The organism is Microbacterium sp. sgz311019, assembly GCF_056135325.1.
This window is the reverse complement of sequence record NZ_JBWAXO010000002.1, coordinates 393,219-505,196: the sequence shown is the minus strand read 5'-3', so window position 1 is coordinate 505,196 and position 111,978 is coordinate 393,219. Positions and strand designations below refer to the sequence as shown.

Annotated in this window: 106 protein-coding genes and 2 tRNA genes (1 of these 108 cut by a window edge); 40 read left to right on the top strand and 68 right to left on the bottom strand. The window is 70.3% G+C overall.

What is annotated here, in order from left to right:
- Nucleotides 1–808: the 3' portion of a sensor histidine kinase gene (locus tag AC0NZN_RS05235; protein ID WP_474591202.1), read on the top strand. Its footprint begins 719 nt before the window's first position; only the last 808 of its 1,527 coding nucleotides appear in the window; its start codon lies off the left edge, out of view; the stop codon is at nucleotides 806–808.
- A complete protein-coding gene (locus tag AC0NZN_RS05230; RefSeq protein ID WP_474591201.1) occupies nucleotides 805–1,461 on the top strand; it encodes a response regulator transcription factor in 657 nt (218 codons plus the stop codon). Before AC0NZN_RS05235 ends, AC0NZN_RS05230 begins: the two co-directional genes overlap by 4 nt.
- A 79-nt stretch (nucleotides 1,462–1,540) precedes the next feature.
- Here the strand turns inward: AC0NZN_RS05230 and AC0NZN_RS05225 are convergent, their stop codons facing one another.
- The 4 genes from AC0NZN_RS05225 to AC0NZN_RS05210 form a co-directional block, all read right to left on the bottom strand.
- Nucleotides 1,541–2,164, bottom strand: a complete 624-nt coding sequence (locus AC0NZN_RS05225; RefSeq protein WP_474591200.1) for a hypothetical protein — start codon at nucleotides 2,162–2,164, stop codon at nucleotides 1,541–1,543.
- Between the two features lie 171 nt (nucleotides 2,165–2,335).
- Nucleotides 2,336–3,703: a PhoH family protein gene (locus AC0NZN_RS05220; RefSeq protein ID WP_474591199.1), complete on the bottom strand. Its 1,368-nt coding sequence runs from the start codon at nucleotides 3,701–3,703 to the stop codon at nucleotides 2,336–2,338.
- A 195-nt stretch (nucleotides 3,704–3,898) separates the two neighbouring features.
- Nucleotides 3,899–5,020: an aminotransferase class V-fold PLP-dependent enzyme gene (locus tag AC0NZN_RS05215; RefSeq protein WP_474591198.1), complete on the bottom strand. Its 1,122-nt coding sequence runs from the start codon at nucleotides 5,018–5,020 to the stop codon at nucleotides 3,899–3,901.
- Between the two features lie 69 nt (nucleotides 5,021–5,089).
- Entirely contained in the window at nucleotides 5,090–5,875 is a 786-nt protein-coding gene (locus AC0NZN_RS05210; protein ID WP_474591197.1) for an isoprenyl transferase, read from the bottom strand.
- 138 nt (nucleotides 5,876–6,013) lie between these two features.
- On the opposite strand from AC0NZN_RS05210, the gene trhA reads away from it, so the two are divergent.
- A complete protein-coding gene (gene trhA / locus AC0NZN_RS05205) occupies nucleotides 6,014–6,721 on the top strand; it encodes a PAQR family membrane homeostasis protein TrhA (RefSeq protein ID WP_474591272.1) in 708 nt (235 codons plus the stop codon).
- Between the two features lie 4 nt (nucleotides 6,722–6,725).
- On the opposite strand, the gene AC0NZN_RS05200 is transcribed toward trhA, so the two are convergent.
- Nucleotides 6,726–7,028 carry a hypothetical protein gene (locus tag AC0NZN_RS05200; protein ID WP_474591196.1) on the bottom strand — a complete coding sequence of 101 codons (303 nt, stop codon included), beginning with the start codon at nucleotides 7,026–7,028 and terminating at the stop codon, nucleotides 6,726–6,728.
- 87 nt (nucleotides 7,029–7,115) lie between these two features.
- Between AC0NZN_RS05200 and AC0NZN_RS05195 the strand changes: the two genes are divergently transcribed.
- Both AC0NZN_RS05195 and greA read left to right on the top strand, forming a co-directional pair.
- Entirely contained in the window at nucleotides 7,116–7,511 is a 396-nt protein-coding gene (locus AC0NZN_RS05195; protein ID WP_474591195.1) for a DUF4307 domain-containing protein, read from the top strand.
- 102 nt (nucleotides 7,512–7,613) lie between these two features.
- Complete coding sequence (gene greA / locus AC0NZN_RS05190; RefSeq protein ID WP_474591271.1) at nucleotides 7,614–8,087, top strand: transcription elongation factor GreA; 474 nt, start codon at nucleotides 7,614–7,616, stop codon at nucleotides 8,085–8,087.
- Nucleotides 8,088–8,099: 12 nt separating this feature from the next.
- Here greA and ilvA read toward each other — a convergent pair whose 3' ends face one another.
- Together ilvA and AC0NZN_RS05180 are read right to left on the bottom strand one after the other, a co-directional pair.
- Nucleotides 8,100–9,320, bottom strand: coding sequence for a threonine ammonia-lyase (ilvA, locus tag AC0NZN_RS05185; protein WP_474591270.1), 1,221 nt, complete (start codon nucleotides 9,318–9,320; stop codon nucleotides 8,100–8,102).
- Between the two features lie 5 nt (nucleotides 9,321–9,325).
- Nucleotides 9,326–10,558, bottom strand: coding sequence for an AI-2E family transporter (locus AC0NZN_RS05180; RefSeq protein WP_474591194.1), 1,233 nt, complete (start codon nucleotides 10,556–10,558; stop codon nucleotides 9,326–9,328).
- A gap of 113 nt (nucleotides 10,559–10,671) precedes the next feature.
- Between AC0NZN_RS05180 and helR the strand changes: the two genes are divergently transcribed.
- Nucleotides 10,672–12,888, top strand: a complete 2,217-nt coding sequence (gene helR / locus AC0NZN_RS05175) for an RNA polymerase recycling motor ATPase HelR (protein WP_474591193.1) — start codon at nucleotides 10,672–10,674, stop codon at nucleotides 12,886–12,888.
- A 38-nt stretch (nucleotides 12,889–12,926) separates the two neighbouring features.
- On the top strand, nucleotides 12,927–14,183 hold the full coding sequence (locus AC0NZN_RS05170) for a winged helix-turn-helix domain-containing protein (RefSeq protein ID WP_474591192.1): 1,257 nt from the start codon (nucleotides 12,927–12,929) through the stop codon (nucleotides 14,181–14,183).
- Here the strand turns inward: AC0NZN_RS05170 and AC0NZN_RS05165 are convergent.
- The 7 genes from AC0NZN_RS05165 to AC0NZN_RS05135 all read right to left on the bottom strand — a co-directional run bounded on the left by AC0NZN_RS05165 (nucleotide 14,174) and on the right by AC0NZN_RS05135 (nucleotide 20,596).
- Nucleotides 14,174–15,262 (bottom strand): DNA glycosylase AlkZ-like family protein, encoded by a 1,089-nt coding sequence (locus AC0NZN_RS05165; protein WP_474591191.1) that lies wholly within the window; start codon nucleotides 15,260–15,262, stop codon nucleotides 14,174–14,176. The genes AC0NZN_RS05170 and AC0NZN_RS05165 overlap by 10 nt on opposite strands.
- A 32-nt stretch (nucleotides 15,263–15,294) precedes the next feature.
- The gene (locus AC0NZN_RS05160) at nucleotides 15,295–15,861 is read right to left on the bottom strand and encodes a LemA family protein (RefSeq protein WP_474591190.1); all 567 of its coding nucleotides are present in this window, start codon (nucleotides 15,859–15,861) and stop codon (nucleotides 15,295–15,297) included.
- Nucleotides 15,862–15,944: 83 nt separating this feature from the next.
- Nucleotides 15,945–17,258, bottom strand: a complete 1,314-nt coding sequence (locus tag AC0NZN_RS05155; protein ID WP_474591189.1) for a D-arabinono-1,4-lactone oxidase — start codon at nucleotides 17,256–17,258, stop codon at nucleotides 15,945–15,947.
- A complete protein-coding gene (locus AC0NZN_RS05150; RefSeq protein ID WP_474591269.1) occupies nucleotides 17,255–18,484 on the bottom strand; it encodes an alanine racemase in 1,230 nt (409 codons plus the stop codon). Before AC0NZN_RS05150 ends, AC0NZN_RS05155 begins: the two co-directional genes overlap by 4 nt.
- A gap of 125 nt (nucleotides 18,485–18,609) precedes the next feature.
- Nucleotides 18,610–19,212 (bottom strand): copper resistance CopC family protein, encoded by a 603-nt coding sequence (locus tag AC0NZN_RS05145; protein WP_474591188.1) that lies wholly within the window; start codon nucleotides 19,210–19,212, stop codon nucleotides 18,610–18,612.
- A complete protein-coding gene (locus tag AC0NZN_RS05140) occupies nucleotides 19,209–19,934 on the bottom strand; it encodes a YcnI family copper-binding membrane protein (RefSeq protein ID WP_474591187.1) in 726 nt (241 codons plus the stop codon). The genes AC0NZN_RS05145 and AC0NZN_RS05140 overlap by 4 nt, the downstream gene beginning before the upstream one ends.
- A 62-nt stretch (nucleotides 19,935–19,996) precedes the next feature.
- Nucleotides 19,997–20,596 (bottom strand): hypothetical protein, encoded by a 600-nt coding sequence (locus AC0NZN_RS05135; RefSeq protein ID WP_474591186.1) that lies wholly within the window; start codon nucleotides 20,594–20,596, stop codon nucleotides 19,997–19,999.
- 75 nt (nucleotides 20,597–20,671) lie between these two features.
- Between AC0NZN_RS05135 and AC0NZN_RS05130 the strand changes: the two genes are divergently transcribed.
- Nucleotides 20,672–21,094 (top strand): rhodanese-like domain-containing protein, encoded by a 423-nt coding sequence (locus AC0NZN_RS05130; RefSeq protein WP_474591185.1) that lies wholly within the window; start codon nucleotides 20,672–20,674, stop codon nucleotides 21,092–21,094.
- A gap of 2 nt (nucleotides 21,095–21,096) precedes the next feature.
- Here AC0NZN_RS05130 and AC0NZN_RS05125 read toward each other — a convergent pair whose 3' ends face one another.
- From AC0NZN_RS05125 to AC0NZN_RS05080, 10 genes are all read right to left on the bottom strand, one after another.
- Nucleotides 21,097–21,318, bottom strand: coding sequence for a PLD nuclease N-terminal domain-containing protein (locus tag AC0NZN_RS05125; protein ID WP_474591184.1), 222 nt, complete (start codon nucleotides 21,316–21,318; stop codon nucleotides 21,097–21,099).
- A gap of 116 nt (nucleotides 21,319–21,434) precedes the next feature.
- A complete protein-coding gene (locus AC0NZN_RS05120) occupies nucleotides 21,435–22,844 on the bottom strand; it encodes a hypothetical protein (RefSeq protein WP_474591183.1) in 1,410 nt (469 codons plus the stop codon).
- Between the two features lie 507 nt (nucleotides 22,845–23,351).
- Nucleotides 23,352–23,424, bottom strand: a tRNA-Leu gene (locus tag AC0NZN_RS05115).
- Nucleotides 23,425–23,495: 71 nt separating this feature from the next.
- The gene (locus tag AC0NZN_RS05110; protein ID WP_474591182.1) at nucleotides 23,496–24,917 is read right to left on the bottom strand and encodes an NAD(P)/FAD-dependent oxidoreductase; all 1,422 of its coding nucleotides are present in this window, start codon (nucleotides 24,915–24,917) and stop codon (nucleotides 23,496–23,498) included.
- Nucleotides 24,918–24,949: 32 nt separating this feature from the next.
- Complete coding sequence (locus AC0NZN_RS05105; protein WP_474591181.1) at nucleotides 24,950–26,218, bottom strand: S8 family serine peptidase; 1,269 nt, start codon at nucleotides 26,216–26,218, stop codon at nucleotides 24,950–24,952.
- On the bottom strand, nucleotides 26,215–26,763 hold the full coding sequence (locus tag AC0NZN_RS05100) for a DUF501 domain-containing protein (RefSeq protein WP_474591180.1): 549 nt from the start codon (nucleotides 26,761–26,763) through the stop codon (nucleotides 26,215–26,217). Before AC0NZN_RS05100 ends, AC0NZN_RS05105 begins: the two co-directional genes overlap by 4 nt.
- A gap of 78 nt (nucleotides 26,764–26,841) precedes the next feature.
- The gene (locus AC0NZN_RS05095) at nucleotides 26,842–27,333 is read right to left on the bottom strand and encodes an FtsB family cell division protein (protein WP_474591179.1); all 492 of its coding nucleotides are present in this window, start codon (nucleotides 27,331–27,333) and stop codon (nucleotides 26,842–26,844) included.
- A gap of 35 nt (nucleotides 27,334–27,368) precedes the next feature.
- Nucleotides 27,369–28,649 (bottom strand): phosphopyruvate hydratase, encoded by a 1,281-nt coding sequence (gene eno, locus AC0NZN_RS05090; RefSeq protein ID WP_474591178.1) that lies wholly within the window; start codon nucleotides 28,647–28,649, stop codon nucleotides 27,369–27,371.
- A gap of 105 nt (nucleotides 28,650–28,754) precedes the next feature.
- Entirely contained in the window at nucleotides 28,755–29,453 is a 699-nt protein-coding gene (locus AC0NZN_RS05085) for an O-methyltransferase (RefSeq protein WP_474591177.1), read from the bottom strand.
- Nucleotides 29,454–29,558: 105 nt separating this feature from the next.
- Entirely contained in the window at nucleotides 29,559–29,999 is a 441-nt protein-coding gene (locus tag AC0NZN_RS05080; protein WP_474591176.1) for a YdeI/OmpD-associated family protein, read from the bottom strand.
- A gap of 55 nt (nucleotides 30,000–30,054) precedes the next feature.
- On the opposite strand from AC0NZN_RS05080, the gene AC0NZN_RS05075 reads away from it, so the two are divergent.
- Nucleotides 30,055–31,308 (top strand): APC family permease, encoded by a 1,254-nt coding sequence (locus AC0NZN_RS05075; protein WP_474591175.1) that lies wholly within the window; start codon nucleotides 30,055–30,057, stop codon nucleotides 31,306–31,308.
- On the opposite strand, the gene AC0NZN_RS05070 is transcribed toward AC0NZN_RS05075, so the two are convergent.
- Nucleotides 31,292–32,554 (bottom strand): histidine--tRNA ligase, encoded by a 1,263-nt coding sequence (locus AC0NZN_RS05070; RefSeq protein ID WP_474591268.1) that lies wholly within the window; start codon nucleotides 32,552–32,554, stop codon nucleotides 31,292–31,294. The two genes, AC0NZN_RS05075 and AC0NZN_RS05070, sit on opposite strands and share 17 nt — an antisense overlap.
- Nucleotides 32,555–32,645: 91 nt before the next feature.
- Between AC0NZN_RS05070 and AC0NZN_RS05065 the strand changes: the two genes are divergently transcribed.
- Both AC0NZN_RS05065 and AC0NZN_RS05060 read left to right on the top strand, forming a co-directional pair.
- Nucleotides 32,646–33,011, top strand: coding sequence for an ArsR/SmtB family transcription factor (locus AC0NZN_RS05065; RefSeq protein ID WP_474591174.1), 366 nt, complete (start codon nucleotides 32,646–32,648; stop codon nucleotides 33,009–33,011).
- Nucleotides 32,998–33,486, top strand: a complete 489-nt coding sequence (locus AC0NZN_RS05060; protein ID WP_474591173.1) for an SRPBCC domain-containing protein — start codon at nucleotides 32,998–33,000, stop codon at nucleotides 33,484–33,486. Before AC0NZN_RS05065 ends, AC0NZN_RS05060 begins: the two co-directional genes overlap by 14 nt.
- 1 nt (nucleotide 33,487) lies before the next feature.
- Here the strand turns inward: AC0NZN_RS05060 and AC0NZN_RS05055 are convergent, their stop codons facing one another.
- Both AC0NZN_RS05055 and AC0NZN_RS05050 read right to left on the bottom strand, forming a co-directional pair.
- The gene (locus AC0NZN_RS05055) at nucleotides 33,488–34,108 is read right to left on the bottom strand and encodes a nucleoside triphosphate pyrophosphohydrolase (protein WP_474591172.1); all 621 of its coding nucleotides are present in this window, start codon (nucleotides 34,106–34,108) and stop codon (nucleotides 33,488–33,490) included.
- On the bottom strand, nucleotides 34,105–35,256 hold the full coding sequence (locus AC0NZN_RS05050; protein WP_474591171.1) for a Na+/H+ antiporter NhaA: 1,152 nt from the start codon (nucleotides 35,254–35,256) through the stop codon (nucleotides 34,105–34,107). Before AC0NZN_RS05050 ends, AC0NZN_RS05055 begins: the two co-directional genes overlap by 4 nt.
- Nucleotides 35,257–35,334: 78 nt before the next feature.
- Between AC0NZN_RS05050 and AC0NZN_RS05045 the strand changes: the two genes are divergently transcribed.
- Nucleotides 35,335–38,010: a phosphoenolpyruvate carboxylase gene (locus tag AC0NZN_RS05045; RefSeq protein WP_474591170.1), complete on the top strand. Its 2,676-nt coding sequence runs from the start codon at nucleotides 35,335–35,337 to the stop codon at nucleotides 38,008–38,010.
- A 33-nt stretch (nucleotides 38,011–38,043) separates the two neighbouring features.
- Here AC0NZN_RS05045 and AC0NZN_RS05040 read toward each other — a convergent pair whose 3' ends face one another.
- From AC0NZN_RS05040 to mfd, 3 genes are all read right to left on the bottom strand, one after another.
- On the bottom strand, nucleotides 38,044–38,643 hold the full coding sequence (locus AC0NZN_RS05040) for a gamma carbonic anhydrase family protein (RefSeq protein WP_474591169.1): 600 nt from the start codon (nucleotides 38,641–38,643) through the stop codon (nucleotides 38,044–38,046).
- Between the two features lie 96 nt (nucleotides 38,644–38,739).
- Nucleotides 38,740–39,111, bottom strand: coding sequence for a VOC family protein (locus AC0NZN_RS05035; protein WP_474591168.1), 372 nt, complete (start codon nucleotides 39,109–39,111; stop codon nucleotides 38,740–38,742).
- Between the two features lie 74 nt (nucleotides 39,112–39,185).
- On the bottom strand, nucleotides 39,186–42,836 hold the full coding sequence (mfd, locus tag AC0NZN_RS05030; RefSeq protein ID WP_474591167.1) for a transcription-repair coupling factor: 3,651 nt from the start codon (nucleotides 42,834–42,836) through the stop codon (nucleotides 39,186–39,188).
- 83 nt (nucleotides 42,837–42,919) lie between these two features.
- Between mfd and AC0NZN_RS05025 the strand changes: the two genes are divergently transcribed.
- Nucleotides 42,920–43,630 carry a hypothetical protein gene (locus tag AC0NZN_RS05025; protein ID WP_474591166.1) on the top strand — a complete coding sequence of 237 codons (711 nt, stop codon included), beginning with the start codon at nucleotides 42,920–42,922 and terminating at the stop codon, nucleotides 43,628–43,630.
- A gap of 16 nt (nucleotides 43,631–43,646) precedes the next feature.
- On the opposite strand, the gene pth is transcribed toward AC0NZN_RS05025, so the two are convergent.
- Nucleotides 43,647–44,231 (bottom strand): aminoacyl-tRNA hydrolase, encoded by a 585-nt coding sequence (gene pth / locus AC0NZN_RS05020; RefSeq protein ID WP_474591165.1) that lies wholly within the window; start codon nucleotides 44,229–44,231, stop codon nucleotides 43,647–43,649.
- 88 nt (nucleotides 44,232–44,319) lie between these two features.
- A complete protein-coding gene (locus AC0NZN_RS05015; RefSeq protein ID WP_474591164.1) occupies nucleotides 44,320–44,952 on the bottom strand; it encodes a 50S ribosomal protein L25/general stress protein Ctc in 633 nt (210 codons plus the stop codon).
- Between the two features lie 206 nt (nucleotides 44,953–45,158).
- Between AC0NZN_RS05015 and AC0NZN_RS05010 the strand changes: the two genes are divergently transcribed.
- Nucleotides 45,159–45,287 carry a hypothetical protein gene (locus AC0NZN_RS05010; protein WP_474591163.1) on the top strand — a complete coding sequence of 43 codons (129 nt, stop codon included), beginning with the start codon at nucleotides 45,159–45,161 and terminating at the stop codon, nucleotides 45,285–45,287.
- Here AC0NZN_RS05010 and AC0NZN_RS05005 read toward each other — a convergent pair whose 3' ends face one another.
- The 5 genes from AC0NZN_RS05005 to AC0NZN_RS04985 form a co-directional block, all read right to left on the bottom strand.
- Nucleotides 45,288–46,001, bottom strand: coding sequence for an ABC transporter ATP-binding protein (locus tag AC0NZN_RS05005; protein WP_474591162.1), 714 nt, complete (start codon nucleotides 45,999–46,001; stop codon nucleotides 45,288–45,290). It abuts the gene before it with no gap.
- Nucleotides 45,988–46,731, bottom strand: a complete 744-nt coding sequence (locus AC0NZN_RS05000) for an ABC transporter ATP-binding protein (protein WP_474591267.1) — start codon at nucleotides 46,729–46,731, stop codon at nucleotides 45,988–45,990. Before AC0NZN_RS05000 ends, AC0NZN_RS05005 begins: the two co-directional genes overlap by 14 nt.
- 194 nt (nucleotides 46,732–46,925) lie before the next feature.
- Entirely contained in the window at nucleotides 46,926–48,110 is a 1,185-nt protein-coding gene (locus tag AC0NZN_RS04995) for a branched-chain amino acid ABC transporter permease (RefSeq protein WP_474591161.1), read from the bottom strand.
- On the bottom strand, nucleotides 48,107–49,135 hold the full coding sequence (locus AC0NZN_RS04990) for a branched-chain amino acid ABC transporter permease (protein WP_474591160.1): 1,029 nt from the start codon (nucleotides 49,133–49,135) through the stop codon (nucleotides 48,107–48,109). Before AC0NZN_RS04990 ends, AC0NZN_RS04995 begins: the two co-directional genes overlap by 4 nt.
- Nucleotides 49,136–49,231: 96 nt before the next feature.
- Complete coding sequence (locus AC0NZN_RS04985) at nucleotides 49,232–50,461, bottom strand: branched-chain amino acid ABC transporter substrate-binding protein (protein ID WP_474591159.1); 1,230 nt, start codon at nucleotides 50,459–50,461, stop codon at nucleotides 49,232–49,234.
- Nucleotides 50,462–50,668: 207 nt separating this feature from the next.
- Here AC0NZN_RS04985 and gndA point away from each other — a divergent pair, with 207 nt between their 5' ends.
- Nucleotides 50,669–52,117, top strand: a complete 1,449-nt coding sequence (gndA, locus tag AC0NZN_RS04980) for an NADP-dependent phosphogluconate dehydrogenase (protein ID WP_474591158.1) — start codon at nucleotides 50,669–50,671, stop codon at nucleotides 52,115–52,117.
- A gap of 56 nt (nucleotides 52,118–52,173) precedes the next feature.
- Here the strand turns inward: gndA and AC0NZN_RS04975 are convergent, their stop codons facing one another.
- The gene (locus AC0NZN_RS04975) at nucleotides 52,174–53,487 is read right to left on the bottom strand and encodes an FAD-binding oxidoreductase (RefSeq protein ID WP_474591157.1); all 1,314 of its coding nucleotides are present in this window, start codon (nucleotides 53,485–53,487) and stop codon (nucleotides 52,174–52,176) included.
- Between the two features lie 151 nt (nucleotides 53,488–53,638).
- Here AC0NZN_RS04975 and AC0NZN_RS04970 point away from each other — a divergent pair, with 151 nt between their 5' ends.
- On the top strand, nucleotides 53,639–54,373 hold the full coding sequence (locus AC0NZN_RS04970; protein ID WP_474591156.1) for a response regulator transcription factor: 735 nt from the start codon (nucleotides 53,639–53,641) through the stop codon (nucleotides 54,371–54,373).
- On the top strand, nucleotides 54,370–55,923 hold the full coding sequence (locus AC0NZN_RS04965) for a sensor histidine kinase (RefSeq protein WP_474591155.1): 1,554 nt from the start codon (nucleotides 54,370–54,372) through the stop codon (nucleotides 55,921–55,923). Before AC0NZN_RS04970 ends, AC0NZN_RS04965 begins: the two co-directional genes overlap by 4 nt.
- A 9-nt stretch (nucleotides 55,924–55,932) precedes the next feature.
- On the opposite strand, the gene AC0NZN_RS04960 is transcribed toward AC0NZN_RS04965, so the two are convergent.
- The 6 genes from AC0NZN_RS04960 to AC0NZN_RS04935 all read right to left on the bottom strand — a co-directional run bounded on the left by AC0NZN_RS04960 (nucleotide 55,933) and on the right by AC0NZN_RS04935 (nucleotide 61,451).
- Nucleotides 55,933–57,495: a flavodoxin reductase gene (locus AC0NZN_RS04960; protein ID WP_474591154.1), complete on the bottom strand. Its 1,563-nt coding sequence runs from the start codon at nucleotides 57,493–57,495 to the stop codon at nucleotides 55,933–55,935.
- Nucleotides 57,495–58,376, bottom strand: a complete 882-nt coding sequence (locus AC0NZN_RS04955) for an FAD:protein FMN transferase (protein WP_474591153.1) — start codon at nucleotides 58,374–58,376, stop codon at nucleotides 57,495–57,497. The genes AC0NZN_RS04960 and AC0NZN_RS04955 overlap by 1 nt, the downstream gene beginning before the upstream one ends.
- Nucleotides 58,376–58,795: an FMN-binding protein gene (locus AC0NZN_RS04950; protein WP_474591152.1), complete on the bottom strand. Its 420-nt coding sequence runs from the start codon at nucleotides 58,793–58,795 to the stop codon at nucleotides 58,376–58,378. The genes AC0NZN_RS04955 and AC0NZN_RS04950 overlap by 1 nt, the downstream gene beginning before the upstream one ends.
- A gap of 98 nt (nucleotides 58,796–58,893) precedes the next feature.
- The gene (locus AC0NZN_RS04945; protein ID WP_474591151.1) at nucleotides 58,894–59,928 is read right to left on the bottom strand and encodes a ribose-phosphate diphosphokinase; all 1,035 of its coding nucleotides are present in this window, start codon (nucleotides 59,926–59,928) and stop codon (nucleotides 58,894–58,896) included.
- Nucleotides 59,903–61,378, bottom strand: a complete 1,476-nt coding sequence (gene glmU, locus AC0NZN_RS04940; protein ID WP_474591150.1) for a bifunctional UDP-N-acetylglucosamine diphosphorylase/glucosamine-1-phosphate N-acetyltransferase GlmU — start codon at nucleotides 61,376–61,378, stop codon at nucleotides 59,903–59,905. Before glmU ends, AC0NZN_RS04945 begins: the two co-directional genes overlap by 26 nt.
- Nucleotide 61,379: 1 nt before the next feature.
- Nucleotides 61,380–61,451: transfer RNA gene (locus AC0NZN_RS04935), tRNA-Gln, on the bottom strand.
- Between the two features lie 85 nt (nucleotides 61,452–61,536).
- Here AC0NZN_RS04935 and AC0NZN_RS04930 point away from each other — a divergent pair.
- On the top strand, nucleotides 61,537–62,034 hold the full coding sequence (locus AC0NZN_RS04930) for a MarR family winged helix-turn-helix transcriptional regulator (protein ID WP_474591149.1): 498 nt from the start codon (nucleotides 61,537–61,539) through the stop codon (nucleotides 62,032–62,034).
- Between the two features lie 32 nt (nucleotides 62,035–62,066).
- Complete coding sequence (locus AC0NZN_RS04925) at nucleotides 62,067–64,055, top strand: primary-amine oxidase (RefSeq protein WP_474591148.1); 1,989 nt, start codon at nucleotides 62,067–62,069, stop codon at nucleotides 64,053–64,055.
- A 9-nt stretch (nucleotides 64,056–64,064) separates the two neighbouring features.
- On the opposite strand, the gene AC0NZN_RS04920 is transcribed toward AC0NZN_RS04925, so the two are convergent.
- From AC0NZN_RS04920 to AC0NZN_RS04905, 4 genes are read right to left on the bottom strand one after another with little or no spacing between them, the layout of a single operon-like run.
- Nucleotides 64,065–65,858, bottom strand: a complete 1,794-nt coding sequence (locus AC0NZN_RS04920; RefSeq protein WP_474591147.1) for an ABC-F family ATP-binding cassette domain-containing protein — start codon at nucleotides 65,856–65,858, stop codon at nucleotides 64,065–64,067.
- Nucleotides 65,859–65,900: 42 nt separating this feature from the next.
- Complete coding sequence (locus tag AC0NZN_RS04915) at nucleotides 65,901–66,203, bottom strand: DUF427 domain-containing protein (protein WP_474591146.1); 303 nt, start codon at nucleotides 66,201–66,203, stop codon at nucleotides 65,901–65,903.
- 56 nt (nucleotides 66,204–66,259) lie between these two features.
- Nucleotides 66,260–67,189, bottom strand: coding sequence for a 4-(cytidine 5'-diphospho)-2-C-methyl-D-erythritol kinase (locus AC0NZN_RS04910; protein WP_474591145.1), 930 nt, complete (start codon nucleotides 67,187–67,189; stop codon nucleotides 66,260–66,262).
- Between the two features lie 34 nt (nucleotides 67,190–67,223).
- Complete coding sequence (locus tag AC0NZN_RS04905; protein WP_474591144.1) at nucleotides 67,224–68,300, bottom strand: aldo/keto reductase; 1,077 nt, start codon at nucleotides 68,298–68,300, stop codon at nucleotides 67,224–67,226.
- A 100-nt stretch (nucleotides 68,301–68,400) separates the two neighbouring features.
- On the opposite strand from AC0NZN_RS04905, the gene AC0NZN_RS04900 reads away from it, so the two are divergent.
- Nucleotides 68,401–70,230 (top strand): hypothetical protein, encoded by a 1,830-nt coding sequence (locus AC0NZN_RS04900; RefSeq protein ID WP_474591143.1) that lies wholly within the window; start codon nucleotides 68,401–68,403, stop codon nucleotides 70,228–70,230.
- Nucleotides 70,227–71,525, top strand: coding sequence for a ComEC/Rec2 family competence protein (locus AC0NZN_RS04895; RefSeq protein ID WP_474591142.1), 1,299 nt, complete (start codon nucleotides 70,227–70,229; stop codon nucleotides 71,523–71,525). Before AC0NZN_RS04900 ends, AC0NZN_RS04895 begins: the two co-directional genes overlap by 4 nt.
- 12 nt (nucleotides 71,526–71,537) lie before the next feature.
- Here AC0NZN_RS04895 and AC0NZN_RS04890 read toward each other — a convergent pair whose 3' ends face one another.
- The 6 genes from AC0NZN_RS04890 to rsmI all read right to left on the bottom strand — a co-directional run bounded on the left by AC0NZN_RS04890 (nucleotide 71,538) and on the right by rsmI (nucleotide 78,163).
- Nucleotides 71,538–72,611 (bottom strand): DUF2235 domain-containing protein, encoded by a 1,074-nt coding sequence (locus tag AC0NZN_RS04890; RefSeq protein WP_474591141.1) that lies wholly within the window; start codon nucleotides 72,609–72,611, stop codon nucleotides 71,538–71,540.
- 41 nt (nucleotides 72,612–72,652) lie between these two features.
- Nucleotides 72,653–73,522: a 16S rRNA (adenine(1518)-N(6)/adenine(1519)-N(6))-dimethyltransferase RsmA gene (gene rsmA, locus AC0NZN_RS04885; RefSeq protein ID WP_474591140.1), complete on the bottom strand. Its 870-nt coding sequence runs from the start codon at nucleotides 73,520–73,522 to the stop codon at nucleotides 72,653–72,655.
- A gap of 45 nt (nucleotides 73,523–73,567) precedes the next feature.
- Nucleotides 73,568–74,812 carry a wax ester/triacylglycerol synthase domain-containing protein gene (locus AC0NZN_RS04880; RefSeq protein WP_474591139.1) on the bottom strand — a complete coding sequence of 415 codons (1,245 nt, stop codon included), beginning with the start codon at nucleotides 74,810–74,812 and terminating at the stop codon, nucleotides 73,568–73,570.
- A 4-nt stretch (nucleotides 74,813–74,816) separates the two neighbouring features.
- Complete coding sequence (locus AC0NZN_RS04875; RefSeq protein WP_474591138.1) at nucleotides 74,817–75,698, bottom strand: TatD family hydrolase; 882 nt, start codon at nucleotides 75,696–75,698, stop codon at nucleotides 74,817–74,819.
- A complete protein-coding gene (metG, locus tag AC0NZN_RS04870; RefSeq protein WP_474591137.1) occupies nucleotides 75,695–77,260 on the bottom strand; it encodes a methionine--tRNA ligase in 1,566 nt (521 codons plus the stop codon). Before metG ends, AC0NZN_RS04875 begins: the two co-directional genes overlap by 4 nt.
- Before the next feature lie 84 nt (nucleotides 77,261–77,344).
- The gene (rsmI, locus tag AC0NZN_RS04865) at nucleotides 77,345–78,163 is read right to left on the bottom strand and encodes a 16S rRNA (cytidine(1402)-2'-O)-methyltransferase (protein ID WP_474591136.1); all 819 of its coding nucleotides are present in this window, start codon (nucleotides 78,161–78,163) and stop codon (nucleotides 77,345–77,347) included.
- Between the two features lie 23 nt (nucleotides 78,164–78,186).
- Here rsmI and AC0NZN_RS04860 point away from each other — a divergent pair, with 23 nt between their 5' ends.
- Nucleotides 78,187–79,779 (top strand): dolichyl-phosphate-mannose--protein mannosyltransferase, encoded by a 1,593-nt coding sequence (locus tag AC0NZN_RS04860; protein WP_474591135.1) that lies wholly within the window; start codon nucleotides 78,187–78,189, stop codon nucleotides 79,777–79,779.
- A gap of 172 nt (nucleotides 79,780–79,951) precedes the next feature.
- Nucleotides 79,952–80,425 (top strand): hypothetical protein, encoded by a 474-nt coding sequence (locus AC0NZN_RS04855; RefSeq protein WP_474591134.1) that lies wholly within the window; start codon nucleotides 79,952–79,954, stop codon nucleotides 80,423–80,425.
- A 214-nt stretch (nucleotides 80,426–80,639) separates the two neighbouring features.
- Here the strand turns inward: AC0NZN_RS04855 and AC0NZN_RS04850 are convergent, their stop codons facing one another.
- Nucleotides 80,640–81,707, bottom strand: a complete 1,068-nt coding sequence (locus AC0NZN_RS04850; RefSeq protein ID WP_474591133.1) for a TIGR03118 family protein — start codon at nucleotides 81,705–81,707, stop codon at nucleotides 80,640–80,642.
- Between the two features lie 51 nt (nucleotides 81,708–81,758).
- Nucleotides 81,759–82,571: a class I SAM-dependent methyltransferase gene (locus AC0NZN_RS04845; protein WP_474591132.1), complete on the bottom strand. Its 813-nt coding sequence runs from the start codon at nucleotides 82,569–82,571 to the stop codon at nucleotides 81,759–81,761.
- Nucleotides 82,572–82,615: 44 nt separating this feature from the next.
- Between AC0NZN_RS04845 and AC0NZN_RS04840 the strand changes: the two genes are divergently transcribed.
- From AC0NZN_RS04840 to AC0NZN_RS04820, 5 genes are all read left to right on the top strand, one after another.
- A complete protein-coding gene (locus AC0NZN_RS04840; RefSeq protein ID WP_474591131.1) occupies nucleotides 82,616–82,831 on the top strand; it encodes a hypothetical protein in 216 nt (71 codons plus the stop codon).
- 292 nt (nucleotides 82,832–83,123) lie between these two features.
- Nucleotides 83,124–83,528 (top strand): hypothetical protein, encoded by a 405-nt coding sequence (locus AC0NZN_RS04835; RefSeq protein WP_474591130.1) that lies wholly within the window; start codon nucleotides 83,124–83,126, stop codon nucleotides 83,526–83,528.
- 165 nt (nucleotides 83,529–83,693) lie between these two features.
- A complete protein-coding gene (locus tag AC0NZN_RS04830; RefSeq protein WP_474591129.1) occupies nucleotides 83,694–84,554 on the top strand; it encodes an Ltp family lipoprotein in 861 nt (286 codons plus the stop codon).
- On the top strand, nucleotides 84,554–84,856 hold the full coding sequence (locus AC0NZN_RS04825; protein ID WP_474591128.1) for a hypothetical protein: 303 nt from the start codon (nucleotides 84,554–84,556) through the stop codon (nucleotides 84,854–84,856). The genes AC0NZN_RS04830 and AC0NZN_RS04825 overlap by 1 nt, the downstream gene beginning before the upstream one ends.
- The gene (locus AC0NZN_RS04820) at nucleotides 84,856–85,002 is read left to right on the top strand and encodes a hypothetical protein (RefSeq protein ID WP_474591127.1); all 147 of its coding nucleotides are present in this window, start codon (nucleotides 84,856–84,858) and stop codon (nucleotides 85,000–85,002) included. The genes AC0NZN_RS04825 and AC0NZN_RS04820 overlap by 1 nt, the downstream gene beginning before the upstream one ends.
- Nucleotides 85,003–85,272: 270 nt before the next feature.
- On the opposite strand, the gene AC0NZN_RS04815 is transcribed toward AC0NZN_RS04820, so the two are convergent.
- Nucleotides 85,273–85,629: a nuclear transport factor 2 family protein gene (locus AC0NZN_RS04815; RefSeq protein ID WP_474591126.1), complete on the bottom strand. Its 357-nt coding sequence runs from the start codon at nucleotides 85,627–85,629 to the stop codon at nucleotides 85,273–85,275.
- A 35-nt stretch (nucleotides 85,630–85,664) separates the two neighbouring features.
- Here AC0NZN_RS04815 and AC0NZN_RS04810 point away from each other — a divergent pair, with 35 nt between their 5' ends.
- Nucleotides 85,665–85,850, top strand: a complete 186-nt coding sequence (locus AC0NZN_RS04810; protein WP_474591125.1) for an AAA family ATPase — start codon at nucleotides 85,665–85,667, stop codon at nucleotides 85,848–85,850.
- 137 nt (nucleotides 85,851–85,987) lie between these two features.
- Here AC0NZN_RS04810 and AC0NZN_RS04805 read toward each other — a convergent pair whose 3' ends face one another.
- The 3 genes from AC0NZN_RS04805 to AC0NZN_RS04795 all read right to left on the bottom strand — a co-directional run bounded on the left by AC0NZN_RS04805 (nucleotide 85,988) and on the right by AC0NZN_RS04795 (nucleotide 88,132).
- Nucleotides 85,988–86,749, bottom strand: a complete 762-nt coding sequence (locus AC0NZN_RS04805) for an SDR family oxidoreductase (RefSeq protein ID WP_474591124.1) — start codon at nucleotides 86,747–86,749, stop codon at nucleotides 85,988–85,990.
- Nucleotides 86,750–86,831: 82 nt separating this feature from the next.
- On the bottom strand, nucleotides 86,832–87,173 hold the full coding sequence (locus tag AC0NZN_RS04800; RefSeq protein WP_474591123.1) for a hypothetical protein: 342 nt from the start codon (nucleotides 87,171–87,173) through the stop codon (nucleotides 86,832–86,834).
- 71 nt (nucleotides 87,174–87,244) lie between these two features.
- Nucleotides 87,245–88,132: an RNA polymerase sigma-70 factor gene (locus AC0NZN_RS04795; RefSeq protein ID WP_474591122.1), complete on the bottom strand. Its 888-nt coding sequence runs from the start codon at nucleotides 88,130–88,132 to the stop codon at nucleotides 87,245–87,247.
- 783 nt (nucleotides 88,133–88,915) lie between these two features.
- On the opposite strand from AC0NZN_RS04795, the gene AC0NZN_RS04790 reads away from it, so the two are divergent.
- Nucleotides 88,916–89,614 carry a hypothetical protein gene (locus tag AC0NZN_RS04790; RefSeq protein ID WP_474591121.1) on the top strand — a complete coding sequence of 233 codons (699 nt, stop codon included), beginning with the start codon at nucleotides 88,916–88,918 and terminating at the stop codon, nucleotides 89,612–89,614.
- A 173-nt stretch (nucleotides 89,615–89,787) separates the two neighbouring features.
- Here the strand turns inward: AC0NZN_RS04790 and AC0NZN_RS04785 are convergent, their stop codons facing one another.
- The gene (locus tag AC0NZN_RS04785; protein ID WP_474591120.1) at nucleotides 89,788–90,399 is read right to left on the bottom strand and encodes an NUDIX hydrolase; all 612 of its coding nucleotides are present in this window, start codon (nucleotides 90,397–90,399) and stop codon (nucleotides 89,788–89,790) included.
- A 135-nt stretch (nucleotides 90,400–90,534) separates the two neighbouring features.
- Here AC0NZN_RS04785 and AC0NZN_RS04780 point away from each other — a divergent pair, with 135 nt between their 5' ends.
- Nucleotides 90,535–91,092 carry a hypothetical protein gene (locus tag AC0NZN_RS04780; RefSeq protein ID WP_474591119.1) on the top strand — a complete coding sequence of 186 codons (558 nt, stop codon included), beginning with the start codon at nucleotides 90,535–90,537 and terminating at the stop codon, nucleotides 91,090–91,092.
- A gap of 264 nt (nucleotides 91,093–91,356) precedes the next feature.
- Here the strand turns inward: AC0NZN_RS04780 and hemC are convergent, their stop codons facing one another.
- From hemC to hemE, 4 genes are read right to left on the bottom strand one after another with little or no spacing between them, the layout of a single operon-like run.
- A complete protein-coding gene (hemC, locus tag AC0NZN_RS04775) occupies nucleotides 91,357–92,262 on the bottom strand; it encodes a hydroxymethylbilane synthase (RefSeq protein ID WP_474591118.1) in 906 nt (301 codons plus the stop codon).
- Nucleotides 92,259–93,401 carry a ferrochelatase gene (locus tag AC0NZN_RS04770; protein WP_474591117.1) on the bottom strand — a complete coding sequence of 381 codons (1,143 nt, stop codon included), beginning with the start codon at nucleotides 93,399–93,401 and terminating at the stop codon, nucleotides 92,259–92,261. Before AC0NZN_RS04770 ends, hemC begins: the two co-directional genes overlap by 4 nt.
- Complete coding sequence (gene hemQ / locus AC0NZN_RS04765) at nucleotides 93,398–94,066, bottom strand: hydrogen peroxide-dependent heme synthase (protein WP_474591116.1); 669 nt, start codon at nucleotides 94,064–94,066, stop codon at nucleotides 93,398–93,400. The genes AC0NZN_RS04770 and hemQ overlap by 4 nt, the downstream gene beginning before the upstream one ends.
- Before the next feature lie 52 nt (nucleotides 94,067–94,118).
- Complete coding sequence (gene hemE, locus AC0NZN_RS04760) at nucleotides 94,119–95,198, bottom strand: uroporphyrinogen decarboxylase (RefSeq protein ID WP_474591115.1); 1,080 nt, start codon at nucleotides 95,196–95,198, stop codon at nucleotides 94,119–94,121.
- A gap of 66 nt (nucleotides 95,199–95,264) precedes the next feature.
- On the opposite strand from hemE, the gene AC0NZN_RS04755 reads away from it, so the two are divergent.
- Complete coding sequence (locus AC0NZN_RS04755) at nucleotides 95,265–96,512, top strand: glutamyl-tRNA reductase (protein WP_474591114.1); 1,248 nt, start codon at nucleotides 95,265–95,267, stop codon at nucleotides 96,510–96,512.
- Here AC0NZN_RS04755 and AC0NZN_RS04750 read toward each other — a convergent pair.
- On the bottom strand, nucleotides 96,509–98,317 hold the full coding sequence (locus AC0NZN_RS04750) for a thioredoxin domain-containing protein (protein ID WP_474591113.1): 1,809 nt from the start codon (nucleotides 98,315–98,317) through the stop codon (nucleotides 96,509–96,511). The genes AC0NZN_RS04755 and AC0NZN_RS04750 overlap by 4 nt on opposite strands.
- A 10-nt stretch (nucleotides 98,318–98,327) precedes the next feature.
- Nucleotides 98,328–99,164, bottom strand: coding sequence for an aldo/keto reductase (locus tag AC0NZN_RS04745; RefSeq protein WP_474591112.1), 837 nt, complete (start codon nucleotides 99,162–99,164; stop codon nucleotides 98,328–98,330).
- 55 nt (nucleotides 99,165–99,219) lie between these two features.
- Here AC0NZN_RS04745 and hrpA point away from each other — a divergent pair, with 55 nt between their 5' ends.
- Both hrpA and AC0NZN_RS04735 read left to right on the top strand, forming a co-directional pair.
- Nucleotides 99,220–103,155 (top strand): ATP-dependent RNA helicase HrpA, encoded by a 3,936-nt coding sequence (gene hrpA / locus AC0NZN_RS04740; protein ID WP_474591111.1) that lies wholly within the window; start codon nucleotides 99,220–99,222, stop codon nucleotides 103,153–103,155.
- Between the two features lie 68 nt (nucleotides 103,156–103,223).
- Nucleotides 103,224–104,177: a quinone oxidoreductase family protein gene (locus tag AC0NZN_RS04735; RefSeq protein WP_474591110.1), complete on the top strand. Its 954-nt coding sequence runs from the start codon at nucleotides 103,224–103,226 to the stop codon at nucleotides 104,175–104,177.
- On the opposite strand, the gene AC0NZN_RS04730 is transcribed toward AC0NZN_RS04735, so the two are convergent.
- Nucleotides 104,174–105,016: a sulfurtransferase gene (locus tag AC0NZN_RS04730; RefSeq protein ID WP_474591109.1), complete on the bottom strand. Its 843-nt coding sequence runs from the start codon at nucleotides 105,014–105,016 to the stop codon at nucleotides 104,174–104,176. The genes AC0NZN_RS04735 and AC0NZN_RS04730 overlap by 4 nt on opposite strands.
- 71 nt (nucleotides 105,017–105,087) lie before the next feature.
- On the opposite strand from AC0NZN_RS04730, the gene AC0NZN_RS04725 reads away from it, so the two are divergent.
- The 6 genes from AC0NZN_RS04725 to AC0NZN_RS04700 are packed head-to-tail and all read left to right on the top strand — an operon-like array spanning nucleotide 105,088 to nucleotide 111,876.
- Nucleotides 105,088–106,434: an O-acetylhomoserine aminocarboxypropyltransferase/cysteine synthase family protein gene (locus AC0NZN_RS04725; protein WP_474591108.1), complete on the top strand. Its 1,347-nt coding sequence runs from the start codon at nucleotides 105,088–105,090 to the stop codon at nucleotides 106,432–106,434.
- A gap of 31 nt (nucleotides 106,435–106,465) precedes the next feature.
- Nucleotides 106,466–107,446, top strand: a complete 981-nt coding sequence (locus AC0NZN_RS04720; RefSeq protein WP_474591107.1) for a Gfo/Idh/MocA family protein — start codon at nucleotides 106,466–106,468, stop codon at nucleotides 107,444–107,446.
- A 28-nt stretch (nucleotides 107,447–107,474) separates the two neighbouring features.
- Complete coding sequence (locus tag AC0NZN_RS04715; RefSeq protein WP_474591106.1) at nucleotides 107,475–108,665, top strand: ROK family transcriptional regulator; 1,191 nt, start codon at nucleotides 107,475–107,477, stop codon at nucleotides 108,663–108,665.
- Nucleotides 108,666–108,674: 9 nt separating this feature from the next.
- On the top strand, nucleotides 108,675–109,745 hold the full coding sequence (locus tag AC0NZN_RS04710; RefSeq protein ID WP_474591105.1) for a sugar ABC transporter substrate-binding protein: 1,071 nt from the start codon (nucleotides 108,675–108,677) through the stop codon (nucleotides 109,743–109,745).
- A complete protein-coding gene (locus AC0NZN_RS04705; RefSeq protein ID WP_474591104.1) occupies nucleotides 109,742–110,650 on the top strand; it encodes an ATP-binding cassette domain-containing protein in 909 nt (302 codons plus the stop codon). Before AC0NZN_RS04710 ends, AC0NZN_RS04705 begins: the two co-directional genes overlap by 4 nt.
- Before the next feature lie 29 nt (nucleotides 110,651–110,679).
- A complete protein-coding gene (locus AC0NZN_RS04700) occupies nucleotides 110,680–111,876 on the top strand; it encodes a sugar ABC transporter permease (RefSeq protein ID WP_474591266.1) in 1,197 nt (398 codons plus the stop codon).
- The last annotated feature ends 102 nt before the right edge of the window (nucleotides 111,877–111,978 follow it).

The window sequence follows — 111,978 nt, the reverse complement described above, 5'->3', positions numbered from 1 at the left end:
GACCGACCTCGGCGCGCGCATCCCCGCGGAGGGCAACGACGACATCTCCGCGATGACCCGCACCGTGAACTCGATGCTCGATCGGCTCGAATCCTCGGTCGACGTGCAGCGACAGCTGCTCGACGATGTGCGCCATGAGCTGAAGACCCCCATCACGATCGTGCGGGGGCATCTCGAGCTGATGGATGCTGCGGACTCCGCCGACGTCGACGACGCGCGCCAGCTCGGGATCGCCGAGCTGGACCGAATGACCCGTCTCGTCGACGACATCGACCTGCTGGCTGCCGTCGAGGGCGATCAGTACACGATGCTCGACGTCGACCTGGCAGCCCTCACGGCGCGCATCGGCGGCATGGTGGCGGTCATCCCGGGCCATACCTGGACGGTCGAGAGCACCGGGCACGGCGTCGTCCACGGCGATGCCGATCGTCTGCTGCAGGCATGGCTGGCACTCGCCGACAATGCCGCCAAGTACTCCCCTCCGGGCGCCGGCATCGAGCTCGGCTCCTCGATCGATGAGCGGCGCGCCCGGCTGTGGGTGCGCGATCACGGCCCGGGCATCCCGCCCGACATGCGCCGACGCGTCTTCCGCCGGTTCGACCGTGCCGGCCGGAAGCGTTCGGTCGGCGGCTCGGGCCTGGGCCTTGCGATCGTCGAGGCGATCGCCAAGGCGCACGACGGCGTCTGCACCATCGCCGACACACCCGGCGGCGGTGCTACCTTCTCGATCGAGCTGCCCCGCCACCCGATCGACGTGCCCACGCCCGTCCGGGCGGAAAGCGTCACCCGGAGGGAGGAGGTGTCGTGACCGTCATCCTCATCGCCGAGGACGAACCGCAGATCGCCGCCTTCGTCCGCCGCGGACTCGAACACGCGGGCTACCAGACGATCCTTTCCGAGGACGGCGCGGACGCGCTGCGCATCGCCCTCACCGGCGATGTCGACCTCGTCCTTCTCGACGTCGGGCTCCCGACGATGGACGGCTTCGACGTGCTGCGCGAGATCCGCCGCCGGAACGGGGTCCTCCCCGTCATCATGCTGACGGCCCGCACGTCCACTCGCGACACGGTGGAGGGGTTGGATGCGGGCGCCAGCGACTACGTCCGCAAGCCCTTCACATTCGAGGAGCTCCTCGCGCGCGTGCGCTCGCGCCTGCGCGAGACCGAACGCGAAACCGCAGTCGTGCTCACGCACGGCGACGTCACCCTCGACATCCGCTCACGGAACGCCGTCGTAGAGGGACGCGAGGTCGAACTGTCCGCACGCGAATTCGCGCTGGCGCGCGAGTTCCTGCGCCACCCGGGCGAGGTGCTCAGTCGTGAACAGCTTCTCAGCCGCGTCTGGGGCCTCGACTTCGACCCCGGATCGAACGTCGTCGACGTCTACGTCCGGTATCTGCGGGCCAAGTTCGGCCACGAGCGCATCGCGACAGTCCGCGGCGTGGGCTACCGCTGGGACTGAGAGCCGACCGGACAGAGAAAGGCCCCCGACGCTGGGGAAACGTCGGGGGCCGGGGGCGGTGCTGGGGATACCGCCCGGATCAATCGCGGTGTGCTGGGGATGACTCTCGCGATTGAGACTCGAAACTCTTATCGTGGCTGTGTCCGGTGCTGTTGTCGTGGCCGTTGCCATTGGCCGGCGCGTGCGCAATAATTCGCTCGCGCTGCATGAACTTCGGGCTCAGGACGGGAGCGTTCAGCCTGCTCTGTCTCTTGGCGCCGTTGCCGCCGCCGGATTTGCCGGCGCTGTGATCACCGTTCTGGTTGCCGCCCTGCTCGTGGGAGGTCTGGCCGTTGGAGTTCTGGCCGGACGTGCTCTGACCGGACGTCGAGTGTCCGGTGCCGGAGTCCTTCGATGAGGCCTCGGACTTCGCCGTCGTGGTCGTGCGGGGCTTTGCCGGGGAGGTGACGACCTCACCGGGCTCCGGAGCAGGAACCGTCACGGTCTCGGGCGCGGCGGGAGCAGGGATGTCGGAGTCCGTCGCGGTCACGGGGAAGGTCGTCGGATGCGAGGGCGCGGCGACGTCGATCTTCGCCACCGAGACGCGCGATCCCGCGTTGTCGGCGCGCGCGCCGAGATCCGTGATCGTGATGACGCCGACGATGCCGCTGACGATCACGGCCGTGCCTGCGATGCTCGCCGTCACCGCCCTGCGCCCTGCCATCCGCATCCCCTCGATCGCCTGCCCGGTCGCATGCGGATGCACCGCGGCGACCACTGTCTCTATCGTCGCGTGTCCGCGGGCCGACATGCGCCCATTTCCGATGAAACTATTCTCATCTTCGCTGGGACACGTCGGCCCCGCGGCCGAGCGGATTCAGGCGGGGTCCGGGGGTCAGGCGAGTTCGCCGGCTTCCAGCAGGTCGGTGACGAGGGCTGCGATCGCCGAGCGCTCCGAGCGGACGAGCGTCACGTGGCCGAACAGGTCGTGCCCCTTCAAGGTCTCGATGACAGACGCGACGCCGTCGTGGCGGCCGACCCGCAGGTTGTCGCGCTGGCCGACGTCGTGGGTGAGCACCACGCGCGAGTTCTGGCCGATGCGGCTGAGCACCGTGAGCAGCACGTTGCGCTCGAGGGACTGCGCCTCGTCGACCACGACGAACGCGTCGTGGAGGGAACGGCCGCGGATGTGGGTCAGCGGAAGGACCTCGAGGATGCCGCGAGCCATCACCTCTTCGATGACGTTGGAGGAGACGACCGAGCCGAGCGTGTCGTAGACCGCCTGGCCCCACGGGTTCATCTTCTCCTGCTGATCGCCCGGGAGGTATCCGAGCTCCTGACCGCCGACGGCGAACAGCGGCCGGAAGACGATGATCCGCTTCTGCACCTGACGCTCGAGCACGGCCTCGAGACCCGCGCACAGCGCGAGAGCCGACTTGCCTGTTCCGGCACGGCCACCGAGGGAGACGATGCCGACGCTCGGGTCCAGCAGGAGGTCGATCGCAATCCGCTGCTCCGCTGAGCGACCGTGCAGCCCGAACACATCCCGGTCGCCGCGCACGAGCCGGTACTCCCCCTCGCCCGTCACGCGACCGAGCGCGGAGCCGCGCTCGGAATGGATGACGAGGCCCGTGTTGACCGGAACCCCGCGGATGTCGTCGCTCGTGCCGATCTCGGTCTCGTAGAGGTCGCTCATGTCGTCACCCGAGACGTCCACGTTCGCGATACCGGTCCAGCCCGAGTCGATCGCCTGCTCGGCGAGGTATTCCTCGGCGATGATGCCGAGCGAGGCCGCTTTCACACGCATCGGAAGATCCTTGGACACGACCGTGACGTCCTGGCCGTCCTGCATGAGGTTCATCGCGACGGCGAGGATGCGGGTGTCGTTGTCGCCGAGTCGCATGCCTGCGGGCAGGACCGACGCATCCGTGTTCGTCAGCTCGACGCGCAGCGTCCCGCCGTCGCCGACCGGGACCGGGAAGTCGAGGCGCCCGTTCTCGATGCGCAGCTCGTCGAGGTGGCGGAGGGCCTGCCGCGCGAAGTACCCGATCTCGGGGTCGTGGCGCTTGCCTTCGAGCTCGGTGATCACGACGACGGGGATCACGACCGAGTGCTCGGCGAACCGGAAGAACGCACGGGGGTCACTCAGCAGCACGGACGTGTCGAGGACATACGTACGCAGGGTGTCGTCCTGCGTGGTGTCGTCTGCGGAGACGTCTTCGACGATGGCCTGCTGCTGGTGCTGTGGTGCTCGAGTGGTCACAACCCGCTCCCGCCCCCGGGACCTCTCCCGGCTTCAGGCGAGTCGACCACTGGCTGCGAGTCGCGATCCGCTTGGCCGACTCGATCGGGCGCCTTGCCCGATGCCATGAACGTACGACCACATCGCGCGTACGCCGGTAACGCCACGCCTGCGCGTGTCCGAACGATCTGTGAACGCGAAAAGTCGCCCGTCGGCTCAGGCGACGCGCGAGGCGGCGAAGGCCGCGAGCGCGTCCTCGAGCATGTGGAGCGTGTCGACGTCGGTGCCCACGTGCGGCGCGAGCCGGATGAGCCCCGACCGCGTCGTGAAGACCAGTCCGTAGTTGGCGAGCGTTGCGGCGAGGGGGCCCGCATCCTGCGGATCGGGGGCGAGGGCCACGATCCCGGCTCGTCGCGCGGGGTCGCGGGGAGTGCGGACCGGGATGCCGTGTCCCTCGGCGAGCGCGATGACTTCGTCCACACGCTCGGTGAGCGCGCCCTCGATGGCGCGGACACCCACGTCGGCGGTCTGCCGTGTGGCGGCGGCGAGGCGTGCGGCGGCGAGGTGGTCGAGCACGGACACGCCGTAGGCCTGCACCGACGTGGACGGCGGGACGATCGCATCCACCGGCAGATCACCGTCGACGGCGGCGAAGCCGGACAGCACAGGCGAGATGCGCTCATGCGCGATGTCGGAGAACGAGGCGAACCCGGTCCCGCGGCCGGCACGCAGCCACTTGTAGCCGTTCCCGCACACGACGTCGGCGGCCTCGTACTCCGCCTCGATGACGCCGAAGGCCTGGATCGCGTCGACGATGAGCAGCCGGTCGCCGATGACGTCTCGGATCCCGCCGAGGTCCGCGCGGTAGCCGGTGCGGAAGTCGACCAGGCTCACGGCGACGGCGGCCGTCTCGTCGGTGAGCGCCTCGCGGATGCTCTCCGGCGTGACGAAGCCGTCCTCCGGATCGAAGAGGTCGAGGGTCGCGCGGCCCGTGAGTGCGGCAGCGCGCGCCGCGGTGATCGTGAGGCTCGGAAACTCGCAGCGCGCGACCAGGAGACGGCCCGCGAGGCCGAAGAAGGCATGCATGAGCCCGTAGGTCGTCGACGGCTGCAGCGTCAGGTGCTCCGCGTCGGTTCCGAGCAGCTCCGCGAGCGCCTGGCGCGCTTCCCTCTCGTGGTCCGCGACCAGGTCGATGCTCGATCGCCGCCCGGTGCCGAGGAGGTCGGCATCCGCCTGCACCTCGTCGCGCACGGCCGGGGAGAGCGGACCGAAGGCAGCCCAGTCGAGATAGCCCGGCTCGACGTCGAAGGACGCGGCGAAGGTCGCGAGATCGGTCATCCGGTCATTCTGGCACGCGGATATCCACGCGCCGGAATGGGCTGGCGGGAGGGTCTTCGTGGCCCCGGCTCAGCCGCCGTAGCGGCGATCGCGGGACCCGTAGTCGCGGATCGCCCGGAGGAAGTCGACCTCGCGCAGGTCGGGGCCCAGAGCCTCGACGAAGTAGAACTCGCTGTGCGCCGACTGCCACAGCAGGAAGTCGCTCAGCCGCTGCTCGCCGGAGGTTCTGATGACCAGATCCGGGTCGGGCTGCCCGCCGGTGTAGAGATGCTCGCCGATCTGCTCGGGCGTGAGGCTCGCCGCAAGCTCCTCGAGAGAGCCGCCGGTGGCATCGTGCTGCGCGATGATGCTGCGCACCGCGTCGACGATCTCGCTGCGACCGCCGTAGCCGACTGCCAGGTTGACGTGCAGCCCGGTATTGTCCTTCGTCCTCGCCTCCGCCTCGCGGAGCACGCGGAGCAGGTCCGGGGGCAGCAGGTCGGCACGGCCGACATGCTTGACCCTCCACCCGGGCACCCGCGAGATGTCGTCCGCGAGCTGGGCGATGATGTCGTTCAGATCGGAGAGCTCCGCCGCATCGCGCTTGCGCACGTTGTCCGTGGACAGCAGGTAGAGAGAGACGACCTTCACACCCACGCCGTCGCACCAGCGCAGGAACTCCTGCATCTTCGCGGCACCTGCTCGGTGGCCGTCGGCCGCGGACTGGTACCCGAGCTGCCGTGCCCACCGACGATTGCCGTCGATCATCATCGCGACGTGACGGGGCACGGACTCGGGCGCGAGGCCCCGGCGCAGCCGGTTGATGTAGAGCCGGTAGAGGGGGCCCCGCCCCTCGTTGGCCCGGTCGCGCGTCACGCGTCTAAACTACCCGCGCCGCTCGCACCCGCGCATCCTGTCCCCTTGCTTGGAGGATGCCGCTATGTTCCCGCTGGAGCATGCCGAGACCCCTAGTCTCAAGAGGTGAGCAAGCGCACCACCCGGGCTGAGGTCGAGATGCCCGAGCTTCCCCTGATGGATGCTGCGGCTGCCGATGCTGCCGCCCCCGAGATCAGGCCGACGTGGCGCGGCTGGATCCACGCGGGCACCTTCCCCGTGGCTATCGCCGCCGGGATCGTGCTCATCTGCTTCGCCCAGACCACACCGGCCAAGTGGGCCTGCGCCGTCTTCATGGCGACCTCGCTCCTGCTCTTCGGCAACTCGGCGCTCTACCACCGGTTCGATTGGGGCCCGACGACCAAGGCCGTGCTCAAGCGCATCGATCACGCGAACATCCTGCTGCTGATCGCGGGCACCTACACGCCGGTGGCCGTCCTCGCGCTTCCGCCCCAGCAGGGGACGATCCTCCTCGTGCTGGTGTGGACCGGGGCCCTGCTCGGCATCCTGTTCCGCGTGTTCTGGATCCATGCACCGCGGTGGCTCTATGTGGCGCTGTATCTGCTGCTCGGCTGGGCCGCGATCATGTACGCCGTCGACCTGCTGCGCGCGAGCCTCGCGATGGCGCTGCTCATCCTCGCCGGCGGCCTCCTGTACACCGTCGGCGCCGTCGCCTACGCGCTCAAGCGACCGAACCCGTGGCCTGGGAAGTTCGGCTTCCACGAGATCTTCCACGTCTGCACGGTGCTGGCGTTCCTATGCCACTGGACGGCGTGCCTGATCATCGCGCTGCACCCGGTCGTGCCCTCGCTGGGCGCCCCGGGCTGACCCCTCAGCTGCTGCGAGGATCGATGTCCTGATCGTCGACCTCGGTCGCGCGCTCGGCGGAGTCGCCCTGCTCGGCGGCGAGCTGCTCGGCGTCGAGCTCCTCCCGCACCTCCGCGCGGTAACGGCCGCGACGGATGCGACGCATCATGTCCCACACGAGGAAGACGACCACGACCGCGAGGATCGCGATCAGCAGGAAGCCTGCGACACCAGGGGTCACCGCGTTCGGATCGACATCGGTCGGCGACGGCGAGGGCGTCGGAGTGGCCTCCGCGAAGCGGGCGATCGCGGCGGTGACTGCGTGCATGTGTCCTCGTTTCGCGCGGCGAGCGCATAGCCTGGAGTTCCAGCCTAATTCCTCCCCGAAACCCCTCATCCTCCCCGAAAAGCGGTCATGACGACTCAGGACATGCTCGACGAGCGCTACGGGCGCCGACGGGCCGCCCGCTCGCGGCGCATCACCCTCATCGTGGTCATCGCGATCGCCGCGCTCGTCGTCGCCGCAGTCTCGTGGTACACGGTCAACGACAAGTCGAACAGCATCGACGCCGAGGCGACGGGCTTCCGCATCGCCGACGCCCGCTCCGTCTCGGTGACTTTCCAGGTCACCTCGCCCCCCGGATCCCGGCTCGCGTGCGTCATCGAGGCGGACGACGAGCAGCACGGCATCGTGGGCTGGAAGGTCGTGCAGTACCCCGCATCCACCGATCATCACCGGGCGTTCACCGAGACTGTGCCGACCGTCGGACTCGCGGTGACGGGTTTGGTGAACTCCTGCTGGTTGTCGTAGTCTGCATGCACTGCACAGACCGACGCCCTGGCCAACGCCGGGGCGTCTCGGCTTATCACCCCTTGTGGGAAGAAGGAGAACGCCGTGTCCGATGACACCCAGATGACGTTCCTGACGCAGGACGCGTACGACCGGCTCGCCACCGAGCTCGAGGAGCTGTCGACGACCGGCCGTGAGGAGATCGCGAAGCGCATCGAGGCGGCACGCGAAGAGGGCGACCTCAAGGAGAACGGCGGCTACCACGCCGCAAAGGACGAGCAGGGCAAGCAGGAGGCGCGCATCCGCACGCTGCAGGACCTCCTCAAGCACGCCAAGGTCGGCGAGGCGCCGGTCAGCACCGGCGTGGTCGAGCCGGGCACCGTGGTCACCGCCGTCGTCGCCGGCGGTGAGGAGGTCTTCCTGCTCGGCAACCGCGAGATCGCGTCGAACAGCAAGCTCGATGTCTACAGCGAGGCGTCGCCGCTCGGCTCCGCCATCCTCGGCCTCGAAGAGGGCGCGAAGACCTCGTACACGGCCCCCAACGGCCGCGAGATCGCCGTCGAGATCGTGAAGGTCGAGACCTACGCCGGCCAGTGAGGCCGACGACCGTCAGTCCTCGACGACGCTTGGCTGGAAACCGGCCTCTTCGAGTGTGCGGATGACCAGGCCGCGGTGCTCCGCACCGCGCGTCTCGACGCTCAGCTGAAGGATGACCTCGCTGATCTGCATCCCCTGACCGTGCCGCGTGTGCAGCACCTCCGTGACGTTCGCGCCCGCCGTCGCGAGCAGCTCCGACACGGCCGCCAGCTGACCCGGGCGATCCGGCAGCGGGATGCGCAAGGTCATGTAGCGCCCGGATGCGGCCAGTCCATGCGCCACGACGCGCTGGAGCAGCAGCGGATCGATGTTGCCTCCGGAGAGCACGAGCGCCGTCGGCCCATTCGGCTGCACGACCCCCTCGAGCAGAGCCGCCACGCCCACCGCGCCCGCAGGCTCGACGACCTGCTTGGCGCGCTCGAGCAGCATCAGAAGAGCCCGGGCGATGTCGTCCTCGGTGACGGTGACGACTTCGTCGACGAGCTCCTTGATGATCTCGAACGGGACGTCTCCGGGCCGGGCGACCGCGATGCCGTCGGCGATCGTGGGCGTCGTCTGGACCTGGATGGGGTGACCGGCGCGCAGCGACGCCGGATAGGGCGAGGCGTTCTCGGCCTGGACGCCGACGATCCGGATGCGCCGCCCCTCGGCCGCGGCGCGCGCCTTCACTGCGGCCGCGACGCCGGCGATGAGCCCGCCCCCGCCGATGCCGATCACGAGGGTCTCGAGGTCGGGGATCTGGTCGTAGAGCTCGAGGCCGAGCGTCCCCTGTCCCACGATGACGTCGCGGTGGTCGTACGGGTGGATGAGCACCGCTCCCGTGCGCTCGGCGAACTCCGCTGCCATGCGCAGCGGTGTCTCGACCGTCGCGCCGTCGAGGACGACGTCGGCGCCGTACCCGCGGGTCGCGAGGAGCTTCGGCACGGGTACGCCGAGCGGCATGAAGATCGTGGCCGGGATGCCGAGCTGCTGCGCCGCGAGCGCCACACCCTGGGCGTGATTGCCGGCGGAGGCCGCGACGACGCCGCGCGACCGCTCCTGCTCCGTGAGCCGGGAGAGTCGGTAGGTGGCTCCTCGGATCTTGAACGACCCTGTGCGCTGCAGGTTCTCGAGCTTGAGGTGGATCGGCGCACCGACGACATCGCTGAGGTGCTGAGACTCCAGGACCGGCGTCGTGGCGATCTGTCCGCGGAGGGTGGCCGCGGCATCCTCGAAGTCGGCCAGAGTCGGCATGCTTCTCACGCGTCGTCCTTCTCTCTCGCGGCGGTCCGGCTGCTCGTGCGCCTGTTCTCGATCGGCACGGTGCTCCAGATGAGGTCGGGTGGCGCGCCGGGCGCGTGGGCCTCCCAGCCGCGCTCGGAGAGGTAGACGCCGACGACGTTCACGAACGCGGCCAGGGGCACGGCGAACAGCGCACCGGGGATCCCGGCGATCAGCGCGCCGCCGGCGACGACGAGCACGACCGCGAGCGGATGCACCTTGACGGCGGATCCCATGAGGATCGGCTGCAGCACGTGGCCTTCGAGCTGCTGCACGCCGAGGATCACGACGAGCATCCACAACGCGATCCAGGGACCGTTGTAGACGAGCGCGAGGAAGACGGCGACCGCCCCGGTGACCACGGCGCCCACGATCGGAACGAAGGCCCCGAGGAAGACGAGGACGGCGACCGGGATCGCCAACGGGACGCCGAGGAGATAGGCACCGAGGCCGATGCCGATCGCGTCGATCGTCGCGACGAGCAGCTGCGTGCGGGCGTAGTTGACGACGGCCACCCATCCTGCCGCGCCCGCGCCGAGGATCGCGGGGCGTGCCTGCTTCGGGAAGAGCCGCGTCGTCCAGCGCCAGATACCGCCGCCGTCGGCGAGGATGCACAGGAGCGCGAAGATGGCGAGCAGCACGCCCGTCGCGATATGGCCGATCGTGCTGCCGAGCGACAGGGCGCCGCTCCACAGAGCGCCGCCCTGCTCCTGGATGAGCTTCACCACGGATGCGAGGAACTGGTCGATCTGCTCGGCGCTCAGCTGCAGCGGACCGGTCATCAGGAAATGCCGGAACTGGTCGACGGCTTCGAGCGTGCGCGATTGGACGGACCCCCACTGCTGCGCGATCTGCCAGATCGCGAGGGCCAGGAGTCCCCCGACGATCGCGATGGTCCCCAGAACCGAGATGACGACCGCGAGCCAGCGTGGGAAGCGGTGCCGCAGCATCCAGCTGAATGCGGGCCAGAGGAGCGCGGTGACGAGGATCGCGATGAGCAGCGGGACGACGAGCAGGCTCAGCTGGATGACGAGCCAGATGCCGACCCCGATCGCGGCGGCGACCACCAGCAGCCGCCAGGCGTAGGCTGTCGCCACGCGCAGACCACGCGGGATGGTGGGCGAGATGTCGGTGCTGACTGTGCGCATCCGCAGGGCGTCGAGGAACCGGCCGCGGGATGTGTCGTCCGACTTGGGGGCAGGGCCGCTCATCCAGTCAGTTTAGTGGGCGGTCGTATTCCGCTTCCGAGATGCGAACTCCCTCCCCTTCCACTGTAACGGCGGGGTGGGGGCTTGCCGCAAGGGCCCCTCTCCGGGGCAGAATCATGGGTCCCGAAGCCGTGAACGACACCGGAGCCGCATACGTGAGACGACAGAGCCCGTTCGACCTTCCCGACCGCCTCCACGCCAAGAACGACCCCGCCCTCATCGCGCAGGACGAAGAGCACTTCGCCCGCATCAGCGAGACGCTGGACGCCCAGATCGCCCACCTGACCGCCCGGCTCGACGCGGAGCGGCTCGCACCCGCCGGCTCCGGCCAGGCGGCGCTCGATCGCGACCTCGAGGTTCATCGCCTCTCCCGCGCACTGCGCCTGCTCACCCGGTTCGGCCTCGACCTGTGCCTCGGCCGCATCGTCGCCGAGGGCGCGAGCGAGCCGACGTACATCGGGCGACTGGGACTGACGGATGCGGCGGGCCGCCGCTTGCTCGTCGACTGGCGCACCCCGGCCGCCGAGCCGTTCTTCGCGGCGACCCACGGCGACCCGCGGGGACTCGTGAGCCGCAGGCGCTACCGGTGGATGCGCGGACGCGTGGTCGACTACTGGGACGAGGTCTTCGCCCCCGACCCCTGGGACTCGGACACGTGGCGGGCCGAGAAGGCCGCTCTCGACGACCAGTCGGCCTTCATCGCGAGCCTCGGCACGAGCCGCTCCGCGCACATGCGGGACGTCCTCGGGACGATCCAGGCGGATCAGGATGCCGTCATCCGGGCGAGCGCGCGCGGAGCCCTCGTCGTCGACGGCGGTCCGGGCACCGGCAAGACGGTGGTCGCGCTTCACCGCGCGGCATACCTCGTCTACAGCGACCCTCGGCTCGGCGACCGCCACAGGGGCGGGGTGCTGTTCGTCGGGCCGCATCACGCGTACGTCGCGTATGTCGCGGACGTGCTGCCGAGCCTCGGCGAGGAGGGGGTGCAGACCTGTACGCTGCGCGACCTCGTGGCCGAGGGGCCGGGCGCCGCAGCCGAGCCCGACCAGGCGGTCGCGCGACTGAAGGGCGAGGCACGCATGGTGCGGGCGGTGGAGCGCGCCGTGGCCCTGCTGGAGGAGCCGCCGAGCTACGACATGATCCTCCGGAGCGAATGGGTCGACGTCGTCGTCACGCCGGCAGACTGGGCCGCGGCGTTCGGCGCCGTCGAACCGGGGCTCTCGCACAACGAGGCCCGGGCGCAGGTGGGCGAGACGATCCTCGACATCCTCGCGGCCCGGGGAGGCGGCGAGGATCTGTCGGCGGCCGAGCTGCGGCGGGTGCTCGCGGGCGACGAGGTGATGGCGCGTGCACTCGAGCGGGCGTGGCCGCGGGTCGAGGGAGCGGACCTCGTCGCGCGTCTGTGGACCGAGCCCGAGCACCTCGCCGAATGCGCTCCGTGGCTGTCGCCCGAGGAGGTCGCCGTGCTGCAGCGGCCGGACGGTCGCGCGTGGACCATGGCGGACCTGCCTCTGCTCGATGCGGCGCGGCAGCGCCTCGGCGATCCCGACGCGCTGCAGCGCGAGCAGGAGCGGGAGGCGGCGCTGGAGGCCGACCGCGCCTACATGTCCGACGTCGTCGACAGCCTCGTCGCCGCGGATGTGGACATGGACTCGCCGCTCAGCTGGATGATGATCGGGAACAACTCCGGAGACGACGTCCGGGAGAGTCTCGTCGACGAGGCGGTGGTGGCGCCACGCGACCTCGATCTGCTCGCGGGGCCCTTCGGGCACGTCATCGTCGACGAGGCGCAGGAGTTGACGGATGCCGAGTGGCTCATGCTGCTGCGGCGCTGCCCCTCGCGCAGCCTCACGATCGTCGGCGACCGCGCGCAGGCGCGGCACGGCTTCCCACAGTCCTGGCGGCAGCGCCTCGACGGCGTCGGCATCGGGCGGGTCGAAGTCGCGTCTCTGCGGGTGAACTACCGCACGCCCGAGGAGGTCATGGCCGAGGCGGAGCCCGTCATCCGCTCCGTCGTCCCCGATGCGAACGTGCCCACCTCCGTCCGCTCGACCGGGCTGCCCGTCGTGCGCGCTCGCGTCGCGGACCTGGACGTGCTGCTTCGAGAGTGGCTCGAGTCGCATGAGGAGGGCGTCGCCTGCGTCATCGGCGACGCGTCCCAGCCCGACCGTGCGCGCGTCCGCTCCCTGTCTCCGCAGAACGCCAAGGGCCTCGAGTTCGACCTCGTGGCGCTCGTCGACGACGGTGCGTTCCCACCGGGGCTGGAGGGAACGGTCGACCGGTACGTCGCCATGACCCGAGCCACGCAGCAGCTCCTCGTGCTCGCCGGCTGATCGCCGGGGTGTCGGCGGTCGCGGATAGGCTGGCGCGCGTGAAATCCACCCTCAGCGTCGCCGAGGCACGGCGCATCGCCCTGGCGGCGCAGGGGTTCGCCCGCCCCCGGCCCGAGGCTGCAGGCAGCCGGCACCTGCGCGGCGCCATCGAGCGGATGGGGGTGCTGCAGATCGACTCCGTGAACGTCTTCGCGCGCTCGCACTACATGCCGTTGTTCGCCCGCCTGGGCGCGTACGATCAGGCCGCGCTCGACCGGCTGCTCTTCGCGCACCGTCCGCCGTATGTGGAGTCGTGGGCGCACGTCGCCTCCTTCATCCCGGTCGCCGACTGGGGACTGTTCGAATTCCGCCGTGACGACCTCCGCGCGCGCTACGCAGGCGACGGCAGCTGGTACGACGTCAACCGCGAGATCGTCGACTGGGTGCGGTCGGAACTCGCCACGCGCGGACCGCTCCGGCCGGCCCAGATCGAGCACGATGCGAAGGAGACGCGGCGAGGACCGTGGTGGGACTGGGACGTGGTCAAGAACGCCCTCGAGCACATGTTCCTCTTCGGCGACGTCGCAATCGCGGGGCGGCGGGGATTCGAGCGCCGGTATGCGCTCGCTGAGCAGGTCATCCCCGCCTCGGTGCTCGAGAGGCCCGTGCCGCGCGCTGACGCCGTGCGCGAGCTCGTCGCACGCGCGGCGCGCGCGTGCGGCGTGGCGACCGCTTCCGACCTTGCCGACTACTACCGCATCAAGGACCGGCCGGGCATCATGGGCGCGATCCGCGAGTTGGAGGATGCAGGCGTCCTGGAGCCGGTGGTCGTTCGCGGATGGGAGCGGGCCGGGCGGCCCACCCCGGTCTGGGTGCATGCGGATGCGGTGCTGCCGCGCGGCCTCGAGGCGGCCGCCATCCTGACGCCGTTCGACCCCGTGGTGTGGTTCCGCGATCGCGCCGAGCGGCTGTTCGACTTCGAATACCGCATCGAGATCTACACACCCGAGCCGCAGCGGCGCTACGGCTACTATTCGCTGCCCGTGCTCGTCGGCGACGACATCGTCGGACGCGTCGATCTCAAGGCCGACCGGCAGTCCTCGCGCCTGCTCGTGCAGTCCGCGTGGTGGGAGCACGCGAGGCCGGCGGACGCCGCCGAACGCCTCGCCGAGCAGCTGCGCCTCGCGGCCTCGTGGCAACGGCTGGAGCGCATCTCCATCTCGAGCTGGGGTGACGCGACCGGCGATCTGGCCGCCGTGCTGCCGGATGCGCAACGTCACGACGTGCGCGCCGGGCTGGCCGCCGTTCAGGCGTAGGCGAGCTCCAGGCCGAGCCAGGAGCCGAGGGCGGCGATCTCGGCATCCACAGCATCCGCGACCGGCCGTGTGAACGGCACGTCTTCATGGACGGCGTGGATGCGAAGCACCCCCGCCTTGCGGTCCGCCTTGGCGTCGAGCTTGCCGACGAACCGGTCGCCGTGCAGGATCGGCAGCGCGAAGTACCCCCAGCGCCGCTTCGCCGCGGGCTTGTACATCTCGAGGATGTACTCGTAGTCGAAGAGCTCCGCGAGCCGGCCGCGGTCGAACACCATACGGTCGAACGGCGACAGCACCGCCGTGCGCGGGGAGAAGGAGTCGGCTGCGGCCAGGGCCGCGGCATCCACCCGCCACTCCCCCGGCACTCCGTCGACGACCGCGGGCTCACCGACGTCGCCGACGTCGATCGGCTCCCCCGGCTGCGCCACGCTCTTCTGGCGGGCGATGCCCAGTGCCGCGAGGCGTCGCTCCGCACGCTCACGGACCGCGTCCTCGTCGGCGATCCGGGGCGAGTCGGCGGGATACACGCGCTCGGCCAGATCGAAGAGCCGGCCCTTCGCGTCGCGACCCCACACGGCCACCTCCCCGCGCGCGACGAGGACCTCGATCATCTGCTGCGGGTTGCGGTCGTTCGTCCAGCCGCTCGAGCGCCAGGACACCTGCGCCGTGTCGGGCACCTCGGCGGCATGCAGCGGACCCTCCGCGCGCAGGCGCGCCAGAACGTCATCGCGGAATCGGGCGTTGGCGTCGAACCACGCACGTGTGCCGCCCCACAGCGGCGCGCGATCCATGTCGGGACGCAGCAGCGGCAGATCGGTCATCGGGCGGTAGAAGCCGCCCCACTCGAAGACGGCGCGGTCCACCTGCTCCACGCGGGCGAGATCAGCCGGCTGGTACGGCCAGCCGAGTCTGCTCCACAGGATGAGATCGGCGCTCGGTGCGATCGCGGCCGTCGGGTCGACGTTGACGATCGTGAGCCCGTCGACGGTCTCGACGATGTCGGCGGGACACTGCGCCGTCAGCAGCTGAGCCGTGACGGCGAGCCGACGCGCGGTGTCACGGTCGAGCGTGAGAGGCATGCCCCGACGCTACCGCGGGGCGCGGACAGCACTCAGAACTGGACGCGCGGAGGCTCGGAGATGGCCGCGCCATCGACGACTTCGAAGAACTCCCGCTCGCTGAATCCGAGGCGGCGCGCGAACATGTTGTTCGGGAACACCTTGATCTTCGTGTTCAACTCGCGCACCCCGCCGTTGTAGAACCGGCGCGAGGCCTGGATCTTGTCCTCGGTGTCGACGATCGACTGTTGCAGCTGAAGGAAGTTCTGGCTCGCCTGCAGCTGTGGATAGGCCTCGGCCACCGCGAACAGCGACCGCAGCGCCTGCTGCATGTGGCCCTCTGCGACACCGGCCTCGGCGGGCCCTGTCGCTGACAGCGTCTCGGCCCGCGCCTGCGTCACGTTCTCGAAGACCGCCTTCTCGTGCGCCGCATAGCCCTTCACCGACTCGATGAGGTTCGGCAGCAGGTCGGCCCTGCGCTTGAGCTGGACCGTGATGTCGCTCCAGGCCTCGTCGACGCGCACATTCAGCTGGACGAGCGAGTTGTAGGTCGCCCAGAGGTAGACACCGATGATGAGCACCAGCACGACGACGATGAGGGCAGGGATGAGCCATTCCATCAGGCGGTACTCCTTCGCGAAATCATCCCCATCCTAACGACGGCACCCTGTGGCGACCCTGGACCTCCCGGGACTCTCAGGCCTTATTCACCGAGGACGCGGTCGAGGTAGGTGTTGGTGAACATGCGCTTCGGATCGAGCCGGTCGCGAAGCGCCACGAAGTCGTCGAAACGCGGGTACCGGTCGCGCAGGATGTCGGCATCCAGGGTGTGCATCTTGCCCCAGTGCGGGCGCCCGCCGAACGACAGCATGATCTTCTCGACGGCGGCGAAGTACTCGGTGGGATTCTCCCGGTGATACCGGTGCACGGCGATGTAGCCCGAGGCCCGCCCGTGCGCGGTCGACATCCAGAGGTCGTCGGCGGCAGCGAAGCGCACCTCGACGGGGAACGAGATCCGCCACCCGCGCTCCTCGATCAGGCCGCGCAGCGCGTCGAATGCCGGCCGCACCTTCTCGGCGGGCAGCGCGTACTCCATCTCGCGGAACCGCACGTCGCGGTTCTGCGTGAGCACCCTGTTCGACAGATCGGTGTACTCACGATCGCCGGTCAGCTTCACGGCGAGGCGCGAGAACGGCGGAACGATCGGCGGCACGAGCGTGCCGGCCGCGCACACCATCCGGTAGACGCCGTTCGACAGCAGCTCCTCGTCGATCCACTTGCCGACGCGCGGCAGCGGCCGGCGTCGTGCGCTCTCCGGAAGGCGCGTGTGCGTCTTGGTCAGCGCGACGTCGGTGTGGGGGAACCAGTAGAACTCGAAGTGATCCGCATCCGCGACGCGGCTGTCGAGCGTCTCGAGCACCTCGTCGAGCGGCTCGGGGTGATCCACCGCCTGCAGGACGAAAGCAGGGACGCACTGGAGCGTGACATCGACGAGGATGCCGAGCGCGCCGAGCCCCACGGCGACCGCCGGCAGCAGCTCGGGGTTCTCGTCCTCGTTGACGACGAGCATCTGGCCGTCGCCGGTGACGAGCGTCACCCCGACGACCTGGGTCGCGATGCCGCCGAAGCGTGCGCCGGTGCCGTGGGTGCCGGTCGAGATCGCGCCGGAGATCGACTGGCGGTCGATGTCGCCGAGGTTCTCCATGGCGAGCCCGTACGGGGCGAGGAGCTTCGGCACCTGGTGCAGTCGGGTGCCCGCGAGGAGGGTGACGCGCAAACGCTCGCGGTCGACCGCGACGATGCCGGTGAGGTCGACCAGGTCGAGCAGCACCCCGGGCGCGACGGCGATGCCGGTGAAGCTGTGGCCGGCGCCGACGGCCTTCACCCGCATCCCCCGCTTGACGGCTGCCTGGACGGACCGCTGCACGGCCCCGGCGCTGCTGGGCATCTCGACGAGCTGCGGGCGAACCCGTGCCGAGCGCCCCCAGTTGCGCCATTCTCCGGCGGGTCGGGTCACAGGAATGCCTTTCCTTCGCCGCGGTAGGTCAGAACCTCGCCCGCGATGCGATCATCGTCGATCAGGAGGCAGCTGTTCAGGCGCTCGGCGAGCTCGCCGCTCTTGGAGTGACGGAACCACACGCGGTCGCCCACCTTCAGCTCGCGGGCCGCGTCGCCTTGCAGCGGAGTCTGGACCTCGCCCGTGCCCTCGCGCCCGAGCGTGTGGAGGCCCTGCGGCCAGACGGGCTTCGCCTGGCGGGAGGCGAGCGGCGGGCCCGAGGCGACCCATCCGCCGCCGAGCACCGTCGCGATGTCGGGCAGCGGCTTGCGGACGACATCCATGGCGAACGCGGCGGCGGGCGCCGGGTCGAAGATGCGGTAGCCGTCGAAGAGGTGCCCGGCGAGCAGGCCGCTGCCCGCCGTCACCTCGGTGACGGACTGGTCGGATGCCGTGAGCTCGAGCGATCCCGTCCCGCCGCCGTTGATGAACTCGAGGGGCGCGATCTCGCGAAGCGCCGCGACGATCGCCGCGCGGCGTTCGAGGAGCTCCTGGCCGGAGCGGCGCTGCATCCACCGGATGACGGGCGCGTCCGCACCGGCCTTGTCGGGCTGTCCGGCGATCTGCGCCTCGTACATCATGAGCCCCACGAGGGTGAAGCCCGGGCGGGCCGTGATCGCCCGCGCGAGGTTCGCGACCTCGCCCGGCTCGTGCACGGGCGAGCGGCGGACGCCGATGTGGCCGATGCCGGGGCTCCGCCACGAGGCATCGGCGTCGATCGCGACGCGGATGACGGGGCGTGAGGTCGTGGGCGCGACCGCGTCGACGAGATCCAGCTGCGAAAGATCGTCGACCATGAGGGTCACACGGGCGGACGCCGTCTCGTCGGCGGCGAGCCGCGCGATGGCCGCGCGGTCGGCGGTCGGGTAGCCGAGGACGATGTCGTCATGGTCCGCGGCCAGCCAGAGCGCCTCGGCGAGGGTGAAGGCGAGAATGCCCTGATAGCCGGGCAGGGCGAGGGTCGCATCGATGACCTCGCGCACGCGCACGGACTTGCTCGCGACGCGGATGGGCACGCCGCTCGCGCGCACCGCCATGTCGAGCGCGTTGTAGCGGAGGGCGGCGATGTTGATCGCCCCCACTGGCGCCGGGACGTCGGCGATCGCGCGCGACATCGCTCCCCAATAGGCGGCCGGATCGTCCCACGGGAGACCGTGCGTGGACGCCGACGCCGGCGGGTAGGCCATGAGATCGAGGTCAGAGCTCCGTTGCACGCGTAAAGCCTACGCGAGCGTCGCCCCCCTGAAATCCAGTGCCGACATCGATGGAATCGGGTCCCACCGCGGGCCGATGAACCCCCGCCGGTAAGACGTCACTCCTCCGGCTTCGGTCGGCGCACGATCAGCCACGCGCCGATCGCGGCGATCGCGACGACCACCAGGCCGATGCCGATGCCGAGCCAGACACCCGCGTCGGGAGGCGGCGCGGACGACGAGGCGTCGGGCTGCGACGTGGCAGCAGGAGCCGCGCCGCACGCCGGATGCATCGAGCCCGCCGCCTGCGGGCTCGCTGAGGCTGCGGCATCCGGGGCATACGTGAAGGTGTACGTGCCCGAGACGGGGTGGCCGTCCGATGACACCGCCCGCCACGCCACCTCATACGTGCCGGGGGCTCCCATCGCCACGGGCACCGTGACCTCCGGCCCCGACAGCTGAGGGCACCCGGTCTCGTAGTACCTGCGGTCGGGCCCGAGGAGCTCGACCACATCGGCGCCCTGGCCGCCGATCAGGTCACCGCTGAAGGTGAGCGTGAGCTGCGTGAGCGGGCCGCCCGTCGTCGAGCCCGGAGCGGGCTCGGTCACGAGGAGGTCGTCGTGGGCGGACGCGGCGGACGCCGTCGCGAACACGCCGGCCAGCGCGATCGCTGCTCCCGCGAGTCCGAGAAGGATGCCGCGGCCGGCGGCGCCGCGGCTCACTCCGACCGCCGGCAGGCGCGAAGGGCGAACGCCGCGAACAGCACGCCGCCGAGCGCGAGGATGAGGGCCGCGATGCTGAGACCCAGCCCGATCCCCTCGGTGGGCGAGGTGGCGGCGGCGTCCGCCGCGGTGGTGAGGGCCGGGGCGGGCGCCGAGCCGTGGTGCTCGTCGGCGGGCGGCGCATCCGTGATGTAGATCACCGGCGCGGGTTCCAGCGTGTCGTCCTGCGCGACGTCGGCGGGCGTGGCCTTCCACTCGACGACCTTGCCGTCACTGTAGGTCTGCGTGACGGGGAGGACGATGTGACCTGCCGTCGGAATCGGGCCGAGCGACACGGTGAACAGCTGGAACTGACCGGGGGCGATCGCGGCTCCGTCCGCGGCGTCGAACGTGATGCGCGCCGGCGCCTTCGTGATGGTGTTGCCCGACACCGTGACGGGCTTCGGCAGGTCCTCGGTGTCGATGGTGGTGGTCCATCCCGGGGTCGGGCGGTACGAGACGCTCGTCAGCGGCGTGTCCTGCGGCAGATGGACGACGAGCCTCGTCGTGCTCGCCGTCGTCGACTCGTTCGGCGCACGGAAGGTGACGTACGCCCAGCTGCCAGAGGTGGCGGTGTTCGGATCGACGGTGACGTGTGCACCGGCCGCGAGCGGGGCGGCGACGGCGAGCGCGATGCCGGCGGCAGCACCGACGGCGAGACGGGACAGGGACTTTCTGTACATGATGTGCTCTCTGTGCGGCGCACGCGGAAGCGCTCCGCGCGCGCGAAGCCGAAGGGTTCGGGTCAGGCGATGACCGGAGGGCCCCTGCGCGGCGCGAGAGAGAGGACGGACAGGCTCGAGAGGATCGCGGTGTCGTCGCCGGGTTCGAGGATGCGGCGCGCCGTCGACGCGGGCGTGCCGAGCAGCAGGAGCGCCACGAACGACCAGCCCACGACATCGAGCAGAGTGCGCAGAGCGCGCTCCCCGGCGCCGAATGCGGCGATCGTGAGCACCGCGGCCACGGCGTGACCCGCCCACATCGCGGGCGAGGTCATCTGGTGCCCGTCGAGCGCCGGCAGCATCGCGGGCATCACGGCGTGCATGTGATCCGCCATGCCGACACCCACCGCGCCAGGCGCGACCCGGCCGACGTCGCCGATGCCGACCTGCAGCAGCCCGTGGAAGACGAACTGGCTCGCGCCCACCGCGAGGGCGAGGCGCATCCATGACAGCCTGCGCCCTGCGAGCAGGACGCAGACCGGAAGCGCGACCGTGAGCGCCAGGACGACGCCGAGAAGTGGCGCCGCGTCACCCGCGGCGAGCGAATGCGAAAGCGCCGCGACGAAGACCGAGAACGCGGCGGCGAGGATGCCTCGCCATGCCCGTCCCGCTCGCGATCCCATGCGTCCCCCGTTGCCGTTCCGCCTCGAGTCTAGATTGTGCGTCGGACCGTGCCCGCGAAGTGCTGGAATGGGCGGATGCAGACATCCCTCTCCGCGGTCGACTTCTTCGCCGCGAAGCTTGTGTATGAGACCGATCCCTCCGACCTCGCCGCCGCACGGGCCTCTAGCCACCCGCCGCTCGTCATCGACACGCGCAGTGAGGCCTCGTGGCGACAGGGGCGCATTCCCGACGCCGTGCACATCCCGAACGCCGAGCTCGCCGCGCGGATCGGCGACGTCGCACCGGACCTCGACCGTGAGATCGTCGTCTACTGCTGGGGCCCCGGCTGCAACGGCAGCACGCGCGGCGCGCTCATCCTCGCCACTCTCGGCTACACGGACGTCAAGGAGCTCATCGGCGGCTTCGAATACTGGGCCCGCGAAGGACTCGCCGTCGTGACCGACAGCGGCCGCACGCGAAGGGATGCCGACCCCCTCACCGCTCCGGTCGCCTCCTGAGATCAGCGCCTGCGGCCGAAGATGAAGTAGGCCGCAGGCCCGATCCAGTTGACGAGGATGACGGGGATCCAGAGCCCTTTCCGGCCTCGCACCTCGGTGGGCGCACGCCGGGCTAGGTCTACGAACGCCCACACGGCGAGCGCGAGCTGTACGAGCGAGCCCACGGTGATTCCGACCTGCCGCCCCCGGGACAGTTCCGAGAACTGCATCTTGCGGTTGTTCATGAGTTCATTGTGCCCGCGTGCCGCCCCCGCTGCGACTCGAATGTGCCGCTCGCCCTTCTCAGCGGGCTGGCCGGCACACGGGCCGCACGACGTGCATCGGACCCCCTGTCCTCCGGTCAGCTGCCCGGCCTGCGGACCCTGCGGCCTCGGATCACGATCAGGGCGATACCAGCGGTGAAGAGGACCGCGGAGGCGGCCAACGGGATGGAGAGGTCCACGCCGCCGGTCATCGCAAGCAACTCGGGGTGGTCGGTGGATGCCGGCGTGCTGTCTTCCGGTGTGAGTTGCGTCGCGGGCTGAACGGTGGGAGCGATGCTGGGGATGGGGGCACCGGTGGCCGGGATCGGGGACGTGGCATGTGCAGCGGGTGGGGCGACACGCGATCTTCCGATGGGCGCCGCGATGAAAGTCGCTCGAGCAGTGTCTGAGAGCGTCGCCGCTTGTCGGGTCTGGAAGGTGGCGAACACCTGACAGCCGATCTGATCTGTCGACAAGCCGGGACTCTGATTCCAGGACAGGTACGAGCGTGATGCCGGCGTCGTCGACACCCGGATGGTGACAGCACCGGCGGCCTGGCTCGTGAATCGAAGGCTGCCCGGGCCAGGGCCCGCGACGATCAGCCTGCCGCTGCGCCGGTCGTATGTGGCGTCACCCGCGACCACGTCCACCGTGCCCGTCGCGCCACTGACCGTCACGGTGATCGGCTGGTCGAACAGGTTCGTCGCGACCTGGAAGTCAGCCGCCTCCCCGATCGCGAGGGGCGAGTTGCCGGGTGCGAGCTTCACGGAGACGTCGGGGGTGTCGGGTATGCGGTTCAGGATGCGCTGCTGCTTATCCGGCGACATGCTCGCCGAGCAAGTCCGTGCACGTTCGCCTTCGGAGCCTGTCGCCGCGGGGTCCGCGGGGTCGCTGATGCACCAGACCAGCACTTGAAGAGCGATGCGCTCCTCAGCTGTGGAGTTCCGTTGGGCGTTGGTCGTGTGGAAGTCGTAGTAGCCCACGCCCCCGTACGAGTGTCCATTCTGGATGAGCCAGGCGACCAGCTTCTCCTGCGGTGGCGTCAGTGAGTGCTGACCGACACGTTCTTCGAGGCCCGGGATGGGGTGCCCGTCGATATCGAGCAGCCGACCCTCAGCGTCGGCGCCACTGCACACGTGGCTGAAGACGTTCGTACAGAACATCCACTCGGACACCGGCCCGATCCCCGCAACGTACCGGGTTCCGCACACGGCGGGCGCGCCGTCGTTCGCATTGTCGCCGTACGTGTCATAGAGGGCGACCACCTGGCCATTGCTGTAATCGACCAGTCGCTGCCCGAACACGCGGGTGAGGTCGGAGACGGGACCGGTCGCCTGGCGCGGATCGTCGGATGTCTGCCCGGCGCACAGCGGTGCGGAGAACGGTGCGCTGGACGGGCTCGGGGTGTCAGCGCTGGCGGGTGCGCTGAGCGCGAGGACAGCGCCGAGACCAAGCGCTGTTGCGGCTGCGTACGCGCTCAGCGCGCGGGCGGCGGTAGGGAATGTCATGATCGGCTTTCTCGCGTGTTCGCCGGGGCGGCGCGCACGACAGGTGAGCAGCCGCGAACCGGTGCGGAGCGCGACTGAAAGGGAGGGTTGTCGGGCGGCTTGTCCCTGCGACTGCGGCAGTGCGCAGGTGCAGCGGACCGGCTCCGCGTTCGGGGCGCGGACCGCCCTCCGCCCAGGGCGACAGCAACTTGGCGGTTGCCGCTCGCCCAGGGACGACTCTCTTCCAAGGAAGACGCAGCCCCACCCGAGCGGATGCGGCCACCCGGGCATAGATGGAGATGCCGTCGGATCGGTTCTATGACGCGAATTCTCTCCGGGATTCATCGACGAGATCATCGAACCGGCGCGATCCGGATTGCCGGGGAACGGCGTTGCCGTCCACGGCGTCCTCACCATCGAGTCTGCCGGCGGATCTGTCCGGTCCTTCGCCTGCGGGGCTTCGACTCATCATTCATCAGACATGCGCGACTTCAGCGTGCTCGCACGGGAGTCGGCGCTTCGGGGAGGTGCCCCCGCTGGGACTCGAACCCAGACTGAAGCGATTTTAAGTCGCCTGCCTCTGCCATTGGGCTACGGGGGCGCAGCATCCACGGAGAAACACGGATGCCGCAGGCTCATCCTGTCAGACGAGCCTGCGGCATCCGGCGAGGCCTACTTGGCGGCAGCCTTCGCGGGCGTCTTCTTGACCGCGGGCGCCGTGGCGGCCGGAATGACGGCCGGTGCCTCAGGAGCCGGCGACTCCACGGGCTGCGGCGGCCGCGGACGCGCGGCGAACTCTTCGAAGACGTAGCGCGGGTTCTGCACCGTCTCGAGGTTCACCAGATCGCGCCCGAGCCAGAAGTTGTTCCACCAACCCCACAGCACGCGCCACTTGCGCTCCCACGACGGCATCGCAAGGCCGTGGTAGCCGCGGTGCGCGAACCAGGCGATGAGGCCCTTGAGCGCGAAGTTCCCCGACTGGAAGACGCCGTCGTACAGGCCGAGGCCCGCGACCGCGCCGAGGTTCTTGTGGAAGTACTCGCGGGGCAGCTCGCCCCGCAGGACGGCGACGAGGTTCTTCGCGAGCAGCTTCGCCTGGCGGACGGCGTGCTGGGCGTTGGGGACGCAGTAGCCACCGACACCGCCGCCGCTGAGATCCGGAACGGCCGAGACGTCACCGGCCGCCCAGGCGCCCTCGACGATCTCGTCCTCGGTGCCCACGCGCAGGTCGGCGCGCGTCTTGATGCGACCGCGCTCCTCGACGGGGAGGTCACCGCCGCGCACGACCGTGGGGTTGGCCATGACGCCGGCGGTCCAGATGATGAGGTCCGTCGGGATGACCTCTCCCGTCGACAGCTGCACGTTGCCGCCCACAGCGCCCTGCACCTGCGTGTCGAGGTGGACATAGGCGCCGCGCTTGGCGAGATCCTTCAGCACCCACTCACTGGTCTTCAGCGAGACCTCGGGCATGATGCGGCTCATCGCCTCGATGAGGTGGAAGTGCGTGTCGTCGAACGACAGCGACGGGTACTTCGACACCAGAGCAGACGCCAGCGAGCGCAGCTCGGCGAAGACCTCGATGCCCGCGAAGCCGCCGCCGACCACGACGACGGTGAGCAGACGGTCGCGCTCGGGGCCGCGGGGCAAGGAGGCGGCCTTGTCGAAGTTCGACATCAGACGGTCGCGGATGGCGACGGCCTCTTCGATCGTCTTCAGGCCGATCGCGTTGTCGGCGATTCCCGGAATCGGGAACGTGCGCGACACGGCACCGGCGGTGACGACGATCTGGTCGTACTCGTGCTGCCACGGCTCGCCCATGGGCGGCGTGATGGTCGCGACCTTGTTCGCGTGGTCGATGCCGGTCACCTTCGCGGTCACGACCGTGGTGCGCTTGAGGTGACGACGCAGGGCGACGACGGAGTGACGGGCCTCGATCGAACCGGCCGCGACCTCCGGCAGGAACGGCTGGTAGGTCATGTAGGGCAGCGGGTCGACGATCGTCACCTCTGCCTCGCCCTTGCGAAGGTGCTTCTCGAGCTTCCACGCGGTGTAGAAACCGGCGTAACCACCACCGACGACAAGGATCCTGGGCACGCTCTTAGTCACAGGGGGAGAACTCCTAGAGATCAACGGCTCGGCGAGCGAGGAGTGCGCGCCGATCGGATGCGTCGGACAGCAGCGGTGACGCCGAGCGCGACCAGTATACCGGCCCCGGTGAGGGCCACGAGCGGCAGCGTCCCGTACAGCAGACTGTCCTCCGACGGGAGGAGGGCCGACGAACGGCTCGCCGCGTCCGCGGGCGGCAGCGGCGGAACCGTGTAGGTCGTCGCATCCGGAGTCGGCTGCGGCGTCGACGCGGCGCGGCGGTAGAGGTGCACCCAGTCGGAGAGGCTCCCCATGGGGTTGGCGGTGACCGACGGGACGGACGCCGTCACGGCGGCCCCGGCATCCACTAGTCCGTACCCGTAGAGCGGATCGGGCACCTTCGCGCCCGTCGCGGGTCGCGCGGTCTTGATGATGCGCTCGATGACGTTGTTCGCGTCGAGATCGGGATGCGCGGCCCGCACGAGGGCGACGATGCCGGCGACGATGGGCGCGGCACCGCTCGTGCCGCTCCACTGGACCAGGCGACCGTCCGCGGAGACGCCGAGCAGCTGCTCGCTCGGCGCCGAGACGCCGATCGTGATCCCCTGCGTCGACGCCTCCACGCTCGCGTTGCCTTCGGGGTCGACACCGGCCACGGTGAGCACGCCCGGGATGGTCGCCGGGGCGCCGACACGGGTGGTGCCGCTCCCCCGGTTGCCGGCGGCCACGACCACCACGGCGTCGTGGTCGAACGCGTACTGGAAGGCGGCGTCCCAGCTCGGATCCCAGTCGAGGGTGTTCGTCGTGAAGGACAGGTTGATGACCTTCGCTCCGTGGTCGACCGCCCATCGCATCGCGTTGGCGACCTGCTGGGTGAACGGCACGCGCGAGGTCGCCCCGAACCCGACGGAGATCGAGAGGATGTCGGCCGCCGGCGCCACGCCGATCATGCCGTCGCCGTTGCCCGTGCCGCGCGCGGCGGCGAGGGATGCCACCCAGCTGCCGTGATTCGCATCGACCGCGCCGACCGGGGTGCGCCCGTCGGCGGCGCCGACTCCGGAGACGTCGGTTCCGCCCACGACGGCGCCGTCCAGCTCGGGCGCGTGCCCGACGCCCGTGTCGATGACCGCGATCCTGACCCCGGCACCCTGCGACGTCTGCCACGCGGTGCGGATGCCGTACGAGTCGAGCCAGTACTCGGCACTGCGGACACGATCGGTCGGATTGTCGGGCACGGGCGGCGCAGCCGCACCGGTCAGCGCGAGCACCGCGACGGCGCTCGCCAGGAGCGCGAGGAGCGCTCGTCTCATCCGGTCGCCTCGTCGGGTGCGACAGTAGTCAGGGCGGAACCCGGGGTGGCGCAGACGCAGCGCGCCGGCGACCAGGCCGAGCGGGCCAGCGCCAGATCGCCGATCGGGTTGACGCCCGGTCCTGCCGCGAGCGCGTGGCCCGCCAGGGCGTGCAGGCACTTCACCCGGGTCGGCATCCCGCCCGCGGAGATCCCGTCGATCTCGGGAACCTCGCCGTAGTGCGCCCGGTCGGCGAGATACGCCTCGTGGGCGCGGGTGTACGCCGCCTGCAGCTCGGGATCGGAGTCCAGCAGCTCGCCGAGCTCGCGCATCACGTGATCGGCCTCGAGCGAGGACATCGCCGCCGTCGCCGCCGGGTGCGTGAGGTAGTAGAACGTCGGGAAGGGTGTTCCGTCGGGAAGTCGGGGTGCCGTGGCCACGACCGTCGGGTTGCCGCAGACGCAGCGGGCGGCGATGCCGATGACGCCGCGCGCGGGCCGGCCGAGTTGCTCGCGGAGCACCTCGAGGTCGACGTCTTCCACGGGGGCGAAGGGGGGCGTGGTCACCCGGAAAGGCTACCGGCCGCGGCTGGGCTTCTCCCTGACACCGTGACGGGAAGTCGCTCTCAGCGGCGGGGGGCGCGCTTAGCCCGCGGGGGCTGCCGTCTCCGCGACGCCGGCGGCGGCAACGGATCGCACGAGCTGCGACATCCAGTCGGTGCGCGTCTCCTGCACCTTCGCGCTGACCTTCTCCTGCTCGCGCGGCTGCGCCGCGGCGGGGAGGTCGTTGTCGACGAGGAACACGACCTCGCCGGGCTTCACGTAATACAGCCGCGCGCGCGCCTGGGTCGTGATGTACGCGGGGTCCTTCCAGCGTTCGCGCTCACGCTCGAGCTCCGCCACCTGGTCCTTCGTCACCTGCACCGCGCTGCGCACGGATGCCAGCTGCTGCTGCTGCTGCGCGTAGGTCCCGATCGTCGGCACAAGCACGAAGACGCCGAGGACGACGAGCCCGAGCATGATGGCCGCGAAGCCCGAGACGCGGATGCCGCCGAGCCAGCGCCCCACATCGACCCGTGTGCCGGGCGGCTGAGACCCGCCGGACGCAGCGGAAGGGGGAGACGTCCGTCCTGCCACGTCTCCCCCTTCCGTCCTGCGGGTGTGCGCCCGCGTCAGCCCTTGAAGCGACGGAAGGCCGAACGGCCCGCGAACTCCGCAGCGTCGCCCAGCTCCTCCTCGATGCGCAGAAGCTGATTGTATTTCGCCACGCGCTCGCTGCGAGCGGGCGCGCCGCTCTTGATCTGACCCGAGTTCACCGCGACCGCCAGATCGGCGATTGTGGTGTCCTCGGTCTCGCCGGAGCGGTGCGAGAACATCGTCGTGTAGCCCGAGCGGTGCGCGAGGTCGACCGCATCCAGCGTCTCCGACAGAGTGCCGATCTGATTGACCTTCACGAGCAGCGAGTTCGCGACGCCGAGGTCGATGCCGCGCGCGAGGCGCTCCGGGTTGGTGACGAACAGGTCGTCGCCGACGAGCTGCACCTGGGTGCCGAGCGCGTCGGTGAGCGCCTTCCAGCTGTCCCAGTCGTCCTCGGCCAGGGCATCCTCGATCGTGACGATCGGGTAGGCGTCGACGAGGCCGACGTAGTAGTCGGTCAGCTCCGCGGCGCTCCAGTCCTTGCCCTCGAGGCGGTAGACGCCGTCGTTGAAGAACTCGGTGGCAGCGACATCCAGGCCGAGGGCGATGTCCACGCCCGGCGTGAAGCCGGCCTTCTCGATCGCCTTGACGAGGAAGTCGAGGCCCTCGCGGTTGCTGGGCAGGTCGGGCGCGAAGCCGCCCTCGTCGCCAAGGCCGGTCGCGAAGCCCGCGGCCTTCAGCTCGCCCTTGAGCACGTGGTACGTCTCGGCACCCCAGCGCAGCGCCTCGGCGAACGTCGACGCGCCGATCGGGGCGAGGAAGAACTCCTGCATGTCGATGCCGTTGTCGGCGTGCTCCCCACCGTTGATGACGTTGAACAGGGGAACGGGAAGGACGTGGGCGTTCGGACCGCCGATGTAGCGGAACAGCGGCAGGTCGGCACTGTCGGCTGCGGCCTTCGCGACCGCGAGGCTGACGCCGAGAATGGCGTTGGCGCCTGTGCGCGACTTGTTCTCGGTGCCGTCGGTCTCGATGAGGATCTCATCGACGATGCGCTGCTCGCTGGCGTCGACGCCCTCGATCGCGGGGCCCAGCTCGTCGATGACGGCGTCGACGGCCTTCAGGACGCCCTTGCCGCCATAGCGGCTCTTGTCGCCGTCGCGCAGTTCGTATGCCTCGAACGCGCCGGTCGATGCCCCGGACGGGACAGCGGCGCGCTGGACGACGCCGTCGTCGAGCAGCACCTCCACCTCGACGGTGGGGTTGCCGCGCGAGTCCAGGATCTCGCGCGCGTTGACAGCCTCGATAAGTGCCACGGAGGACTCCTTGAGTTGGGTGAGGGTTGCTCGGAGCGTCGTCGGTCCGCAGTCGAGTCTAGTGATGGGCGGTCGCGGCGCCCATCGGATGTCGACGCGCCAGGCTCACGGCTCGAGGGCGTCGTCATAGCCCTCGACGACGTCGGTCAGCACGGCGATCGCCACGCCATCCCATCCCTTGCGGTCGAGCGTCTGCAACGCCGTCGCCTCGAAGCGCGGATCGGCGCCCAGCATCTCGAGGCCGCGCCGCACGCCCTCGATCTGCGGCGTCCGCTCGTCGGGGTCGGCGACGCCGCCGCTGCGACCGGTGTTGTCGAGGACGACGACCGTGCCCGGATGCCCGAGCCGGGCCGCCCACTCGAGGTAGAGCGGGTTGGATTCCTTGTCGGCATCGATGAACACGAGATCGTAGGGACCTGTGAGCGTCGGCAGCACCTCCTCGCCGCGCCCGATCCGGATCTCGACCTTGGCGCCGACCCCTGCACGATCGATGCTCGCACGCGCGACGGCCGCGTTCGCGGGCTCCGCCTCGATCGTGGTCACGAGACCGTCGTCCGGGATGCCGCGCGCCATCCAGATGGTCGAGTAGCCGCCCAGCGTGCCGATCTCGAGGACACGTCGTGCGCCGCTGATGCGCACGAGGAGGTGAAGGAGCTTGCCTGCGACCGGGGCGACCTCGATCGCCGGCAGGCCGGCGGCGTTCTGCTCGGCCACCGCGTGCTCGAGGGCTTCGTCGTGCCCGACGAGGGTGTCGGTGAAGTACGCGTCGACGCGGCGCCAATTGTCCGGGGTGAGCTCGGTCATGCCCCCCAGCGTCGCGTGCGGCGCATCCATCGTCAAGCGATGGGCATCAGCCCATCGCATGGGGACGGTGCGCGCGGTGCTGTCCCGGATGCCGCGCGGCCGGATTCAGTCGCCGCTGAGCTCCTCCACCGCGGCCGCGATGCGCCGCTCGCGCGTATCCGGACGCTTGGCCTCGGCGACCCCGCGTGCGAGCTCCTTGCGCCGCGTGAACGAGAGGGCATCGAACGCGGCCCGCACACCCGCGGCATCCAGCGCCGTCGCGAGATCGGGCGGCACCTCGACCTCGCGCTCCGCGGCGTCGAGGGCGACGGTCGCATCCACCTCGTCGCCGATCTCGACCCCGAGCTGCGCGCGCGCCGCCTTCGACATGCCGATGAGGTTCTTGCCGTCCATCACGCCCAGGCGCAGCCGGGCGGTCGCGCCGCCGATGCCGACGACGACCGCGGCGCGCTTGCCGCCGCCGAGCTCATCGACCTGGGCGTCGGTGAGCTCGAGGGCTGTCGCGGGGCCGAAAGGCACCAGGACGGCGTGGATGTGCAGCGTCATCCCCCCATCCTCGCGCATGAACCGGTCGTTCCGACGGGGAGGCTAGAGTTCGGCCGTGACCTCCCCCGCACTGCGTCGGCGCCTCGGGCTCGGCGACGCCGTCTTCATCGGCCTCGGCTCGATGATCGGCGCCGGCGTGTTCGCCGTCTGGGCCCCCGCCGCCCAGGCCGCAGGCGCGGGACTGCTCATCGGCCTCGCGATCGCGGCGGTGGTGGCCTTCGGCAACGCGACCTCGTCGGCGCAGCTCGCGGCCGCCCACCCGACCTCGGGCGGCACCTACGCGTACGGCCGCGCCGAGCTCGGACCGTGGTGGGGCTTCGTCGCGGGGTGGGGCTTCGTCGTCGGGAAGACCGCCAGCTGCGCCGCCATGGCGCTGACCTTCGCGGCCTACGTCGCACCATCCGGCTGGGAGCGCCTCGTCGGCGTCGCCGCCGTGGTCGTGCTCACCGCCGTCAACTGGTTCGGCGTCACACGCACCGCCGGCGCCGCACGCGTCATCGTGGTCGTCGTCCTCGCCGCGCTCGCCGTCGCGGTGGCGGCGGCCTTCACCGGAGGCGCGACAACGGATTGGCTGTCGACCGGTGCCCTGTGGTCGGGCGGGGCCTACGGCATCCTGCAATCGGCCGGCCTGCTGTTCTTCGCCTTCGCGGGGTACGCGCGGATCGCGACCATGGGCGAGGAGGTGCGCGACCCGCGCCGGGTCATCCCCCGCGCCATCGTGATCGCTTTCGTGATCGCACTCGTCATCTACGCGGTCGTAGCCCTCGCCGTGCTGAGCGCACTGGGTCCGGAAGCCGTGGCCGCGTCGACCCAGCCCGTCGCCGACGCCGCGGCACGGTCCGGATGGGCGTGGATCGGCGTGGTCGTCCGCATCGGGGCGGCCGCGGCATCCCTCGGCGCCCTCCTGGCGCTCGTCGCGGGTGTCAGCCGCACGACTTTCGCCATGGCACGCGAGGGCGACCTCCCGCGATTCCTCGGCGCCGTGCATCCGCGGTGGCACGTGCCGCACCGCGCGGAGGCCTCCGCCGCCGTCGTCGTCGTGATCCTCGTCGCGTCGGTGGACCTGCGCGGCGCGATCGGCTTCTCGTCGTTCGGCGTGCTGGTGTACTACTTCGTCGCCAACATCGCCGCGTGGCGGCAGCGGGGCGACGCGCGCCGCTATCCCAAGGGGCTCCAAGCCATGGGGGCGGTCGGATGCGTCGTCCTGGCCGTCACGCTGCCGTGGCCGTCGGTCGTCGCCGGCGCGATCGTCGCGGTGATCGGCGTCGCCTATCGCGCGATCCGGCTGAGGGTCAGCCGAGGGGCTTGAACTCGAGGTCGCTGTCGCCCGCGGCAACCGTCGCGAACTCGGTGTAGCCGTCCGCCGCCGAGCGCTCGAGCAGGCCCTTGAGGTTCTTCGTGCGCTGCTCGAGCCGCACGCGCGCGCCGGCGCGCACGAGCGCGGCCTTGTGCGCGACGAGCTCGGCGACCGGCACGTCGCGGTCGTGCACGAGCACGATCGCCCGGGCCCCCGCATCCTCTGTCTCCGCGACGAGGTCGACGATGCGCTCGAATCCGATCGAGAAGCCGACCGCCGGCACATCCTGGCCCAGGAAGCGCCCGATCATCCCGTCGTAGCGCCCACCGCCGCCCAGGGAGTAGTCGACGGACGGGTGCGCGAGCTCGAAGATCGTGCCGGTGTAGTAGCCCATGCCGCGCACGAGGAACGGGTCAAAGGTCAGCGGGACGTCCCCGAGCGGGCTCGCCGTTCCGCGTGCGGCGCCGACGGCCTCCCCGATCCCGACCAGGTGGTCGACGACCTCGTCGGGAGCACCTTCGGGAAGCAGCTTGCGGATCTGCCGCTCGCCGTACGGGTTGTACTCCATCGTCATCGGACGCATGAGGAACGCCTCGAATGCATCCACGGCCGACGCCGTCGCTGCTCGCTCGCGCAGCTCCGCGGCCACTCCCTGGGCACCGATCTTGTCGAGCTTGTCGATCGTGATGAGCACGCCCGGCCGCTCGTCGGCGGTGAAGCCGAAGCTGTCGAGCATCCAGTCGAGTGCGCGTCGGTCGTTGATGCGGATGCTCCCGCCTTCGAGCCCGAGCGCATCGACCGTGTCGAGTGTCGCGACGACGAGCTCGGTCTCCGCTCGGGCCGAGGCATCGCCGATGATGTCGATGTCGCACTGCACGAACTGGCGGTAGCGCCCCTTCTGCGGCCGCTCCGCGCGCCACACGGGAGCCATCTGGACCGCCCGGAACACCGTCGGTAGCTGGCCCCGGTTGCTCGCGTAGAACCGCGCGAGGGGCACGGTGAGGTCGTATCGCAGGCCGAGGTCGGTGAGCTCGGAGGGCTGCTCGGCGGCGGCGCGGATGGCGTCCGCATCCAGGCCCCGCTTGAGGACGTTGTACGCGAGCTTCTCGTTGTCCGCGCCGAGTCCGGCGTGCAGACGGTCGTACTCCTCCATGACCGGTGTCTCGATCTCGTCGAAGCCGTGCGCGCGATAGCGCTCGCGGATGACGGCGAGCACGCGCTCGCGCCGGGCCTTGTCGGCGGGAAGGAAGTCGCGCATGCCGCGCGGCGGATTGACGGATGCCACCCGGTCATTCTTCCAGGTGGCTTCGAGCCTTGACATTCAAGTGATTACTTGAATAATTGATCTTGTGCCAGCGCTCACCCAGACGTTCGCAGCGATCGGGGATCCCGTGCGCCTCACGATCGTCGACCGGCTCGCCGAGTCGGATACGACGGTCGGCGAGCTCGCCGGACTCTTCGAAATCTCGTTCCAGGCGGTGTCGCAGCATCTCGACGTGCTCGAGCGCGCCGGCGTGATCTCCCGGCATCGCGAGGGCCGCACGCGCCGCGTGAGCCTGCACACCGAGCCGCTCGACGAGGCCGCCGCGTGGATGGACGCCCGAAGGCGCCGGCTCGAGGCGCGCTACGCCCGGCTGGACGACGTGCTCGCCGCACTCACGACCTCCCCTCAGCCTCATGCAACCGATGAAGGAGAACCAGATGGCCACCCATGACATCCAGAGCCCCGGGCTCACCGCGCACACCCGCTCTGGCGAGCAGAGCATCGTCCACCGCCGCGAGTTCGACGCGCCGGCCGCGCTCGTGCAGCGCGCGCACACCGAGGCCGACCTGTTCACTCGATGGATGGGGCCGAAGGGCACCACGGTGCGGCTCGATCGCTTCGACGCGCAGACCGGCGGCGCATTCCGCTACGTCGTCGAGGCCCCGAACGGCGGGGCGTGGGCGTTCCGCGGCGCCTACCACGAGGTCTCGCCCGGGCGTGTCGTCCACACGTGGGAGTACGAGGACGAGCCCGGCCCGACACTCGAGACGCTGCGGTTCGTCGACCTCGACGGCGGTCGCAGCGCGATCGAGGTGACGTCGACCTACACGTCGAAGGAGGCGTGCGACGCGATGCTCGCCTCCGGGATGGATGCCGGCATGGACGAGGACTTCGAGCGTCTCGACGCCGTGCTCGCGACCCTCTGAGTCACGCCTCGGCGTCGCGGATCTCCGCCTGCAGGGCACGGAGGCGCTCGCGGAGTGCGCGCTCGGCATCCCATCCGTTCGCTCTGGCCGTCGCGACCAGGGCGAGCAGGGCATCGCCGAGGTCGGCCTCAGAGGCGGCGGGGACGGCGGCGGCCTCGATGCCCACAGACGCGGCCTTGCCGAGGAGCTTCTGCGCGAGCGCGAGCGTCGGCATCCGCTCGCTCACGCCGTCGAGGACGCTCGTGCGCGCGCTCTTCTCCGCCGCCTTCGCGGCATTCCAGAGGACCAGGACCTCCTCGGGCGTCGTCGCGACGGCATCGGCGAAGACGTGGGGATGCCGACGCACCATCTTGTCCGTCAGCCCGCGCGCGACGTCGTCGATGTCGAAGGGGTCATCGGGATCGCGGGACGCGATCTCCGCATGGAACAGCACCTGCCAGAGCAGATCGCCGAGCTCCTCGCGCAGGTCGGCCCGCGAGCCGTCCTCGACGGCGTCGATGAGCTCGGCGCTCTCCTCCACGAGATAGGGCACGAGGTCGCGGTGCGTGATCTGCTGGGTCCAGACGCAGCGCTCGCGGACGGTGTGCATCGTGTGCGCGGCATCCCGCAGCGGATCGATCATGGCGTCGCCCCTCTCACACGGTAGCGACGTGCCCGCCATGAGACCAAGACCCCCGCCAGCACGAGGGCCAGCAGCGATCCGGCCAGCACACCGAGGATCGCGCCGTCGCGCAAGGCGGCGTCCCCCGCAAAGGCGAGGTTCGCGAGCAGCAGCGACACCGTGAACCCGATGCCGCCCAGTGCGCCGGCCGCGAGCAGGTCGCCGATCGGCATCCGGTGACCGCCGAGCACGCGCTGGGCGATCCATCCCCCTGCGGCGATGCCGATCAGCTTGCCGACCGGAAGCGCCACGAGCACCGCCCAGAACACCGGCGGCAGCCCCGCACCCTGGGGAAGAGGCACGAGCGCGGCCGAGAACGCGAAGAGCGGCAGTACGAGGCCGTTGATCCACGGCTCGAGCGCATGCCGGGTGCGCAGCGCGCGATCCTGTGCCATCGCGAGACCGAGCAGCACGCCCGCGATCGTCGGATGCACCCCCGACAGCAGGACGAGCACCCAGGTCGCGATCGCCAGAGCGATCAGCCCGATCGCCAGGAGCGCGCGCTGCGGCGTCTGCACGCGGGAGAGGAACGCGAAGAGCACGACGGCGACGAACGCCAGTGCCAGCATCCCGATCCGCAGATCCGTGGCGTAGAGGACCGCGATGAGGACGATCCCGACGATGTCGTCGAGGATCGCGAGCGCCAGCAGGAACACGCGGACGGATGAGGGCAGGCCGCGCCCGAAGACGGCCAGCACTCCGAGAGCGAAGGCGACGTCGGTCGCCGTCGGCACGGGCCAGCCGGATGCCGCGTCCGTGCCCGCCGTCATCGCCAGGTAGATGCCCACCGGGATGACGACTCCGCCCGCCGCCGCGATGGCGGGCTGGACAGCGCGACGGAAGCTGCGCAGCTCCCCGCGCGTCAACTCGTACTGCAGCTCCACCGAGACGGCGAAGAAGAAGAAGACGAGCAGGCCGTCCTGCACCCAGTGCGTGAGGGAGAGGTCCACCGCGCCGAAGCCGAGATGGACGTGCGAGAACTCCATGACGTCGTTCCCGATCGGCGTGTTCGCGACGACGAGACCGGCCACGGCGGCGATCAGCAGGAGGATCGCCGGGAACCGCTCCGAACGGAGCAGCGATGGCTTCGCCTCGGAGTCGGACTGCACCCGCACAGCCTATCGACGCGTGTGACGCCGGAAGGTGGTCGATTCGAAGCCGTTCGGCCGCGCATATACCGTGGAGCCATGCGCGAACCCACCCCCACTGAAGCCATCGACCTGGTCGGCCGATACGAGGCGGGTCAGCGGATCCCCGAGCAGATGCGCGCCGACGTTCGGGTGCTCGGCGCCCTGCTCGGCCGGGTGCTGCGCGAGAGCGGATCCGCCGGACTGTACGAGGATGTCGAGCGCCTCCGCATCGCGACCATCCAGGCCTACACCGACGAGACGCCCGAGGCCTTCGCCCGCGCGGCGGAGATCGCCGATTCCTTCACCATCGCCCGCGCCGACGAGGTCGCCCGGGCCTTCACGGTGTACTTCCACCTCGCGAACCTCGCAGAAGAGCAGCAGCGGGTGCGTGTCCTGCGCGACCGCAACAGCCGGGTCGACCGCGAGGACCCGGGCGATTCCATCGCCGCGGCCTTCACGCACCTGGCGACCGAAGTGGGCGACGAGACCGCGCTCGAGCGTCTCCATGCCCTCCGCTTCCACCCCGTGTTCACGGCCCACCCCACCGAGGCGCGCCGCCGCGCCGTCTCGAGCAGCATCCGGCGTCTGTCGACCCTGCTCGCCGAGTACGACGCCCTCGCCGAGGGGGGCGCCGACAAGCGCCGCGCCGAGCGTCGCCTCCTCGAGGAGATCGACACCCTGTGGCGCACCGCGCCGCTGCGGCCGGAGAAGCCGGCGCCGACCGACGAGGTCCGCGCCGTGATGACCGTCTTCGACGACACGCTGTTCACCGCGGTCCCGCACGTCTACCGCCGCGTGGACGACGCGCTGCAGGGCATCGCGGCCGGCGCACGTGCCCCGATCGTCCGGCCGTTCGTCCGCGTCGGCTCATGGGTCGGCGGCGACCGCGACGGCAATCCGTTCGTCACGGCGTCCGTCACGCGCAAGGCTGCGGGAATCGCCGCCGAGCATGTCCTCCTCGGCCTCGAGACCGCGACGAACCGCATCGGTCGCACGCTCACACTCGACGAGACCGTGACGCCGCCCAGCACGGAGCTCATCGCCCTGTGGCGCCGGCTGCGCGACGCCGATGAAGACGCCGCGGACGAGATCGCCCAACGCTCCCCCGGCGAGCCGCACCGACGGATCCTGCTCCTGCTCGCCCGCAAGATCAGTGCCACCCGCACGCGCGACGCCGACCTCGCGTACCGCGATCCTGAGGACCTGCTCGCGGATCTGCGGGTCGTGCAGTCCTCGCTGGCCGGCGCCGGCGCAGCGCGGCAGGCTTACGGGCACCTGCAGCAGCTCATCTGGCAGGTCGAGACGTACGGGTTCCACCTCGCCGAGCTGGAGGTGCGCCAGCACTCGGCCGTGCACGCGAGGGTGCTCGCCGAGCTGGATGCGGGCGACCCGCCGACCGCGCAGACCGAGGAGGTGCTCGAGGTCTTCCGCACGATCGCGACGCTGCAGCACCGCTACGGACCGCGCGCCGCGGGCCGCTACATCGTCTCGTTCACGCAGTCCGCCGACGACCTCGCGAACGTGCACCGCCTCGCCCGCCACGCGGTCGGCGCCGACGGCACGCCGCCCGTGCTCGACGTCATCCCGCTGTTCGAGACGTTCGCCGACCTCCAGGCCGCACCGAGGATCCTCGCCGAGATCGTGCAGCACCCGGAGTTCGCCTCGCGCCTGGATGCCACGGGCAGGCGCCTCGAAGTGATGCTCGGGTACTCCGACTCGTCGAAGGACGTCGGGCCCGTGGCCGCGAACCTCGCGCTGTACGTGGCGCAGGAGGCCATCGCGGCGTGGGCGCGCGCCGAGGCGATCGAGCTGACCCTCTTCCACGGTCGCGGCGGTGCCCTCGGACGCGGCGGGGGTCCCGCCAACAGCGCGATCCTCGCCCAGCCGCCGCACTCCGTCGACGGACGCTTCAAGCTCACCGAGCAGGGCGAGGTCATCTTCGCCCGCTATGGCGACCCGGCCATCGCGATGCGTCACATCGACCAGGTCGGCGCCGCCATCCTGCTCGCCTCGTCGCCCGAGATCGAGAAGCGCAACAGCGCGGCGGCCGAGCGGTACGCCGATGTCGCCGAGACGATGGATGCCGCCTCGCGTGAGCGCTTCTTCGCGCTCGTGAAGGCGCCGGGGTTCGCGCCGTGGTTCGCCACCGTGACGCCGATGGAGGAGCTCGGCCTTCTCGCCCTCGGCTCCCGGCCGGCGCGCCGCGGCCTGTCGGTCGAGTCGCTCGAGGACCTGCGTGCGATCCCGTGGGTGTTCTCCTGGGCGCAGGCGCGCATCAACCTCGCCGGATGGTTCGGCCTCGGCACCGCCCTCGAGGCCGTCGGCGACGCCGAGCGTCTGAAGGCTGCGTACGCCGAATGGCCGCTCTTCCGAGCCATGATCGACAACGTGGCGATGAGCCTCGCGAAGGCCGACGCCCGCATCGCGCGCCAGTACCTCGACCTCGGCGACCGCGACGACCTCGCGGACCTCGTCATGGAGGAGATGCGGCTCACCCGCTCGTGGGTGGAACGGGTCACGGGCGCCGCGGACCTGCTGGAGAACAAGCCGGTCCTTCAGCGCGCCGTGAAGCTGCGCAGTCCGTACGTGGACGCGCTGTCGCTGCTGCAGCTGCGGGCCCTGCGCGCACTTCGCGACGCCCCGGCGGACGCGCCGCAGCCCGATCCCGAGCTGCGGCGACTGCTGCTGCTGTCGGTCTCGGGTGTTGCGGCGGGCCTGCAGAACACGGGCTGAGCCGACCCGTCCGCTCCGCCTGCGGCCGCCGGGTCAGTCGACCCGGCGGTCGTTCGCGTGCCGCGCGAGGCTCGTGCCGTAGCGCTCGGTCAGCTGAACCATGAGGTCGGGCGTCTCACGGTCGAGCCCGAAGACGTACCCCGGGAAGTCGAGCTCGCGCTGAGCGGCCCAGATCTCCTCGTGCCGCTCCGCGGGCAGGATCAGCACGGGATCGCCGACCGCGACCCAGCCGATCGGCACGACGCTGTCGGGGGGAAGCACCGTGCGCAGGTGCACGACGGCGTTGATCCGCACTTCGCTGCGCTCGCCGATGCGGGCGCCGTTGAAGATCCGCGTTCCCGTGGCGAGGAACACCTCGTCGGCGATCGTCGCGCCGGAGATGCTCGCCATGGGCCCGACGAGCACGTGATCGCCGATGTGCACGGGGTTCGCCGAGGTCGCCCGGATCAGCGCATTCTCCATCACGATGACGTACGCGCCGAGGGTGATCGGGCCGCCCTCGGAGGTGATCACGGCGCCGTGCAGCACCTGGCAGCCCGCGCCGATCGTGACATCGCCGCTGATGACCGCGGTGGCCGCGACGACCGCGTCCGGGTGGATGCGGGGACTGGACCCCACGTGCTCGAATCGCATCGTGCCTCCTGCTCGGGACCGGTTCCGCCAGGCTACTCCCGGGCGCACACGACTCGACGGAGCCCGGGTCGACGCGAGACCCGGGCTGCGAGCGACTCAGGACTCGGGAGTCGCGTTCATCCCCTCGTACAGGCCGAGCACGTTGCCGTCGGGGTCGGCGACGACGGCCCACCAGCTCGTCTCGGTGATCTGCATCTTGTCGGCGATGACCGCGCCGCCGTTGGCCTTCGCGGCGGCGAGTGCGTCGTCGATGGAGTCGACCTCCACATAGGAGCGGGGCTGCGTGAAGTCGTCGTCGCGCTTCGTGAGCGCACCGCCCGAGATCTTGTTGGGAGCCTGCCACATGGGATAGCCCTCGAATCCGGGCGACTCGGCGATCTGCCAGCCGAAGAGTGCGGAGTAGAACGAGCCCGACGCCGCGAAGTCGGTGACCGGGATCTCGATGTGCGTGATGTCGCCGTGCGGCATGGTTCAGCCTTTCGGTCAGAGGTGGGATGCGCCCAGTCTGACCCGACCCGCCGACCTCCTCAAGCCCCTCCGGATCAGACGACGGATGCAGCGGCCTCCGGAACCGGCCACAGCTGGTCGAGCAGCTGCGCGACCCACGCGATGAGCTCGGCATCGCCCAGCGGCTCCCCGTCGGCGGTCGGCAGCGGGATGACCACGGCCTCTCCCCCGGCGACGAGCTTCGCCTTCGGGTACAGCCGCTGCAGGCGGACCTGCATCGAGTCCGGAAGGCCGGCCGGCGCAACGCGGAGGTTCGGTCCCATCGCCACGACGTCGGCGAGCCCCGCCCGACCTGCACGGCGCCGCAGTCGCGCGACGGCGAGCAGCCCCTCCACCTCGGCCGGCGGCTCACCGTAACGGTCGCGCAGCTCGTCGACCACCAGATCGATCGCATCGTCCTTGGCGGTGACGGATGCCGCGGCCGACAGCTTCTGGTACGCCTCGAGGCGCAGTCGCTCGCTGTCGATGTACTCCTCCGGGATGCGAGCCCGGACGGGCAGCTCGAGCCGCAGCTCGGTGGGGCCCTCAGTCTCCTCGCCGCGGAACGTCGCGACGGCTTCCCCGATCATGCGGAGGTACAGGTCGAAGCCGACTCCCGCGATATGGCCGGCCTGCTCGGCGCCGAGCAGGTTGCCCGCGCCGCGGAGCTCGAGATCCTTGAGGGCGACCTGCATCCCGCTGCCGAGGTCGTTGTTGACCGCGATCGTCTCGAGCCGGTCGGCCGCCGTCTCCGACAGCGGCTTCTGCTCGTCGTAGAGGAAGTACGCATACGCTCTCTCGCGCCCGCGGCCCACGCGCCCGCGCAGCTGGTGCAGCTGCGACAGGCCGTACTTGTCGGCGCGGTCGATGATGATCGTGTTGGCGTTGGCGATGTCGAGGCCGGTTTCGATGATCGTCGTCGAGACGAGGACATCCGCCCGCCGTTCCCAGAAGTCGTCGACCACCTGCTCGAGCTGGTGCTCCCCCATCTGCCCGTGGGCGACGGCGATCCGGGCCTCCGGCACGAGCTCGGCCAGCTGCGCCGCGACCCGCTGGATCGACTGCACCCGGTTGTGCACGTAGAAGACCTGACCCTCGCGCAGCAGCTCACGGCGGATGGCCGCGGCGACCTGCTTCTCACTGCGCGCGCCGACGTACGTGAGGATGGGATGCCGGTCCTCCGGCGGCGTCTGCAGCGTCGACATCTCGCGGATGCCGGTCACCGCCATCTCGAGCGTGCGAGGGATGGGCGTCGCGCTCATGGCGAGGATGTCGACATTGGTCTTGAGCTTCTTCAGCTGATCCTTGTGCTCGACGCCGAACCGCTGCTCCTCGTCGATGATCATGAGCCCGAGGTCCTTGAAGAGGACCTTCTCGGTCAGGATGCGGTGTGTGCCGATGACCATGTCGACCGAGCCGTCGGCGAGCCCCTCGATCGTCTCGCGCGCCTGCTTGTCGGTCTGGAACCGCGAGAGCGGCCGCACCTTCACGGGGAAGCCGGCGAACCGCTCCGCGAACGTGTCGAGGTGCTGTTTCACGAGCAGGGTCGTCGGCACGAGCATCGCGACCTGCTTGCCATCCTGGATGGCCTTGAACGCGGCGCGCACCGCGACCTCGGTCTTGCCGAAGCCGACGTCACCGGACAGCAGCCGGTCCATCGGGATCGGCTTCTCCATGTCGGCCTTGATCTCGTCGATGGTCTGCAGCTGATCGGGGGTCTCCGCGAACGGGAACGCCTCTTCGAGTTCGCGCTGCCACGGGGTGTCCGGCCCGAAGGCATGGCCTTTGGCCGCCATCCGTGCCGAGTACAGCTTGACGAGCTCCACGGCGATGTCGCGCACCGCCCTACGGGCGCGGCCCTTCGCCGCCGCCCAGTCGCTGCCGCCCATCTTCGACAGCGACGGCGCCTCGCCGCCGACGTACTTCGAGAGGAGATCGAGCTGGTCGGTCGGCACGTACAGCTTGTCGCCCGGGTGGCCGCGCTTGCTCGGCGCGTACTCGAGAACGAGGTACTCGCGCGTGCTCTTGACCGCATTGCGGCCGCCGCTCGAGACCTCGCGCTGGGTCAGCTCCACGAACCGGCCGATGCCGTGGGTCGAGTGCACGACGTAGTCGCCGGCCTTCAGCTGCATCGGGTCGACGACGTTGCGCCGACGCGATGCGAGCTTCTTCACGACCCGTCCGTCGCTGCTGATCGTCCGTCCGTAGAACTCCGTCTCGGTGAGGACGGCGAGCTTGGCCCCCTCGGCCTCGAAGCCGCGCTCGAGCGACGCGACCACGACGTGCGCCACCCCGGGCTGGGGGGCCGTCTCGACGGAGTCGACCCGGCGGGCGGCGATGCCGCGCTCGGCGAGCACGTCCCGGGCGCGATCGGCGAGTCCGGCACCGGATGCGGCGACGACGACAGCCCATCCGGCCGCGAGCAGCTCCCCGACATGCGCCGTCGCTCCGTCGACGTTCCCTTGGAACGACGGCACGGTCGTCGCCCGGATGCGGAACTCGTCGTCGGGCCCGGCCTCATCGAGGTCCGCCGCGAGCTCCTCGGCGCCGCTGTCGTCGCCAGGCGCCCCCGATGCAGCGCTGATGCGCTGCATCGATCCTCCGGGCGCGTGGGCCCACGCGCTGAGGGTCCACCACACGCCTCCGCGCACGTGGGTGGCTTCGCGCAGCTGCGGGAGCGACACGAAGTCGCCGGCGCCGAGGTCGACGGGCGTCGCCGCACCGGCGACCGCCGCGCTCCACGCGGCATCGAGGAACTCGCGGTTGGTCTCGGCGAGCGTCGTCGCGCGCGTCACCGAGCGCTCAGGGTCGACGAGCGCGACAGCTACGCCCTCGGGCAGGTAGTGGGCGAGCGTGACCACCTCGTCGACGAGGGTCGGCGTCAGCGACTCCATCCCCTCCACCGGGATGCCCTCGGCCATGCGCTCGAGCATGCCCGCGAGGCCGGGGAGATCGGGCATGAGCGCCCGCGCGCGATCGCGCACGTCGTCGGTCAGCAGCAGCTCGCGGGCGGCCAGCAGCTCGACCTCGCGCACCTCGCCCGGGAGGCTGCGCTGGTCGGCGACGGAGAACGCGCGGATCTGGTCGATCTCATCGCCGAAGAACTCCACCCGCGAGGGATGCTCGGCCGTCGGCGGGAAGACATCGAGGATGCCGCCGCGCACCGCGAACTCGCCGCGGCGCGACACCATGTCGACGCGGTGGTAGGCGCGCGCCACGAGGTCGGCGCTCACCGCGTCCAGCTCGTGGCCGCGACCCCCCACGCTGAGCCGGACGGGCGCCAGATCGGTGAGTCCCGCCGCGAGCGGCTGCAGCGCGCCCCGAACAGAGGCGGTGATCACGAGGGGCGTGGATCCGTCCCATTCCTGCACGCGCCGCAGCACATCGAGTCGTCGACCGACGGTCTCGGGGCTGGGGCTGAGCCGCTCGTGCGGCAGGGTCTCCCATGCCGGGAAGTGCATCACCTCGGCACCCGGCATGAGCGCCTCCAGCGCCGCGCCGAGCGTCTCCGCTCGACGACCGGTCGGGGAGACGGCCAGCAGGATGCCGGGCTTGCCGGCCTGACGGCGCCGGTCGACGAGGGTCGCCAGCAGCGGCGCGTCGAGGCCGTCGACGAGCGACAGATCGGCATCGACGGATGCGACGGCGCCCGCATCCCGGAACGTTGAAGACGATGCGAGGGCGCGCGCGATCCCGGGTACTGTCACCGGACAATCCTACGTTCGCGCACCGACACGCAGTCCTCGCGAATGCACGAGCGGGCGGGGCCGTCCGCGCCTAGGCTGGGCGCGTGACCGATCAGGGACCCGACGCACCGCCGCCCGCCGTGCCGGATCGCGAGGCCGCGGCTCCGGTTCCGCCGCCTGCGCAGCCGCAGCCGCCCCAGCCATCGCCGGCCTTCGCACCGCCGCAGCCGGTGCCGCAGTCCGCCGCCTCTCCCACGCCGTATCCCCCGGCCCCGCAGCCCGTTCCGATGCCGTACCCCAACGCACAGCCGCCCGTCTACGCGCAGCCGCAGACCGACGCCTACGGCAGGCCGTTCGCCGCGCCGTACGCCGCGCCGCCGGCGCCCGGGTACCAGCCCCGGCAGCCGGCGCCCGCCGGCTCGCGCACCCTCGGTGCGGTGGCGTTCATCCTGTCGCTCCTGGCCGCGGTGGTCGCGCCCATCGTCGCCTCGTTCGCGGGGTGGGGCATCGGAGCCGGCATCGGCGCGCAGCAGCTGAGCGCCCTGTCCGAGACGAATGCGTCAACCTCGGCGATGCTTGCCGCGCTCACCCCCGTCCGAGGTCAGGTGCTCGTCGCCGAGATCGCGTTCTGGGCTGGCTTGATCCTGGGCGTCTGGGCGATCGTCCAGGGCATCGTCGCGATCGCGACGCGCCGCGGTCGGGGATTCGGCATCGCGGCGATCGTCGTGGCCGCCATCGGACCGTTCGCGTATTTCGTGCTGCTGCTGATCTTCCTGGGCATCGGCGCGGCCGGAGCCGTTCCCCCGAACGCCTGATCCGAGCGCGGTGGGCTCAGGCGCGCGGCGCGTGGTGCTTCTGCTGGGCTGCGAGCAGGCCGTCGCCGATCAGCTGCTCGACGGCATCCGCGGCATCCGACAGCAGGAGCGGCAGCTGCTTGCGATCCGCGGCGCTGAACGGGTCCAGCACCCAGTCCGCAGGGTCCTGCCGGCCCGGCGGACGCCCGATGCCGACGCGCACGCGCGGGAACTCGGGCGTTCCGAGAGCCTTCGCCACGTCACGGACACCGTTGTGGCCGCCGTGGCCGCCGCCGACCTTCAGCTTGACGGTGTCGAACGGGATGTCGAGCTCGTCGTGGACGACGATGATGTGCTCGGCATCCACGCCGTAGTACTTGGCGAGCGCCGAGACCGGACCGCCCGAGACGTTCATGTAGGAATTCGGCTTCGCGAGCACGATCTTCGCCGCACCCGGGCGCAGCCAGGTCTCCGCGACGCGGGCGTTCGCCTTATGCGAGGAGAAGCGCTCGCGGCGACGCTCAGCCAGCTCGTCGATCACGAGCTGGCCCACGTTGTGCCGAGTCAGCTCGTACTGCGGACCGGGATTCCCGAGCCCGACCACCAGCCAGGTCTGCGCCATGGTCTCATTCTTCCGCAGGGGATCTACGTGCTTCCGCAACGCGAAGAGGGGGCGCATGCGCACCCCCTCTCCCGACGCTGTGCGTGGATCAGGACTCGGTCGACCCCTCGGCCGACTCCTCCGACTGCTCCTCCGCAACTGCGGCGTCCGCAGCGGCGATCTCCTCCTCGGCGGCGATGCTCGCGGCCGGAACGCTGATCGCGACGACGAGAACGTCCTCCTCAGCCTGCAGCGTGGCGCCCTTGGGCAGCTCCAGGTCGCCCGCCGTGATGCGCGCGCCGTCCTCGAGGCCCTCGACCGACACCTCGACGTGCTCCGGGATGTGGGTCGCCTCGACCTCGAGAGCGATCGACGTCGAGTCGAGGTTCACGATGGTTCCGGGGGCCGGCTCGCCGCTGACGACGATGGGCACCTGCACCTGGATCTTCTCGCCCTTCTTCACGACGAGGAGGTCGATGTGCTCGATGATCTGGTGCACCGGGTCCTTCTGCACGTCCTTGACGAGCGTGAGGAGCTGCTTGCCCTCGACGTCGAGCTCGAGCACGGCGTTCGCGTGACGCACGATGAGCGAGACCTGGTGGCCCGGCAGGGCGACGTGCACGGGGTCGCTGCCGTGTCCGTAGATGACGGCGGGGATCTTGCCGGCGGCGCGCAGGCGACGGGCGAAGCCCTTGCCGAAGCTGTCGCGCAGCTCCGCGTGGACCTTGGTGTCTTCCGACATGGTGATTCTCCTAAAGCGGGCGTGCAGCCCTGACGATGGTCTGTTCTCGACTCGAACGCGTACGCGTGAGGAAAGCTGCTGCCTGCTTCACCGCGTCGATCACGGACGCCGCGCAGCGCGCAGCATCCCTCGCCGAAGTACGGTCATCGAGTCTACCAGTGCGACCACTACGATGAAGACGCACCGTTCGCGCACCAGGAGGCATGATGACGATCGACAACCAGACCCTCAGCGACGGCATGCTGGCGATCATCGGCCTCATCGCCGCCCTCGGCCTCGTCGGCACCGTCCTCGCCTTCTGGACGATGGGCCGCGCGGCCTACCGCAAGGACTGATCAGGCCACGCCGAGGTAGGCCTCCTTCACGGCCGGATCGGCGAGCAGCTCCCTGCCGGTTCCCGAGCGCGTGATCGAGCCCGTCTCGAGCACGAACGCGCGGTGGGCGCGCGCCAGCGCCTGATTCGCGTTCTGCTCGACGAGCACCACCGTCGTGCCCTGTGCGTTGATCTCGGTGATGATCTTGAAGATCTGCCGGATGAACTGGGGCGCGAGGCCCATCGAGGGCTCGTCGAGCAGCAGCACCCGCGGACGGGACATCAGCGCACGGCCGATGGCGAGCATCTGCTGCTCACCACCGGACATCGTTCCGCCGAGCTGCTTCTTGCGCTCGCCGAGGCGCGGGAAGAGCGAGAACACGCGGTCGTACGACTCGGCGACGCCGGCCCGGCTCTTCAGGCCGAACGTGCCCATGTCGAGGTTCTCGAGCACGGTCATGCCCGGGAAGATGCCCCGCCCCTCCGGCGCCTGCGAGATGCCGTTCATGACCCGCAGGTGGGCCTTCATCTTCGTGATGTCCTGACCCTCGAAGAAGATCGACCCCTCGGACGGATGCAGCAGCCCGGAGATGGTGCGCATGGTCGTCGTCTTGCCGGCGCCGTTGGCCCCGATGAGCGAGACGATCTCGCCCTCATCGACGGCGAACGAGATGTTCTGGATCGCACGGATGCGTCCGTAGTGGACCGAGACGTCCCTCAGCTCAAGCAGCGTCATCTTCGGGCTCCCCGAGGTAGGCCGCGATCACGCGCGGATCGTTGCGGATGGCGTGCGGGACGTCGTCGGCGATCTTGCGCCCGAATTCCAGCACGACGATGCGGTCGGTGACCCCCATGACGAGCCGCATGTCGTGCTCGATCAGCAGCACGGTGTAGCCCTCGTCACGGATCGTGCGGATGAGCGCCATGAGGTCGTCCTTCTCCGCGGGGTTGAACCCGGCCGCCGGCTCATCGAGGCACAGCAGCTTCGGGTCGGTCGCGAGCGCGCGGGCGATCTCGAGGCGACGCTGCGAGCCGTACGACAGCTCGCGCGCACGCTTGTCCGCGTGCTGGGCGATGCCGACGAACTCGAGCAGCGCCATGCCGCGATCGATCGACGACCTCTCCTCGCGCATGTGCCGGGGCAGGCGCAGCAGAGCACCGGGGACCGACGTGCGGTGGCGCGCGTCGAGGCCGACGACGACGTTCTCGAGCGCGGACATCTCGCCGAACAGGCGGATGTTCTGGAACGTGCGCGCGAGCCCCATCCTGGTGATGTTGTGCTGCTTGCGACCCTTGAGCGAGACGCCCTCCAGCAGCACGTCGCCGCTCGTCGGCTTGTACACGCCCGTCATCGCGTTGAAGCACGTGGTCTTGCCTGCGCCGTTCGGCCCGATGAGGCCGAGGATCTCGCCGCGCTTGATGTCGAACGACACGTCGTCGAGCGCGGACAGCCCGCCGAACTTCATCGTCAGGTTGCGGACCTCGACGAGCCTCTCCCCTACCGCGACGGCGAGATCGCGCTCGGACTCCGCCCCCTCGACCAGGGGCGGCGCCTCACCGTGCTCGGGGACGATCGGCGCACCGATCGTGTCGTCTTCGACCGGCTCGTGCGCCGCGCTCGCGATCTCGATCTCTTCGCGGGCCCTCTCGTTCTCGTCGGTCACGACGATGCTCCTTCCACAGCAGCCGGCGCCTCAGGAGGCGGTGGCGGCGCCGCCGTCCAATGCAAGGCTCGTCGGGCGAACGCCAGCAGCCGCATCTTCGCCGGCACCAGACCCTCCGAGCGGAACATCATCAGGAGCACCAGGACGATGCCGAAGATGAGGTACTTGTAGTCGGCGATCGCGGTGAACCGCAGCGGGATGTAGGCGACGATCGCGCCACCGAGCAGGGCGCCGACCTTGTTGCCCGCGCCGCCGAGCACGACTGCCGCGACGAAGAGGATCGAGGTCTGGACGTCGAACTTCTGGTTGTTCACGAAGCCGACCTGGCCGGCGAACAGGGCGCCCGACAGGCCGCCGACCCCCGCTCCGAGCGCGAACGCCCACACCTTGTACTTGAAGGTCGGCACGCCCATGATCTCGGCGGCATCCTCGTCCTCGCGGATCGCGACCCACGCGCGACCCACGCGGCTGCGCTCGAGGTTGCCCACCAGCAGCAGCACGATGATGATGACGGTGAGCGTCAGCCAGTACCAGGGCGCGCCGTTCGAGTTCGCGAAGATCGGGATCCCGTTCGCGCTCTCCCCCGGCGGGTGCCCGACGTTCTGGAAACCGACCTGGCCCTTCATGGCCGGGATGATCGTCGCGAGGATGCGCACGATTTCTCCGAAGCCGAGCGTGACGATCGCGAGGTAGTCGCCGCGAAGCCGCAGGGTGGGCACCCCGAGCAGGACGCCGAAGAACATCGTGATCGCGATGGCGAGCGGCAGCGTCCACAGGTACGGGATCTTCGCGAGCGGCGAGTCCGGACTCGTGAACATCGCCGCCGTATACGACCCCACCGCGAAGAATGCGACGTATCCCAGGTCGAGCAGACCGGCATAGCCGATCACGATGTTCAGGCCGACTGCCACCAGGGCATAGACCGCCATCGCGAAGCACGCGAGCTTCCAGTCGTTGCCCGGCTCGGTCGTCAGCGGGAAGAAGTTCAGGTAGGGCAACGCGTACGCGATGGCCACGACGATGAGCAGCCACGCCCATTGGACGGGGCGCGCGAGCCCGTTCCACTTCTCCCGGAGATTGAGGAACGGCCCCCGCGGGGGCGACGCGATCGACTCGGTCTCGATGGACTCCCGCGCCGATTCGGCTCCGGGCAGGACCTTGGGGCCTTCGGAAAAGCTCATGCGCGGCTCCTTCCGAGCGTCTGCCCGAGGATGCCCTCGGGCCGGATCAGCAGCACCAGAACCAGTACAACGAACGATACGACATCCGCCCACTGGGCGTCACCGAGGAGGATCTGGCCGTAGTTGGCGATGACGCCCAGCAGCAGACCACCGAGGAGGGCGCCGCGCACGTTGCCGATGCCACCCAGGACGGCCGCCGCGAACGCCTTGACGCCGAGGATGAAGCCTCCGTTGTAGATCACGCCGGACGGCACCAGCATCACGTAGAACAGAGCCGCGGCACCGGCGAGGATGCCGCCGAGCACGAAGGTGATCATGATGATCCGCTCCTTGTTCACGCCCATCAGGGTGGCGGTGTCCGGATCCTGCGCGACGGCGCGGATTCCGCGACCGGTGCGCCCCCGCCGGATGAAGAGGTCGGTCGCCACCATCAGGATGACCGCGGCGGCGACGATGATCAGCTGCACGTCGTAGATGTTCGTGCCGAACACGTAGAACACCGGATGCTGCACGAACATCGTGATGCTCGGCATCGCGTTCGCGCCCGACGGGCCGCCCAGGGGACCCTGCAGGAGGAAGATCGTGTACTGGATCGCGAACGACATGCCGATCGCGGTGATGAGGAACGCCAGCCGTGGCGCGTTGCGCTTGCGCAGCGGCCGGTAGGCGACCCGTTCGATGAACAGCGCCGTCAAGGCGGATGCGATCATGCCGACCACCATCGCCAGCAGCAGATCGCCGATGATCGCCAGCGGGCCCAGGGTGGGAGCGCTCGGTCCGAAGCCGAGACTCGTGAGGGTGATGACGACGCCGTACGCGCCGACGATGAACACTTCGGAGTGGGCGAAGTTGATGAGGCTGAGGACGCCGTACACGAGTGTGTAGCCGACGGCGATCAGACCATAGACGGCACCGAAGGTGAGGCCGTCGAAGGTGGCGCTCCAGAAATTCTGGACGAGCGCGTTGACGTCGAAGTTGATCCAGGAATTGTCGAGGAACGGTCCGCTGAGGACGAGTTCGAGCATGCGGTCTCCGGAGGGGTGTGGGGGGCGGCGGAGCCGCACCACGGCGGCATCACGGGCAGGATGCCGCGGCGCTTGAGGCGCCGCGGCATCCTGATCTCATTGACCGATCGGGCCGATGTAGGCGATCTTGCCGTCCTGCACCTTGTAGCCGTAGACGGCAGGCGCCTGCAGCTCACCCGTGGAGTCCCACTTGTAGTGCTTGCTCAGGCCGTCCTTGTCGTACGACTTGACCCAGCTGAGGAGGTCGGCACGGGTCTGCTTGCCCGCGTCGATGCCGCTGAGGAGGACCGTCGCGGCGTCGTAGCCCTCGATGGAGTACGTTCCGGGGTCGGCGTTCGCCAGCGTCTTGTACTGCTTCTCGAAGTCGGTGAGGAGCTCACCCGGGATGCAGGGGCAGGTGAAGTACGCGTTCTTGGACGCGTCGCCGGCCAGCTTGATGAACTGGTCGTCCTTCACACCGTCGGGGCCGACGAAGACGCCGGTGTAGCCCTTGTTGACCAGCTGCTGGTCGAAGGGCGCACCCTCGGCGTAGTAGCCCGAGTAGTACACGGCGTCGGGCTTCGCGTTCAGGATCTTGGAGATCGTGGCCGAGAAGTCCTTCTGGCCGGTCGTCACCTTGTCGGTGCCGACGAGGGCGCTGCCCAGGGCGGCCGACGTGGTGCCGGCAAGGCCGATGCCGTAGTCCGAGTCGTCCTGCACGAGGTAGACCTTCTTGGCCTTCAGCGTGTCGGTCAGGAACTTGGCGGCCGCCGGGCCCTGCTGCGCGTCGTTTCCGAGGCCGCGGTAGAACGTCGTCCAGCCGTTCTTCGTCAGGCCCGGGTTGGTCGCGGACGGCGTGATGTGCACGAGTCCCTGCTGCTCGAAGATGTTGCCCGTGGCCTTCGACTCACCCGAGAACGGCAGGCCGACGACGCCGACGATGTCGGCCTCGTTGACCGCCTGCGTGACGGGACCGGTGGCCTTGTTCGGGTCGCCCTCCGTGTCGAACTTCTTGAACTGCACCTGGCAGTCGGGGTTCGCCTGGTTGTGCTGGTTCACCGCGAGCTGGATGCCGTCGAAGATGTTGATGCCGAGCTGGGCGTTGGGCCCGGTCTCCGCGCCGATGTAGGCGATCGTCGTGGTCGACGGGCACTTGCCCTTGCCGTCGCCCGCCGGGAGAACGGCGTCCTTCGGCGTCTCGACGGACGTGACCGCGGGAATGTTGACTTTGCCGCCGCCGGTGGAGGTGCTGCCCCCCGTGGTTCCGGACTGATTGGCGCAGCCGGCCAGCAGGACGAGTGCCGCCGCTGCGGTGGCCACCCCCGCAAGTGCCTTCTTACGAATCATGTGATTGCCTTCCGATTTCTTATCGCCAGCAAACGGGTTCACTCACCGGCGAGTTCAAGGTGGGGCGAGAGTATCGCGTAACCGCCGGGTACGCACGGTTTGAATCCCGATTGCGATCGATTCGATACTCGGTGTCACGTGCCTGGGAGTGCCCTGCCCCGCCCGCTACGCTGAGAAGGCACCCGACCCGAATTCGAGGAGAGCACTGTGCCTGAAGCCACCGCCAATATCGGGGTCGTCGGCCTCGCCGTGATGGGTTCGAATCTCGCCCGCAACCTCGCCAGCCGCGAGGGCAACACGGTCGCAGTGTTCAACCGCAGCCGCGCGAAGACCGACGAGCTGATCGCGGAGCACCCCGAGGCGGGCTTCGCCGCCGCGTTCTCGTACGAGGAGTTCGCCGCATCCCTGCAGACGCCGCGCACCGCGATCATCATGGTCAAGGCGGGCGCGGGCACGGACGCCGTCATCGACGAGCTCGTGCGCGTGTTCGAGCCGGGAGACATCATCGTCGACGGCGGCAACGCGCTGTTCACCGACACGATCCGTCGCGAGAAGGCGGTCCGCGAGACGGGCATCAACTTCGTCGGCATGGGCGTGTCCGGTGGCGAGGAGGGCGCGCTGCACGGCCCGTCGCTCATGCCCGGCGGCTCCGACGAGTCGTGGGTGACCCTTGGGCCGATCCTGCGCACGATCGCCGCGGTCGCCGAGGGCGAACCGTGCGTCACTCACATCGGCCACGACGGCGCCGGCCACTTCGTCAAGATGGTGCACAACGGCATCGAGTACGCCGACATGCAGCTGATCGCCGAGGCGTACGACCTCATCCGCCGCGGCACGGGCCGCTCGCCCGCCGAGATCGCCGACGTCTTCGCCGAGTGGAACGGCGGCGAGCTCGAGTCGTACCTCATCGAGATCACCGCCGAGGTGCTCCGCCAGGTGGATGCTGAGACCGGCAAGCCGCTCGTCGACGTCATCGTCGACCAGGCCGGCGCCAAGGGCACCGGCGCCTGGACGGTGCAGACCGCGCTCGACCTGGGGGTGGCGGTCTCCGGCATCGCGGAGGCCACCTTCGCCCGCTCCCTTTCGTCGCATCCGGAGCAGCGCGAGGTCTCGGGTTCCCTCCCCGGGCCCGCCGAGACGCTCACGGTCGACGACGCGGACGCGTTCATCGAGGACGTGCGGCTCGCCCTGTTCGCCTCGAAGATCGTGGCCTACTCGCAGGGGTTCGACGAGATCCGCGCCGGTGCCGCCCAGTACGGCTGGAACATCGACCTCGGCGCCGTGTCGAAGATCTGGCGTGCGGGGTGCATCATCCGCGCGCAGTTCCTCAACCGGATCGCCGATGCGTATGCGCAGACCCCGGACCTCGCCGTGCTGCTGACTGCGCCGTACTTCGTCGACGCGCTCGAGCGTGCCCAGGGGTCATGGCGCCGCATCGTCGCCACGGCGGCGGCGGCCGGCATCCCCTCCCCCGCCTTCTCGTCGTCGCTCGCCTACTACGACGGCCTCCGTGCCGAGCGGCTTCCCGCGGCCCTCATCCAGGGGCAGCGCGACTTCTTCGGCGCGCACACGTACAAGCGCGTCGACCGTCCGGGCACGTTCCACACGCTGTGGTCGGCTGACCGCACCGAGGTCGAGGCCGAAGACACGCACTGACGCACGCATTCGTGTGAGCGACATGCGGCTGCCGCGGACGGCAGCCGCACCGTCGCTCATGCCGGTGCGACGTTGTGGTTGTGGCGGAACAGGTTTTCGGGATCCCACTCTGCCTTCACACGGGCGAGCCGCGCAGCCGCGGCCGGAGAGTACATCCGCGTGACGATGTCGGGCGAGGTCGAGTCGGTGAAGTTCCCGTAGACGCCGGCTCCTCGCGCCTCCAGCGCCCCCCACGCCTCTGCGGCCGCGCCCTGGTCGACCCCCGGCACCGCGAAGGCGCCCGCCATCGTGAACCAGGTGGCGTTGCGGGCCGGAAAGGGCGTGGCATCCTGCTCGACGTCCCCGTAGGCGCCGCCGAGCGACCGCAGGAAGACGACCGACGGCGGGAATTCCGCGCGGAATGCGGCGAGCGCATCGATGAGATCGTCGTCGAGCCGAGGTGCGAGGGTGTTCCCGCCGACGAAGCCGGGCATCGGGTGCTCGGGGTCGTACGCGGGCATCTCGAGCAGCATGTCGGGGTAGCGCACGACGGCGCAGGAGGTCTCGGTCACGCTGTCCAGAGCAAGCACCGGGGCGAGCGCCTTGCGCACCGCGTCGGGGTCGTCACCGATCCAGCAGGCCACGATCCGGGCACCCGCGGGCGCACTCGGATCCATCGCCGGGACGTCCATGTAGGTCACCGTGAGCTCGCGGGGCGCGTCATCCATCGCCTCCCGGAGGGCGCGCAGCAGCGCCCGCGCGTCACCCGCCGCGGACAGCTGCGCGAACACCACCGCCGGCAGCGGGTGCGCGACGAAGTCGAGGCGGGTGACCACGCCGAAGTTGCCACCACCGCCGCGCAGGGCCCACATAAGCTCGGGGTGCGTGGTGTCGTCCACCTCGACGAGGTCGCCCGCGGCGGTCACGACCTGCGCGCTGACCAGCTGGTCGGCGGCGAGGCCCCACGCGCGGACCATCCATCCGATCCCTCCCCCGAGGGTCAGCCCGCCCACGCCGACGGAGGCGGTGTCGCCCGAGCTGAGGGCGAGTCCGTGCCCTTCGAGAGTCTCGGCGACATCGCCCCACAGGGCGCCGCCGCCGATGCGCACGAGTGCCCCGTCGACCTCGACGCCGGCCAGGTCGGACAGGTCGACCACGAGGGCGCCCGGGAGGCGCCCCCACGCGCTGTGCCCCCCGCCGCGCACGGCGACGGGCAGGTCGTGCTGGACGGCGTATCGGACGGCCGCCCGGACGTCCGCGACGGAGGCCGCGCGTATGACCGCCGCCGGCTCGCCGATGCCGGAGTGGAAGAGCCGGGCGTCGTCCCACCCCGGATCGGAGGACGTGATGACGGCGCCTCCCACGGACTCCCGCAGCTGATCGGTACTCATGTCGCGAATCTAGCCGGGGGCCCCGACATGGCTTCAGACCACATCTGGAGGAGCACAGCCTGCACTATGGAGCCAGCATGAGCTCCCTTTCACAGCAACGCCATAGCATCCGCCATGGAATGTCCCCTGAGACAAGAGCACAATCAGAGCCATGACGACCCTTGCCAGCTCCACCACCTTGCGTCGCGCGGACGGCAGCGCGCCGCGCATCCTCGTCGTCGACGACGAGCAGATGCTCACCGATCTGCTGTCCATGGCGCTGCGCATGGAGGGCTGGGACGTCAAGTCGGCCGGATCGGGTTTCCAGGCCCTGCAGGTCGCGCGCGACTTCGAGCCCGACGCCATGGTGCTCGACATCATGATGCCCGACCTCGACGGCATGTCCGTCCTGCAGCGCCTGCGTCACTCGGGCAATGACGTTCCCGTCCTCTTCCTGACCGCGAAGGATTCCGTGGGCGACCGCGTCGCCGGCCTGACCGCGGGGGGCGACGACTATGTGACGAAGCCGTTCTCGCTCGAAGAGGTCGTCGCGCGCCTGCGCGCATTGATGCGCCGCGCCGGCACGGCCCGCGCGAGCGAGTCCGAGCCCATCCTGCGCGTGGGAGACCTGTCGCTCAACGAGGACAGCCACGAGGTGATCCGGGGCGACGACGAGGTCGAGCTGACGGCGACCGAGTTCGAGCTGCTGCGCTTCCTCATGCGCAACCAGCGCCGGGTCGTCTCGAAGGCGCAGATCCTCGACCGCGTCTGGAACTACGACTTCGGCGGCCGCTCGAGCGTGGTCGAGCTGTACATCTCCTATCTGCGCAAGAAGATCGACCAGGGCCGGGAGCCGCTCATCCACACGGTGCGCGGCGTCGGCTACATGATCAAAGCGCCGCAGTGACCGCCCTCGAGATCCGAGAGACCACCGCAACGACGACCGACGAGCCCACCGAGACCGAGGCCGTGGCGCGGCCGTCGAGGTGGCGACGCGCACGCGGGCCGTGGACGCTGCAGACGCGGCTCATGGTCACGATCACGGGATTCGTCACCCTCATCCTCGTCGTGGTCGCGATCGCCACGAGCGCCATCCTCGGCGGTGTGCTGCAGACGAACCTCGACAACAAGGTCCGCGAGGCAACGAGTATCGCGGCGCAGCAGCTCGTGGGCCTTTCGCAGTCAACGGGTCCCTTCCGCTCCGTCACCGCGAACGATGTCGTCAGCCAGGGGTCCTACCCTCCCGGATTCCTGCTGCTCGTGCACTCCGGCTCGGGAACCGAGGACGCCGCGTACGTCGACGGCGACCACCTCGTCGCACTGACCCTCGCACAGCGGCACGCGCTGACCGATTCCCTGGACCACCCGGGGATCACGACCGTCTCGATCCCCGGCCTCGGCGCCTACCGCGTCGACCCGGAGATCGTCGGCCGGTACATCATCGTGGGCGGGCTGCCCATGTCGGAGCTCAACGCGACGATCACACAGATCCTCGTGACCGTGGCCCTGGTCACCGCGGGCGGGCTGCTGCTTCTCGGATCGGCGATCGCGCTGGTCATCCGGGTGGGCCTGCGGCCGCTGCGCGCCGTGGCCGACACCGCGACACGCGTCGCAGCCCTGCCGATGTCGCAGGGCGCTGTTTCGATCGCGGAGCGCGTGCCACCCGCTGAATCGGACGACCGCACCGAGATCGGCCGCGTGGGCGCGGCGCTCAACACCCTGCTCGACCACGTCGACTCCTCACTCGCAGCCCGGCAGCGCAACGAGGACCGGATGCGCCGCTTCGTCGCCGATGCGAGCCACGAGCTGCGCACGCCCCTCGCCTCGATCCGCGGCTACTCCGAGCTGTCGCTGCGCGCCCTGAAGCACTCCCCCGCCCCGGCGGCGGCCGAGACGACCGAGGCCTCCTTGGAGCGCATCCAGGCGCAGTCGCTGCGCATGACCACGCTCGTCGAGGACCTCCTGCTCCTCGCCCGGCTCGACGAGGGCCAAGAGCTCGTCTACGGCCAGGTCGACCTCACGCACCTCGTCATCGAAGCGGTGGGCGATGTGGGCCCGGCGGGACCGGAGCACGAGTGGGCGCTCGACCTCGACGACGAGCCGATCTCGATCGCCGGAGACGCCGGCCGGCTGCAGCAGGTCATCGTCAACCTGCTCGGCAACGCCGGCACGCACACGCCCGAGGGCACCCACATCGTGGTCGGCCTGCACCGCGACGGCGACGAGGTCGTGCTCAGCGTGCACGACGACGGGCCGGGCATCGACCCGGCGATCGCCGACGAGCTCTTCGAGCGCTTCTCGCGGGCCGACCGCTCTCGGGCGCGCAAGACCGGTGGCACCGGGCTCGGCCTCTCGATCGCGCGCGCCATCGTCGAGGCGCACCACGGGTCGATCTCCGCGGAGAGCGTTCCCGGGGACACGACGTTCACGGTGCGGCTCCCGGTCACGCAGCCGTGAGCCGAGGCCTCAGTAGCCGCTGAAGGCGTCGGTCGTCAGCGACTTGGCGTGGTCGATCGCGGGCGCGAGATCGGCGATCAGCGCGGCCGGGCCGGAGACGAACACATGGCGCTCCCGCAGATCGGGAACGTGCGCATGCAACGCGGCGGCGTCGATGCGCGTGCCGCCCGCCCACACCCAGTGCGCAGGCAGGTCAGCGGGCTCGTCGCGCGTGAAGACCACCACAGGGATGCCGGCATCCTCGATCTCACGCCGATACGCGAGCTCCGACGCCTGCGACGCCACGTAGACGAGGACGATGTCGCGGTGGGAGCCGATGCTCTTCAGGTGACGCAGCTGCGACACGAAGGGCGTCACGCCGATACCGGCGGCCACGAGCAGGATGCGGCTTTCGGGATTGCGGGGCAGCAGGAAGTCGCCCCACACACCGGTGACCGCCAGCGAGTCGCCCACGGCCCGCGCGGCCAGGGCCTGCTTGAAGCTCGACTGGGGGCCGGAGCCCTCGCGGAACGCGATGCGCAGGGTGGGAAGGTCCTCGGGTGCCGAGACGATGGAGAACTCGCGTCGTGTGCCACGGGCGTCCGGTCGGGCGTGCGGCACCTCGAGCTCGAGGTACTGACCGGGCACGAACGACAACCGCCGCTTGGTGCGGAACGTCAGCTCCTGCGTCGTCGGCGTGGGAGCCGCTCGGCCCTCGAGGACGAGCCGGACGGCCGAGCGCACCGAGAACGCGAAGGCGATCGCGTTGCCGATGAGGAGAGCGCGCTCCTGGCCGAGGGAGATCACGCCGAGGTCGATGGGCCACCCCGCCAGGACCCCGACGACGGCGGCGACCGTGAGGGCCTGCCAGCGTCGCGGGGGCTGGGTCAGCGGCTCGGAGACCATGAACGCGCCGAGGAACAGGAACGGCGACGCCCACAGCTGCTGGGCGATCACATCGCCGATCGAGAGGGCGAAGCCGCCCTGCTGCGTCTGGATGACGGTGCGCACGACGGCCACGACCACCGCGATCACCCAGAACACGGCGGCGACGCGCACCTTCTCGGCACGGACGAGCACGACGAGGCCCAGCAGCAGCACGACGGGCCCGAGCGCCGGCGTGCCCACCCACCACGACGGGCCGCCGAGCGCGTAGACGCCGCTGATGCCGACGATGACGGCGACGACGGCCGCGCCGACGGCGGCGGGGTTGAAGATGTGCCGCCCGCGGTAGGCGAGGACGTACTTGGATCCGGATGCCGCGACCCCGGCGACCACGAGGCCGACGATGCCGAGCGGATCGATCGTGGGCCGCAGGACGAAGAGCAGGATGCCGGCCGTGATGAGAGAGGACTCGAGGCGCCAGGGCAGACGGAGAAGCGCCTGGGCGCCCGCATCCACCGCCGCGCACACGACCGCGAGGACGGCGGCTGTCACGAGCAGCTCGAGGGGACTCGGCGCCACCAGACCGGCGAACGAGAGTCCGAAGGCGATCACGGCGAGCAGCACCAGCGCCAGGAAGGCCGTGCGGTACATCGACACGCGGCCCAGCAGTGCGAACAGACGACTCCAGGCGGACGTGAGAGCTGACATCACATGAACAACTCTGCCCTACCGCCCGGGGACCACTCGACGCGGCCGTCCGTGGTCATGCGCACCCAATCGACGCCCCAGCGCGCCGCGAGCTCGGGGCCGCCGTCGAAGAACAGCGCCGTGGCGGCGGCATCCGCGTGCATCGCCGTGCCCGCGATGGCCCACGTCGCCGCGATCGTCCGCACCGGCAGTCCGCTGCGGGCGTCGATGACGTGGTGCAGGCCGTCGCCCCACGTGCGCCGGCCGGTGGCCGAGGCGCAGAGCGCCGCATCCCTCACCTCGACCACGCCGATGGCGCGATCAGGATCGAACGGGTGCTCGAGCGCGATGCGCACGGGAGCGCCGCGCATCGCGATGTCGCCGCCCGCGTCGACCACGACGTCGCCCTCGGTCCACTGGGCGACGATGTCGAGCACGATGTCGACCAGCCGCCCCTTGCCGAGCGCGCCCACGTCGATCATCGCGGGCTCGGTGAGCACCATGCGCTCGCTCGTCCAGGCGAGCCGCTCACGCCAGTCGCGTGGCGCCGGCAGCGGGCCCATCGAGCGGAACGCGTAGTCGGCGTCGTACCCGAGGTGCTCGAGGGATGACCCGACCAGCGGATTGACCGCGCCGCCGGTCGCCTCGGCGGCCTCGGCGAACAGGGCGAACATGTCGGCCGCGTCCGGCGGCGCGGGCACCACGCCCGCGCCGCGCGCGAGCGAGGAGACGAGGGAATCCGGCCGGAAGCGCGACCAGTCCCGATCGAACTCGGCGATGGCGTGCTCGACGGCCATGCGCGCCGCGGGGCCGAGCTCGGCATCCGTCTCGATCTCCCAGTGCGTGCCGATGGCCTCGAACCGCCAGACGACGCGGGTGGTCGCTGCGGGGGCGGCAGGCATCAGCTCGCCGCTTCCGACGTGATCCGGGTCAGGGCCTGATTGAAGCCGTTGCTCGTGAGCGAGGAGCCCGCGACACGGCTCACCGACAGCTGGTCGATGGCCTTGCCGACGACGGCGTCGGCGATGCCGCCGATGAACTGCGACTGGTACTCCCGCGTCTCGGGGCGCTGCGGGTCGCCGGTCACCTGGACGTCGGTGACGACATCGTTCTTCAGCGTGATCGTGACGTTGATCGTCTCGGTCGACTCGGGCGTCTGGTACGAGCCGGTCGCGGAGTAGGTGCCGTCCTTGTAGCCGGCAGCACCGGATGCTCCGGTCGCCGTGCCGGCGGAGCATCCGGCGAGGGCGACGATCCCGGCGACGCCGGTGAGGGCGGAGCCGATGCGGAGCGGTCGTGGGAGGGCGGAGGGACGGAGCATGACGTTCCTTTCAGCGGCCGGCGACGTGTGACCACGCTAGGCACACGGTCGAGGCGTCCGCTGAGTTCAGCCGATGCGCACCCTATGAGGGATCCGGCTCAGGCGGCGCCGTCGAACATGCTCGTGACCGAGCCGTCCTCGAAGACTTCGTGGATGGCGCGGGCCAGCAGCGGCGCGATGGGGAGGACCGTGAGCCCCGGGAAGCGCTTCTCGGGCGGCAGAGGGATCGTGTCGGTGACCACGACCTCGTCGATCGACGCATCCTGCAGCCGCTCGGTCGCGGGAGCGCTGAAGACGGCGTGCGTCGCCGCGACGATGACGCGCTCCGCACCATTCGCCTTCAGCGCCTGGGCGGCCTTGACGATCGTGCCGCCCGTGTCGATCATGTCGTCGACGAGGAGGCACACACGTCCGGCGACGGCGCCGACGATCTCGTTGACGGTCACCTTGTTGGCGACATTCGGATCGCGCCGTTTGTGGATGATCGCGAGCGGAGCGCCCAGGCTGTCCGACCACTGGTCGGCCACGCGCACGCGGCCGGTGTCGGGCGAGACGACGGTGAGCTTGAGGCGGTCCGCCGCCGAGAGCGTGTTCTGGAAGTACTCGAGCAGCACGGGCTTCGCGAAGAGGTGGTCCACGGGGCCGTTGAAGAAGCCCTGGATCTGCGCGGCGTGCAGATCCACGCTCATGATGCGGTCGGCGCCGGCCGTCTTGAACAGATCCGCGACCAGGCGGGCGCTGATCGGCTCACGGCCGCGGCCCTTCTTGTCCTGCCGGGAGTACGGGAAGTACGGCGCCACGACGGTGATGCGCTTGGCCGACGCGCGCTTGGCGGCGTCGAGCATGATGAGCGTCTCCATGATCCACTCGTTGACCGGCGGCCCGAAGCTCTGGATGAGGAAGAGGTCGCAGCCGCGGATCGACACCTCGAAGCGCGTGAGGATCTCCCCCGACGCGAAGGTGCGGTACTCGGTGGGCACGAGCTCCGTCGTCAGGTGCTCGGCGACCTGCGCCGCGAGCTCCGGGTGGGAGCTGCCCCGCGCGACGACGAGACGCTTCTTCGTCTTCGCCACGAGGCCGGGGGCGATGTCATTCGCCCGATCGAGCTCAACGGTCTTCGTCTTGCGCGCCATCGTCCGCCTTCTGTGCGCCGCGGGCCCGGGCCGCGACGTCCGCCGCACCGGTACCCGTTCTGTTCTTCTCGACCCAACCCTCGATGTTGCGCTGAGGGGCGACGCTGATCGCGAGGGCACCAGGCGGCACGTCCTTGCGGATCACCGCGCCCGCCCCCGTCTTCGCGCCGTCTCCGATCCTAACGGGGGCGACGAAGACCGTGTGCGACCCGGAGTGGACCTCGTCGCCGATCTCCGTGCGGTGCTTGTTCACGTCGTCGTAGTTCGCGGTGATCGCACCGGCGCCGAGGTTCACGTGCCGCCCGATCGTCGCATCCCCGACGTAGGAGAGGTGGGGCACCTTGCTGCCCTCGCCGATGACCGCGTTCTTCGTCTCGACAAAGGTGCCGATCTTGCCGTTCTCCCCCAGCACCGTCCCCGGGCGCAGGTACGACCAGGGCCCGACGTTCGCACCGGCGCCGATCACGGCGAGGGTCGCGTCGGAGCGGCGCACCGTCGCGTTCTCGCCGACCTCGCAGTCGACGAGACTCGTGTCCGGCCCGATGACGGCGCCGGTCGCGATCGTCGTCGCGCGCAGGATCTGGCTGTTCGGCAGGATCGTGACATCCGGTGCCAGAGTCGCCGTCACATCGATCCACGTCGTCGCGGGGTCCTGCACCGACACCCCGGCGAGCTGCCACGAACGGACGGTGCGCGCGTTGAGCGCGCTCGCCGCTTCGGACAGCTGCACGCGGTCGTTGACGCCGAGCGCCGTGGCCGCGTCGTCGGCGACACTCGCTGCGACGGGCAGGGATGCCGACCGCAGCAGCCCGACGACATCGGTGAGGTACTTCTCCCCCTGTGCGTTGGCGGTGCCGACTGCGCCGAGGTGCGTGCGCAGATGCTCGGCGCGGAAGACGTAGACGCCGGCGTTGATCTCGCACACCGCCGCCTCGTCGGCGGAGGCATCCTTCTGCTCGACGATGCGGGAGACCGAGCCGTCGGACTCGCGGATGACGCGCCCGTACCCTGTGGGATCGTCGACGACCGCGCTCAGGAGCGTGACGGCCGCGCCGCTGGTCCGATGGGTGCGCACGAGCTCGGCGAGGGTCTCGGCCTCGAGCAGCGGCACGTCGCCGCTGAGCACGAGGACATCGCCGCCGAAACCGTCTCCGTCGGCTGCGTCGAGGCGAGCGAGCGCCACCTCGACCGCGCGGCCGGTCCCCGGCACATCGTCCTGATCGACGATCACTGCGGTGGGCTCGGCATCCATCACAGCCGCCGCCACCAGGTCGCGCTCGTGGCGCACGACCACCGCGATCGAATCGGGATCCAGCAGCCGCGCCGTCGTGAGGACGTGCCCGACGAGAGTCCGCCCGCCGATCGAGTGCACGACCTTCGGGGTGGCGGACTTCATGCGCGTGCCCTGGCCTGCGGCGAGGACCACGACCGCCAGTTGTGTGCTGCTCATGCTCCGCCGCCAGGATTCGAACCTGGGCCTCACAGCTCCAAAGGCTGTCGTGCTGCCGTTACACCACGGCGGACCGGTCCGTCGGACCGCCCTCCAGTCTGCCAGGCCGCGAGGCCGCTGCTGTCCAGGGCTCTCCCTCCGCCCGCAATAATGGACGGGTGGCGCAGGAATCCGACGAGGTCGATCGCATCGTCGGCGCATGGCTGCGTCAGCGGCCCGACCTCGACTTCTCGCCGCTCGAGGTGCTCTCCCGTGTCGACCGGCTGTCCCGCCATCTCGACCGCGCCCGCCGCGAGGCGTTCCGGCGCAGCGACCTGGAGCCGTGGGAGTGGGACGTGCTGTCCGCCCTTCGCCGCGCGGGCGAGCCCTATCAGCTCAGCCCGAAGCAGCTGCTGCAGCAGACACTCGTCTCCAGCGGCACCATGACGAACCGCATCGACCGCCTCGTCGGTCGCCGGCTCGTCCGCCGGGAGGCCGACCCCGACGACGGGCGCAGCATCCTGGTCACCCTCACCGCGGACGGGCGGACGCGGGTGGATGCCGCGATCACGCGGCTCGTGGATGCCGAGGCGGTTCTGCTCGAGAGCCTCTCGCGCTCCGATCGTGAGCGTCTCGCCGGCCTCCTGCGCAAGCTCAGCCTCGGCTTCGACGCCTGACCTGTTCGGAGCCGCTCCCGTGCGGCAGAGTGATGTCACGGCATGTGGACGTCATCCGATCGAAGGAGGCCGCCATGGGTGCGCACCCGCTGGATTCCCTGACCGGTGAGGAGTTCTCGCGAACGGCCGCGATCCTCACCCGCGAGCACGGCATCGATTCGGGGTGGCGCTACGCCTCGATCATGCTCCAGGAGCCGCCCAAGACCGCGGTGAAGGCCTGGCGAGAGGGCGACCCGATCGTCCGTCGCGCGCTGGCTGTGCTGTGGAACAAGCAGTCGAACGCGGTCTATGAGGCCGTCGTCGACCTCACGGGCGACGCGCTCATCTCCTGGACGCATGTCCCCGGTGTGACACCCAATTTCACCCTCGACGAGTATCACGACGTCGACCACGCGATGAAGGTGCACGCGGACGTGAAGGAGGCGCTCGCGCGCCGCGGCATCCACGACATGGATGCGGTCCTCTTCGACGTGTGGACGTACGGCGGCGCGGTCATGCCCGAGCAGTGGCGCGACCGGCGCCTGGGCTGGGTGGACATCTGGATGCGCGGCGTGCCCGGCGGAAACCCGTACGCGCACCCCCTCAGCGGCCTCAAGATCATCCTCGACATGAACACCCTCGAGGTGCTCGAGATCGAGGACCACCACGACTTCGGCTTTCCCGACGTCGACGGCGAGTACGTGCCGGCGCTGCGCGGCATCGAGCCGCGGACCGACCTCGCGCCGCTCGAGGTCGTCCAGCCGGAGGGAGTCTCGTTCGAGATCGACGGCAGCCGCGTCCGGTGGCAGGACTGGGAGTTCCGGATCGGCTTCAACTACCGCGAGGGCCCGGTGATCTACCAGGTGTCGTTCGACGACGCGGGGACGCGGCGGGATGTCGCGTACCGGCTGTCGTTCGCCGAGATGATCGTGCCCTATCGCGACTCGAGCTTCGACCACTACCGGCGCACGGCTTACGACATCGGCGAGTGGGGCTTCGGGTACATGTGCACCTCGCTGGAGCTCGGCTGCGACTGCCTCGGCGAGATCCGGTACCTCGACGCCGTGCTGCCCGACACGGCGGGCCAGCCGTGGACGATCAGGAACGCCGTGTGCCTGCACGAGGAGGACAACGCCGTCCTGTGGAAGCACGTCGACCCCGACACCGGCACCGAGGTGCGCCGGCAGCGGCGGTTCGTGGTCTCCGCGCATGCGACGGTCGCCAACTACGAGTACCTCGTCTACTGGCGCTTCTACCAGGACGGCAACATCGAGTGCGAGGTGCGCGCCACCGGCATCATGGTGTCCACGCCGATGGAGCAGGACGACGACAGCAGCCTCACCGGCACGACGATCGACCGCCGGACGTACGCGCCGTTCCACCAGCACTTCCTCATCGCGCGCCTCGACCTCGACATCGACGGCGATCGCAACACGGTCGTCGAGTCGGACTCGGTGCCCGCGCCCATCAGCTCGTCGAACCCGCTGGGGCTCGATCTGCAGACGGTGGGGACGATCGTGGAGTCCGAGGCCGACGCCGGCCGCACCTACTCCTGGGAGCGCCAGCGCACGTGGAAGGTCACCAACCCCGGCAAGCTCAACGCGTGGGGCTCCCCCGTCGCGTACAAGCTCGTGCCCTCGGCATCCATCCCGGCGTTGTTCGACGCGTCGTCGCCGATCCTCACGCGCAACCCCGTGATCGGCAACACGCTGTGGGTGACCCGCTACCACGACACCGAGATGTGGCCGGCGGGCGACTACCCCACCCAGTCCGTCGATGACAGCCACAACGGAATGAGCGCGTGGATCGCCGACGACGAAGGTCTCGCCGATGAGGACGTCGTGCTCTGGTACGTGTTCGGCATCCACCACATCACTCGCGTCGAGGACTGGCCGATCATGCCGGCGGACACCATCTCGTTCTGGCTCAAGCCGTTCGGTTTCTTCGACCGGAACCCGTCAGTGGATGCGCCGCTCCCCGGCGACCACTGCGAGCCGGCGACGCCCGAGACGCACGAAGGGCACGACCACCACCACGCGTGACGGACCGCGTCAGCCGAGCTGTTCGCCGAGCTCGAGCCAGCGGTCCTCGAGTTCGAGGAGTTCGGTCTCGAGCGCGCCGATCGCCGCCATCTTCGCGCCGAGGCCGGCGTAGTCGGACTGGTCGTGCTCGGCGAGAGCCGTGCGATCGCCGTCGATCTGCTGCTGCACGCGGGCCATGCGCCGCTCCAGGGCGGCGAGCTCCTTCTCGGCCGCGCGGCGCCCGGCTCCCTGCAGGCCGGCGGATGCCGGTGCCGCCGCGGTCCGCGTGGCGGCCGACGGCTCGCTCAACGTCCGGCTGCGCAGGCGGAGGTATTCGTCGATTCCACCGGGCAGATGCCGCAGGCGCCCGTCGAGGATGGCGTACTGCTGGTCGGTGACGCGCTCGATGAAGTAGCGGTCGTGCGACACCACGAGGAGCGTCCCCGACCACGAGTCCAGGAGATCCTCGAGCGCGGCCAACATGTCGGTGTCGAGGTCGTTCGTCGGCTCGTCGAGGATCAGCACGTTGGGCTGGTCGAGCAGGACGAGCAGCAGCTGCAGCCGCCGCTGCTGGCCGCCGGACAGGTCCTTCACGGGCGTCGAGAGCTGGGCGCTCGAGAAGCCGAGGCGCTCGAGCAGCTGGCCCGGCGTGAGTTCCTGCGCCCTGGATCCGGCCCCGACCGTGTAGCTGGTCCGCAGGCGCTCGATGACGACCCGCACGGGATCGTCCATGTGGTCGTCGAGCTCGGAGAGCCTCTGGGTCAGCGTGGCGACGTGCACGGTCTTGCCGCGCTTCACGCGACCGCCGGTCGGCTCCACAGAGCCGTCGACGAGCCCGAGGAGCGTCGACTTGCCGGCGCCGTTCACGCCGAGGATGCCGGTGCGCTCGCCGGGCGCGATGCGCCACTCGACGCGGTGCAGCACCTCGCGGTCGTCGTACGCCACCGAGGCGTCGAGGAGGTCCACGACGTCCTTGCCGAGCCGCGAGACCGCCAGCGACTGCAGCGCCACCTTGTCGCGGATCTCGGGCACGTCCTCGATCAGGGCGTTGGCGGCGTCGATGCGGAACTTCGGCTTGCTCGTGCGCGCCGGCGCCCCGCGGCGCAGCCAGGCGAGCTCCTTGCGGGCGAGGTTCTGGCGCCGCGCCTCGCTGGCCGCCGCCATCCGGTCGCGCTCGACTCGCTGCAGGATGTACGCCGCGTACCCGCCCTCGAAGGGCTCGACGATGCGGTCGTGCACCTCCCACGTCGCGTTGCACACCTCGTCGAGGAACCACCGGTCGTGCGTGACGACGAGGAGCGCGCCGGCGTTCGGCGCCCAGCGCCGCTTGAGGTGCTCGGCGAGCCAGGCGATGGCCTCGACGTCGAGGTGGTTGGTGGGCTCGTCGAGGAACAGCAGGTCCCAATCCCCCGCGAGCAGTGCGGCGAGGGCGACACGGCGCCGCTGCCCTCCGGAGAGAGAGCCGAGACGAGCCTCCCAGTCCAGATCGACCACGAGTCCCGCGATGACGTCGCGCACCCGCGCGTCGCCGGCCCACTCGTGCTCGGCGAGGTCGCCGACGATCGTCGCGCCGACGGTGGCGTCGTCGTCCAGCGTGTCCGCCTGGTCCAGCACGCCGACATGGATGCCGCCCCGCATGGTCACCCGGCCGGCATCGGGGCTGCGCAGGCCCGCCAGCATCCCGAGCAGGCTCGACTTGCCGTCGCCGTTGCGCCCGACGATGCCGATGCGGTCGCCCTCCTCGACGCCGAGCGTCACGGAATCGAAGACCACACGGGTCGGGTACTCGAGGTGCAGGGCCTCGGCCCCGAGAAGATGCGCCATGTCCTTACCAGGGTAGGCGACGCATCCACCGTCCGACGCCGGTCAGTCGACGACCTTCACTTCCTTCCAGAAGGCGACGTACCCGCTGAAGTCGCGGCCGACCTTGTCGATCGCCGACGGGTAGGGCTCGGGATATGACCACGCGCGGTTGAGGAGGTCGTGCGCGCCCACGCGCACGGAGTAGTACTGGCACTCGCCCTTCCACGCGCACGTGTACGGGGTCGGGCTGTCGACGAGCACGCCGTCCTTCACCGCCGACGGCGGGAAGTACCAGTTGCCCTCGATCGAGATCAGGTCGTCCTTCGGCGCATCCGCGATCACGGCGCCGTCCAGCACTGCCTTCATGACTCTCCCTTCAGAAGGTTCACTTGCGCGAACAGCCCGGCTGCCGGATCTGTTCCTCAATGCACGCGCGCGCCCGGCACCGGTCCGTGCACGTGCAGCGCCTCGTGACCCTCCGTGCTCAGCACGACCTGCAGATCGATCGCGGACTCCTCGTCCTCCGCGAGGAACGCGAGCGTCGGGCCGGAGCCCGACACGATGCCGGCGAGTGCGCCCATGCGCTCGCCGCGCTCGAGGATCGCACCGAGGGCGGGCCGCATCCGGAGGGCCGCGACCTGCAGGTCGGTGCGCATCGTCGCGGCGAGGGCCGTCGGGTCGCCCGCCCGCAACGCCTGCAGCACACCCGGATCGACCGTCGGCCGGCGCGGCACGGGGGCGATGTCCGCCGCGTGCAGCTCCCGGTGGCGGTCGAGCTCGCGATAGACCTCGGGGGTGGACAGGCCCTCCCCGCTGGTCACGATCACCCAGTCGAAGCGACCGCGCGCGAGGGCGGGACTGAGCTGGTCGCCGCGGCCGGTGCCGACCGCCGTGCCGCCGAGGAGGGCGAACGGGACGTCGGCGCCGAGCCGTGCCCCGAGCGCCTGCAGGTCGGCGGAGGTCAGCCCCGTGCCCCACAGCGCGTCGCACGCGACGAGGGCTGCCGCCGCATCCGCCGATCCCCCGCCCATGCCGCCCGCCACCGGGACGCCCTTGCGGATCTCCAGGTGCACCCCGCCGGGGTAGCCGGTCTCCGCTGCGAGCAGGCGGGCGGCGCGCACGGCCAGGTTGCGGTCGTCGAGCGGAACGCCCGAGACATCCACACTGCCCGACACCGCGATCGTGAAGCGATCGGATGGCTCGGCCCACAGATCCTCGTGCGCCGACACGGCCTGGTAGGCGGAGGCGACCTCGTGATACCCGTCCTCGTCCAGGTCGCCGACCTCGAAGAACACGTTGATCTTGCCCGGGGCGCGCACGTGGACGCGGTCCGTCGACGCGGCCTCGCTCACGTCGCCCTCCGTTCCGCCGGCGCGCGGAGCGTCGTCACAGCGTCGACGAGACGGCCCACAGGTCCACGTCGTCCGCGTCGCCGAGGCCGCTCGAGAGCGTGTCGATGCGCTGCAGCTCCTCGGTCGTGAAAGCCGGGCCGTCGAGGGCGGCGAGGTTCTCGTCGAGCTGCTCGGTGCGCGAGGCGCCGATGAGCGCGGACGCCACGACCGGGCTGCGGAGCACCCACTGCAGGGCCATCTGCGCGAGGCTCTGCCCGCGCTCGGTCGCGATGACGTCCAGGCCGCGCACGATCGCGAGGCCCTTCTCCGACAGCGGCGAATCGGGCAGCGACCGGCGCTTCTGCGCTCGATCGGCGGGGCCGCCGGCGAGGTACTTGCCGGTCAGCAGCCCCTGCGCGAGCGGCGTGAACGCGATGGCGCCGAGACCCTCCTGTTCGAGGACGCCGGTGAGCCCGTCCTCGACCCAGCGGTTCAGGATCGAGTACGAGGGCTGGTGGATGACGAGCGGCGTGCCGAGCGATCGGGCGACGGCCACGGCCTCCACTGTGCGCTCCGCGCTGTACGAGGAGATGCCGACGTAGAGGGCCTTGCCCTGTCGCACCAGGGTGTCCAGGGCTCCGATCGTCTCGGCCACGGGCGTGACGGAGTCGAAGCGGTGGGAGTAGAAGATGTCGACGTAGTCGAGGCCCATCCGCCGGAGCGACTGCTCCGCACTCGCGAGGATGTACTTGCGCGACCCGTACTCGCCGTACGGGCCCGGCCACATGTCCCAGCCGGCCTTCGACGAGATGATCAGCTCGTCGCGATACGGGCGCAGGTCCTCGGCGAAGATGCGGCCGAAGTTCTTCTCCGCGGAGCCGTAGGGCGGCCCGTAGTTGTTGGCGAGATCGAAGTGCGTGATGCCGCGGTCGAAGGCGTGCCGCAGCAGGGCGCGCTGGTTGTCGAGCGGGAAGTTGTCGCCGAAGTTCCACCACAGCCCCAGCGAGATCGCGGGGAGGAAAAGGCCCGACGTGCCGACCTGGCGGAACGCGGCACTTGCGTACCTGTCATCGGCTGCGGTATATGGACGGTGTAGGTCGGGGATGTCGTGGTGGAACCGCTCGTCGCTCATCGCACCAGGTTATCGAGCGCGTGTGACCGCCGCGATGTATCACGGAGCGGGGCTGCCGGCTCTTCGGTCCCGAGGACCGCCCCGAGGACCGGAGGGGACGATGACCAATCACCCGCCTGTGCGGATGCCCGATCGGCGCGTGCTGCGCGTCTTCGCCTTCGACCCGATGACGTCGCGACTCAGCGGCCGCTTCCTGCCGCTGAGCATCCCCTTCGAGGCGGGGCTCGGCCCCGGCCCGTCGGGCGAGCTCATCCAGGTCGTCGACTACGACGCGGCGCACGACACGTGGTATTCGCCGGTCGACCTGGACGATCCCTTCCTGCTCGCGCAGGACGGCCTGCGGCCCTCCGAGAGCGATCCGCGTTCGCACCAGCAGATCGTGTACGCGGTTGCGATGAGCGTCATCGAGCGCTTCCAGCGGTTCACCGGTCGCCGATTCCGCTGGCAGGGCGACGAGCGGCTCCGCATCATCCCGCACGCCTTCGAGGGGCGCAACGCCTACTTCGACCCGGAGCGGCGAGCCGTGCTGTTCGGGTGGTTCTGGGCGGACGAGAGCGACACGGAGGCGAACCTGCCCGGTCAGCTCATGTTCACGTGCCTGTCGACCGACATCGTGGCGCACGAGGTGACCCACGCGATCGTCCACCGCGTGCGGGAGATGTTCACCTACCCGACGAACCCGGACGTGTACGCCTTCCACGAGGCGTTCGCCGATCTCATCGCCCTGTTCCACCACTTCCTCTTCCGGGACGTCGTGGAGAGCGCCATCGCGCAGTCGCACAGCAACCTCGACGACGCGGAGGCGCTGTTCTCCCTCGCCGACGAGTTCGGGCGCGCGACGGGCCGCGGCGGTCCGCTGCGCTCGGCGATCGCCTCCGACCGTTCCGCACCGCCCGACCCGCGCGCCTTCACCCAGTCGACCGAGCCCCACACGCGCGGGGCGATCTTCGTGTCCGCGGTGTTCGACGCGTTCCTGAGCACCTACCGCGACCGCATCGCGGATCTCCGCCGGTTGGCGACCGGGGGTTCCGGCATCCTGGGAGACAGCGAGCTGTCACCCGATCTCGTGCACCGCATCGCGACCGAGGCCACCACCAACGCCGATCGCCTCCTCGGAATGGTGGTGCGCGCGTTCGACTACCTCCCTGCCGTCGACGTCACCTTCGGCGACGTCGTCCGGGCGGTCATCACCGCGGATCGCGACCTGTATCCCGACGACGAACTGCGGCTGCGCGCACGGCTCGTGGAGTCGCTGCGCCAGCGCGGGATCTTCCCTCCCGGAGTCGTCTCGCTCGCCGACCAGGCGCTCCTCTGGCAACCGCCGCAGCAGCCGCTCAGTCTCGCCGAGGGCACGGCGGCGATCGACCTCGGAGAGCTCGTGCGCGAGTCGACGGTGAAGCTCGACCCGACGGCATCCGTCGAGGGGTCGCCCGAGCGCACGCAGCGCCTGTTCCGGCAGGCGCGGGCGTGGGCCAAGACGCACGCGTACGAGCTCGGGCTCGACCCGGCGGTCGGCGGCATCGAGGCCCACGACATCCACGTGGCCTTCCAGACCGCGGCCGACGGTCAGCCGCGTCCGCGGATCTTCGCGCAGTTCGTGCAGCGGCGCGAGGACCTCGAGAAAAACGACGGGGTCCTCATCCATGCCGGCTGCGCGCTGGTCGCGGCGGTCGACGGGACGGTCCAGTACCTGATCTCGAAGCCGCTCCCGTTCACGAATGGGGCGGCAGCGCCCGCGCCCGTGCGTGACTTCGTGAGTGAGCAGGATGCCGCCGGCACCTCGCGGCTCGCCGGCATGCAGTCGTGGTTCGCCGCGGTGGCCGAGGCCGATCCCCTCGCGCTGTGGCTCGAGGAACCCGCGGTCAACCGACTCAGCTTCGCCCGCCTGCACGAGGAGGCCGGCGACGACCCGGAGGGAGAGCCGTCATGAGCAGCGGCGTCACGGTCCGCATGTACAACCCCGGATTCGGCGACTGCTTCCGGGTCACCGTCCACGACGGCGACAAGACGTGGCGACTGCTCGTCGACTGCGGCGTGCACAGCCACGGACGGGTGAAGGTCGGTGGAGTCTCGCGGAGCATCGACGAGATCGCGAAGGCCGTGGTCGCCGACCTCAGCGCCGAATGCGGCGGGACACCGCACCTCGACGTCGTCGTCGCCACGCACCACCACCAGGACCACATCTCGGGCTTCGCGTGCGACGCGTGGGACGGCGTGGACGTCGACGAGGTCTGGGTGTCGTTCGTCGAGGACCCCGACGACCCGGATGCCGCGACCCTCCGCGACGGCACGGCGAAGGTCGCCAACGGCCTGCGGCTGGCCGCCGAGCACGCCGCGAGCGCCCGCGCGCCGGGCCGCCCCGCCGAGGAGTGGCCGGCAACGCTCGCGCTCGCCCATGACTTCGCCGTCAACTCGTCTCCGAACCAGGCGGCGATGGGCCGTCTGACCTCCGGGCGCTTCCACGGCACCGCGGCCCACGTGCGCTTCGTGCCCGACAAGGATGCGGCGGCCAACGTCATCCAGATCGGCCCCGACGCACGCGTGCACATCCTCGGACCGTCCCGTGATCCCGCGGACCTCGCGCGCATGAACCCGCCCGCGGCCGAGCACTGGCTGACCGGGTCGGACGATGCGGACGACGCCGCCGACACCGATGCCGAACCGCTCTTCGACGCGCTGTACCGCGTGCCGCGCACGGAGCTGCGCGAGCGCATCGGCGAGGACGCCATGCGCGCCCGAACCGCGTTGAAGCTCGGCGATCTCGCATTCGACGATCAGGCGCTGCTGGGTGCGGCATCCCTGCTCGAACGCTCGGTCAACAACACGAGCGTCTTCTTCGTGCTGGAGGTCGCGGGGCACCGCTTCGTCTTCGTCGGCGACTCGCAGGAGGGGGCGTGGGATCACGTGCTGGACGATCCTGCGGCGCTCGCGCTCGTGACCGCGCCTCAGTTCTACAAGGTCGGGCACCACGGCTCGAACAATGCGACGCCGAAGAGATACGTCGAGAACGCGCTGGGCGATGACGCCTACGCGATGATGCCCGTCGGCCTCGTTCCGGAATGGGCCGATCAGATCCCCTACCCCGCGCTCGTCACGGCACTGGAGGATCACCACACGCACCTCGTGCGCGCCGATCGACCGCCCGTGGCGGGGCACGAGGGCGATGTGACGGTGAGCGTCGACCCGGAGGGCCTGTGGAGCGAGCTCGCGTTCGAGTTCGCGTGATGCCGAGAGTGGTCAGGGAGTCGGTGCTGCAGGCTCGGGATCCGCTGCCGGGGCCTGTGGCGCCGCCCAGCCTTCGTCGTACCAGGTCGCCGAGGCCGGGATCATCGGGTGATAGCCGGGCACGGAGGCGATGCGCTCGCGGACGCTCGCGTGGATCCGGGCATCCGGCGGGATGGGACGCCGCCGCTTGACGACCAGGTTCCACACCGGATTGTCACGGTGGGCGGTGCCGAGGGCGTTGTCGGGAGTGATCTCCGCGAAGCGCGTGTCCGCGGCATCCGTCAGCAGCAGCCCCTCCTCGCGCGCACCCTCCAGGATCCAGCGCAGGGTGATGGCCGACAGCTTCGGGTCGTCCGGGAATGTCCCGCCCACATCGGAGTGGATGCCGGCGAACCACACCTCCTCGAGGTTCGGGTGCGCCGGGTCGACGAGGTATTCGCGGAAGGGCCGGCGCCATTCGTCGATCGAGACGGCGTGACGGATGCGGGCCGCATTCGGCAGCTTGCGCGTGTACGGCCATTCGGGGGCGAGGCGCGCGACGCCCATCGCCTTCACGGTGTCCCACACGCCGAGGTAGGTGATCGGCACGGTGCTGTGGCCGTCCACATGCTGGGCGAACAGGGCGGAGAAGCGGTGGATCTCGTCCCAGGGGATCTTCTGCTCCCCGCCGCGTCGGGCGTACTCGGCGACGGCGTACTGCAGCTGGTTCTCCGACCCGGGCCGCATGAGGCCGACGAGCCGCAGCATCCCGACCAGCGCGCGTGCGGTGAACGCGCCGCGGCTGAACCCGAACACGTAGATGCGGTCGCCCGGCTTCCACTCCTGCATGAGCCACAGGTAGGCGTCGCCGAGGTTCTCGCGCAGGCCGCCGCCCCAGATCAGCCCGCCGAGGCGGGTGAACCAGCGCGAGAAGGGCGTCCACGCGCCGGGAGCGGAGAACGTTCCGACGCCCGGGTCGTAGAAGGCGATCTGCTTCGTCTCGTCGGAGAGATCGAGCAGCTGGTAGACGAGGACGCTGTTGGAGTCACCCGGACCCCGCACCTGTCCTGCGGTGCCGTCCAGGCAGACGACGAGATTCCTCGGCATGGCGACCTCCCCAAGGGCGCGACTATGCGGAGCCTACGCGCTTAGCGAGAGGAGGTGGGAACATCCTGCGGTGATACCTCGGCGATCCGCACGTAGTCGTCGATTCCGAGGTCCTCGCCGCGGGCCGTGGGCGCGACACCGGCCCGTTCGAGAACGGTGGATGCCGTGGCCGCCGACCCGCCCAGCACCTGCGACAGCGCCTGCCGCAGCATCTTGCGGCGCTGCTGGAAGGCCGCGTCGACGATGCGGAACGTCCGGACCCGCAGCTCCTCGTCGCCGCGGGGCTCGGCATCCCGCGCGAATCCGACCAGCACGCTGTCGACGTTCGGAACGGGCCAGAAGACCTGACGCGACACCGTCCCCGCCAGTCGCCACGGTCCGTACCAGGCGGCCTTGACGCTGGGGGCGCCGTACACCTTGGATCCGGGAGCAGCGGCGAGGCGCTCGCCCACCTCGGCCTGCACCATGACCACTCCGCGCTGCAGATGGGCGAAGGTCTCGAGGAAGTGCAGCAGCACCGGCACGCTCACGTTGTACGGCAGGTTCGCGACCAGCACCGTGGGTCCGCCCGGAAGCTCCGTGACGCGCAGTGCGTCGGCGTCGACGACGTCCAACGCGTCCGCGGGCACGCCGTGGTCGGCCGCCGTCTGCGGCAGGCGCGCGGCGAGGCGGTGGTCGATCTCGACGGCGGTGACGGATGCCCCGGTCTCCAGGATGGCGAGTGTGAGCGATCCGAGCCCCGGACCCACCTCGACCACGTGCTCCCCCGGCTGCACCCCGGCGACGTGCACGATCTTGCGGACGGTGTTGGCGTCGACGACGAAATTCTGCCCGAGCTTCTTGGTGGGCGTCACGTCGAGTTCGGCCGCGAGGGCGCGGATCTCGGCGGCGCCGAGGAGGGTCACGGGCATGCGTTTCACTGTAGCCTTCAGCCTCGCGTCGCTCGCGCAACCGGGTCAGGGACGCGATCCGGCCAGCGCCACGACCCGTTCGACCTCGGCGCGCAGCGCGTCCGCCATCGCGTCGGCGGGAAGCGGGTCTGCGCAGTGCACGCCCCAGGTGAGCGCTCCGGCATAGGAGATCGCGACGGCGCTCAGGCGGACATTCCCGCCGAGTGTGCCGATCGGATACGCCTCCACCAGCTCGGATCCGCCGAAGCGGAGGCGGTCGCGCGGGCCGCGCAGCGTGCTCATGACGACCGCGACCCGGCGCTGCCGGCCCGCGTACCTGACGAAGAGGCGCATCATCCTCCGGCCTCGCGCCGGAGAGCCGGCGCCCGCCAGACGAGCGCGACGGACGGACTCGGCCGTGGCGGCGTGGATCGCCTGGATGCGCTCGCCCATGTCGTCGATGCGGAGCGGGATGGGCACCACCGCACCCGAGAGCGCGTTCCCCTCACCCTTGCGGCGGCGGACGGCGACCGGCACCGACATGCCTACGGCCTCCGGCACATCGTCGCCGCGCGCGCGCAGTGCCGCCGTCACGACGCCCGCGATGGCGGCCAGCACTCCATCGTTCAGCGTCCCGCCCACGGCGGAGGCGCCCGCGCGGAATCGTGCCAGGTCGACGGACGCGAACCGTATGGACCGGCGGCCGGATGCATCGCCGAGGAGGGAGCTCCTCCGAAGGCGCGGCGAGCGCGCGACCCGCAGCCACTGGGCGGCGGATGCCCGGATGCCGCGCAGGCCGTGCAGCGGCTCCACGAGCGCCGCATCCGTCGCCGCCTGCGGAGCCGCGCCGGCGAGCGGGTCGGCGAGGGCGCCCAGGATGGCGGCGGCCGCCGATCCGTCGGCCACTGCGTGGTGCACCCGGACGACGATGCCCGCCCGGCCCGGAGCCACCGACGACATGAGGAGTATCTCCCACAGCGGAAAAGCGTGGTCGAGCGGCGTCACCATCACCTCGGCGCACAGGTCGTCGAGCGCGCGCGTCGGCACGAGCCGTACGTGGCGCTCCGGATCGACGGCGGTCCGCACCCAGGTCCAGACGCGCCCGGACGTGTCGGCCCTCTCGCCGAGGCGCGGCACGGCTGCGGCGCGCGGGATCAGGATGCGTCGCGCTTCGACGATGTCCACCGCACCGTCGCCGTCGACGAATCGGCCCGGGGCGAGAACACCCGCCACGACGAACGCGTTGACGCGTGCGGCGCCGTCGAAGACCAGGTTGGAGGCGTCCGCTGCGACGATGCGCTCCCCGTCCATGGGCTCAGTCCTCGAAGGCCCCGTACACGGCGACGCTGGTGGCAGCGACCTGCGCGCACAGCTCGTCGAGGTCGGCGTGGAGCTCATCGGCGAGGAACCGCATCGTCACCGGCACCAGATACGGCGCGTTCGGGCGGCCGCGGTGCGGCGCAGGCGTGAGGAACGGCGCATCCGTCTCCACGAGGATGCGGTCGCGCGGCGTCACGGCCAGCGCGTCGCGCAGGCTCTGCGCGTTCTTGAAGGTCACGTTGCCGGCGAAGCTCAGGTAGTACCCGCGGTCGGCGGCGATGCGGGCCATGTCGGCGTCGCCCGAGAAGCAGTGGAAGACGGTGTGCTCGGGCGCCCCGACCCGTTCGAGCGTCTCCAGGACGGCGTCGTGCGCGTCGCGGTCGTGGATCTGCATGGCGATGCCGTGCTTCTTCGCCAGCGCGATATGCGCCTCGAAGCTCTCGAACTGCGCCGGCTGACCGGCCTCGTCGGTGCGGAAGAAGTCAAGCCCGGTTTCGCCGATCGCCCGCACGCGCGGCTGCGCGGCGAGCTCGTCGATCACGCCGATCGCCTCCGCCAGGCGCCCCGCCTCCGCGTAGGCCGGGGCCTCGTTCGGGTGGATCGCGACGGCCGCGAGGACACGGGGGTGGGATGCCGCGGCCCACGCCGACCACCGGCTCGACTCGATGTCGCCTCCGGCCTGCACCACGCCGGCGATGCCGACGGCGACGGCGCGCTCCAGCTGCTCGTCGAGGCTCAGCCCGACCTCTCCGTCCTCGATCTCGAGGTGGCAGTGGTTGTCGTAGACCGGCACCGCGAGGGGCTCGGGCGACGCCGGGTAGGTGACGTCGCGCGAGCCCTTCTCGCGCTGCCGGACGTACGTCGAAGGATCCGTCATACCTGCTCGATGCGCGGGAAAAGCGGCGAGAGGCCGTTCACGCTCGTGCCCGGGCGCAGCGCGCCCCAGCTCCCCGCCTCGCGGATCGGCTGGTCGACGATGCGTCCGATGGTCTCGCCGGCCCCGAGCGCGACCCACAGCTTCTCGGTGGCGATCGGCGTGACCGGCGAGAGCAGCACCGAGAGGGCCCGCAGGCCCTCCGCCGCCGTGTAGAGCACGGTGCCGAGGCGGCCGCGCTGCGCGTCGTCCTTCGCGAGCGCCCACGGCTCGTTCTCGGTGATGTAGTGGTTCAGCGCGTCGACGATGGTCCAGATCGCGGAGATCGCCTCGTCGGTGCGGAACCTCTCGATCGCCGCATCGGCGGCTGCCGCCGCATCCCGCACCGTCTTCTGGATGCCGAGATCGACCTCGGCGTACTCGCCCGGGACGGGGACGATCCCCTCGAAGTAGCGCTCGATCATCGCGATCGTGCGGGATGCGAGGTTGCCGAAGCCGTTGGCGAGCTCGGCCTGGTAGCGCGCCGAGAGGTCCTCCCACGAGAACGAGCCGTCATGGCCGAACGGGATCGCGGAGAGGAAGTAGAAGCGGTACGCGTCCGAGCCGAAGACGTCCGTGATCTCCGTCGGCGCGATGCCGGTGAGCTTCGACTTCGACATCTTCTCGCCGCCGACGAGGAGCCATCCGTGCGCGATGACGCCCTTCGGCACCTCCAGGCCGGCGGCCATCAGCATGGCCGGCCAGATGACCGCGTGGAAGCGCAGGATGTCCTTGCCGACGACGTGGTACCCCGGCCAGCGACGTTCGAACTCCGCCTCATCCGCGCCGTAGCCGATGGCGGTGGCGTAGTTGAGCAGCGCGTCGACCCACACGTAGATGACGTGCGATTCGTCCCACGGCACCTTGATGCCCCAGTCGAAGGTCGACCGGGAGATCGAGAGGTCCTTCAGGCCGTTCTTCACGAACGAGACCACCTCGTTGCGCGCCGAGTCGGGGCGCACGAAGTCGGGCACGGTCCGGTAGAGATCGAGCAGCGCGTCCTGGAACTCGCTGAGCTTGAAGAAGTAGTTCTTCTCCTGCAGCAGCTCGAGCGGCAGCGAATGGATGGCGCAGACCTTGAGGCCCTCGAACGGGCCGGCGCCGTCGACGATCTCGGACTCCGTCTTGAACTCCTCGCAGCCGACGCAGTACAGCGCCTCGAACTCGCCCGCGTAGATGTAGCCGCGGTCGTAGATCGCCTGCACGAACTTCTGCACGCGCTCCTCGTGGCGCTCCTGCGTCGTGCGGATGAAGTCGTCGTTGGCGACGTCGAGCGTCTTCAGCAGCGGGAACCAGGCCTCGGCGACCAGCTTGTCGACCCACTCCTGGGGTGTCGCTCCGTTCGCCGACGCGGCGCGCAGCATCTTCTGGCCGTGCTCGTCCGTCCCGGTCAGCATCCAGGTGTCATCGCCCGCCTGGCGGTGCCAGCGCGCCAGCATGTCGACGGCCACCGTCGTGTAGCCGTGGCCGATGTGCGGGACATCGCTGGGGTAGTAGATCGGCGTGGTGATGTAGAACGAACTCACCTGAAGATTCTAGTGAGACCGAGTGCCACGCCCGGTCGCGTGTGACCTTCCGGGGTTCTGCGGCGTGCGCGTCCCGGCGTTTCGTCACAATCGACGGGCGAGCACCGCCTGGTACAGCTCCCGGCTCGAGTGTCCGGTGTGCCCGGCGACCTCGGCGGCGGCATCCTTCAGCCGCATGCCCGAGCCGACGAGCTCGGTGACCTGCGTCACGGCGTCGTCGAAGTCGACCTCCCGCGGGGCGGCCCCGGCGACCACGACGACGACCTCACCGCGCACGCCCTCTTCCGCCCAGGCGGCGAGTTCGGCGAGCCCCCCGCGGCGGACCTCCTCATGCAGCTTGGTGAGCTCGCGGCACACGGCGGCGGCACGGTCGCCGCCGAACGCGTCGGCCATGTCGGCGAGGGATGCGGCGACCCGCGACGGCGACTCGAAGAACACCATCGTGCGCGGCTCGGTCGCGAGCGCCCGGAGCCAGGCGCGGCGGTCCCCTGGCTTGCGCGGCACGAAGCCCTCGAAGGTGAACCGGTCGGTCGGCAGTCCGGAGATCGCGAGCGCGGTGACCACGGCGCTCGGCCCCGGGATCACCGTGACAGTCACGCCCTCCGCCGCCGCGAGGGCGACGAGCGCGTAGCCCGGGTCGCTGACTGTGGGCATGCCGGCATCCGAGAGGACCAGGACATCCTGCTCGCGCGCGAGCGCGACCAGCTCACCCGACCGCTCCTTCTCGTTGTGGTCGTGCAGCGCGACCAGGCGCGGGCGGTTGTCGACGCCGAGCGCGGCGAGCAGCCGCTGGGTCGTGCGCGTGTCCTCGGCGGCGACCACGGTGGCGTTCTCGAGCGCCTCCACGAGCCGCCGCGATGCATCCCCCAGATTGCCGATCGGCGTCGCCGCGAGGATGATCACCGCCCCAGCATAGGCTTGTGCGCGTGACGTCGACCGACGAGCCGCTGCTCGCCCACGCCCCGGCCCCGCGCCCGTCGCTGTACGACCGGTGGGCGTGGCGGGTCATGGCCGATCCGGGTCGCACACGCTTCTACGACTGGGCGGCGCCGATCCTCATCACGCTCCTCGCGGGCATCCTGCGCTTCTGGAATCTCGGCCAGCCTCACGAGCTCGTCTTCGACGAGACGTATTACGTGAAGGATGCCTGGAGCCAGTGGAATCTCGGCTTCCCGTCGACGTGGCCCAACGACGCCGACCGCAGCTTCGCCGCGGGGCACGTGGATATCTTCACGAAGGACGGGAGCTTCGTCGTCCATCCCCCGCTCGGGAAGTATCTCATCGGTCTCGGGATGTGGATCTTCGGAGCCGAGTCGTCCGTCGCGTGGCGCGTGGCCGTCGCCGTCGTCGGCACCGCGACGGTGCTCGTGCTCTATTTCGTCGCGCGCCTCATGTCCGGTTCGACGCGGTTCGCCGCCGTGGCCGGCATCCTGATGGCGATCGACGGCCTGGCGATCTCGATGAGCCGCGTCTCCATCCTCGACATCTTCCTGACGTTCTTCATCCTGCTTGCGGTGTGGCTCATCCTGCTCGACCGGCGCACCCACCTCGAACGTCTCGCCGTCATCATCGGCGGCCGCTCCGACGAGGCGGAGCCGCCCGCATGGGGACCCCTCCTGTGGCGCCGGCCGTGGCTGCTCGCCGCCGGCGCGGCGCTCGGGGCCGCGACGGCCGTCAAGTGGTCCGGCCTGTACGCGCTCATCGGCTTCGGCGTCTACGTGATCGTGACGGATGCGCTGGCCCGCCGCCGCGCCGGCGTCCGGATGTGGCCGGTGGATGCGCTGCGCCAAGGTCTCGTGGCGTTCCTGTGGGCCGTGCCGGTCGCGGCCGTCGTGTATCTCGTCTCCTGGACAGGCTGGCTGGTGACGGCGGGAGGCTACGATCGCGACTCAGCCGGCACGGCATCCGGGATCTGGGGCTGGGTGCCCGCTCCCCTGCGCGCCCTGTGGAATTACCACCAGGCCATGTACGCGTTCCACGTCGGGCTCTCCACGCCGCACACCTACGCGAGCCCCGCTTGGCAGTGGCCCCTGCTCATCCGACCGACGTCGATGTACTGGCACCAGGATCAGTTCGCGCAGAACGGCTGCACCTTCGCGAGCAGCTGCGTGCAGGCGATCTCGAGCATCCCCAACCCGCTCATCTGGTGGGGATCGATCGCTGCGGCGATCTATCTGATCTACCGGTTCATCGTCGCGCGCGACTGGCGCGCCGCGGTGATCCTCACCGGCCTCGCAGCCACGTACCTGCCGTGGCTGATGTATCCGGACCGCACGATCTTCCAGTTCTACACGATCGCGATGCTGCCGTTCCTGATCCTCGCCCTCACCTTCGCGCTGCAGGCGATCGCCGGGTCGGGGTCGAGCGACGCGCATCGACGGCTCGTGGGGCAGCGGGTGGTATGGATCTACCTCGCCGTGGTCGTCGTCGTGTCCGCCATCTGGTACCCCGTGGTGACCGGGATGACGGTGCCCTACGACTTCTGGCGCCTGCACAACTGGTTCGCGGCCTGGGTCTGACGGCGAACCTCTCCGGTTCCGCGGCGCCCGTCTCTGTCTCGCGACGGGATGCATCCTCCCGGATCGTTGGGACCTTCGCCCCTGTCGTTCAGTCGGTGGGCTCGGGAGACTCGGCGCAGGCAAACGCGCCATCCCGCGTGGAGCGTGCCCGGCTGATCGAGGAGGCGAGCCGATGCCCGCGAACCTGCAGGCGACGCCCGAGTCGCCGGCCACTCGTCGCAGACCGAGTGCCGCCGCGCGACGCGCCGGGTACCTGATCGCGATCCTGATCAACGCGGCGATCCTGTATCTCTTCAACGTCCAGCCGAGCTGGCACGTGCTGCCCTTCCTCACGTCGGCGACCACTGCGGTCCTTCCGTGGATCAATGCGTCGATCATCGTCGGCATGGCGGCGAACCTGGTCTACCTCTTCGCCGACGGGCGGCGGGTGAGGGCGCTCGGCGATGTCGTGACGACGTCAGTCGGCCTGGCGGCGATGACCCAGCTGTGGATCGTGTTCCCCTTCGATTTCAACCCGCCGACGCCCTGGACCCTTCTGACCCGCATCGTCATCGCGCTCGCGATCGTCGGTTCCGCGATCGCCATCGTCGTTCAGTTCGTCACCTTCGTGCGGGAACCCGCGCGCACGCGACGCGACGAACCATGAGTGAACACAGCCCGGATCGGTACCAGGGCGGGTGATCGCAGGCGGGCCCACAGGTGGGGTGTGCTGCTCCGCACGAATGCGACCCATGCGACTGCCGGCGCTGCGATCTCAGGCACGCGCCCATCCCGGCATGCGGGCTCGTCGGACGCCCTGCGCACGGTGTGGCCGGAGGCCGCTGCCGCGGCCCCCGGCCACTTCCCTCGCTAAGCGGTGCCTAACCGTTCGTGGCGGGCTGGAGCAGGCCCACCAGGCCGTCGGACTCGCCGTTCGGCCCTGCGCTGAACCACACGGACTGGGTGCCACCGGCAACCTGGGTGCCGACGATCAGGCCCCACAGGCCGTCGATGACCAGCGGTCCGCCGGACGTGCCGCGGAGAAGCCCGAGCACCGCGCCGGTCTGCGGGTCGAACACGTGGATCCGCCCGTCGCCGAAGTTCCCGACGAGCACGTCGCCGCCGAACTGGCCGAAGCTCGCGGGTGCGAGCGTCATGCCCCATGGCGAGTTGAGAACGCCGTGTGTCGCGAACCGCTTCACGAAGTCGCCACCCGTCGTGTAGACGTCGATGAATCCGTGGGCCGGCCCCGCGACGTCGTCGTGCAACGTCGCATCCTGCTTGGCGTACGTCACGAACACCTGCCCGTTGATCTCAGCCACGTTGAACGGCGCGTAGCCGGCGGGCAGATTCGGGTCGTGGAACATCGACGGCGTCGACACGAGAGTCCACGACGAGTTCCATGCGTCGATCCGGTTCGCGCGGAAGTTCGTGGCGAGCAGCAGCGGTCCGGTCGGGCTCTGCACCAGCGCCAGGCCCTTGAAGACCGAGTCGGGCATCTGCCCGCCGACCTGTGTGGCTGCGGCGCCTCCGGCCCATGCGGAGATGAAGCCGTCCTCGCCGGCGAAGATGAACCGTGCCGGTGTGGTGGTCCCGGGGACATCGAACCCCGATCCGCTGTTGTTGAACACCTGGCCTGTCGGGGCCCCGCCCGGGATGGCGACCGAGAGCACCTTGGTCACCGGGCTGCCGGCGATGTCCGTCCGGTAGAGCGTCGTCTGATCGGATCCGTTGTCTGAGACCCATACGGGCGTGTTAGGCCCGTGAGACATGCCCCACGCGTTCACGAGCGCCGGATCCGTGAGCGCCGCGACCCCCGGTTGGTTCGACACGAGGTTGATCTGCTGAAATGTGCCCGTTCCGGCCGCGTTGGCCGGTCCGGCGACCGCCACGGACAGTGCCAGCGCTAAGCTGGCGGCTCCCCCGACGATGGTTCTCTTGGCAACCATGACATGCGCCTCCTCCAGATTCGGGCTGCAACGGCGCAGACCCGTCTTCACTCACACGAGGTGGACGCCGCCAGAGTTCACGCTGTGGCGGTTCTTTGATTGAGAACGCCCCGTCCGCGGCGGCGGCTTCGTCGGGCGGAGCTCGATGAGCCAGGTCGAGTAGTACTCGATGACCGCTCCTCCGAGATCCCGCACTGCGTCGCCCGCCCGAGCCACTTCCTCATCCGACCAGTTGCTGAAGGTCGCGAAGAGCTCCCGGACCTGCCGTGCGCTCAGTTCGATGCTCCACCGATCCACGAAGACGTCGTCGGCGACGAACAGGCCCGAGCGGCTGAGCCGTTCCACCGTGGCCCCCGCGTCCTCGGCCTCAGCCTCGGCTGGCGGCTCGTCGCGCTGTCGCACGATCTCAGCGATGCGCTCCCGGAAGGGAGTCACCGGGGCGGCCGGATCGCCGAAGACGTTCCGCCACACGAGGAATCGCCCGTCGACGCTGAGCGCACGATGCACCTTCGGGAGCACGACATCGAGGTCCATCCAATGAACGGAGGTCGCCGCAACCGCCAGGTCGAACGACCCCGCCGCCAGGTCGACGTCCTCCGCGCGCGCGACAATGACCTCGGCTCGTGGATGCCGCGCGCTCAGCAGCGCCGCCAGTCGGGCTCCGGGCTCGACCGCCAGGACATCCATGCCCGTCGCCAGCAGCGGCCCGGTCGCTTCACCTGTGCCCGCTCCGAGATCGACCGCACGACGCCCCGGGCCGACCAGACCCGTCTGGTGCACTCGTGCCCAAACGCCCTGGGGATAGGGAGGACGCGCACGCGCGTAGATGTCCGCACGGACCTCGAAGTGCATCGCATCGCGCACATCACGAGCCTAGGAGCAGAACCCCCGAAGACCACCTCGCTGAGATGCCCATCGCCCACGCATGGCATGCTGCCGCCGACGAGTGGGCAGTCAATGAGAAGGGACTCGTCCTCGACGTCGCCCGCCTCGCCGTCGACTCTCGTGGATTCACCAGCTCAGCATTGAACGCACTCAAGAATCCGGGGAGCGACCCCGCCCAACTTGCCCTCGCGATCGGCGCGGTGCGTGCGCTTCCCCGACCCGACTCGACGGCCCGGTGAGCGATGAGCGCGCTCGCCTCTATTCAGGACCAGCCGTCTGCGCCATGATATGTACACCGTTCATAGGAATCGAGCGCAGATGTCGCGTCAAAGCCTGTTGTCTTCCTCGTCGATCCTGAGTGCTGCGCCCCTACCCACAGGGTGCGCCACGTCGTCGGGTCGATCAGCGGACGTTGGCAAGCTCAGCTCGGCTGATGGTCGCAGAGTCCGCATGGCACTGAGACCCCACCCGCGGGAGTACCGTCGCCGACCCGAGCGGCTGCCCGTCGCCGGCGCGCGCTACGCAAGGCGGGTGAGCGCGATCGTCGCGCTGATGGCCATCGGATCTCTCCTCTCAGGCTGCATATCTGTCCCCATTTCGCGGGCTCCGGCAGGCGATCCGATCGAGGCCGCCCGCGCATTGTCGGATGCACCGGTTCCCGTGCGCACGAGCGATGCGAAGAGGAGCTGCGGGGCGTTCGTGCTGGGTCAGGAAGAGACCGTGCCCACGAATGCAGTGAAGTGCATGGATGCGGCAGCTTCTGCAGCCCAGGCTGCCGAGCTCGCCTGGAGCTCCCCGACGACGGAGGGAGATCCCATCGTGTCTTTCGCCTTTGTCACGGAGGGCAGCGGCGAGGTCACCGTCTACTCGACCAATGCGTTCGATTCGTACGGGGGCGATCCTCAATGGACACGAACTGCAGCGCATGGTCGATGAGACCAACCGGCACAACGCCGTGCTCGCCGACCTGTCCGCCGAGCTCGCCGCGCTCGATGACGGAAGCCATCGCGAGGATTGACCCGTGCGGCTCGCCCCGCTCTCAACGAGCGGGGCGGGTCGGGCAGTTCAGCCCACACCACATCACATGGGGAGCAACATCGAATGACAACTCCGAACGGCACACCTCCCGGCTGGTACGACGACCAGTCCAGCACGGGCGTGCTCCGATACTGGGACGGGAACGCCTGGACCGAGCAGACCAAGCCGGCCAGCGAAGACTTCCTCGCCCAGCCCACCACCGCCACCGCCACTGAGGTGGCGGCCAAGCAGAAGCGGCCCTGGTACAAGCGGAAGGCGATCGTCATTCCGGCCGCCGTGGTCGCCGGGCTGGTCATCATCTCGGCCGCCGCCAACTCGGGTAGCAAGTCACCGACCGACGCGTCCGACAACACGGCAGCCATGGTCGCGAAGACGGCGTCGTCGACGCCGACCCCGGTGGACACCACGGTGGGCGTGCCGAACATGAGCACCATGACCGTCGCCGACGCGAAGCACGCCGCCGACGCGCAGGGGCTGACGCTCACTCTGCCGGCGGGCGCCGGGGACGACTGGGTGGTGTCCACGCAGGACCCGGCACCGAACACCCGCGTCGACAAGGGCACCGCCATCATCGTGCAGGCGACCGCCCCCGCCCCGCCGGCCACCCCGGCGCAGCAGGCGGCGTACCGGTCGGCGAAGTCGTACGTCGGGTACAAGGGATTCTCCCGTGCCGGTCTGTTGCAGCAGCTGACCAGCACGTACGGCGAAGGGTTCGCGCCGGCTGACGCCGAGTGGGGTGTGGCGCAGCTCGAGGCGAAGGGCGAGGTCGACTGGAACCAGATGGCGGTGGAGTCGGCGAAGTCGTACATGGAGATGAAGGGCTTCAGCCGGGCCGGTCTGTACCAGCAGCTGACCAGCAAGTACGGGGAGCAGTTCACCCCGGAGCAGGCCAACTATGCGCTCGACCAGATCGGGCTGCACTGATGTCGCTCCCATACGACGGCGACGCCGTGCTCGAGGCGATGCAGCGCCGCTACGGCACCGTCGGCCTGTTCCAGTTCGCCTCCATCTGGGCGCTGGTGGTCGCCGTCGTTCTCCTGTTCACCGCTGGCTGGGGGTGGGGGATCGCGCTGGGTGTGACCGCCCTGATCATCCTCACGTTGGCCATCCACGCCCGCCGGACCCTGCGTCTCGCGATCGTACAGTACTCCCTGTTCAGGACTCCAGAGGGTCAGCGCGCCCTGCAGGAGGAGGCCGACCGGCGTCTGCGGGAGGGCGACTACTGATGGGCAAGGTGAAGTCGTGGCTCATCGTTGGGGCGATCGTGTTGTTCGCGATCTTCGCGGTCAACGCGTGCAATTCCCACGGGTCGAACTACTACCCGGACGACTACAACTGCGTGCCATCCGAGCATGGTGTCGACTGCGAGTAGCCACCACGTCACACGGATGGTTGCACCTGATCCGTGCGGCTGTGGCCCGCTCTCATCGAGCGGGCCGCGGTCGGGCAGCTCAGCCCCCTGTCCGCCGGCAGGATACGTCGGCACCCAAGACTTGGGTGCCCCGATTCAAGGAAGCAGTTCAGGATGTACGTGATGCACAGACACCGCACAGGCGACCAGCTTCCCTGGATGCCCCTGACCCTCGGTCCCCGCGCGACAATCGGCTCGAGAAGCAGAACGGATCCTGGTTGAGTCGCCCGCTCAAGCTTCCTCCTGCGAAACGATGAACGTCCCCTGGTGGAACCACAGTCGCGGCTTCGCGTCGGTGGCCACCCACACAGATGAGTGGCGACTATCGCCTTCTGCTCCGCGCACGGTGTAGCACACGAGCGCGACGTCCGGCGCGAGCTCGCTGAACTCCCAATCGGCCGTAGTGACCGGAGTGTGTGGGCCTTCGATCGCCAGCGCCCGCACGATGTCATCGCGTGTCCATTGCCTGCCCGAACGACCGATCTCCACGAAATCCGGATGGAGCAGCTCGCGCAGCCGATCGGCGTTGTGGCGCACCGCTGACTCGAGCAACTCTTCATCCAACGACCGCAGCGCCACGATGTCCATGCGCTCAGCTTGACAGTCACGGTTCAAACGATGGCGTGCTGCTGTACGGTCCGCCGGAGACGGGCAAGACGCTCACCGTTCGTCACCTGCTGTCCGCGACCCCCGACATCACCGCCGTGGTCCTCACCGGTACCAGCATCCGCTTCATCAGCCAGCTAACCCACGGCGAACAGGCATCCCCGATCCCGCGCAGTGAAACCCACGCCGCCAGCTTCGAGTGAACTGTTCTCAGATAGCACGTCCGTCGTAGCGCACCATTTTCGTGCCGCGTGAATCACAGGCGACCCCTCCGACACACGCGACGCACGCATCGGAGGGGTCGCCTGCGGGGGGAGCACGCGCGGCCCCGCCTCGAGGATCAGCTGCGAGGAGGGTTGGCGGGGAGCCACTCCTCGAAGGTCGTCGCGAAGATCTCCGCACCGTCGGCGGGGATCAGGGTGCGCTCTTCGATATGTGCGCCGTAGTACTGCGCGTCAGGATCCTGCACCACTGTGCGGCTGTCGCCGCGGAATGCGAGGCCTCGGCGGACGAATTCGTCCATCGTGAACTGCTCAGGCCCTGCGACCTCCCGGTCTCCGTTGAGAGGGTCACCGGCTGCCGTTCGTGCGACGGCCGTGGCGACGTCCTCTGCGGCGATCGGCTGAATGAGCGCCCCGGGAAGGTGCACGGTGCCGTCGGAGGTCACGGAGATGTCGGCGATGCTGCCGAGGAACTCGAAGAACTGCGTGGCGTGGACCAGGGAGTACGGCATCCCGGACTCCCGGATCAGCTCCTCCTGCGCGGTCTTCGCGCGGAAGTAGGGGATGTTCTGCGGACGGTTCGTGCCGACGATCGTGAGCGCAACATGGTGTCCCACCCCGGCCGAAGCCTCCGCCGCAAGCAGATTGCGCGTGGATGTTGTGAAGAAGTTCAGCACGTCGTGCTCTTCGAACGAGGGAGAATTCGACACGTCGACGACGACGTCCGCGCCGACCAGGACGTCGGCCACTCCCTCGCCCGTCACCGTGTTCACACCGGTGTTCGGGGATGCCGGTACCGCCTCGTGGCCGTGCGCGGTCAGCTTCGCCACCACCTTCGACCCGATCAGTCCGGTACCGCCGATCACAACGATTTTCGCCATGTCCGTGCCTTTCGTCTTGTGGAGGCGCCGGGGCTGACACCTCGCCAGTGTTGACCGGAGGGCGAGTCGTTTTGTGACAGCGTCAGGCCATGTTCCAGTGGCGAAGCTTGTCGGGGTTGAGGACCACCCAGAGACCGGAGATGCGTCGCGCCCGGACGTGAAGGGTCAGGATGCCAGAGACGCACCGGCCGTCGTGGAAGACCACAGCGGGGCCGCCGTTCACCTCAACGACCGTGGAAGTCCATCCGGACACGGGGCCCAACAGCCCCAACAGGACCTCCGAGACGGCGCCGCGGCCCCGCACGGGCGTCGTCGGCGCCGCAACACGACCCCCGCCGTCGACCAGCAGGGTCACGCCGCGGCGCAGCATCCGCGCCAGCCGCGAGCGGTCCCCCACTGTCAGCACCTGACGGAGGGTCTCCACGCGTGAGTTGCGACGGTGCGCACTTCGTTGCGTGACCCGACCGGTAGTGCGCGACGACGTCGACCGGGGGTTCATACTCCGGCCGACGCGAGGTGTCGCAGCTTGTCGGGGCTCATCACCCAGAGAAGCTGAATGATCCCGTCCGCAGACGCTGTCACGGTGACCGCCGTCGTCACGACGCCGTTCTCGGACAGGGTGGCGGCCGGCTGCCCGTTGACCTCGACCCAGCCGATCGTCTTCCCCTCCCAGAAGTGCCTCGAGAACGCGGCCACGAACTTCGCTACTCGTGTCCGCCCGCTGACGGGGACGCGAGCGGCGAGCTTGACGCCGTTGCCGTCTGTGTAGCTGACGACGTCGGAAGCGAACAGGTCCTCCAATGCGGCGACATCACCCGTCTTCGCGGCGATGAGGAACGTCTCCAGCAGTCGGCGGTGCTCACCGGCGGGCACCGCGGCGCGCCTGTTCTCGGTCAAGTGCTTGCGCGCGCGGCTCACCAGTTGACGCGCCGCGGGAACGGTGGCGCGCACGATGACCGCGATGCGCTCGTACGGATAGTCCAGTGCTTCGCGGAGCACGTATGCCGCGCGTTCGGTGGGTGTGAGCTTCTCCAGCAGGAGCATCACGGCGAAGTCCAAGGCCTCACCGCGCTCCGCGCCGAGCAGCGGGTCGTCCTCGGTGTTCACCGGCTCGGGGAGCCACGGCCCGATATACGTCTCCCGGCGGGCGTGGGCAGACTGCATTTCGTTGATGCACAGGCGGGTCACCACCGTTGTCAGCAGCGCTCCGGGCTCTCTCACTGCAGACCGGTCGGTGTGCTGCCATCGGATCCAGGTCTCCTGAAGGATGTCTTCCGCGTCCGCGACGCTGCCGAGCATGCGATAGGCGATGCCGAACAAGCGCCGGCGCTCCCGCGCGAAGACGGCCGCGGCTCCGTCGAGGTCTGCGGACTCGCTAGACATCTGACCGTCCGTAGGTCTCACCTCTCGCCGTCTGGGCAATCGTCATCAGTGCTTCTACTGATACTGACCGGGTAGCCGCATCAGATGTGACGCCCCAGGTGGATGAGTTCTCAGATCTCGACTGACGCCACACCGGCCGTGAGTGCAAGCACCAGGTTTGCGGATGGATCGCTCAGCCTGCTTCGTCGTACGGGTATGCCGCAGCCAACGGGTACCAGTGTCGTTCCGCCAAGGAGGAGTGCGCGGTCCCAACGGCGACCCAGCTGCCACCGATGAGCGGTGCCGCGTCGGTTGTCCAGACTCCGAAATGCGCCAACGGAACGGGCCACCGATACGTCTCGGTGCGGGCCGGAACAACGTTGCGCACGGCACCGACGAAGGCGGGTCGGTGCCGTCCGCCGGTGACGTCGCGGGTCAGATCAGCGATCGTCGTGGTTCCGTCTTGATCACCATGTACGGTCGCCCTCGTCGGAAGATCGAGCTTGCCGGTGGACTCGCGCGGGACGCAGAACACCTCGTCGCCCCTGCGTATGAGCAGCCTCACCAAGCACATCGGCCGCGGCGGCTCGGACGCTCGAATCACCTGGGCGCTGCTACCCGGAGGGAGCCAAGCCGGCGCCCCCACATCGGACAGAACGCGCTCTTCGACCATTTCAAAAGCGTAGAGCGCTCTCACGGCAGCCCGAAGTGTGACCGGCGCGGGCGGTTCCGAACTCCTCGGGGTTGTCATCCCCATGCCGCCGTTCGGTTGCTGAGGAGGTCGTGATCCGGAACGCTCGAGGCATGCAGTTCGCCGGAGTGCTCCCTGAGGACGCCCCCGACCCACGCGCGGAGTCCGGTCGGCGGCTGCTCGGCCTCACATTCCCGCTGATGGGACTGATCGCCCAACCGACGATCGAGGACGCCGATCTTTCGGCGATCATGGAGGCGATGGACGGTGCCGACCGATCACAACTCGCGGTGAGCTTCTCGTACCGGCTCTGGCGGAACCCTGAAGATCGTGGCGACCCGATGAATCTGAAGGACCTCGATCCGGATGAGCAGGCGGCAATCGATACCGCTCCCCCGTGGCCGCGTCCTGCGTGGCTCGTCGAGTACGTCGAGATGATGCGCTACCCCGTCCTGTGGGAAGCCGTGCGCACATGCTGGACGAGAGACGCCTCGGAGTACACCACCTTGGGCCGGCAGCTTGTCGATCACACCAACTACATCCTCATGAATCAGTTCCGCGAGGAGCTGGGGCTCGCGCCCGGGGCAGTCGGCGATGGCCCATGGCGGGTTGGCCCATCATCCATCAACAACGCCACCACGCTCGAGATCGACGGCGAAGTCAATCAGGCCATCGAGATCGACACCGACCCGTTCGTGTACGCCGTCGGCGCCCAGCTCCGACCAGACCTCGTGACAACCGTCGTCATCGCGCGCGAACACCTTCCGCACCTTCGCCTGGCACTACACACCCGGAATCCAGTAACCGCCTGACGCCGCCGGCTCGACGACCCTCTTCCTCACGAGTTCCATCCCAACCTCCTCACGCACGAGCGGGCGGCGCCGCGAGTGGGCGACCCTGAGTCCGGACGATGCGCCATTGCTGCGTGCCCAACTCGTCCCGATCCAGCGACTACTGCACCAGGCCCGAGATGGTCTCACGGACCTCACACAAGCGGCCCTGAGGTTCCTCGCCGACCGGTGCTGGTGCTGGGTGCCGCCAGCGGCGGGAGAAGTCCCCTCGCGGCAGCGCAGGCCCGTGCGACGATCAGCGAAGGGTCCACGATCTCTCCGCTCGCGATTGCCGCGTCCAGATCGCCCAACTTCAGCCGGGCAAGCTGCACCTGCTCCGCAGGATCGGAGGTATCTCGATTTCCGGGCACAGTCCCGGCATCGCAGAGGAACAGGTGCACAGGCCAGGCTGCGCGGCCCGGGTTGATGTAGAACGTGTGCAGCGGGATCAAGGTATTGGGGATGATCCCGAGCTCTTCCTCAAGCTCGCGGCGTGCGGCCTCCGCAGGCGTCTCCGCCTCCGTGCCAGCCCCGCCGGGCAGATCGTAGATCCACATGTCCAGGGGATACCGGTACTGACGAGTCAGGACCACATAACCGTCGTCGATGACAAGAGTGGCAACGGCGAACGGAATACTCTCGTCGACCTCGTAGCTCGATAGGGTCCCGTCGCCGAGGACGACCATGTGCTCGACGAGCCGGACCCGCCCGGCATAGACATCCTCACGGCCGATCGCCGCCCAACCCTGTTCTGCCCGAGCGGTCATGGAGCCACAGTACGCGGCTCTACAAACAGGGAGTCACTCGGCCGCCGGCGGTGTGGGGAAACACCAAGTCGTGCGTATTCCTGGGCCTGGTTTCCGACTCGGAAGATGCGTCGACGCGTCACATAGAATTCCCTGATGAAGTGCAAAGGGATCGCCGTTGCGACGGCGGCGACGCTGACTTTGTCGCTGGCTGGTTGCACGAGCTTCCCAGGCTCGGTCGGTCCTACCTCCGCTGCGGCTGAGCCGACCACCCCGTCGTTCTCGGCGACCGACGACGTGTCTGCACACGGCCCGATACGGTTGGAGACCCCCTCTATCTGCGCCGGAGCGGTGCAACCGGTGCCGGTGAGCGATGACCGGCAAGTCGAGCAGCTGGGCGGGGCGACATTGGCGGTCCCGTTCGATCGGGGACGGTTGCCGCGCGCACGGGGCGAAGCCGTGCTGGATGGCGATGGGGTGCCGGCCGCGTATCGAGTTGCCGCGGATGACGTGCTGGAGTCGGTCGGCGCATGCTTCTGCGTCGGGGAGGTCTGGCTGCGTTGGGTCAATGCCGTTCGCCGCGTCAGCGACAGGCTCTATGCGGGAGACACTCTCAACCTTGATGCGCATACCATTCTGAGCGTCGGCGACGAGAACGGGACGGTCCATGAGAGCCCGTTGCCGAGCGGCTTCACCATTCCACCGCAGAGGTAGACGACCATGAGTCGCCGGACAACGGATGATCGCTGTCCGCGCCGGAAGCGCCGTCGCATGTCTCGTCCCGATGGTTGAGCGAGCCTCAAGACCCATCTCGGCGACCGCTCAGACACGCCCGGCTGCTGGGAACCGAGCACGGCGCAAACCACTCGCCCTCTGATGGATCCAACTTGGCAGCCTCAAACCAGCCCAGGCACGGGGCACGGCCAGCGCCCGGGCTGATCGCGCGGGCTCGGATCAGCCCGGCCGCGGCAGCCGGCGTCAGCCCAGCGGCGCGAGCTGCGCCGCTCCCGCGGCGAGCAGTTCGGCCGCGACGCGCGCGGCGACGTCGGCGGCCGCATCCTTCTGCACCACCGTCGCGTGAGAGGCAGTGAGATGCGCCGACCCGTCCGGGGCGTAGACGCGGGCCGTGAGGAAGAGCATCCCGTCCTCGACGAACGCGTGCGCGCCGATCGGCGCGGCGCAGCCGGCCTCGAGCTCTGCGAGCACGCCGCGCTCGGCGGAGGTCGTCAGCCGCGTCGGGCGGTGATCGAGCCGCGAGACGAGCTTCTCCTCGTCGCGGCGGGTCTCGATGGCGAGCGCCCCCTGGGCCGGGGCGGTGGGCCACGCGTCGATCTCGAGCAACTCGGTGACAGCCTCGGCGCGACCGACCCGCTCGAGTCCCGCGGCTGCCAGGATCACGGCATCCAGTCGCCGCTCGGGGTCCTCGGCGCCCACGCGCGCCAGGCGGGTGTCGACGTTGCCGCGGATGTCGACGAGCTCGAGGTCGGGGCGCACCGAGGCGATCTGCGCACGACGGCGGGGCGAGCCCGTGCCGATGCGCGCTCCCTCGGGAAGAGTGTCGACAATGAGGCCATCTCGGGCGCACAGGGCATCACGCGCATCCGCCCGTCGGGGCACGGCGGCGATCGAGAGTCCCGAGGCCTTGGCGGTCGGCAGGTCCTTGAAGGAGTGCACGACCGCGTCGATCTCCCCCGCGAGGAGCGCATCGCGCAGCGCCTTGGCGAAGACGCCGGTGCCGCCGAGCGAGGCGAGGGATGCTGTGGAGGTATCGCCCTCCGAGGTGATCACCACCAGCTCGCCGCCGAGCGCATCGGCGATCGTGCCCGCCTGGGCGAGTGCGAGCGCACTTCCCCGAGTGCCGATGCGGAGGGTGTCGGCCGTCACGGCGCGATCCCTGCGACGGCGGGCTTGAATCCGAGGCGCACGTTCTCGCAGCAGCCCGGTCGACAGACGTCGAACCACGGCCCGAGGGCGGTGAGCGCGGGCCGTTCGCCCATCGGCACGCCGTCGCGGCGCTCGAGGACGAGGTCGACGAGCCCGCTCACGAAGGCGGGGTGCACGCCCGGCGTCGGCACGCGCACAGCGGTCATGCCGTGCTCGCGAGCGGTGTCGAGGGCCTCGGTGTCGAGGTCCCAGGCGACCTCCATGTGATCGGAGATGAAGCCGAGCGGCACGATCACAAGCCCGGTGACACCGTCGGCTGCGAGCTCGGCGATGCGGTCGTTGATGTCAGGCTCCAGCCACGGCTGGGTCGGCGGGCCGGACCGCGACTGGTAGACGAGATCCCAGCCGACGCCCGGATGCTCCGCCATGACGACCTCGGCGACCGCGCGGTGCTGCGCGGCATACGCACCGCCGGCACCGAAGTCGAGGTCGCGCGGACCGGAGCGGTCGGCATCCGCCGTCGGCACCGAGTGCGTGGAGAACAGCACGTGCGTCTTCGCGTCGCCCACCTCCGCCAGTCCGGCGCGCACGCCGTCGAGGAACGGCTGCACGAAGCCCGGGTGGTCGAAGAACTGCCGCACCTTGTCGATCGTGATGGCGCCTTCGAGCCCTGTCTCGGCGAGGGCTGCGGCGTAGTCCTCACGGTACTGGCGGCAGCTCGAGTACGACGAGTAGGCGCTCGTGCCGATGGCGAGGAGGGTCCTCAGGCCCCGCTCGTCGGCCTCCCGCAGTGCATCGGACAGGTAGGGGGCCCAGTTGCGATTGCCCCACAGGACGGGCAGGTCGATGCCACGCGCGGCGAGCTCCGCCTCGAGCGCGGCCTTGAGCGCCCGATTCTGATCGTTGATGGGACTCACGCCGCCGAATGCGCGGTAGTGGTGCGCGACCTCCTCGAGACGCTCCTCGGGGATGCCTCGCCCGCGTGTCACGTTGCGGAGGAACGGGATGACGTCGTCCTGCCCCTCCGGACCGCCGAAGCTCGCGAGCAGGATCGCGTCGTAGGCGACGGGCGCCTCGACGTGCGCGGCGCCCGAGGACGCGGCGGGCGAGGCAGCCAGGACGACACCCTCAGAGGTCACCGGAGCACCTCGGCCAGCTCGTCGGCGTCGATGCGGCGGCCGGTGAAGAACGGCACCTCCTCGCGCACGTGCAGGCGCGCGTCGGTGGCGCGCAGGTGACGCATGAGGTCGACGAGGTCGACCACGTCGTCGGCCTCGAGGGCGAGGAGCCACTCGTAGTCGCCGAGTGCGAAGCTCGCAACGGTGTTGCTCAGCACCTGCGGGAACTCGCGGCCCTTGCCGCCGTGCTCGGCGAGCATGCGCCCGCGATCGCCTGCGGGCAGCACGTACCACTCATAGCTGCGGACGAACGGGTACACGGTCACCCAGCCCTTCGGCGCGAGACCGCGGGCGAAGGCGGGGGCGTGGTCGCGGCTGAACTCGGCCTCGCGGTGAACGCCCATGGCGTTCCAGGTCGGCAGGAGCGGCGCCAGCTCGCGGCTGCGGCGCAGAGCCCGGAGGTCCGCCTGCAGCTGCTCGGCCGAGTCGCCCGTGAGCCACAGCAGGACGTCGGCATCCGCCCGCATCCCGGAGACGTCGTAGAGCCCGCGCAGACGCGGCTCGATCGCCGCTGCCGCGTCGGCGAACGACGCCCCCTCGCCTCCGCCGCCCGACGTGTGCGGGTCGCGTCGAAGGACCGCGTAGAGCGTGAAGAAGTCGGACGAGGACGAGATCGGGTCTGTCACCCCTCCATCATGCGATTACGAAGGCCTGAAGCTTGTCCCCTGGGCAAGGCTCTCAGCCAGCCGGAAGCTCGTGGACGAGCTCGACGATGCGTCCGAGCACGTCCGGGTCGGTCTCCGGCGGGACGCCGTGGCCGAGGTTCACGATGTGCGCGGGGGCGTCCGCGCCGCGCTCGACCACATCCTGCACGTGGCGGGAGAGCAGCGACCAGGGCGCCGTGAGCATCGCCGGGTCGATGTTGCCCTGCAGGGGCACGCGGCCGCCGAGGCGGCGATTCGCCTCGTCGAGGGGCAGACGCCAGTCGATCCCGACGACGTCGGCACCCAGGGCGGGAAGCGCATCGAGCATCTCCCCCATCCCGAGTCCGAAGTGGATGCGGGGCACGTCGAGACCGCGCAGCGCGTCGAACGCCCGGCGCGAGTGCGGCGCCGCACGGCGGATGTAGTCGTCGCGCGACAGCGAGCCGGCCCACGAGTCGAACAGCTGCACGACGCTGGCGCCGGCCAGCACCTGGGTCTTCAGGAACGCCCCCGTGACGTCGGCGCACCAGTTCAGCAGCGCCGCCCAGGCGTGCGGGTCGGTGCGCATGAGCGCGCGTGTGCGCAACTGGTCCTTCGATGGGCCGCCCTCCACGAGGTAGCTCGCGACCGTGTACGGCGCACCGCCGAAGCCGATCAGCGGCGTCTCTCCGAGCTCGGCGACGGTCATCGCGACGGCCTCCGCGATCGGCTGCAGCGCCTCCTGCTCGATCGGACGCAGGCGCAGGATGTCGGCCGCTGACCGCACGGGCTCGTCGATGACCGGCCCGCGTCCGGGGACGATCCGCACATCCACTCCTGCGAGCAGCACCGGCACGACGATGTCGCTGAAGAACACTGCGGCGTCCACCCCGTGGCGACGAACCGGCTGCAGGGTGATCTCCGACGCGAGCGCCGGCGTGAGGCACGCGTCGAGCATCTCCGTGCCCGCGCGGCTGGAGCGGTACTCGGGCAGAGAGCGGCCGGCCTGGCGCATGAACCACACGGGCAGGGTCTCGGGGCGGGCGCCCCGGGCGGCCCGCACGAGCGGGCTGGATGCGGTGCGCCCGTCGCGCAGCGGATGGTCGGCGGGCAGGGCGATCGCGGTGGACGGCATCCCTCAAGGCTACGGGGAGTGTCGGTGGCGACCGGCTTCAGCAGGTCTGACAGCTAAACTCTCGTCGTGCTCTTCTGCCTGACGGCGAATCACCGCAACACGGATTTCGACGTGCTGGATCGCATCTCGCACGTGGCCGGAACCGATGCCGCGGACCTGGTCGCCGCGCACGACTTCGTGCGCGGCGTGGTCGTGCTGTCCACGTGCAACCGCTTCGAGGCGTACCTCGAGCTGGACGAGCCCCTCACCGGCGGTGCCGACCTGGCCCGCACCGCGGTCATCGACGCGCTCCTGGATGCGGGTGTGGATGCTCCGGATGCCGAGGCCTTGGCCGCGTCGGCGGGATCGGTCGTCGGCGACGACGTCGTGCACCACCTGTTCGCGGTGGCCTCGGGCCTCGAGTCCATGGTCGTCGGTGAAGAGGAGATCAGCGGTCAGGTGCAGCGGTCGCTGTCCGCCGCCCGCACCGCAGGGACGACGAGCACCCTCCTCGAGCAGGCCTTCCAGCGCGCGGCCCACTCGACTCGCGCCGTGCGCGCGAAGGCCGATGTCGCCGCCGGCGGCCGCTCACTCGCCCGCCTCGCGCTCGACCTGGCCGACTCCCGCGTCACCGACTGGGCCACCGTCCGGGTGCTCCTGGTCGGCACCGGCCAGTACGCGGCGACGACGATCACGGCGCTGCGCGCCCGCGGTGCCGAGGACGTGCGCGTCTTCTCGGCCACCGGCCGCGGCGAGATGTTCGGCCGCAAGTACGGCGTTCAGCCGGAGCGCGATCTGCGCGAGGCGATCGCCCGAGCGGACATCGTCCTCACGTGCACCGCCCGCTATGTCATCACGGCCGACGACATTCCCGACTCGTCGCCGCGTCTCATCATCGACCTCGGCCTGCCGCGCAACGTCGACCCCGCGGTCGCGGCGCTGCCGGGCGTCGAGCTCATGGACCTCGAGCTGCTCGGACGCCACGCGGCGCTGCCGGAGCTCGGCCCCGGCGCCCACGAGCTGGTCGGCAACGCGGCGGCGACCTTCACCGCCGAGCGTGCGGCCGCCTCCGCCGTCGTCGCCGTCCGCACGCACATCCAGAAGCTGCTCGACGCCGAGCTCGCCCGGGTCGGTGGATCGTCCGACGCGGACGCGGTCGCCGCGGCGCTGCGGCACTTCGCCGGCGTCCTGTCGCACACCCCGTCGGTGCGGGCGCGAGAGCTCGCGGCAGAGGGACGCATCGACGAGTTCGAGGCCGCCCTCGGCACCGTGTTCGGTGTCGGCGTCGCACCCCGGCTCACGGCGCTCATCGACGAGGAGCGCACCGCGGGCTAGAGCTGCGCGGCATCCGTGACCGGCAGCCGGCACGCGAAGTCGCGGCAGTCGTAGGCGGCCGGCATTCCGTTCACCGTCGTCTTGCCCTCGAAGAGGGTGAATCCGGCGTCCGCGAAGGCGCGCGCCTGCTCGGCGGTCACGATCGCGAGGACGTCGGAGGGGATGCGGCGGGCCGCCGCGACCAGCTCGGCGTTGCCGGCGATCACGACGACCTGCCGCGGGGGCCGGGCCAGGAGCAGCGCCGCCTGCAGCATCGAGCCGTGCCCGAGCGGATCGGCGAGCGCGCGGGCGGCGTGCCGCCGGACGAGGTCGGCCGCCGCCTCCCGGTACTCGTCGCCTGCGCCGAGCAGCCACAGGGCGAGAGCGCCCTGTGCGACCGCAGACGGCCCGGAGGGGTGATCAGAGTCGGACGAGTCGGGGGGATGCGGCATGCCCCGCGCACGGAGGACGGGGTCGGCCCATCCCCCCGCACCGAGGAACGGCTCGAGCACCTCACGGGCGGCGACCGCATACGCGACCTCTCCGGTGGCGGCGGCCAGCGCGCACAGGCCGGCGGCGAGGAGCCCCGCATCCTCCGCCGTGCCCGCCGCGCGGGACGGCACATCGTCGAGTGACGCACGCAGAAGTCGGCCGTCGTCGGCGACGTTGGTCTCCAGGACCGCATCGGCAGCCCAGCGCGCGGCCTCGAGAAGTTCGTCGTCACCGAGGCGAGCACCGGCCCGGGCGAGGGCGCCGATCGCGAGCCCGTTCCAGCCCGTCACGATCTTGCCGTCGGTCGCCGGCGGTTCCAGCTCCGCGCGGCCGGCGGCATCCCTCAGGTAGTAGCCGCCCTCGCTGCGCTCCCCCGCGATCCATGACTCCGAGTCCTGGGCGGCGGCGAAGCCGCCGGACGGCTGCTGCAGCACGTCCATGAGGAACCGCGCCGTGCTGCGCACGAGGTCGTCGCGGCCGGCATCCAGCGACACGTCGATGAGCGTAGCGTTGTCGGTGAGCATGCGCTCGTAGTGCGGCTCGCTCCAGTCGCGGCGGGTCGCGTAGCGGAAGAACCCGCCGTCGACGGCATCGCGCAGAGGAGACGCGGCCATGGCCGCGAGGGCACGGTCGGCGACGTCCTGCGTGCGCGCATCCGCGTCGCGACCGGCCTGCTGCAGGAAGCCGAGCGCGGGCGTCATGGGGAACTTCGGGGTCGCGGCATCCGCTCCCTGCCCGGCGAAGCCGCCGTGCTGTCGGTCCTCAGCGGCCGCCGCCCGCCGCGCGGCATCGGCGAGCTCGGCGAGCGTCGGCAGGTCGGAAGCCGCGGACGCGCCCGCCTCCTCGAGGGCCGCGACGACGGCGGATGCGGCCGCATCCACCGTGTCTCGTCGCTCGGTCCACGCCTGCCGGACCGCCGCGAGCACCTGCGTGAACGACGGCATGCCGCCGCGCGGCTCGGGCGGGAAGTACGTGCCGGCGAAGAAGGCACGCCCGTCGGGGGTCGTGAAGACCGAGAGCGGCCAGCCGAGGCTGCGCGTGAACGCGCTCGCCGCGGCGAGGTAGGCCTCATCGACCTCCGGATGCTCCTCACGGTCGACCTTCACGCTCACGAACCCCGCGGCGAGCTCGGCGGCGATCTGCGGATCGGAGAACGACTCCCGCGCCATCACGTGGCACCAGTGGCAGGTGGAGTACCCGATGGAGACGAAGACGGGGACGTCGCGCCGTCGCGCCTCGGCGAAGGCCTCCTCGCCCCACGGAAACCACGCGACGGGGTTCGTCGCGTGGGCCCGGAGGTAAGGGCTCGCCGAGGTCGCGAGGCGCTGGTTCACGGCATCCGGCTCAGTTGACCTCGTTGGGGTCGGCGCTGACGCGACCCGACCCGTCTGCATGGTCGAGGGCGTCGATGGCGGCGATCTCGTCGTCGGTCAGGGCGAAGTCGAACACGTCGAGGTTCTCCGCGAGACGCTCGCGGCGGACCGACTTCGGGAAGACGATGTTGCCGTGCTGCAGGTGCCAGCGGATGACCACCTGCGCCGGCGTCTTCTCGTGCGCTACGGCCGCATCGGCGACCGCGGGCGTGCCGAAGAGGTCGTACTTGCCCTGGCCGAGCGGCCCCCACGCCTCGATGCGGATTCCGTGCTGCGCCGCCCAGGCGGTCACCTCGCGCTGCTGGTGCGCCGGGTGGAGCTCGATCTGGTCGACGGCGGGGACCTCGCCCGTCTCCGTCACGATGCGGTCGAGGTGCGGAACCAGGAAGTTCGAGACGCCGATGCTGCGGGCCAGGCCCTCGTCGCGCAGCTCGATGAGGCGCATCCACGCGTTCACGTAGTTATTGCGCGCCGGGGTCGGCCAGTGCACGAGGTAGAGGTCGACCTGGTCGAGGCGCAGCTTGTCCAGGCTCTCGCGCAGGGCCGCCTGCGGCTCGTCACCGTCGTGGCGGTCGTTCCACAGCTTGGTCGTGACGAACAGATCGCCGCGCGCGATGCCGCTGGCCGCGATCGCGGCGCCGACCCCCTCCTCGTTGCCGTAGATGGCTGCGGTGTCGATGTGGCGGTAGCCGAGCTCGAGGGCCTCGCTGACGGCGCGCTCGGTGTCGGCCGGCGGGACGCGGAATACGCCGTATCCGAGCTGGGGAATGGTGTAGCCGTCGTTGAGCTGGATGTCGGGGACAGTCATTGCTCCAGCCTAGGAGTGCGCCCCCCGGCCCGGGCGGGGGATACGATCGAAGGCTGTGTCCGTCGCCGAACCACTCATCACGTACCCGCCGGAGCTGCCCGTCAGCGCCGCGCGGGACGAGATCGCGCGCGCGATCCGCGACCACCAGGTCGTGATCGTCGCCGGTGCGACCGGCTCGGGCAAGACCACGCAGCTGCCGAAGATCTGCCTGGAGCTCGGCCGGAAGACCATCGCGCACACGCAGCCGCGCCGCATCGCGGCGCGCACCATCGCAGAGCGCATCGCGGAGGAGCTCCACGCGCCGCTCGGCGGCGTCGTCGGCTACAAGGTGCGCTTCACCGACAAGGTGTCGGCCGATACGCGCATCGCGCTCATGACCGACGGCATCCTGCTCAACGAGATCCACCGCGACCGGATGCTGCGCCGTTACGACACGATCATCGTCGACGAGGCGCACGAGCGCTCGCTCAACGTCGACTTCCTGCTCGGCTACCTCAAGCGCCTGCTGCCGAAGCGTCCCGATCTCAAGATCGTCATCACGAGCGCGACGATCGACCCGGAGAGCTTCGCGAAGCACTTCGCGGATGCCGACGGCCGCCCGGCGCCCGTCATCGAGGTGTCCGGCCGCACCTACCCGGTGGAGATCCGGTACCGCAGCGGCGACGACGACCCATCCGCCGAAGGCGACGAGACCGACAAGGACGACGTCGACGGCATCCTCGGCGCACTTCGCGAGCTTGACCGCGAGCCCGCGGGCGACGTCCTCGTCTTCCTCCCGGGCGAGGCGGAGATCCGGGATGCGTCGGATGCCGTGCGCGGCATGTACGCGAAGGATGCGGCGCCCACCGAGGTGCTCCCCCTATACGGACGACTCTCCGCCGCCGAGCAGCATCGGGTGTTCGAGCGCTCCACCGTCGCCGGGGTGCGCCGCCGCGTCATCCTGTCGACGAACGTCGCCGAGACGAGCCTCACGGTGCCCGGCATCCGGTACGTCGTCGACACGGGCACCGCGCGCATCTCGCGGTACAGCAACCGCAGCAAGATCCAGCGGCTGCCCATCGAGGCGATCTCGCAGGCGTCGGCGCAGCAGCGCTCGGGGCGTGCCGGCCGCACGGCTCCCGGCATCGCGATCCGCCTGTACGCGGAGGAGGACTACGACCGGCGTCCGGAGTTCACCGAGCCGGAGATCCTGCGGACGAGCCTGGCGAGCGTCATCCTGCAGATGCTGTCGCTCGGCTTCGGCGACATCCAGGCATTCCCGTTCCTCACCCCTCCGGACTCGCGCGGCGTCAAGGCCGCGTTCGACCTGCTCATCGAGCTCGGTGCGGTCGCGGGGCGGACCGGAGCGGCGCCGACCCTCACGGACACGGGCCGGGAGATCGCGCGCCTGCCCATCGACCCCCGGTTCGCCCGCATGCTCGTCGAGGCCCGTCGCATCGGTGTGCTGCCGGCGGTGCAGGCGATCGTGGCAGGACTGTCGATCCAGGACGTCCGCGAGCGTCCGGAGGACCGTCGCGAGGAGGCCGACCGTCTGCACGCCCGCTTCACCGATCCGACGAGCGACTTCCTGACGCTCCTGAGCCTGTGGAACCACCTGCAGGAGCAGCAGCGCGAGCTCGGCTCGAGCGCCTTCCGCCGCCTGTGCCGCGCCGAGCATCTGAACTACGTGCGCGTGCGCGAGTGGTTCGACGTGCACCGGCAGCTGCAGACGCTCATCCGCGGCTCCGAGCGCCGGAGCGGCGAGACGACGGCGGATCCGGATGCCGTGCACCGCGCGATCCTCGCGGGCCTCCTCTCGCACATCGGCATCGTGGACGAGCGGTCCTCCGGCGCGGCGCGCGGCCCCGCGGCAAAGGGCAAGCCGACCCGGCCCCTCACCCAGTACCTCGGGGCGCGCGGCGCGCGGTTCGCGATCTTCCCCGGATCGGGACTGCGCAAGAAGCAGCCGGCCGCCGTCATGGCTGCCGAGCTCGTCGAGACGAGCCGGCTGTTCGCGCGGACGGTCGCCGCGATCGACCCCGCGTGGGCGGAGCCGTTGGCCGGCGACCTCGCGAAGCGGCAGCTGAGCGACCCGCACTGGTCGAAGGATGCCGGGGCCGCCGTCGCCGCCGAGAAGGTCACGCTGTTCGGTGTCGAGATCGTCCCGCGGCGCCGCGTGCAGCTCGCGCGCATCGACCGTCCCCTCGCCCGCGAGATGTTCATCCGGCACGCGCTCGTGGAGGAGGAGTGGGATCCGAGCCGCCTGGACAAGCGGCTGACCGCGTTCGCCCGACGCAACCTCGAGCTACGCCGCCGGCTCGAGAAGATCGAGGAGCGCGAGCGGCGACGCGACATCCTCGCCGGCGACGAGACGGTGTTCGCGTTCTACGACGCCCGCCTCCCCGCGGATGTGTTCGACGTGCGCTCCTTCGAGGCATGGTGGACGGATGCGCAGAACCGCACGCCGCGCCTGCTCGACATGTCCGAGGCCGACCTCGCCGACGACGCATCGCGCGCGGACGAGCGGGAGTTCCCGACGCGCTGGCGCCAGGGCGACCAGGCGCTCTCTCTCGCCTACCGCTTCGAACCCGGCGCCGCGGACGACGGGGTCACGGTCGTGGTTCCGATCGCGCTGCTGCAGCAGCTGCGGCCGGACGGCTTCGACTGGCAGGTGCCCGGCATGCGCGACGAACTCGTCACAGGGCTCCTGCGCGCCCTGCCGAAGTCGATCCGCCGGCATGTGGTGCCCGCCGCCGACTGGGCCGCGAAGCTGTCGGAGGAGCTGCAGGGCGCCGGCCCGGAGTCCCACCAGGGGCTGCCGCCCCTCACGCTGCGCGCCGCGCTGGCCGCGCGCATCCAGCGTGTCGCGAACCAGCCCGTGACGGCTGACGACTTCGAGCTCGACCGGGTTCCCGAGCACCTGCGGATGTCTTTCCGCGCCGTCGACGAGCGCGGCCGCGCCATCGGCTCGGGGCGCGACCTCACGGAACTCCAGGCGAAGCTCTCCGAGCGCTCCCGGACGGCTGTGTCGCGGTCGCTGAGCGAGCGCAGCGAGTCCAGACGCGGTGACGAGGCGTTCCGACTCGGTAGCTCCACCCTCGCTCGACCACCCGCAGCCCAGACCGGCGGGGCATCGTTCGCGGAGCGGACGGGGCTGACGACCTGGGACATCGACGAGCTGCCGCCGGTCGTCGACACCCGCGTGGCAGGCGGGGTCGTGCGCGGCTATCCGGCGCTCGTCGACGAGGGCGCCACGGTGGCGACGCGCATCGAGGCGACCCCCGAGGCCGCCGAGCGCGCGACGGCCGCCGGCATCCGTCGCCTCGTGCTGCTGGCGGTGCCGTCCGCGGCGGCGTACGTCCTCGAGCACCTGACGTCCGCCGAGAAGCTCGCACTGGCGGCGTCGCCGTACCCGTCCGCCAAGGCGCTCATCGAGGACGCGCGTGTGGCGGCGGCGGATGCCGTCATCCGCCGGATGGCCCCCTCCGGCGTCGTGCGCACGACGGCCGAGTTCGAGGCCGTCCGCGACGCGTTCTCCGCCGCGGCCGTCGACGACGTCTTCGCGTGCGTGTCGCTGGCCGCCCGCATCCTGACCCGATCGCGGGACGTCGAGCGGGCGGTGAAGGCGCAGACGAGCATGGCGCTCATCGGCCCGCTCGGCGACATCCGCGCGCAGCTGGCCGGACTCGTCTTCCCCGGATTCGTGTCGCGCACCGGGATCGAGCGCCTCCAACACGTTCCGCGCTATCTCGAGGGTGCGATCGTGCGCCTTCAGGGCCTCGCGGACAACCCCGGCCGCGATCGCGCCTGGATGACCGAGTTCGAGCGCGCGGCGGCCGCCGTCACGGACGCCGGCGGCAGCATCCCGCCCGCACCCGACGCGCCCGGGCACCTCGTCCGCGCGCGCTGGCTTCTCGAGGAGTACCGCGTCAGCCTGTTCGCGCAGCGCCTGGGCACGGCGGAGCCGGTGTCGCTCCCCCGCATCCTGAAAGCGCTCGCGCCTGGGGGATGACTCCACCGAGAAGGCCCGGATCGACCGACAAGGGAATGCGGCGACCGCCTGAGGCGGTTGCGGACACCATGGCACGCGCGATCCAGTACACCGAATTCGGCGGACCCGAAGTCCTCACCCTCGTCGACATCCCCGACCCGGAGCCCGGGAAGGGGGAGGTGGCGGTGCGCGTCGAGGCGGCCGGCATCAATCCGGTCGAGTGGAAGCAGCGCTCGGCGCTGCGCGACACCGGGCGCATCACGTCGCCGCGCAGGCCCGGCGCCGACGCCGCCGGGATCGTCACGGCGGTCGGCAAGGGCGTGGAGGGCTTCCGCGTCGGCGAGCCCGTCGTCGTCTTCCTCGCGACGGGAACCTACGCGACCGACATCGTCGTGCCCGCGTCGCACCTGCAGCCGAGGCCTCCGGCTGTCTCGGCGGCGGAGGGCGCAGCCCTCGGCATCCCGGTGGGCACGGCGTACCAGACGGTCCGCTCGCTGGCCGTCGGTCCGGGCGACACGCTGCTGATCCACGGCGGCTCCGGCGCTGTCGGTCAGGCCGCGATCCAGTTCGCGCGGATGTGGGGGGCCGCGGTCGTCGCGACGACCTCGCCGCGGCGCGCACAGCGCGTGCAGGACCTCGGCGCGACACCGGTCCACTACGACAGCGAGGGCCTTGAGGACCGCATCCGCGCGGCCGCGCCGCAGGGCATCACGGCGGCCATCGACATCGCGGGGACCGACAAGGCCATCGAGGCATCTCTGGGCCTCGTCGAGGACCGCGAACGCATCGCGACCCTCGTGCGGGGAGCGGATGCCGCACGCCTCGGCATCCGGGCGTTCTCCGGCGGCTCCCCCGATCCACTGACGCCGCTCGAGCTCGCGTGGCGGGCCGAGGCGATCCCTGTGGCGCTGGCGCTCATGGCGAACGGAGCGTTCTCCGTGGAGCTCGGACCGTCGTACCCGCTGGCCGAGGCGTCCGAGGCGCAGCGCGTCGTGCAGTCCGGTGTCGACGGCAAGGTCGTCCTGCTGCCCTGGAGCGATTAGGCCCCCGGCTCGGCTCCGGTCGCCACGGGCATGCCCGGGGTGTTGGACCACGCGCTCCAGGACCCCGGGTAGACCGTGACCTCCAAGCCCACGAGGGCGCCGGCCAGAGCGGTGTGCGCGGCCGTCACCCCGGAGCCGCAGTAGGCGGCCACCGGCACGCCGGGCGTCGCGCCGACTGCGGCGAAGGCCGACCGCAGCTCCTCCGCGGAGCGGAACCGGCCGCCATCGAGCAGCAGCGGCGCGGCCAGGTTCACCGCGCCGGGGACGTGGCCGGCGATCGGATCGTACGGCTCCACCTCGCCGCGGTAGCGGTCCGCCGCCCGGGCGTCGATGAGCACGCCGGACTCCGGCCAGCGGGCCGCGCCGAGCGTGTCGACGATGCCCTCCACCGGCTCCGCCAGCACGACGTCGCCCGGCGCCGGCACGACGTCGCCGGACTCGAGCGGGAGCCCCGCCTCGCTCCACGCGCTGATCCCGCCGTCGAGAACACGGACGTCGGCGAGGCCGCCCTGGCGCAGCAGCCACCAGGCGCGGGCCGCGGCCACCGAGTTGTAGTCGTCGCACACGACGACGGTGTCACCGGCGTTCACGCCCCACCGCCGTGCGGCGGCCTGCAGCACGCCCGGCGCCGGCAGCGGGTGGCGCCCGTCCTGCGGACGCCCGTGGGTGGACAGCTCGGTGTCGATGTCGATGTACACGGCGCCGGGGATGTGGCCGGCGAGATACAGCTCCCGGCCGTCGTCCCGCGCGAGGTTCCACCGGGCGTCGAGGACGCGCGGCGGGGTGTCGGAGGCGAGGAGGGCGGAGAGCTCTGCGGCGGAGACGATGGGCGACGGCATCCTCCCATCCTGCCCGCAACAGTTCGACACACGGCCTCGGCGCGGACGAGCCCCGCCCCGACAATGGATGGATGCCCGATTCGACCGACTGTCCCGCGCCCGCGCGCTCCTTCGCGACGGATCAGATCCAGGCCGGGTACGCGGCGGGCGCCCCGCAGCACACGTCGGTCCCGCCGATCTACCAGTCGAACGCGTTCGAGTTCTCGTCGCTCAGCGAGGCGCGCGACCTCTTCGCCCTCCGCCGCGACGGCAACATCTACTCGCGCGCCGCGAATCCGACCGTCGCTGTGTTCGAGCAGCGGGTCGCGGCCCTCGAGGGCGGCATCGGTGCCGCGGGCGTGGCCTCGGGCCAGGCGGCGGTGGCCGTCGCGCTGCTCGCGCTGGCGAAGTCGGGCGAGCACATCGTCGCGGCCCGCCAGCTATACGGCGGGACGATCGACCTCCTCGCCGACACCTTCGTCGACTGGGGCATCGAGACGACGTTCGTCGACCAGCACGACATCGACGCGTGGCGGGCCGCGGTCCGCCCGACGACGCGGGCGTTCTTCGGGGAGTCGGTGACGAACCCCAACGCCGAGGTGCTCGATGTGCGCGCGGTGGCCGAGGTCGCGCACGAGGCGGGTGTGCCGCTCGTCATCGACAACACCGTCGCGACCCCGTTCCTGCAGCGCACCAAGGATTTCGGTGCCGACATCGCGGTGCATTCCGCCACGAAGTTCCTGGGCGGCCACGGCACATCCCTCGCGGGCGTCGTCGTCGACCTCGGCACGTTCGACTTCGCCGCCGAGCCGGGGCGCTGGCCGCAGCTGAACGAGCCGTACCAGCGCGTCCCCGGCGGCACGCTGATGGAGCGCTACGGCGCGACCGCCTCCCCGTACATCGCGCTCGTGAAGACGAAGTACGTGCACGACCTCGGTCCCTCGCTGTCGGCGTTCAACGCCTTCCAGCTGCTGCAGGGCATCGAGACGCTGGATCTCAGGATGCGGCGGCACAGCGACTCCGCTCTGGCCGTCGCGCGATTCCTCGACGCCCACCCCGCAGTGGCACGTGCGAACCACCCGGGGATCGAGTCGAACCCCGGCTACGCCGCCGCGCAGACGTACCTGCCGCGGGGGGCGGCATCCGTCTTCTCCTTCGATCTGCACTCGACGGGCGACCCCGAGGCCGACTTCGCCCTGGTCGAGCGCGTCATCGGCGCCCTCGAGGTCGTGCGCCTGGTCGCGAACATCGGCGATGCCCGCACCTTGGTCGCGCACCCGGCGTCCATGACCCACAGCCACATGCCTCCGGCGATGCTCGCCGAGGCCGGCATCACGTCGACGACCGTGCGGCTGTCGATCGGGCTCGAGGACGTCGACGACATCATCGCGGACCTCGACCGCGCGCTCGCGGTCGTGCTCAGCAGCTCCGTCGCCTGAGCCCCTCCCCGACCCCGATAGGCTCGCCGCTATGACCGGCCTCCGATGGGGAATCCTCGCCACGGGCGGAATCGCCCACGCTTTCACTCGCGACCTGCGCACCGCTGGACGGGACGTCGCGGCTGTCGGCTCGCGCCGGAACGATGCGGCGCACGCCTTCGCCGGCGAGTTCGACATCCCCCGCGCGCACGACTCGTACGAGGCGCTGGTGGATGACCCGGGCGTCGACATCGTCTACATCGCGACGCCGCATCCATCGCACGCCGAGAATGCGATCCTCGCCCTCGAGCACGGAAAGCACGTCCTCGTGGAGAAGCCGTTCACGCTCACCGGCGCCGAGGCCGATCGCGTCCGCGACGCCGCCCGCGCGGCGGGGCTCCTCGCCATGGAGGCGATGTGGACGCGCTACCTGCCGCACATGCAGCGGGTTCGCGAACTCGTCCGCTCCGGCGCCGTCGGCGACGTGCGCGCGGTCTTCGCCGACCACACGCAGAGCATCTCGACCGATCCGTCGCACCGCCTCAACGCGCTCGAGCTCGGCGGCGGCGCGCTGCTCGACCTCGGCGTCTACCCGATCTCGTTCGCATGGGACATCCTCGGGGCGCCCACCACGATCACGGCACAGGCGCGGCTCTCCGAGACGGGTGCCGACACCGAGGTCGCGACGATCTTCACGCACGCCTCGGGCGCGATGTCGACCTCGCTCTCGTCGTCGCGGGCCGCCGGCCCGAACACCGCCCACATCGTCGGCGACCAGGCTCGCATCGACATCGACCAGGTGTTCTACGCGCCGACCACGTTCCGGCTCACGCGACCGGACGGCGAGGTCGTCGAGGCGTTCGAATCGCGCGTCGAGGGCCGGGGGATGCAGTTCCAGGCCCTGGCCGCGGAGCGCATCGTCGCCGAGGGTCGGACGGACAGCGACATCCTCCCGCTCGACGAGACCGTCGCGATCATGCATGCTCTGGACGCCATACGCGCCCAGATCGGCGTGGTGTACCCGCAGGAGTGAATCAGGATCCGCAGAGTACAGTGACTCTGTGGCACGCGGGAACATTCCGCCCGGCTCTCAGACATCGTTGCGAGAGGCGAACCGGGCACGCCTGGTCGAGTCGCTCAAACGACATGGGCGACTGACCCAGGTCGAGCTTGCCGGCAACACGGGCCTGTCCCCCGCCACGGTCTCCAACATCGTCAAGGAGCTGACCGCCTCGGGGCTGCTCCACACCGCGAACATCACGTCGCGCAACGGACGCCGCGCGACGCTCGTCTCGCTCGCCCGCGAACTCGGCCTCGTCGCCGGCGTGCACTACAGCTCGCGGCAGCTGCACATCGCGATCGCCGACGCCACCCGGACGATCGTCACCCAGAGCTCTCTCCCCCTGCCCCTCGACCATCGGCACGACGCCGAGCTCGACCGCCTGAGCCTGCTGCTCGGCGACATGATGGAGTCCCTCGGCGGCAGCGTGAACGACCTGCTCGCCGTCGGGCTCGCCCTGCCCGCACCGGTCGACCAGCGCACGGGCATGGTCTCCACGCCGGGCCTCCTGCGCGGATGGGAGGGCGTGGACGTCGCCGACAGCCTCACCGCCCGCATCGGGCGTCCCGTCTTCGTCGACAGCGAGGCCAACCTCGGCGGACTCGCCGAGGCACGGGAGGGCGCGGCGCGCGACGCTGCATCCTCCGTCTTCATCCGCGTCGGCCACACGATCAGCGCCGGCCTCGTCATCGGGGGCGATCTCTTCCGCGGGGTCAACGGCAAGGCCGGACAGATCGGCCACGTGACGATCGACGAGAACGGGCCCATCTGCCGGTGCAGCAACCGCGGCTGCCTCGAGACGTACGCCGCGGGACCCGCGCTGCTCTCGCTCTTCCCACCTGGGGAGGGCATGCAGCGTCTCAGCGACCTCATCCAGGCCGCCGACGGCGGCGACGGGCGCTCGCACCGCGTCATAGCCGATGCCGGCCGCCACATCGGCATCGCCGCCGCGAGCCTGTGCAACCTCTTCGACCCCGAGCTCATCGTGATGGGCGGCGACCTGGCCCAGGCGGGAGAGATCCTCATGGCGCCGCTGCGCCACTCGCTGGAGCGCACGGCGCTCACGTCCGCGAGCGGCCTGCCCGAGATCGTCGGCACGACATTCGGCGAATGGGCTGAGACGCGCGGGGCGATCGCGATGGCGCTCGACCACGTGACCGTCGATGCCGACGTGATCCCGGCCACCGCGTAGCCTCGTAGGATGCCCATCCGGAACAGAGCGCACACGCTGGTGCGCACGGTCGCCCTCGCGGCGGCGGCCGTTCTGGCATCCGCGGGGCTGGCGGGATGCGGCGCCCAGCCGGCCGCCGACGGCACCATCGCGCTCCTGCTTCCCGAGGCGAAGACGGCGCGCTACGAGACGTTCGACCGGCCGCTGTTCGAGGAGCGCGTGAAGCAGCTCGGCCACTACTCCCTGCTGTACTCGAACGCGGATCAGGATGCGGCGGCCCAGAAGCAGCAGGCCGAATCGGCGCTCGCAGCCGGGGCGGACGTGCTGGTCCTGGATCCCGTCGACTCGAAGGCCGCGACGAGCATCGTGAGCTCCGCGCGGGCCCAGCATGTGCCGGTGATCTCCTACGACCGGCTGATCTCCGGCGGCGGGCTGTCGTACTACGTGTCGTTCGACAACGAGAAGGTCGGCAAGCTGCAGGCCACGGCGCTCGTCGAGGCGATGCGCGCCGCGGGCACCCCGAACGGCGGCATCCTGATGGTCAACGGATCGCCCACTGACAGCAACGCCAAGCTCTTCCGCACCGGCGCGCACAGCGTCATCGACGGCAGCGGCCTGTCGGTGCTCGCGGAGTACGACACCCCGGACTGGAGCCCGGACAAGGCCCAGGCGTGGGTCGCGGGGCAGATCGCCCAGTACGGCGACCGCATCGCCGGCGTGTACGCGGCGAACGACGGCGTGGCCGGCGGTGCGATCGCCGCGTTCAAGGCGGCGGGGATCCAGCATCCCCCCTTCGTCACGGGCCAGGACGCCGAGCTCGCCGCCATGCAGCGGATCGTCGCGGGCGACCAGTACATGACCGTGTACAAGGCGATCAAGCCCGAGGCGTACAAGGCGGCGGAGGCCGCCGTCGACCTCATCAAGGGCAGAAGGATCACGACACCGCTGTCGACCGACGGCACGCCGACGACGCTTCTCAACCCCGTCCCGGTGCGGGTCGACGACATCGACGCGACGGTGATCGCCGACGGGTTCTGGACGGCCTCCGACATCTGCACGCCCCCGTACGCGGCCGAGTGCGCGCAGCAGGGCATCCGATGAAGCCGTCGCAGGCACGCCGGGCACGCGTGCGCGTGCTGACCATGACGGGCATCGGCAAGCGGTTCGGCGCCGTGAAGGCGCTGACCGACGTCGACTTCTGGGTCAACGAGGGCGAGGTCGTCGCCATCGTCGGCGACAACGGCGCGGGCAAGTCGACGCTGGTGAAGGTGCTCGCCGGCGTCCACCCGCCGGACGCCGGAACCATCGAGTTCGACGGCGACGTCGTCGAGATCGGATCGCCGGCGGATGCGCAGGCCCTCGGCATCGCGACGGTCTTCCAGGATCTCGCCCTGTGCGACAACCTCGACGTCGTCGCGAACCTCTGGCTCGGCCGCGAGATGCTCGACGGGCGCTTCCTCGACGAGGTCGAGATGGAGCAGAGGACGTGGACGCTGCTGCGGGAGCTGTCGGCGCGCCTCCCGTCCGTGCGCACGCCGGTCGCGACACTCTCCGGCGGTCAGCGCCAGACGGTCGCCATCGCGAGATCGCTCATCGGCGATCCGAGGATCGTCATCCTCGACGAGCCGACCGCCGCGTTGGGTGTCGCCCAGTCGGCGGAGGTGCTGAACCTCATCGAGACGCTGCGCGAGCGCGGGCACGGCGTCATCCTGATCAGCCACAACATGGCCGACGTGCTGGCGGTCGCGGACCGCGTGGTCGTGCTGCGGCTCGGGCGCAACAACGGCGTCTACAACGTCGTCGACGTGACGAGCGAGACCCTCATCGCGGCCATCACCGGCGCGATGGACCACTCGCACCTCCCCCAGACCACGGTCCCGGTGAAGCCGGCGGCGACGGCGCCCGCTGTACAGGAGCCGCCGTCTCCCCCGGTCCCGCACCCGGACAACGTCATCGATCTGCCGGCGAAGAGCGCGCGGCGTCCACGCAGGAAGGGCGACGCATGACCGGCTCCGCCGATGTGGAGGACGAGCGGATGCTGAGCGCCGGCGGCATCCGCCGCGGTGTGGGGCTGCTCGTCGCCCGCGTGCGCGGCGGCGACCTGGGATCGCTCCCGGTCATCGTCGGCCTGGTCATCATCTGGACGATCTTCCAGTCGCTGAACCCGGTGTTCCTCTCGAGCAAGAACCTCGTGAACCTCACGATGCAGTGCGCTGCGGTCGGCACGATCGCGCTCGGCGTCGTGCTCGTCCTGCTCGTCGGCGAGATCGACCTGTCCGTCGGATCGGTCTCGGGCCTCGCGGCCGCGATCCTCGCCGTGACGCTCGTCGAACTGCGCTGGAATCTCCTCCTCGCCATCGCGGCCGGGCTCGTCGCAGGCCTCCTCGTCGGGCTCCTGTACGGGTTCCTGTACACGAAGTTCGGCCTTCCGAGCTTCGTCATCACGCTCGCCGGCCTCCTCGGCTTCCTCGGGCTGCAGCTGCGCGTGCTGGGCGGAACCGGCTCGATCAACCTGCCGTACGACTCCTGGATCGTGCAGTTCGCACAGCAGATGTTCCTGCCGGCGTGGGCCTCCTACGTCGCCGCCGCGCTCACGGCCGCCGCCTATGGCTGGGTGCTGCTGCGGCGCTCCCGACGCCGGCTCGCGGCGAACCTCGACAGCCAGAGCATCCTCGAGATCGGCGCGCGGACGGGCGGGATGCTGGTGCTCCTCGCGCTCGTCGCGTGGTACCTGAACCTGTCGCGCGGGGTCGGCGTGATGTTCCTGTTCTTCCTCGTGCTCGTGGTCGCGATGAACATCGCGCTGACGCGCACCCGGTGGGGACGCGCGGTCTACGCCGTCGGAGGCTCGGAAGAGGCGGCCCGGCGCGCCGGCATCCGCGTGCGCCGGATCTACTACTCGGTGTTCGCGCTGTGCTCGATGTTCGCCGCCCTCGGCGGCATCCTCGCGGCCGCCTGGCTCGGCGCCGCGAACCAGAGCTCCGGCGGCGGCGACACCAACCTGAACGCCATCGCGGCGGCCGTCATCGGCGGGACGAGCCTGTTCGGCGGCCGGGGCTCCGCATACTCCGCACTGCTCGGCATCATCGTCATCCAGTCGGTGTCCTCCGGCCTGACGCTGCTGAACCTCGACGCCTCCGTGCGGTTCATGGTCACGGGCGTCGTGCTCGCACTCGCCGTCATCGTGGACGCGCTCTCACGCAAGACCCGCGCCGCCACCGGCCGCGCCTGAGCCCTATCGCGCCGTTCGGCGGCTGAGTCGTTGCGTTCACAGGCCGAACGCTGAATCGACGTTGCCAAAGCGTTACGTTCAAGACTTGACGACAGTGGTGCG

Excerpts from the sequence above, each read along its gene's own strand:
- AC0NZN_RS05225 (WP_474591200.1), bottom strand. The coding sequence starts at position 2,164 with ATGGCAGGGCGCAGGGCGGTGACGGCGAGCATCGCAGGCACGGCCGTG.
- AC0NZN_RS05215 (WP_474591198.1), bottom strand. The coding sequence starts at position 5,020 with ATGACCGATCTCGCGACCTTCGCCGCGTCCTTCGACGTCGAGCCGGGC.
- trhA (WP_474591272.1), top strand. The coding sequence starts at position 6,014 with ATGCCCGAGCTTCCCCTGATGGATGCTGCGGCTGCCGATGCTGCCGCC.
- AC0NZN_RS05200 (WP_474591196.1), bottom strand. The coding sequence starts at position 7,028 with ATGCACGCAGTCACCGCCGCGATCGCCCGCTTCGCGGAGGCCACTCCG.
- AC0NZN_RS05195 (WP_474591195.1), top strand. The coding sequence starts at position 7,116 with ATGACGACTCAGGACATGCTCGACGAGCGCTACGGGCGCCGACGGGCC.
- greA (WP_474591271.1), top strand. The coding sequence starts at position 7,614 with ATGACGTTCCTGACGCAGGACGCGTACGACCGGCTCGCCACCGAGCTC.
- ilvA (WP_474591270.1), bottom strand. The coding sequence starts at position 9,320 with ATGCCGACTCTGGCCGACTTCGAGGATGCCGCGGCCACCCTCCGCGGA.
- AC0NZN_RS05180 (WP_474591194.1), bottom strand. The coding sequence starts at position 10,558 with ATGAGCGGCCCTGCCCCCAAGTCGGACGACACATCCCGCGGCCGGTTC.
- helR (WP_474591193.1), top strand. The coding sequence starts at position 10,672 with ATGGGTCCCGAAGCCGTGAACGACACCGGAGCCGCATACGTGAGACGA.
- AC0NZN_RS05165 (WP_474591191.1), bottom strand. The coding sequence starts at position 15,262 with ATGCCTCTCACGCTCGACCGTGACACCGCGCGTCGGCTCGCCGTCACG.
- AC0NZN_RS05160 (WP_474591190.1), bottom strand. The coding sequence starts at position 15,861 with ATGGAATGGCTCATCCCTGCCCTCATCGTCGTCGTGCTGGTGCTCATC.
- AC0NZN_RS05150 (WP_474591269.1), bottom strand. The coding sequence starts at position 18,484 with ATGGCCTACCCGCCGGCGTCGGCGTCCACGCACGGTCTCCCGTGGGAC.
- AC0NZN_RS05140 (WP_474591187.1), bottom strand. The coding sequence starts at position 19,934 with ATGTACAGAAAGTCCCTGTCCCGTCTCGCCGTCGGTGCTGCCGCCGGC.
- AC0NZN_RS05135 (WP_474591186.1), bottom strand. The coding sequence starts at position 20,596 with ATGGGATCGCGAGCGGGACGGGCATGGCGAGGCATCCTCGCCGCCGCG.
- AC0NZN_RS05130 (WP_474591185.1), top strand. The coding sequence starts at position 20,672 with ATGCAGACATCCCTCTCCGCGGTCGACTTCTTCGCCGCGAAGCTTGTG.
- AC0NZN_RS05125 (WP_474591184.1), bottom strand. The coding sequence starts at position 21,318 with ATGAACAACCGCAAGATGCAGTTCTCGGAACTGTCCCGGGGGCGGCAG.
- AC0NZN_RS05120 (WP_474591183.1), bottom strand. The coding sequence starts at position 22,844 with ATGACATTCCCTACCGCCGCCCGCGCGCTGAGCGCGTACGCAGCCGCA.
- AC0NZN_RS05105 (WP_474591181.1), bottom strand. The coding sequence starts at position 26,218 with ATGAGACGAGCGCTCCTCGCGCTCCTGGCGAGCGCCGTCGCGGTGCTC.
- AC0NZN_RS05085 (WP_474591177.1), bottom strand. The coding sequence starts at position 29,453 with ATGACCGAGCTCACCCCGGACAATTGGCGCCGCGTCGACGCGTACTTC.
- AC0NZN_RS05080 (WP_474591176.1), bottom strand. The coding sequence starts at position 29,999 with ATGACGCTGCACATCCACGCCGTCCTGGTGCCTTTCGGCCCCGCGACA.
- AC0NZN_RS05070 (WP_474591268.1), bottom strand. The coding sequence starts at position 32,554 with ATGCGCGACTTCCTTCCCGCCGACAAGGCCCGGCGCGAGCGCGTGCTC.
- AC0NZN_RS05060 (WP_474591173.1), top strand. The coding sequence starts at position 32,998 with ATGGCCACCCATGACATCCAGAGCCCCGGGCTCACCGCGCACACCCGC.
- AC0NZN_RS05055 (WP_474591172.1), bottom strand. The coding sequence starts at position 34,108 with ATGATCGATCCGCTGCGGGATGCCGCGCACACGATGCACACCGTCCGC.
- AC0NZN_RS05045 (WP_474591170.1), top strand. The coding sequence starts at position 35,335 with ATGCGCGAACCCACCCCCACTGAAGCCATCGACCTGGTCGGCCGATAC.
- AC0NZN_RS05040 (WP_474591169.1), bottom strand. The coding sequence starts at position 38,643 with ATGCGATTCGAGCACGTGGGGTCCAGTCCCCGCATCCACCCGGACGCG.
- AC0NZN_RS05035 (WP_474591168.1), bottom strand. The coding sequence starts at position 39,111 with ATGCCGCACGGCGACATCACGCACATCGAGATCCCGGTCACCGACTTC.
- pth (WP_474591165.1), bottom strand. The coding sequence starts at position 44,231 with ATGGCGCAGACCTGGCTGGTGGTCGGGCTCGGGAATCCCGGTCCGCAG.
- AC0NZN_RS05015 (WP_474591164.1), bottom strand. The coding sequence starts at position 44,952 with ATGTCGGAAGACACCAAGGTCCACGCGGAGCTGCGCGACAGCTTCGGC.
- AC0NZN_RS05010 (WP_474591163.1), top strand. The coding sequence starts at position 45,159 with ATGACGATCGACAACCAGACCCTCAGCGACGGCATGCTGGCGATCATC.
- AC0NZN_RS05005 (WP_474591162.1), bottom strand. The coding sequence starts at position 46,001 with ATGACGCTGCTTGAGCTGAGGGACGTCTCGGTCCACTACGGACGCATC.
- AC0NZN_RS05000 (WP_474591267.1), bottom strand. The coding sequence starts at position 46,731 with ATGAAGTTCGGCGGGCTGTCCGCGCTCGACGACGTGTCGTTCGACATC.
- AC0NZN_RS04995 (WP_474591161.1), bottom strand. The coding sequence starts at position 48,110 with ATGAGCTTTTCCGAAGGCCCCAAGGTCCTGCCCGGAGCCGAATCGGCG.
- AC0NZN_RS04990 (WP_474591160.1), bottom strand. The coding sequence starts at position 49,135 with ATGCTCGAACTCGTCCTCAGCGGACCGTTCCTCGACAATTCCTGGATC.
- AC0NZN_RS04985 (WP_474591159.1), bottom strand. The coding sequence starts at position 50,461 with ATGATTCGTAAGAAGGCACTTGCGGGGGTGGCCACCGCAGCGGCGGCA.
- AC0NZN_RS04975 (WP_474591157.1), bottom strand. The coding sequence starts at position 53,487 with ATGAGTACCGATCAGCTGCGGGAGTCCGTGGGAGGCGCCGTCATCACG.
- AC0NZN_RS04970 (WP_474591156.1), top strand. The coding sequence starts at position 53,639 with ATGACGACCCTTGCCAGCTCCACCACCTTGCGTCGCGCGGACGGCAGC.
- AC0NZN_RS04960 (WP_474591154.1), bottom strand. The coding sequence starts at position 57,495 with ATGTCAGCTCTCACGTCCGCCTGGAGTCGTCTGTTCGCACTGCTGGGC.
- AC0NZN_RS04955 (WP_474591153.1), bottom strand. The coding sequence starts at position 58,376 with ATGCCTGCCGCCCCCGCAGCGACCACCCGCGTCGTCTGGCGGTTCGAG.
- AC0NZN_RS04950 (WP_474591152.1), bottom strand. The coding sequence starts at position 58,795 with ATGCTCCGTCCCTCCGCCCTCCCACGACCGCTCCGCATCGGCTCCGCC.
- AC0NZN_RS04945 (WP_474591151.1), bottom strand. The coding sequence starts at position 59,928 with ATGGCGCGCAAGACGAAGACCGTTGAGCTCGATCGGGCGAATGACATC.
- glmU (WP_474591150.1), bottom strand. The coding sequence starts at position 61,378 with ATGAGCAGCACACAACTGGCGGTCGTGGTCCTCGCCGCAGGCCAGGGC.
- AC0NZN_RS04925 (WP_474591148.1), top strand. The coding sequence starts at position 62,067 with ATGTCACGGCATGTGGACGTCATCCGATCGAAGGAGGCCGCCATGGGT.
- AC0NZN_RS04920 (WP_474591147.1), bottom strand. The coding sequence starts at position 65,858 with ATGGCGCATCTTCTCGGGGCCGAGGCCCTGCACCTCGAGTACCCGACC.
- AC0NZN_RS04915 (WP_474591146.1), bottom strand. The coding sequence starts at position 66,203 with ATGAAGGCAGTGCTGGACGGCGCCGTGATCGCGGATGCGCCGAAGGAC.
- AC0NZN_RS04905 (WP_474591144.1), bottom strand. The coding sequence starts at position 68,300 with ATGAGCGACGAGCGGTTCCACCACGACATCCCCGACCTACACCGTCCA.
- AC0NZN_RS04900 (WP_474591143.1), top strand. The coding sequence starts at position 68,401 with ATGACCAATCACCCGCCTGTGCGGATGCCCGATCGGCGCGTGCTGCGC.
- AC0NZN_RS04895 (WP_474591142.1), top strand. The coding sequence starts at position 70,227 with ATGAGCAGCGGCGTCACGGTCCGCATGTACAACCCCGGATTCGGCGAC.
- AC0NZN_RS04890 (WP_474591141.1), bottom strand. The coding sequence starts at position 72,611 with ATGCCGAGGAATCTCGTCGTCTGCCTGGACGGCACCGCAGGACAGGTG.
- rsmA (WP_474591140.1), bottom strand. The coding sequence starts at position 73,522 with ATGCCCGTGACCCTCCTCGGCGCCGCCGAGATCCGCGCCCTCGCGGCC.
- AC0NZN_RS04880 (WP_474591139.1), bottom strand. The coding sequence starts at position 74,812 with ATGGACGGGGAGCGCATCGTCGCAGCGGACGCCTCCAACCTGGTCTTC.
- AC0NZN_RS04875 (WP_474591138.1), bottom strand. The coding sequence starts at position 75,698 with ATGACGGATCCTTCGACGTACGTCCGGCAGCGCGAGAAGGGCTCGCGC.
- AC0NZN_RS04855 (WP_474591134.1), top strand. The coding sequence starts at position 79,952 with ATGCCCGCGAACCTGCAGGCGACGCCCGAGTCGCCGGCCACTCGTCGC.
- AC0NZN_RS04850 (WP_474591133.1), bottom strand. The coding sequence starts at position 81,707 with ATGGTTGCCAAGAGAACCATCGTCGGGGGAGCCGCCAGCTTAGCGCTG.
- AC0NZN_RS04840 (WP_474591131.1), top strand. The coding sequence starts at position 82,616 with ATGCCCATCGCCCACGCATGGCATGCTGCCGCCGACGAGTGGGCAGTC.
- AC0NZN_RS04830 (WP_474591129.1), top strand. The coding sequence starts at position 83,694 with ATGACAACTCCGAACGGCACACCTCCCGGCTGGTACGACGACCAGTCC.
- AC0NZN_RS04825 (WP_474591128.1), top strand. The coding sequence starts at position 84,554 with ATGTCGCTCCCATACGACGGCGACGCCGTGCTCGAGGCGATGCAGCGC.
- AC0NZN_RS04820 (WP_474591127.1), top strand. The coding sequence starts at position 84,856 with ATGGGCAAGGTGAAGTCGTGGCTCATCGTTGGGGCGATCGTGTTGTTC.
- AC0NZN_RS04815 (WP_474591126.1), bottom strand. The coding sequence starts at position 85,629 with ATGGACATCGTGGCGCTGCGGTCGTTGGATGAAGAGTTGCTCGAGTCA.
- AC0NZN_RS04805 (WP_474591124.1), bottom strand. The coding sequence starts at position 86,749 with ATGGCGAAAATCGTTGTGATCGGCGGTACCGGACTGATCGGGTCGAAG.
- AC0NZN_RS04795 (WP_474591122.1), bottom strand. The coding sequence starts at position 88,132 with ATGTCTAGCGAGTCCGCAGACCTCGACGGAGCCGCGGCCGTCTTCGCG.
- AC0NZN_RS04790 (WP_474591121.1), top strand. The coding sequence starts at position 88,916 with ATGCAGTTCGCCGGAGTGCTCCCTGAGGACGCCCCCGACCCACGCGCG.
- AC0NZN_RS04785 (WP_474591120.1), bottom strand. The coding sequence starts at position 90,399 with ATGACCGCTCGGGCAGAACAGGGTTGGGCGGCGATCGGCCGTGAGGAT.
- AC0NZN_RS04780 (WP_474591119.1), top strand. The coding sequence starts at position 90,535 with ATGAAGTGCAAAGGGATCGCCGTTGCGACGGCGGCGACGCTGACTTTG.
- hemE (WP_474591115.1), bottom strand. The coding sequence starts at position 95,198 with ATGCCGTCCACCGCGATCGCCCTGCCCGCCGACCATCCGCTGCGCGAC.
- AC0NZN_RS04745 (WP_474591112.1), bottom strand. The coding sequence starts at position 99,164 with ATGACTGTCCCCGACATCCAGCTCAACGACGGCTACACCATTCCCCAG.
- AC0NZN_RS04735 (WP_474591110.1), top strand. The coding sequence starts at position 103,224 with ATGGCACGCGCGATCCAGTACACCGAATTCGGCGGACCCGAAGTCCTC.
- AC0NZN_RS04730 (WP_474591109.1), bottom strand. The coding sequence starts at position 105,016 with ATGCCGTCGCCCATCGTCTCCGCCGCAGAGCTCTCCGCCCTCCTCGCC.
- AC0NZN_RS04725 (WP_474591108.1), top strand. The coding sequence starts at position 105,088 with ATGCCCGATTCGACCGACTGTCCCGCGCCCGCGCGCTCCTTCGCGACG.
- AC0NZN_RS04720 (WP_474591107.1), top strand. The coding sequence starts at position 106,466 with ATGACCGGCCTCCGATGGGGAATCCTCGCCACGGGCGGAATCGCCCAC.
- AC0NZN_RS04710 (WP_474591105.1), top strand. The coding sequence starts at position 108,675 with ATGCCCATCCGGAACAGAGCGCACACGCTGGTGCGCACGGTCGCCCTC.
- AC0NZN_RS04705 (WP_474591104.1), top strand. The coding sequence starts at position 109,742 with ATGAAGCCGTCGCAGGCACGCCGGGCACGCGTGCGCGTGCTGACCATG.
- AC0NZN_RS04700 (WP_474591266.1), top strand. The coding sequence starts at position 110,680 with ATGCTGAGCGCCGGCGGCATCCGCCGCGGTGTGGGGCTGCTCGTCGCC.